Annotated in this window: 100 protein-coding genes, 1 tRNA gene and 1 other RNA gene (1 of these 102 only partly in view); 58 read left to right on the forward strand and 44 right to left on the reverse strand. The window is 61.2% G+C overall.

Translation table 11 applies throughout. The features are described 5' to 3' along the window. On the reverse strand, window positions 1–21 hold the beginning of the coding sequence (locus AC2GXZ_RS11365; RefSeq protein ID WP_483759243.1) for a 2-hydroxyacid dehydrogenase. The gene continues 984 nt to the left of window position 1, outside the view; 21 of the gene's 1,005 nt are visible here — the first part of the coding sequence; its start codon is at window positions 19–21; its stop codon lies off the left edge, out of view. Window positions 22–175: 154 nt separating this feature from the next. Here AC2GXZ_RS11365 and AC2GXZ_RS11370 point away from each other — a divergent pair, with 154 nt between their 5' ends. Beyond that, window positions 176–715, forward strand: coding sequence for an SH3 domain-containing protein (locus AC2GXZ_RS11370; RefSeq protein WP_483759244.1), 540 nt, complete (start codon window positions 176–178; stop codon window positions 713–715). Here the strand turns inward: AC2GXZ_RS11370 and AC2GXZ_RS11375 are convergent. Next, window positions 708–1,700: an adenosine kinase gene (locus AC2GXZ_RS11375; RefSeq protein WP_483759245.1), complete on the reverse strand. Its 993-nt coding sequence runs from the start codon at window positions 1,698–1,700 to the stop codon at window positions 708–710. The genes AC2GXZ_RS11370 and AC2GXZ_RS11375 overlap by 8 nt on opposite strands. 326 nt (window positions 1,701–2,026) lie before the next feature. Here AC2GXZ_RS11375 and AC2GXZ_RS11380 point away from each other — a divergent pair, with 326 nt between their 5' ends. Then, the gene (locus tag AC2GXZ_RS11380; protein ID WP_483759246.1) at window positions 2,027–2,971 is read left to right on the forward strand and encodes an AEC family transporter; all 945 of its coding nucleotides are present in this window, start codon (window positions 2,027–2,029) and stop codon (window positions 2,969–2,971) included. 73 nt (window positions 2,972–3,044) lie between these two features. On the opposite strand, the gene AC2GXZ_RS11385 is transcribed toward AC2GXZ_RS11380, so the two are convergent. Further along, window positions 3,045–3,623, reverse strand: coding sequence for a c-type cytochrome (locus tag AC2GXZ_RS11385; protein WP_483759247.1), 579 nt, complete (start codon window positions 3,621–3,623; stop codon window positions 3,045–3,047). A 170-nt stretch (window positions 3,624–3,793) separates the two neighbouring features. On the opposite strand from AC2GXZ_RS11385, the gene AC2GXZ_RS11390 reads away from it, so the two are divergent. Both AC2GXZ_RS11390 and AC2GXZ_RS11395 read left to right on the forward strand, forming a co-directional pair. Further along, window positions 3,794–4,552 carry a 3-deoxy-manno-octulosonate cytidylyltransferase gene (locus AC2GXZ_RS11390; RefSeq protein ID WP_483759248.1) on the forward strand — a complete coding sequence of 253 codons (759 nt, stop codon included), beginning with the start codon at window positions 3,794–3,796 and terminating at the stop codon, window positions 4,550–4,552. Between the two features lie 10 nt (window positions 4,553–4,562). Continuing rightward, window positions 4,563–5,426, forward strand: a complete 864-nt coding sequence (locus tag AC2GXZ_RS11395; RefSeq protein WP_483759249.1) for a prephenate dehydratase — start codon at window positions 4,563–4,565, stop codon at window positions 5,424–5,426. 73 nt (window positions 5,427–5,499) lie between these two features. Here AC2GXZ_RS11395 and AC2GXZ_RS11400 read toward each other — a convergent pair whose 3' ends face one another. The 4 genes from AC2GXZ_RS11400 to AC2GXZ_RS11415 all read right to left on the reverse strand — a co-directional run bounded on the left by AC2GXZ_RS11400 (window position 5,500) and on the right by AC2GXZ_RS11415 (window position 8,121). After that, entirely contained in the window at window positions 5,500–5,874 is a 375-nt protein-coding gene (locus AC2GXZ_RS11400) for a VOC family protein (protein WP_483759250.1), read from the reverse strand. Window positions 5,875–5,990: 116 nt separating this feature from the next. Further along, window positions 5,991–6,686: a helix-turn-helix transcriptional regulator gene (locus tag AC2GXZ_RS11405; RefSeq protein ID WP_483759251.1), complete on the reverse strand. Its 696-nt coding sequence runs from the start codon at window positions 6,684–6,686 to the stop codon at window positions 5,991–5,993. A gap of 50 nt (window positions 6,687–6,736) precedes the next feature. Beyond that, window positions 6,737–7,714, reverse strand: a complete 978-nt coding sequence (gene nudC, locus AC2GXZ_RS11410; protein WP_483759252.1) for an NAD(+) diphosphatase — start codon at window positions 7,712–7,714, stop codon at window positions 6,737–6,739. Further along, window positions 7,711–8,121 (reverse strand): HIT family protein, encoded by a 411-nt coding sequence (locus AC2GXZ_RS11415; RefSeq protein ID WP_483759253.1) that lies wholly within the window; start codon window positions 8,119–8,121, stop codon window positions 7,711–7,713. Before AC2GXZ_RS11415 ends, nudC begins: the two co-directional genes overlap by 4 nt. Window positions 8,122–8,220: 99 nt before the next feature. On the opposite strand from AC2GXZ_RS11415, the gene ffs reads away from it, so the two are divergent. From ffs to AC2GXZ_RS11430, 3 genes are all read left to right on the forward strand, one after another. Beyond that, an RNA gene (gene ffs, locus AC2GXZ_RS11420) (signal recognition particle sRNA small type) lies at window positions 8,221–8,317 on the forward strand. A gap of 93 nt (window positions 8,318–8,410) precedes the next feature. Next, window positions 8,411–10,309: a DNA polymerase III subunit gamma/tau gene (locus tag AC2GXZ_RS11425; RefSeq protein ID WP_483759419.1), complete on the forward strand. Its 1,899-nt coding sequence runs from the start codon at window positions 8,411–8,413 to the stop codon at window positions 10,307–10,309. Between the two features lie 17 nt (window positions 10,310–10,326). Then, window positions 10,327–10,650, forward strand: coding sequence for a YbaB/EbfC family nucleoid-associated protein (locus tag AC2GXZ_RS11430; RefSeq protein WP_483759254.1), 324 nt, complete (start codon window positions 10,327–10,329; stop codon window positions 10,648–10,650). Here the strand turns inward: AC2GXZ_RS11430 and AC2GXZ_RS11435 are convergent. Together AC2GXZ_RS11435 and AC2GXZ_RS11440 are read right to left on the reverse strand one after the other, a co-directional pair. After that, a complete protein-coding gene (locus tag AC2GXZ_RS11435) occupies window positions 10,647–11,258 on the reverse strand; it encodes a hypothetical protein (RefSeq protein WP_483759255.1) in 612 nt (203 codons plus the stop codon). The two genes, AC2GXZ_RS11430 and AC2GXZ_RS11435, sit on opposite strands and share 4 nt — an antisense overlap. Before the next feature lie 133 nt (window positions 11,259–11,391). Next, entirely contained in the window at window positions 11,392–12,003 is a 612-nt protein-coding gene (locus AC2GXZ_RS11440; RefSeq protein WP_483759256.1) for an MOSC domain-containing protein, read from the reverse strand. 55 nt (window positions 12,004–12,058) lie between these two features. Between AC2GXZ_RS11440 and recR the strand changes: the two genes are divergently transcribed. Both recR and AC2GXZ_RS11450 read left to right on the forward strand, forming a co-directional pair. Beyond that, on the forward strand, window positions 12,059–12,664 hold the full coding sequence (recR, locus tag AC2GXZ_RS11445) for a recombination mediator RecR (protein WP_483759257.1): 606 nt from the start codon (window positions 12,059–12,061) through the stop codon (window positions 12,662–12,664). A gap of 8 nt (window positions 12,665–12,672) precedes the next feature. Then, window positions 12,673–13,911 (forward strand): lytic murein transglycosylase, encoded by a 1,239-nt coding sequence (locus AC2GXZ_RS11450; RefSeq protein ID WP_483759258.1) that lies wholly within the window; start codon window positions 12,673–12,675, stop codon window positions 13,909–13,911. A 64-nt stretch (window positions 13,912–13,975) separates the two neighbouring features. Here the strand turns inward: AC2GXZ_RS11450 and AC2GXZ_RS11455 are convergent, their stop codons facing one another. Next, window positions 13,976–15,607 carry an MFS transporter gene (locus AC2GXZ_RS11455; RefSeq protein ID WP_483759259.1) on the reverse strand — a complete coding sequence of 544 codons (1,632 nt, stop codon included), beginning with the start codon at window positions 15,605–15,607 and terminating at the stop codon, window positions 13,976–13,978. A 235-nt stretch (window positions 15,608–15,842) separates the two neighbouring features. On the opposite strand from AC2GXZ_RS11455, the gene rimP reads away from it, so the two are divergent. The 11 genes from rimP (at window position 15,843) to AC2GXZ_RS11510 (ending at window position 29,669) form a co-directional block, all read left to right on the forward strand. Continuing rightward, window positions 15,843–16,436: a ribosome maturation factor RimP gene (gene rimP / locus AC2GXZ_RS11460; protein ID WP_483759260.1), complete on the forward strand. Its 594-nt coding sequence runs from the start codon at window positions 15,843–15,845 to the stop codon at window positions 16,434–16,436. 74 nt (window positions 16,437–16,510) lie between these two features. Next, entirely contained in the window at window positions 16,511–18,121 is a 1,611-nt protein-coding gene (gene nusA / locus AC2GXZ_RS11465) for a transcription termination factor NusA (protein ID WP_483759261.1), read from the forward strand. Then, window positions 18,118–18,831 (forward strand): RNA-binding protein, encoded by a 714-nt coding sequence (locus tag AC2GXZ_RS11470; RefSeq protein ID WP_483759262.1) that lies wholly within the window; start codon window positions 18,118–18,120, stop codon window positions 18,829–18,831. Before nusA ends, AC2GXZ_RS11470 begins: the two co-directional genes overlap by 4 nt. A 100-nt stretch (window positions 18,832–18,931) precedes the next feature. After that, window positions 18,932–21,748: a translation initiation factor IF-2 gene (gene infB, locus AC2GXZ_RS11475; RefSeq protein WP_483759263.1), complete on the forward strand. Its 2,817-nt coding sequence runs from the start codon at window positions 18,932–18,934 to the stop codon at window positions 21,746–21,748. Between the two features lie 71 nt (window positions 21,749–21,819). Further along, entirely contained in the window at window positions 21,820–22,578 is a 759-nt protein-coding gene (kduD, locus tag AC2GXZ_RS11480) for a 2-dehydro-3-deoxy-D-gluconate 5-dehydrogenase KduD (protein ID WP_483759264.1), read from the forward strand. A 266-nt stretch (window positions 22,579–22,844) separates the two neighbouring features. Next, window positions 22,845–24,083 carry a tonB-system energizer ExbB gene (gene exbB, locus AC2GXZ_RS11485; RefSeq protein ID WP_483759265.1) on the forward strand — a complete coding sequence of 413 codons (1,239 nt, stop codon included), beginning with the start codon at window positions 22,845–22,847 and terminating at the stop codon, window positions 24,081–24,083. A 4-nt stretch (window positions 24,084–24,087) separates the two neighbouring features. Beyond that, window positions 24,088–24,582 carry a TonB system transport protein ExbD gene (exbD, locus tag AC2GXZ_RS11490; RefSeq protein WP_483759266.1) on the forward strand — a complete coding sequence of 165 codons (495 nt, stop codon included), beginning with the start codon at window positions 24,088–24,090 and terminating at the stop codon, window positions 24,580–24,582. Next, window positions 24,579–25,508: an energy transducer TonB family protein gene (locus tag AC2GXZ_RS11495; protein WP_483759267.1), complete on the forward strand. Its 930-nt coding sequence runs from the start codon at window positions 24,579–24,581 to the stop codon at window positions 25,506–25,508. The genes exbD and AC2GXZ_RS11495 overlap by 4 nt, the downstream gene beginning before the upstream one ends. 96 nt (window positions 25,509–25,604) lie before the next feature. Next, window positions 25,605–26,603, forward strand: coding sequence for an Ldh family oxidoreductase (locus AC2GXZ_RS11500; protein WP_483759268.1), 999 nt, complete (start codon window positions 25,605–25,607; stop codon window positions 26,601–26,603). A gap of 449 nt (window positions 26,604–27,052) precedes the next feature. Further along, a complete protein-coding gene (locus tag AC2GXZ_RS11505; RefSeq protein WP_483759420.1) occupies window positions 27,053–27,679 on the forward strand; it encodes a ribonuclease D in 627 nt (208 codons plus the stop codon). Between the two features lie 202 nt (window positions 27,680–27,881). Further along, complete coding sequence (locus AC2GXZ_RS11510; protein WP_483759269.1) at window positions 27,882–29,669, forward strand: hypothetical protein; 1,788 nt, start codon at window positions 27,882–27,884, stop codon at window positions 29,667–29,669. A gap of 128 nt (window positions 29,670–29,797) precedes the next feature. Here AC2GXZ_RS11510 and rpsA read toward each other — a convergent pair whose 3' ends face one another. The 3 genes from rpsA to aroA all read right to left on the reverse strand — a co-directional run bounded on the left by rpsA (window position 29,798) and on the right by aroA (window position 33,675). Next, entirely contained in the window at window positions 29,798–31,501 is a 1,704-nt protein-coding gene (rpsA, locus tag AC2GXZ_RS11515) for a 30S ribosomal protein S1 (protein ID WP_483759270.1), read from the reverse strand. A gap of 171 nt (window positions 31,502–31,672) precedes the next feature. Further along, window positions 31,673–32,308, reverse strand: coding sequence for a (d)CMP kinase (gene cmk, locus AC2GXZ_RS11520; RefSeq protein ID WP_483759271.1), 636 nt, complete (start codon window positions 32,306–32,308; stop codon window positions 31,673–31,675). Next, complete coding sequence (gene aroA, locus AC2GXZ_RS11525; RefSeq protein ID WP_483759272.1) at window positions 32,308–33,675, reverse strand: 3-phosphoshikimate 1-carboxyvinyltransferase; 1,368 nt, start codon at window positions 33,673–33,675, stop codon at window positions 32,308–32,310. The genes cmk and aroA overlap by 1 nt, the downstream gene beginning before the upstream one ends. Before the next feature lie 226 nt (window positions 33,676–33,901). Here aroA and AC2GXZ_RS11530 point away from each other — a divergent pair, with 226 nt between their 5' ends. Both AC2GXZ_RS11530 and AC2GXZ_RS11535 read left to right on the forward strand, forming a co-directional pair. Continuing rightward, window positions 33,902–34,297: a TIGR02300 family protein gene (locus AC2GXZ_RS11530; protein WP_483759273.1), complete on the forward strand. Its 396-nt coding sequence runs from the start codon at window positions 33,902–33,904 to the stop codon at window positions 34,295–34,297. Window positions 34,298–34,450: 153 nt separating this feature from the next. Further along, window positions 34,451–34,526, forward strand: a tRNA-Ala gene (locus AC2GXZ_RS11535). A gap of 38 nt (window positions 34,527–34,564) precedes the next feature. On the opposite strand, the gene AC2GXZ_RS11540 is transcribed toward AC2GXZ_RS11535, so the two are convergent. The 7 genes from AC2GXZ_RS11540 to AC2GXZ_RS11570 form a co-directional block, all read right to left on the reverse strand. After that, window positions 34,565–34,807, reverse strand: a complete 243-nt coding sequence (locus AC2GXZ_RS11540) for a hypothetical protein (RefSeq protein WP_483759274.1) — start codon at window positions 34,805–34,807, stop codon at window positions 34,565–34,567. Window positions 34,808–34,917: 110 nt separating this feature from the next. After that, window positions 34,918–35,919: an ABC transporter ATP-binding protein gene (locus AC2GXZ_RS11545; protein ID WP_483759275.1), complete on the reverse strand. Its 1,002-nt coding sequence runs from the start codon at window positions 35,917–35,919 to the stop codon at window positions 34,918–34,920. A gap of 37 nt (window positions 35,920–35,956) precedes the next feature. After that, on the reverse strand, window positions 35,957–37,018 hold the full coding sequence (locus AC2GXZ_RS11550) for a Gfo/Idh/MocA family protein (RefSeq protein ID WP_483759276.1): 1,062 nt from the start codon (window positions 37,016–37,018) through the stop codon (window positions 35,957–35,959). After that, window positions 37,015–37,857, reverse strand: coding sequence for a carbohydrate ABC transporter permease (locus tag AC2GXZ_RS11555; RefSeq protein ID WP_483759277.1), 843 nt, complete (start codon window positions 37,855–37,857; stop codon window positions 37,015–37,017). The genes AC2GXZ_RS11550 and AC2GXZ_RS11555 overlap by 4 nt, the downstream gene beginning before the upstream one ends. A gap of 13 nt (window positions 37,858–37,870) precedes the next feature. After that, the gene (locus AC2GXZ_RS11560; RefSeq protein WP_483759278.1) at window positions 37,871–38,818 is read right to left on the reverse strand and encodes a carbohydrate ABC transporter permease; all 948 of its coding nucleotides are present in this window, start codon (window positions 38,816–38,818) and stop codon (window positions 37,871–37,873) included. Window positions 38,819–39,071: 253 nt separating this feature from the next. Further along, window positions 39,072–40,328 carry an ABC transporter substrate-binding protein gene (locus tag AC2GXZ_RS11565; protein ID WP_483759279.1) on the reverse strand — a complete coding sequence of 419 codons (1,257 nt, stop codon included), beginning with the start codon at window positions 40,326–40,328 and terminating at the stop codon, window positions 39,072–39,074. Between the two features lie 18 nt (window positions 40,329–40,346). Next, a complete protein-coding gene (locus tag AC2GXZ_RS11570; protein WP_483759280.1) occupies window positions 40,347–41,270 on the reverse strand; it encodes an N-acetylmuramic acid 6-phosphate etherase in 924 nt (307 codons plus the stop codon). Window positions 41,271–41,475: 205 nt separating this feature from the next. Here AC2GXZ_RS11570 and AC2GXZ_RS11575 point away from each other — a divergent pair, with 205 nt between their 5' ends. From AC2GXZ_RS11575 to nagA, 4 genes are read left to right on the forward strand one after another with little or no spacing between them, the layout of a single operon-like run. After that, on the forward strand, window positions 41,476–42,360 hold the full coding sequence (locus AC2GXZ_RS11575) for a glucosamine kinase nucleotide-binding domain-containing protein (RefSeq protein WP_483759281.1): 885 nt from the start codon (window positions 41,476–41,478) through the stop codon (window positions 42,358–42,360). Next, window positions 42,357–43,121 (forward strand): GntR family transcriptional regulator, encoded by a 765-nt coding sequence (locus AC2GXZ_RS11580; protein ID WP_483759282.1) that lies wholly within the window; start codon window positions 42,357–42,359, stop codon window positions 43,119–43,121. The genes AC2GXZ_RS11575 and AC2GXZ_RS11580 overlap by 4 nt, the downstream gene beginning before the upstream one ends. A gap of 18 nt (window positions 43,122–43,139) precedes the next feature. Next, window positions 43,140–44,162, forward strand: a complete 1,023-nt coding sequence (locus tag AC2GXZ_RS11585; protein WP_483759283.1) for an SIS domain-containing protein — start codon at window positions 43,140–43,142, stop codon at window positions 44,160–44,162. Continuing rightward, window positions 44,159–45,316, forward strand: coding sequence for an N-acetylglucosamine-6-phosphate deacetylase (gene nagA / locus AC2GXZ_RS11590; RefSeq protein WP_483759284.1), 1,158 nt, complete (start codon window positions 44,159–44,161; stop codon window positions 45,314–45,316). The genes AC2GXZ_RS11585 and nagA overlap by 4 nt, the downstream gene beginning before the upstream one ends. Here the strand turns inward: nagA and AC2GXZ_RS11595 are convergent, their stop codons facing one another. From AC2GXZ_RS11595 to AC2GXZ_RS11605, 3 genes are all read right to left on the reverse strand, one after another. Then, window positions 45,317–46,696, reverse strand: coding sequence for a sensor histidine kinase (locus tag AC2GXZ_RS11595; protein ID WP_483759421.1), 1,380 nt, complete (start codon window positions 46,694–46,696; stop codon window positions 45,317–45,319). It lies immediately after the preceding gene. Window positions 46,697–46,701: 5 nt separating this feature from the next. Further along, the gene (locus tag AC2GXZ_RS11600; protein ID WP_483759285.1) at window positions 46,702–47,379 is read right to left on the reverse strand and encodes a response regulator; all 678 of its coding nucleotides are present in this window, start codon (window positions 47,377–47,379) and stop codon (window positions 46,702–46,704) included. A 69-nt stretch (window positions 47,380–47,448) separates the two neighbouring features. Further along, window positions 47,449–48,117, reverse strand: coding sequence for a DUF1993 domain-containing protein (locus tag AC2GXZ_RS11605; protein ID WP_483759286.1), 669 nt, complete (start codon window positions 48,115–48,117; stop codon window positions 47,449–47,451). Here AC2GXZ_RS11605 and AC2GXZ_RS11610 point away from each other — a divergent pair. The 4 genes from AC2GXZ_RS11610 (at window position 48,116) to AC2GXZ_RS11625 (ending at window position 52,404) form a co-directional block, all read left to right on the forward strand. After that, window positions 48,116–49,201: an ABC transporter substrate-binding protein gene (locus AC2GXZ_RS11610; RefSeq protein ID WP_483759287.1), complete on the forward strand. Its 1,086-nt coding sequence runs from the start codon at window positions 48,116–48,118 to the stop codon at window positions 49,199–49,201. The two genes, AC2GXZ_RS11605 and AC2GXZ_RS11610, sit on opposite strands and share 2 nt — an antisense overlap. Window positions 49,202–49,433: 232 nt before the next feature. Next, window positions 49,434–50,378 carry a Bug family tripartite tricarboxylate transporter substrate binding protein gene (locus AC2GXZ_RS11615; RefSeq protein ID WP_483759288.1) on the forward strand — a complete coding sequence of 315 codons (945 nt, stop codon included), beginning with the start codon at window positions 49,434–49,436 and terminating at the stop codon, window positions 50,376–50,378. Continuing rightward, window positions 50,375–50,866 (forward strand): tripartite tricarboxylate transporter TctB family protein, encoded by a 492-nt coding sequence (locus tag AC2GXZ_RS11620; protein WP_483759289.1) that lies wholly within the window; start codon window positions 50,375–50,377, stop codon window positions 50,864–50,866. The genes AC2GXZ_RS11615 and AC2GXZ_RS11620 overlap by 4 nt, the downstream gene beginning before the upstream one ends. Before the next feature lie 20 nt (window positions 50,867–50,886). Beyond that, entirely contained in the window at window positions 50,887–52,404 is a 1,518-nt protein-coding gene (locus AC2GXZ_RS11625; protein WP_483759290.1) for a tripartite tricarboxylate transporter permease, read from the forward strand. Window positions 52,405–52,578: 174 nt separating this feature from the next. Here the strand turns inward: AC2GXZ_RS11625 and AC2GXZ_RS11630 are convergent, their stop codons facing one another. From AC2GXZ_RS11630 to AC2GXZ_RS11655, 6 genes are read right to left on the reverse strand one after another with little or no spacing between them, the layout of a single operon-like run. Beyond that, window positions 52,579–53,511: a glutaminase gene (locus tag AC2GXZ_RS11630; protein ID WP_483759291.1), complete on the reverse strand. Its 933-nt coding sequence runs from the start codon at window positions 53,509–53,511 to the stop codon at window positions 52,579–52,581. A 3-nt stretch (window positions 53,512–53,514) separates the two neighbouring features. Further along, window positions 53,515–54,201: an ABC transporter ATP-binding protein gene (locus AC2GXZ_RS11635; protein WP_483759422.1), complete on the reverse strand. Its 687-nt coding sequence runs from the start codon at window positions 54,199–54,201 to the stop codon at window positions 53,515–53,517. Next, a complete protein-coding gene (locus AC2GXZ_RS11640) occupies window positions 54,198–54,947 on the reverse strand; it encodes an ABC transporter ATP-binding protein (protein ID WP_483759292.1) in 750 nt (249 codons plus the stop codon). The genes AC2GXZ_RS11635 and AC2GXZ_RS11640 overlap by 4 nt, the downstream gene beginning before the upstream one ends. Continuing rightward, a complete protein-coding gene (locus AC2GXZ_RS11645; protein WP_483759293.1) occupies window positions 54,940–55,911 on the reverse strand; it encodes a branched-chain amino acid ABC transporter permease in 972 nt (323 codons plus the stop codon). The genes AC2GXZ_RS11640 and AC2GXZ_RS11645 overlap by 8 nt, the downstream gene beginning before the upstream one ends. A 21-nt stretch (window positions 55,912–55,932) precedes the next feature. Continuing rightward, window positions 55,933–56,856, reverse strand: a complete 924-nt coding sequence (locus tag AC2GXZ_RS11650) for a branched-chain amino acid ABC transporter permease (RefSeq protein WP_483759294.1) — start codon at window positions 56,854–56,856, stop codon at window positions 55,933–55,935. A gap of 9 nt (window positions 56,857–56,865) precedes the next feature. Continuing rightward, complete coding sequence (locus tag AC2GXZ_RS11655; RefSeq protein ID WP_483759295.1) at window positions 56,866–58,002, reverse strand: ABC transporter substrate-binding protein; 1,137 nt, start codon at window positions 58,000–58,002, stop codon at window positions 56,866–56,868. A 294-nt stretch (window positions 58,003–58,296) separates the two neighbouring features. On the opposite strand from AC2GXZ_RS11655, the gene AC2GXZ_RS11660 reads away from it, so the two are divergent. Continuing rightward, the gene (locus AC2GXZ_RS11660; protein WP_483759296.1) at window positions 58,297–59,121 is read left to right on the forward strand and encodes an alpha/beta hydrolase; all 825 of its coding nucleotides are present in this window, start codon (window positions 58,297–58,299) and stop codon (window positions 59,119–59,121) included. Window positions 59,122–59,126: 5 nt separating this feature from the next. Here the strand turns inward: AC2GXZ_RS11660 and AC2GXZ_RS11665 are convergent, their stop codons facing one another. From AC2GXZ_RS11665 to AC2GXZ_RS11680, 4 genes are read right to left on the reverse strand one after another with little or no spacing between them, the layout of a single operon-like run. Further along, window positions 59,127–59,648, reverse strand: a complete 522-nt coding sequence (locus AC2GXZ_RS11665; RefSeq protein WP_483759297.1) for a winged helix DNA-binding protein — start codon at window positions 59,646–59,648, stop codon at window positions 59,127–59,129. 55 nt (window positions 59,649–59,703) lie between these two features. Then, window positions 59,704–60,687 carry a TRAP transporter substrate-binding protein gene (locus AC2GXZ_RS11670; protein ID WP_483759298.1) on the reverse strand — a complete coding sequence of 328 codons (984 nt, stop codon included), beginning with the start codon at window positions 60,685–60,687 and terminating at the stop codon, window positions 59,704–59,706. A gap of 23 nt (window positions 60,688–60,710) precedes the next feature. Continuing rightward, the gene (locus AC2GXZ_RS11675; RefSeq protein WP_483759299.1) at window positions 60,711–62,024 is read right to left on the reverse strand and encodes a TRAP transporter large permease; all 1,314 of its coding nucleotides are present in this window, start codon (window positions 62,022–62,024) and stop codon (window positions 60,711–60,713) included. 4 nt (window positions 62,025–62,028) lie between these two features. After that, window positions 62,029–62,613, reverse strand: a complete 585-nt coding sequence (locus AC2GXZ_RS11680; RefSeq protein ID WP_483759300.1) for a TRAP transporter small permease — start codon at window positions 62,611–62,613, stop codon at window positions 62,029–62,031. A gap of 198 nt (window positions 62,614–62,811) precedes the next feature. On the opposite strand from AC2GXZ_RS11680, the gene AC2GXZ_RS11685 reads away from it, so the two are divergent. The 5 genes from AC2GXZ_RS11685 to AC2GXZ_RS11705 all read left to right on the forward strand — a co-directional run bounded on the left by AC2GXZ_RS11685 (window position 62,812) and on the right by AC2GXZ_RS11705 (window position 70,508). Beyond that, window positions 62,812–66,456, forward strand: coding sequence for a hydantoinase B/oxoprolinase family protein (locus tag AC2GXZ_RS11685; RefSeq protein ID WP_483759301.1), 3,645 nt, complete (start codon window positions 62,812–62,814; stop codon window positions 66,454–66,456). A gap of 271 nt (window positions 66,457–66,727) precedes the next feature. Beyond that, entirely contained in the window at window positions 66,728–67,630 is a 903-nt protein-coding gene (locus AC2GXZ_RS11690; protein WP_483759302.1) for a DMT family transporter, read from the forward strand. Window positions 67,631–67,655: 25 nt separating this feature from the next. Continuing rightward, window positions 67,656–68,864 carry a TIGR03862 family flavoprotein gene (locus AC2GXZ_RS11695; RefSeq protein ID WP_483759303.1) on the forward strand — a complete coding sequence of 403 codons (1,209 nt, stop codon included), beginning with the start codon at window positions 67,656–67,658 and terminating at the stop codon, window positions 68,862–68,864. A gap of 108 nt (window positions 68,865–68,972) precedes the next feature. Beyond that, window positions 68,973–69,689, forward strand: a complete 717-nt coding sequence (locus tag AC2GXZ_RS11700; protein ID WP_483759304.1) for a YoaK family protein — start codon at window positions 68,973–68,975, stop codon at window positions 69,687–69,689. A 30-nt stretch (window positions 69,690–69,719) separates the two neighbouring features. Then, a complete protein-coding gene (locus tag AC2GXZ_RS11705) occupies window positions 69,720–70,508 on the forward strand; it encodes a YdcF family protein (RefSeq protein WP_483759305.1) in 789 nt (262 codons plus the stop codon). Here the strand turns inward: AC2GXZ_RS11705 and AC2GXZ_RS11710 are convergent, their stop codons facing one another. Further along, window positions 70,509–70,934, reverse strand: coding sequence for a hypothetical protein (locus AC2GXZ_RS11710; RefSeq protein WP_483759423.1), 426 nt, complete (start codon window positions 70,932–70,934; stop codon window positions 70,509–70,511). A 171-nt stretch (window positions 70,935–71,105) separates the two neighbouring features. Between AC2GXZ_RS11710 and AC2GXZ_RS11715 the strand changes: the two genes are divergently transcribed. Further along, entirely contained in the window at window positions 71,106–71,768 is a 663-nt protein-coding gene (locus AC2GXZ_RS11715; protein ID WP_483759306.1) for a trimeric intracellular cation channel family protein, read from the forward strand. Here AC2GXZ_RS11715 and irrA read toward each other — a convergent pair. Beyond that, the gene (irrA, locus tag AC2GXZ_RS11720; RefSeq protein WP_483759307.1) at window positions 71,765–72,181 is read right to left on the reverse strand and encodes an iron response transcriptional regulator IrrA; all 417 of its coding nucleotides are present in this window, start codon (window positions 72,179–72,181) and stop codon (window positions 71,765–71,767) included. The genes AC2GXZ_RS11715 and irrA overlap by 4 nt on opposite strands. 288 nt (window positions 72,182–72,469) lie before the next feature. Here irrA and fabA point away from each other — a divergent pair, with 288 nt between their 5' ends. The 5 genes from fabA (at window position 72,470) to AC2GXZ_RS11745 (ending at window position 75,755) form a co-directional block, all read left to right on the forward strand. Further along, window positions 72,470–72,985 carry a 3-hydroxyacyl-[acyl-carrier-protein] dehydratase FabA gene (fabA, locus tag AC2GXZ_RS11725; protein WP_483759308.1) on the forward strand — a complete coding sequence of 172 codons (516 nt, stop codon included), beginning with the start codon at window positions 72,470–72,472 and terminating at the stop codon, window positions 72,983–72,985. 44 nt (window positions 72,986–73,029) lie between these two features. Next, the gene (fabB, locus tag AC2GXZ_RS11730) at window positions 73,030–74,253 is read left to right on the forward strand and encodes a beta-ketoacyl-ACP synthase I (protein WP_483759309.1); all 1,224 of its coding nucleotides are present in this window, start codon (window positions 73,030–73,032) and stop codon (window positions 74,251–74,253) included. A 3-nt stretch (window positions 74,254–74,256) separates the two neighbouring features. After that, window positions 74,257–75,063 (forward strand): enoyl-ACP reductase FabI, encoded by an 807-nt coding sequence (gene fabI / locus AC2GXZ_RS11735; RefSeq protein ID WP_483759310.1) that lies wholly within the window; start codon window positions 74,257–74,259, stop codon window positions 75,061–75,063. A 103-nt stretch (window positions 75,064–75,166) separates the two neighbouring features. After that, on the forward strand, window positions 75,167–75,349 hold the full coding sequence (locus AC2GXZ_RS11740; RefSeq protein ID WP_483759311.1) for a type II toxin-antitoxin system HicA family toxin: 183 nt from the start codon (window positions 75,167–75,169) through the stop codon (window positions 75,347–75,349). Between the two features lie 10 nt (window positions 75,350–75,359). Beyond that, complete coding sequence (locus tag AC2GXZ_RS11745; RefSeq protein WP_483759312.1) at window positions 75,360–75,755, forward strand: type II toxin-antitoxin system HicB family antitoxin; 396 nt, start codon at window positions 75,360–75,362, stop codon at window positions 75,753–75,755. Here the strand turns inward: AC2GXZ_RS11745 and AC2GXZ_RS11750 are convergent, their stop codons facing one another. The 7 genes from AC2GXZ_RS11750 to AC2GXZ_RS11780 form a co-directional block, all read right to left on the reverse strand. Then, a complete protein-coding gene (locus AC2GXZ_RS11750) occupies window positions 75,756–76,397 on the reverse strand; it encodes a tetratricopeptide repeat protein (RefSeq protein WP_483759313.1) in 642 nt (213 codons plus the stop codon). Window positions 76,398–76,486: 89 nt separating this feature from the next. Further along, window positions 76,487–77,494: a class I SAM-dependent methyltransferase gene (locus tag AC2GXZ_RS11755; RefSeq protein WP_483759314.1), complete on the reverse strand. Its 1,008-nt coding sequence runs from the start codon at window positions 77,492–77,494 to the stop codon at window positions 76,487–76,489. 91 nt (window positions 77,495–77,585) lie between these two features. After that, the gene (pnp, locus tag AC2GXZ_RS11760; RefSeq protein WP_483759315.1) at window positions 77,586–79,721 is read right to left on the reverse strand and encodes a polyribonucleotide nucleotidyltransferase; all 2,136 of its coding nucleotides are present in this window, start codon (window positions 79,719–79,721) and stop codon (window positions 77,586–77,588) included. Window positions 79,722–80,062: 341 nt separating this feature from the next. Next, window positions 80,063–80,332 carry a 30S ribosomal protein S15 gene (rpsO, locus tag AC2GXZ_RS11765; protein ID WP_319318240.1) on the reverse strand — a complete coding sequence of 90 codons (270 nt, stop codon included), beginning with the start codon at window positions 80,330–80,332 and terminating at the stop codon, window positions 80,063–80,065. A 154-nt stretch (window positions 80,333–80,486) separates the two neighbouring features. Continuing rightward, window positions 80,487–81,416 carry a tRNA pseudouridine(55) synthase TruB gene (truB, locus tag AC2GXZ_RS11770; protein ID WP_483759316.1) on the reverse strand — a complete coding sequence of 310 codons (930 nt, stop codon included), beginning with the start codon at window positions 81,414–81,416 and terminating at the stop codon, window positions 80,487–80,489. Between the two features lie 23 nt (window positions 81,417–81,439). Further along, a complete protein-coding gene (rbfA, locus tag AC2GXZ_RS11775; RefSeq protein WP_483759317.1) occupies window positions 81,440–81,844 on the reverse strand; it encodes a 30S ribosome-binding factor RbfA in 405 nt (134 codons plus the stop codon). Between the two features lie 173 nt (window positions 81,845–82,017). Further along, a complete protein-coding gene (locus AC2GXZ_RS11780) occupies window positions 82,018–83,748 on the reverse strand; it encodes a chemotaxis protein (RefSeq protein WP_483759318.1) in 1,731 nt (576 codons plus the stop codon). 349 nt (window positions 83,749–84,097) lie between these two features. On the opposite strand from AC2GXZ_RS11780, the gene AC2GXZ_RS11785 reads away from it, so the two are divergent. The 9 genes from AC2GXZ_RS11785 to AC2GXZ_RS11825 all read left to right on the forward strand — a co-directional run bounded on the left by AC2GXZ_RS11785 (window position 84,098) and on the right by AC2GXZ_RS11825 (window position 93,438). Next, window positions 84,098–84,427 carry an STAS domain-containing protein gene (locus AC2GXZ_RS11785; protein WP_483759319.1) on the forward strand — a complete coding sequence of 110 codons (330 nt, stop codon included), beginning with the start codon at window positions 84,098–84,100 and terminating at the stop codon, window positions 84,425–84,427. Further along, on the forward strand, window positions 84,424–84,792 hold the full coding sequence (locus AC2GXZ_RS11790) for a response regulator (RefSeq protein WP_483759320.1): 369 nt from the start codon (window positions 84,424–84,426) through the stop codon (window positions 84,790–84,792). Before AC2GXZ_RS11785 ends, AC2GXZ_RS11790 begins: the two co-directional genes overlap by 4 nt. Continuing rightward, complete coding sequence (locus AC2GXZ_RS11795) at window positions 84,789–86,816, forward strand: chemotaxis protein CheA (protein ID WP_483759321.1); 2,028 nt, start codon at window positions 84,789–84,791, stop codon at window positions 86,814–86,816. Before AC2GXZ_RS11790 ends, AC2GXZ_RS11795 begins: the two co-directional genes overlap by 4 nt. After that, entirely contained in the window at window positions 86,813–87,352 is a 540-nt protein-coding gene (locus tag AC2GXZ_RS11800) for a chemotaxis protein CheW (protein ID WP_483759322.1), read from the forward strand. Before AC2GXZ_RS11795 ends, AC2GXZ_RS11800 begins: the two co-directional genes overlap by 4 nt. Before the next feature lies 1 nt (window position 87,353). Continuing rightward, window positions 87,354–89,036, forward strand: coding sequence for a methyl-accepting chemotaxis protein (locus tag AC2GXZ_RS11805; protein ID WP_483759323.1), 1,683 nt, complete (start codon window positions 87,354–87,356; stop codon window positions 89,034–89,036). A 144-nt stretch (window positions 89,037–89,180) separates the two neighbouring features. Beyond that, on the forward strand, window positions 89,181–90,986 hold the full coding sequence (locus AC2GXZ_RS11810) for a methyl-accepting chemotaxis protein (protein WP_483759324.1): 1,806 nt from the start codon (window positions 89,181–89,183) through the stop codon (window positions 90,984–90,986). Between the two features lie 4 nt (window positions 90,987–90,990). After that, window positions 90,991–91,479: a chemotaxis protein CheW gene (locus AC2GXZ_RS11815; protein WP_483759325.1), complete on the forward strand. Its 489-nt coding sequence runs from the start codon at window positions 90,991–90,993 to the stop codon at window positions 91,477–91,479. Further along, complete coding sequence (locus AC2GXZ_RS11820; RefSeq protein WP_483759326.1) at window positions 91,476–92,348, forward strand: CheR family methyltransferase; 873 nt, start codon at window positions 91,476–91,478, stop codon at window positions 92,346–92,348. The genes AC2GXZ_RS11815 and AC2GXZ_RS11820 overlap by 4 nt, the downstream gene beginning before the upstream one ends. 7 nt (window positions 92,349–92,355) lie before the next feature. Further along, window positions 92,356–93,438: a protein-glutamate methylesterase/protein-glutamine glutaminase gene (locus AC2GXZ_RS11825; protein WP_483759327.1), complete on the forward strand. Its 1,083-nt coding sequence runs from the start codon at window positions 92,356–92,358 to the stop codon at window positions 93,436–93,438. Between the two features lie 13 nt (window positions 93,439–93,451). Here the strand turns inward: AC2GXZ_RS11825 and AC2GXZ_RS11830 are convergent, their stop codons facing one another. Beyond that, window positions 93,452–94,366, reverse strand: coding sequence for an SDR family oxidoreductase (locus tag AC2GXZ_RS11830; RefSeq protein ID WP_483759328.1), 915 nt, complete (start codon window positions 94,364–94,366; stop codon window positions 93,452–93,454). A 76-nt stretch (window positions 94,367–94,442) separates the two neighbouring features. On the opposite strand from AC2GXZ_RS11830, the gene AC2GXZ_RS11835 reads away from it, so the two are divergent. After that, the gene (locus tag AC2GXZ_RS11835; RefSeq protein ID WP_483759329.1) at window positions 94,443–95,051 is read left to right on the forward strand and encodes a TetR/AcrR family transcriptional regulator; all 609 of its coding nucleotides are present in this window, start codon (window positions 94,443–94,445) and stop codon (window positions 95,049–95,051) included. A gap of 204 nt (window positions 95,052–95,255) precedes the next feature. Further along, entirely contained in the window at window positions 95,256–95,975 is a 720-nt protein-coding gene (locus AC2GXZ_RS11840; RefSeq protein WP_483759330.1) for a ParA family protein, read from the forward strand. Window positions 95,976–95,984: 9 nt separating this feature from the next. Here the strand turns inward: AC2GXZ_RS11840 and AC2GXZ_RS11845 are convergent, their stop codons facing one another. Continuing rightward, complete coding sequence (locus AC2GXZ_RS11845; protein WP_483759331.1) at window positions 95,985–97,022, reverse strand: NAD(P)-dependent alcohol dehydrogenase; 1,038 nt, start codon at window positions 97,020–97,022, stop codon at window positions 95,985–95,987. Between the two features lie 147 nt (window positions 97,023–97,169). On the opposite strand from AC2GXZ_RS11845, the gene AC2GXZ_RS11850 reads away from it, so the two are divergent. The 5 genes from AC2GXZ_RS11850 (at window position 97,170) to AC2GXZ_RS11870 (ending at window position 100,638) form a co-directional block, all read left to right on the forward strand. Then, window positions 97,170–98,702 (forward strand): acyl-CoA carboxylase subunit beta, encoded by a 1,533-nt coding sequence (locus AC2GXZ_RS11850; RefSeq protein ID WP_483759332.1) that lies wholly within the window; start codon window positions 97,170–97,172, stop codon window positions 98,700–98,702. Window positions 98,703–98,726: 24 nt separating this feature from the next. Beyond that, window positions 98,727–98,882, forward strand: a complete 156-nt coding sequence (locus tag AC2GXZ_RS11855) for a DUF4160 domain-containing protein (RefSeq protein ID WP_483759333.1) — start codon at window positions 98,727–98,729, stop codon at window positions 98,880–98,882. Window positions 98,883–98,947: 65 nt separating this feature from the next. Continuing rightward, window positions 98,948–99,226: a DUF2442 domain-containing protein gene (locus AC2GXZ_RS11860; RefSeq protein WP_483759334.1), complete on the forward strand. Its 279-nt coding sequence runs from the start codon at window positions 98,948–98,950 to the stop codon at window positions 99,224–99,226. Between the two features lie 117 nt (window positions 99,227–99,343). Then, window positions 99,344–100,249, forward strand: a complete 906-nt coding sequence (gene yghU / locus AC2GXZ_RS11865) for a glutathione-dependent disulfide-bond oxidoreductase (RefSeq protein ID WP_483759335.1) — start codon at window positions 99,344–99,346, stop codon at window positions 100,247–100,249. A gap of 11 nt (window positions 100,250–100,260) precedes the next feature. Then, the gene (locus AC2GXZ_RS11870) at window positions 100,261–100,638 is read left to right on the forward strand and encodes a hypothetical protein (RefSeq protein WP_483759336.1); all 378 of its coding nucleotides are present in this window, start codon (window positions 100,261–100,263) and stop codon (window positions 100,636–100,638) included. Window positions 100,639–100,717 lie beyond the last annotated feature (79 nt).

Below are 100,717 nucleotides of genomic sequence, written 5' to 3' on the forward strand. Positions count from 1 at the left end.
GGGTCTTTTTTTCGCCGTCATAAATCCGCCACCGGAGTTTTAGCAGGTCATTAACCAAGTCGCGCGATAGTCGCTCCTATCCTCGGGCGTTCTAGCAGACCCATCGGCGAAGACAAACAAAACCTCGCAGCTGGCCTTGCAGCATATCCGCGGATCATCAGCCAGGATCCCCGCCATGCGCCGCCTCATAATCGTCATCGTAGCCATCTGCTTTCCTCTGATCGCGCTGCTGTCCGCAATCGTCCCGGTCTATGCACAGGGTGCCGCCAAAGGTGCGAGCGGCCTGCCCTTGCCACGGTTCGCCAGCCTGAAATCCAAGAAGGTCAATATCCGCATCGGGCCGAGCACCGATTATGCGGTGTCCTGGATGTATACGAAAGCAGGCGTGCCGATGGAAATCATCCAGGAATACGACAACTGGCGCCGGGTCCGCGATGCCGAAGGCACCGAAGGCTGGGTCAACCAGGCGCTGCTTTCCGGCGAGCGCACCGCCGTTGCCGCCCCGTGGATGCGCGGCAAGGGACAGGACATCTATGTCAATATGCGCCGCGACCCGCAGAATACTGCCGGCATCGTCGCCAAGCTTCAGCCTGGCGTCCAGCTGACCGTCAAGGAATGCAACGGCGACTGGTGCCAAGCGGAAACGAACGGCGCCGAGGGCTGGGTAGCCCAGGGCGAAGTCTGGGGTGTGTATCCCGGCGAAGCCTTTAAATAAGGCCTGCTTCGGAAGCCGTTTCCTTGAGCGACGCCATCGGCCGCGGTCCGATCTGCTGAATGACGACGGCAGCTGCGAGGCAGCCGAGCTTGCCGCAATCTTCAAGCGAACGGTCCTGCGTGTACCCATAAAGGAAGCCGGATGCGAAGAGATCGCCTGCACCGGTGGTATCGACCAGCTCCTCGATCGGGAAAGCCGCGATCTTCACTTTTTCATTGCCACGAACGACGATAGCGCCCTCTTCCGACATGGTGACGGCAGCAAGCTTGCAGTCGGCCGCGATCTTTCCAAGCGCCAGATCAAAGTCTTCCGTCTCGTAGAGTGACAGCAGTTCGTGCTTGTTGGCGAAGACGATATCGACAGTGCCGGATGTCATCAGGTCAAGGAATTCGGCGCGGTAACGGCCGACGCAGAAGGGATCGGAGAGTGTCATGGCGACTTGGCGGCCATGTTCATGGGCGATGCGGGCTGCCTCGCGGATGGCTTCCTTGGCGCGCGGCGGGTCCCACAGATACCCTTCGAAATAGGTGACCTTGGAATCGGCAACGACGTCTTCCTCGACATGTTCCGGTCCGAGCTCGACGCAGGCGCCGAGATAGGTGTTCATCGAACGCTCACCGTCAGGGGTGACGAAGATCATCGACCGCGCCGTCGGCGGGTTCACACCCTCCGGCCTGGTCTGGTAGTGAACGCCCTGGGCGCGGATGTCATGCTGGAAAATGCCGCCCAGCTGGTCTTCGGCAACCTTGCCGAAATAGGCTGCCTTGCCACCGAAACCGGCAATACCGGCGGCCGTGTTGCCCGCGGAGCCGCCGGAGGCCTCTACGGCAGGTCCCATCTTCGAGTAAAGAAGTTCGGCGCGATCCGCATCGATCAGGTTCATCGCGCCCTTGATGATCGCATTGTCTGCAAGAAAACCGTCATCACAGCGGGCAAGAATATCAACGATGGCATTACCGATGGTCAGCACGTCGAACTTTGGCATTCACTCTTCATCCTTCTGGCTGGAAGCTGCGCCATCGGTAGTGGGCTTTTCCATCGAAGGGAAGAAAAATGTCGCCCCGATCGCACGACGTTTCTTTCACCTCCGTCATGCGGCAGTCACGAACATCATCTAGCGTGCATATGTCCGGGTTGGTTGGCTGTCACGGATGTACTGGCAGTTAACTCCCGGATGTCCATCGATGCGAATAACCGGCAATCCGGCCGATCCCGCCCATAAGGGATCAAGGCACGGTTGCGCATGATGCATTTGTTGCTCGTACACTTATGCGATAGACGCATGGGACCATTCTTTCCCAAGGTCTGCACGTGTCTTCAGTTCTCGCCAATGTTCTTCCCGTCTTCATTCTTATCCTGCTCGGCTGGCTGATCGCCAAATCCGGTCTGCTGAAAGCAGAGACCGGTGATGCGCTCGGCGAGTTCGTCTTCAAGATCGCCGTCCCGATGCTGATCTTCCGCACGCTCGCGACGGCGCATTTCGAAGGCGTCTCTCCGTTTCGGCTCTGGTCGGCCTATTTCATCGGCGTCGCCATTACCTGGGCGGTCGGGGATCTGGTCACAAAACGAGTCTTCAGGCGCGATGCCAAGATCGCCGTGATCGCCGGCATGTCGGGCAGTTTCGCCAACAATGTGTTCATCGGCCTGCCGCTGGTTTCGCATGTCGTCGGACAGGATGGCCTTGTGGCGCTGTCGATCCTGCTTGCCATCCACCTGCCGATCATGATGATCGTCGGTACGATCCTGATGGAGGGAGCTGCCGCGAAAGTCGATGGTACGGCCGCACGCGGATTGCCGGCAGTGCTGAAACAGGTCGGATCAAACCTTGTCCGCAATCCTCTCGTCATCGCGCTGGTGCTCGGGCTCATCGTCAATCTTTCGGCGATCCCGATGGCCTCGCCGGTCGCCATGGTGGTCGACCAGATTGCCGCATCGGCAAGCCCCGCCGCGCTGATCTCGATCGGCATGGCGCTGACCCGCTACCCGATCAAGGGCGACCTTGGTCTTTCGAGCAGCGCTGCCGTATTAAAGCTGTTCCTGCTGCCGGCGTCGGTGTTCCTTGCCGCCCACATGCTCGATCTCAGGCCGGACTGGACGGCGGCGCTGGTCCTGACCTCATCGGTTCCGACCGGGATCAATGCCTGGCTGATCGCCCAACGGTTCCGCTCGGGCCAGAGCCTTGCTGCCTCGGTGATCAGCATCACCACCGCCTTCGGTGTCGCCTCCGTCAGTCTCTGGGCATGGCTGCTGACCTGATACGCCAGCCGGTGCCGAAACGTAAAAACGCCCGGACATGCCGGGCGTTTTGCTATGCGTTCGCGAGATCGCTTCAGTTCGTCGCGGGAGCCGGTGCATTCGGATCCGGCAGCGGCAGCGGGCTGTCGGACTGCTCGCGGATATAGGCGAGCAGATTGGCGCGTTCCTTGTCGTTCTTGAGACCGGCGAAACCCATTGCCGTGCCTTTCACGAAAGCCTTCGGCCCGGAGAGGAAATGGTTGAGATGATCGAAGGTCCAGGTTTCCTGGCCGCCCTTGGAAAATTCCTTCATGCCGGCGGAATAGGAAAACCCTTCATGGGTTGCCACCGGCCGTCCGACCACACCCCAGAGATCAGGCCCCACCTTGTTGGGCCCTCCCTTCTCGATGGAATGACAGCTCTGACACTTCTTGAAGACCGCAGCGCCTGCGCTTGCATCGGCGCTTGCCATTAATTGGCCGACCGGGACAACGGCGGCGGCCGTTTCGGCGCCAGCGGCGCCCGCAGCCGGCTCCTCAGCGGCAGCGATGGCAAAACCCGCCGTCACCGGCGCCGGAGAATGAAAAATGCCTTCCGATGCGATCGATACGGTCATCATCACGAAGACCGTGGCGAGCAACGCACCCACCGCCATGTTTACATATGAATTCATCAAAAGCTCCTTCCCGATAGCCGACTCCCTAGGCTAGATCAACTTCAGGTAAAAACGGCCATCTTGCAATCGCGCGGAAGCTATGTCTTTTGCCAAATCGTTGCAAACGGAAACAAAACTCGGCGAATGAGACTATTTGACACTCTTGACGCCGGAATGGAAAGCCTTCGATGACACAACCGGCAGAAGAAAAAACCCTGGTCCTCATCCCGGCGCGCATGGCCTCGACACGCCTGCCGAACAAACCGCTCGCCGATATCTGCGGACTGCCGATGATCGTTCAGGTGGCCAAGCGCGCAGCGGAAGCCAAGGCCGGCCGGGTCGTCGTCGCCGTCGACGAACAGGTCGTCTTCGACGTCGTCAAATCGGCCGGTTTCGATGTCGTCATGACAAGGCAGGATCACCAGTCCGGCTCCGACCGCATCTTTGAAGCGCTGCAGAAGGCCGATCCGGAGAAAAAGGCCGAGTTCATCATCAACGTCCAGGGCGACCTGCCGACGATCGAGGCGGATGTCGTCCGCGCTTCACTTCGCCCGCTGCTTGAAAACGCCTCCACTGATATCGCGACACTGACGGTCGAGATCACCGACGAACACGAAAAGGCCAATCCGAATGTGGTCAAGATCGTCGGCTCGCAAATTGCCGACACACGGTTGAAGGCACTGTATTTTACACGTGCGACCGCACCTTACGGCGACGGTCCGCTTTATCACCATATCGGCCTCTACACCTATCGGCGTGCTGCACTGGAAAAATTTGTCGCGCTCGGGCCGTCGCCGCTTGAGCTGCGCGAGCGGCTGGAGCAATTGCGGGCGCTTGAGGCCGGCATGCGGATCGACGCGGAGATCGTTCGCTCGATCCCCCTTGGCGTCGACACCCCGGCCGATCTCGAAAAGGCCCGCGCCATTCTTTCTTCACGCCAATCCTGACGAGGCTGTCATGTCGACGATCACCAACCGCATCTCTTTCCAGGGTGACTACGGCGCCAATTCCGACATGGCCTGCCGGGACATGTTTCCCGATATGGAGCCCCTGCCCTGCGCCACCTTCGAGGACGCCTTCCAGGCGCTGGAAAGCGGCGAGGCGGATCTTGCGATGATCCCGATCGAAAACACGATTGCCGGACGCGTCGCTGATATCCATACGCTGCTGCCGGAATCTCGCCTGCATATTGTCGGCGAATATTTCATGCCGATCCGCTTCCAGCTGATGGTCCTGCCGGGCGTCACGCATGACGAGATCCGCACCGTCCACAGCCATATCCATGCGCTCGGACAGTGCCGCAAGATCATCCGCTCGAACGGCTGGAAGGCCGTGGTCGCCGGCGATACTGCGGGTGCTGCCAAGATGGTGGCGGAAAAGGGCGACCGGTCGATGGCCGCACTTGCCCCGCGTCTGGCCGCCGATCTCTACAAACTCGAAATTCTGCAGGAAAACGTCGAGGACACGGAAAACAACGTCACCCGCTTTGTCGTCCTGTCGCGTGACGAGAAATGGGTGCAGCGCAACGAGCAAGACGACGTCATCGTTACCACCTTCGTATTCAACGTGCGCAATATTCCGGCTGCCCTCTACAAGGCGATGGGCGGTTTTGCGACCAACGGCATCAACATGACGAAGCTCGAAAGCTACCAGCTGGGTGGCAAGTTCGTGGCGACGCAGTTTTATGCCGATATCGAAGGGCATCCGGACGACGCCCCGGTACGCCGGGCGCTGGAGGAACTGCGCTTCTTTTCCGAGAAGGTGCGTATTCTCGGGACCTACAAGGGCCACCCGATGCGCGGGGCGCTGCAGAAGGCGTAAAGCCCAAGGCGAGGCACCACAGCCACGGTAGATCGGCGGAAAGGCGGCGTTGCAAAACGCCGCCTTCCTGCGTTCAGGCGACTTCGGTCCTTGTGTAAACGCGCAGACGGTGACCATCGGGATCCGTCACCACGAACGTATAGCCGAAATCCATTTCTACCGGTGTCTGCAGCACCCGCAGCCCGCGGTTTGTCCATTCGGCATAGGTCCGATCGACTTCCGCAATGTTGCCGAGATGAACGCAGATTTCACTGCCACCGCTCTGTCCGGTGACCGCCGGCAGGGCCGTGTGGCGTGACCATAGGCCAAGTTTCATGCCGGTGGACAGAACGAAGAGCACGAAGGTGGGCGAGCTTTCGACAGGTTCCGTGCCCAGCAGGTCGCGATAAAATGCGGCACTGCCAAGCGGATTGTCGACGAAGAGAATAGTGAAATCAGGGTGAACCATGTCAGCACTCCTTGTTGAGACTGACCGGAGATTATCGTGGCCTGCTGTCAAATTCTGTCAGCAGCAATCCAGAGCAATCCCAGCAAAAATGGAACTGGAATTGCGCAGAAACTTCTCTAGCCCGGCATTGGAATGCCCTCTGCCTTTCGCCATTGCCCAAGCAGTACCGCGCGACGGCGCGCATAGCGTTTTCCGGTTGAAACCGCAGAGACCATACGATCCGTGCGAAAATGGCGGAACCCCTGGCGCAACTCGCACCAGGCGACCATCACCCGAACACTATCGAAAAAGCCGAGCGCAAAAGGCCAGACACGACGCTGCGTCAGTACGCCCTTTTCATCCGCGTAGGCGAGGTCAAGCATGTGTTCGGCGCGGATCGCCTTGCGGATCATCGCCAGATCGGTCTTGTCCTCCCGGCTCCGCGGAGTGGCCACGAGCAGCGTGGAATTGTCGATCTCTTCCTTCAGCTCCGGTGGCAGGACCGCCGCAATCTTCTGCAGTGCATCCACGGCCCCGGCCGCCAGTCTCGGGTCGGCCATTTGCGCAACCCAGCGGGAGCCGAGCACAAGCGCCTCTATCTCTTCCTGGGAAAACATCATCGGCGGCAGCATGAAGCCCGGCTTGAGGACATAACCAAGCCCTGCCTCGCCTTCTATCAAGGCGCCTTGCGCCTGCAGGCTGGCAATATCGCGATAGAGCGTACGCAGACTGACGCCGGTTTCACCGGCAAGCGTCGCACCGCTGACCGGTTGTCGATAGCGCCGCAGAACCTGAAGCAAGATAAGCAGTCGCTCCGAGCGCGCTACGGTCATGAAACCCTCTGTTTCTCGGCGGCGCGCAACGAAGCCACGGGCGAGACCGCTCAGGCCACGCCCGAGCCTTCACCCGCCCAGTCGATCCAATCCTTCATCAGCCGGTAGGCGATTGCGCCGCTGGCCGGACCGAAAGGTTTGACGTCGGGGCCGGCATCCAGCATCGCCTTCACCTCGTCGCGGGTGAACCAGCGGACATCCGACATTTCCTGGATGTCGATGACGATCTCCGTCGATACCGCCTCGGAATAACAGCCGATCATCAGCGAATGCGGCATCGGCCACGGCTGCGAAGCGTGGTAGCGGACCCGGCCGACCTCTATGCCGGACTCTTCGACGGTCTCGCGGCGAACGGCACTCTCGATCGTCTCTCCCGGCTCAACGAAGCCTGCGAGGCAGGAATACATGCCCTCCTGGAAATGGTGGCTGCGACCGAGAAGGCAGCGATCATTCTCGACGTCGACCGTCAGCATGATCACCACCGGGTCGGTGCGCGGGAACATCATGTGCTGGCATGCGGTGCAGACGCGCTTGTAACCGCCGATCTTCATTTCGGTCGGCGAGCCGCATTTGCCACAGAAGCGGTTGGCCGCATTCCAGGCCAGAAGCGAGATTGCCTGGGCGACTTCGCCCTGCAATTCGCCGTCGAGCAGCGCCTCGCGATAAAGCGCGCGGGCGTCGGTCGGCTTGTAGTGGCCAGCCAGTTCCTCCGCCTCGACCAGAACGGGCACGGCGATGCGCGGCTCGCCCGTTTCGCGATAACCGAGCAGAACGGCACTATCGAAATCCGGCTTGAGCCCGGCCAGCTCATAGCCTGTGAACAACGGATCGAGAATCTGCTCGTCATGCTTGAGGATCAGCTTGCCGCCGGTGAAGGCAAGAATATGGGTACCCTCCACCGCCAGGGCCTCGGCGACGCAATCGTCAGCGCGGTATTCCGCCCGCCGGTCAAGGCGGTTGCCGGAAAAGGCGGTCAGATTGCCGGGCTCGGGATGGGGGGCATCCGATTCGAAAAGGTCTTTTGTCATGATGCGAGATTTTCCGTCAGGCTTTTGATCAGCGATTGCTTGCGGGCATCTTGATAGGTTTCAGCCTGGCCAAAACCCCAGATCGGGCCGGGCCAGTTGGGATCACCGTCGAAACGTGCGACGATATGCACGTGCAGCTGGCGGACGATGTTGCCGATCGCCGCAACATTGATCTTTTCCGCAGACGTCGCCTTTTTCAGCGCCGCCGCCACCATGTTGGTTTCGAATGTCAGGAGCGCCTGGTCGAGCGGGGTCAAATCGAACAGTTCGCTCATGCCGTTGCGCTGCGGCACCAGCATGAACCAGGGCCAGCGACTATCCTTCATCATTCGAAGCTGACAGAGGCCGAGGCTCGCCACCAGCTCGGTATCCTTCGCCAGCCGTGCATCCAGTTCAAAGCTGCTCAAGCGTTCCTCCCGGCATTTTCGTTGTTATGGTTTTCGACGCTGATAGTTTTTTACAGGGTTGGCTTGCATTTGGAAGCATTATTGCCGATATGTGCGGCGGGAGGTTGGTGGTGGACGAGCCACTCGCCAACCGGGTCAGGTCCGGAAGGAAGCAGCCCTAACGAGCCAGGCACGGGTCGCCGTGCCAGCCTCCCACCTTCTCATCTTGGTCAACATCCGGCCCGGTCAAGATCGCCTGACAGCCGGAATGGCCCGTACAGGCGGCCTTTCGGCCTATAGTCAGGACCTTATGAGCGACAGCGGGCCGACATCATCCACTCCCCTTTCGACGGCTCCGGCCGGCAGCGCTTACCGGGTGCTTGCCCGCAAGTATCGCCCGAAGGATTTTTCCGACCTGATGGTCGGCCAGGAGCCGATGGTAAGAACGCTGACCAACGCGTTCGAGACCGGCCGTATTGCCCAGGCCTATATGCTGACCGGCGTGCGCGGGGTGGGCAAGACGACCACCGCCCGCATCCTTGCCCGCGCGCTGAATTACAAGACCGCCGAGATCGACCGTCCGACGATCGACCTGCGTGAGCCCGGCGAACATTGCCAGGCGATTATGGAAGGCCGCCATGTCGACGTGATCGAAATGGACGCCGCCTCCCATACGGGCATCGACGATATTCGCGAGATCATCGAGCAGGTGCGCTACCGTCCGGTTTCGGCGCGCTACAAGGTCTATATCATCGACGAAGTGCACATGCTCTCGACGCAGGCCTTCAACGGCCTGCTGAAGACGCTCGAAGAGCCACCGGAACATGTGAAATTCATCTTCGCGACGACGGAAATCCGCAAGGTTCCGATCACGGTCCTGTCGCGCTGCCAGCGCTTCGACCTGCGCCGTATCAGTGCGGCCGACCTCGTCGGGCTGTTCACCACCATTCTCGAAAAGGAAGGCGTTCCGGCCGAACAGGAAGCGCTGGCGATGATCGCCCGTGCCGCCGAGGGTTCGGCGCGCGACGGCCTGTCCTTGCTCGACCAGTCGATCGCCCATGGCGGCGGCAGCGTGCATGCGGATACGGTGCGCGGCATGCTGGGCCTTGCCGACCGCGCCCGGATCGTCGATCTGTTCGAGCATGTCGTGAAGGGTGATATCACAGCGGCACTTTCGGAGTTCAACGCACAATACGAGGCGGGTGCGAACCCAGTTGTGGTGCTGACGGATCTGGCAGATTTCACCCATCTCGTCACCCGCTTCAAATACATACCCGAGGCCGCCGACGATCCTTCACTGAGCGAAGTGGAGCGGTTGCGTGGCCGGGAATTTTCCGAGAGCGTCGCGGTCAGCGCGCTGTCGCGCATCTGGCAGATGCTGCTCAAGGGCATTCCGGAGGCCGAAGCTTCTTCTCGCCCGGCGGGTGCTGCCGAAATGGTGCTGATCAGGCTGACACATGCCGCATCGTTGCCCTCGCCCGAGGACGCTGCACGGCGGCTTGCCGATTTTGCCAATGGCGAAAGCCAGGGTGTGCCGAATGGCGGCGGCAATGGACGGGGAGCACCGACGGGGCAAGGCCCGCAGGCATCGGTCAACGCCCGCGGCATGGAGATGGGCGGGCACGGCCCAATATCGAGGGGGCCGGCCTCCGGCGGTCCAACTGCCATGCTGCAGGCCGTGCCGAACACCATGCCCCGGGAGATGGCCGTCGGCCGGATCGAAGAACGCCCCTCCGAGAAGCCGGAGCCGAAAGTACCTGTCCGGTCGCTGCTCGATATCGTCGACCTCTGCACCCAGAACAAGGATCCAAGGCTGAAGGCCCTGGTGCGTAATTTCGTGCATCTGGTGAAGATCGAACCCGGCCGGCTCGACATCCGCATGACCAGCAATGGTCCCGGCACGCTGCCCGGCGAAATCGGCGTCAAGCTGAAGGAATGGACCGGCACCCACTGGATCGTTTCGGTCAGCAAGGAAGCCGGTGAGCCGACGCTGGTCGAAGCTGACGCGAACGCCCGAGAAGCGCGGCTTACCGATGCGCGTTCCGATCCGGATATTATCGCGATCCTGTCGCAATTTCCCGGCGCGAAGATCACCGATGTCAGGATCCGTGCGATGGAAGATGACACCGAAATCGAGGATGCTCCGGCACCGGCAACCGTGGAATCCGCCGAGGGCGACATCCTGCCCGGCGACGACATCGAACTATAAGAGAAGAGGAAAAACCGATGCGCGACATCATGGGCATGATGGGCAAGGTCAAGGAAATGCAGGCCAAGATGGAGAAGATGCAGGCGGATATCGCCGCTCTCGAAGTCGAGGGAACTGCCGGCGGCGGTCTCGTGACCGTCAGGATGAACGGCAAGGGCGAGATGCTTGGCCTCAAGCTCGATCCGTCGCTGTTCAAGGAAGACGATGTCGAAATTCTCGAAGACCTGATCGTTGCCGCCCACAAGTCGGCCAAGGACCGGGCCGAGCAGATCACCGCCGAAAAGACCAAGGAACTGACCGCCGGCCTGCCGATCCCGCCCGGCATGAAGCTGCCGTTCTAAAAATTATACCTTACGCCGATGACATTGGCGTTCGAGCCGCCATGCATGTCGCCGAGAGTGCCCCAGGCGCCGGAGCGATGATGCAGGCGCCAGAAAACTTCGAGCTCCGGCCGTGAGACGGAGCTGAAACTCAATTCCGGCCCCAGATAAAAGAGCGTGCTGGCATCGCCATCGCGCTCTTCCTCGTTCTTCTTCTCGCGGCCGTCCATCGTTTCGGTGACGTGGCTGAGGCCGAAGGTGAAAGATGGAATGATGCGGAGCGTGTTGGCGATCTCGATTGCGTCGTAACGACCAACCACGCCGCCCCAGATCTCGGCATTGGTATTGCCGCCGAACCTGCCGGCAAGGCCCGCTTCCAGACCGAGCTTCACATCGCCGATGCTATAGGGAAAAAACTGGTAACCGAGGCCGAAAATCGGATGATCCTCGTAACCAACGCCGAACGGGTTGGTCGCCTCGTCCATCGAGCCGTCGACCATCGCCCCACCAAAGGCAAAGACGGATTGATCCGGATTTTTCTCCTGCGCAAAGGCGGTACCGACCGCAACGACCTGCGCCATGAGTGCACCGGAGAAAAGACCGAAAGGGATGCGTCTCAAAAAACCCATACAAAGCTCCGCATAACCGTCAACCAAGCGGTATAGAGCCTGATCCAATGGTGACCACATCACCATATGTCACGGTTTGGTTATCATTGGCTTTATTAGCATGACTGCCTCCCGCTTCGGGCTTTGGCTGCGTTCACGCGTCAAACATCGCCCTCAAGCGGCTGCCGATCGGCACGCCGAGAAAGCGCGCCCTCTGGCTTTCGGAAAGACGCGTTCCGGTTGCGGCCAGCAGTTCGGAAAGCAGGACCCGGTCACCGTCATAAAGATCGTGACGAACAGCAGCCTGCGGATATACCACGCCTTGCTGGAGAACCCGGCAATAGATACCAGGGCGGCCGGCGTTGAAGAAAGACTTCGGAAATCCGGCGTTGCCCATCTTCACTGCCAGGGTGTTGCAGGGCAGGCGCGGACAAGTCGCTTCAAGCGTGACGTCACCGACCTGAAAGCGGTCTCCCGCCGCCACGTCGCGATTGTCTAGCCCCTCTATGACAAGATTTTCGCCAAACATGCCAAACGGCACATCCCGGCCAAGTTCGGCCGCCCACCATTCCAGCGTCAGCGATCCTTCAAGCAGGATCGCCTGATCCGGGCCCCCGTGATGTTTCTTGTTGCAGACCGCATCTCCGACAAGGCCAAACGGATCGATCATCACCGGACCATGGACCGGCATTTTGTGAATGCCGCTCTTGTAGCTTTTGCCGGTCAACCTTTGCGCATTGCCCATGCAGATGGCGAGAAGTTTCATGCGGCCTCGTTCTTCGGTATTTCCGTTCAACCGACATATGGGCTAAAGGGGGACCATGGCAAAGCGAGTCACCGGTCCCGAAATCGAAAAACTTATCCAGCTGCTGGCGAAGGTTCCGGGCCTGGGCCCCCGATCGGCGCGCCGGGCGGCACTGCATCTGATCAAGAAGAAGGACCAGCTGCTTGGTCCCCTGTCGCATGCCATGGGCGAAGCCTATGACAAGGTGAAGATCTGCTCGCGTTGCGGCAATGTCGATACATCCGATCCCTGCACCGTGTGCACCGACATCCGCCGCGACCAGTCGACGCTGATCGTCTGCGAGGACGTTTCCGACTTGTGGGCACTGGAGCGGGCCGGGGCAATGAATGCCGCCTATCACGTTCTCGGCGGCACGCTGTCGCCGCTCGACGGCGTCGGTCCCGATGACCTGAATATCCGCGCGCTCGTCGACCGGGTCAGCGAAGGTGCGGTCAAGGAGATCATCATTGCGGTCAATGCCACCGTCGAAGGGCAGACCACGGCCCATTACATTACCGACCAGCTTGCCGATTTCGACGTCAAGATCACAAGGCTGGCGCATGGCGTGCCGGTCGGCGGCGAACTCGACTATCTCGACGAGGGCACGCTGACGGCGGCACTCAGGGCGCGTACGGCGATCTAGGAGGAATGATGCGCAGGACATTTCTGGCTCTGGCGGCCCTGGCTTCGCTTCTTCCCTTCCCCGCTTCCGCCCAGAACAGGCCGGATGTGGAAAAACAGTTCCAGCGATGGATCGCCGGCGATCTTGGCCCTGAAGCGCGCAAGGCCGGCATATCGGAACGCACGATCCAGACCGCATTCAAGGGCGTGACACTGAATTGGGACCTACCGGATCTTGTGCCGCCCGGTTCCAAACCACCGCAACAGCAGGACCAGAGCCAGGCCGAGTTTTCCTCGCCGGGCGCCTATTTCTCCGAAAAGCGCCTTCAGGGACTGGCTGCAACCGGCCGCGGTCTGGCCTCCACCTATGCTTCGACACTCAAGCAGATCGAGGCGGCTTACGGCGTTCCCGGCGAGATCGTGGTGGCGATCTGGGGCCGGGAAACCGGTTTCGGCAAGGCGAAGCTTCCCTATTCGGCGATCGACGTGCTGGCAACCAAGGCCTTCATGTCGACCCGCAAAGACATGTTCCGGACGGAATTGATTGCGGCGCTGACGATGATCCAGCGCGGCGATGTCAGTGCCTCGGCAATGAAGGGATCATGGGCCGGTGCGCTCGGCCAGCCGCAGTTCATGCCGACGAGCTATCTCAAATATGCCGTCGATTTCGACCGCGACGGGCATCCCGACATCTGGAACTCGGTGCCTGACACGCTGGCGTCCATCGCCCACTATCTTCAGCTCAAAGGCTGGCAACGCGGCCGCGACTGGGGTTTCGAAGTATCCATTCCATCACACGTCAGTTGCGCACAGGAAGGCCCTGATCTCGCCAAGCCGATTTCCACCTGGGTATCGACCGGGATTACCCGCATTACAGCCAAGCCATTCCCGTCTTCGGAACTCAAGGCACAGGGGATGATGCTTCTGCCAGCGGGAAGAAACGGACCGGAATTCGTCGTCACGCCGAATTTTTATGTGCTGAAGGAGTACAACAACTCGGACCTCTACGCGCTGTTCATCGGCAATCTCGCTGATCGCATCGCCCACGGCGCGGGACCATTTGAGGCTTCCTGGGGTGACGTCGGCAAGATGCTGCGCTCCGACGTGCTTGCCATGCAGAAGGCACTTGTTTCGAAGGGATATGATGTCGGCAATGTCGACGGACTTCCCGGATTCAAGACGCGCCGTTCGCTCGGCGACTGGCAGGCGAAGGCGGGCATTTCGCCGACCTGCTATCCGGATGCGTCGCTGAAGGCGAAGCTCAGGTAAACACCGCCCCACCCAACGCGCATTTCTTCATCCCGAAACCGCAACCGCTTTCGGGAGACATACGCTAGTGGTGCAGGTCGATATGCGGTTTGTGGAAGATGTCGTCGCTCGGCGGAATCGCCTGACGCTCGATCATGCGATGCACGCGCGGCCCGTCCACTCCCTTGTGCAGTTGGCGGATGGCATCCCAGATCTCGGCATCGATCTGCAGCCGGCGCTGATTGTGCCGGAGATAGTCCGCCCAGGTTGCCGTGTGATAGGTCTCGGTCCAGAGATCGGTCTGTTCCAGATCGCGCATCAATGCCCATTGGCGGGCGCCATCGCGAATGCGCACCCGCCGCCGGCGCGCCATCAGCGTCAGAAATTCGGGAATATCCTTGTCGTCGATCTCGTAATCGATCTGCAGCACGATCGGTCCGCTTCGTGGTTTCAGATCGAGCCGCAGCATCGGTTCGTTGAACCGGTTGAGCGGGCTCAGGTCCAGATCGGTGAACTGCGGCAGCGGCGAACGGATGCCGGCAAGCGCTCCGGCCAGCGTCGCGAGGCTGGCAAGCGTCAGGGCGACCGAGACGCCGAGTTCTTCAGCGGCAACGCCCCAGATCCAGCTGCCGGCGGCAATACCGCCGAACGTGGCGGTCTGGTAGAACGACAAAGCCCGGCCGACGACCCAGCGCGGCGTGGAGAGTTGTACAGTGGTGTTGAACAGCGACAGCGCCAGAACCCAACAGGCACCAGGGACAAGCAGAACGAGCGAGGTCAACCAGATATTGCTGCTGAGGCCGATCGTGGCGGAGCTTGCGGCAAAGCCGAGAAAAGCGAACTGCACGATCCTTTCGCTCGATAGCCTTTCCCGCAGCCTGGCATTGGCCATGGCGCCGCCCACGGCGCCCAATCCGAAGGCGCCGAGCATGATGCCGTAAGTCAACGGCCCGCCATCAACGAGATCCCGCGCCACGATCGGCAGCAGGGCCAGAATGACGCTCGCGGAAAAACCGAACAGAAGCCCGCGAAACAGCACGTTGAGGATGTTCGGCGACATGGTGACGTAACCGAGCCCGGCCAAAAGCGCCTGGCCCATGGTCTCGCGCGGCAGGGCGTCATCCCGCCTCTCGGGTTTCCAGCGCAACAACGCATACATCAGCGCAATATAGCTTGCTGCATTGACCGCGAAAGCGGCGGCAGCGCCGGCTGCGGCTACAACGATGCCGCCGATCGCCGGGCCGACGCTTCTGGTTATATTGAAACCAACACTGTTCAGCGTCACGGCCTGCGGAAGCATGTCCCTTGAGACGATGTCGCCGACCGAGGCCTGCCACGAAGGATTGTTGAGCGCCACTCCGCAGCCGAGCAGAAAGGTGAATAGCAGCAGCAGCCACGGCGTCAGCAGACCGAGATAGGCAAAGGCCGTAAGCGCGATCGACACGACAAGCATGAAGACCTGGGCCGTCAGCATCAGGCTGCGCCGATTGTAATTATCGGCCAGTGCGCCGGCGATCAGCGAAAACAGCATTATCGGCAGGGCGGTCGAAGCCTGCACCAGGGCGACCATGTCCTGCGAGTTGGAGATCGACGTCATCATCCAGGCGGCGCCGACGGCCTGTATCAATCCGCCGAAATTCGACGCAATGCTCGCGATCCATATCGTACGGAAGGTCTGGTTCTTGAACGGCGCGAGTGTTGCTATCCTGTCCGGCACGATGTGGCCCTGGCTCCTCTTTCGGGTCTGTTGATCGGTTATAGACTTCAAGCCGGCCAATTCCAGCGCCCCGCCCGAGAAAATCTGCAAGCCTTGCAATTGCCGGTCCAAGCGCGTATATGCAGCCCATATTCTTGATCGTCCGATGAAGAGTGGGCCCTCCCGGACCCGCTCTTTTTTGTTAGGCGATCACTTCAACCCGCATCGACGACGCGGGCATTGAACCGGAGAGCTTATGCAGCAGACAGACCACGAGCCGCGTCTCATCATCGAGACTGGCCTCGACCTGAGGGTCGCCGAGATCATCGAGCCGGTATTGGCCGCAATGGATTACCAGCTGGTCCGGGTACGCATGCTCAACCAGAACGGCATGACGCTGCAGATCATGGCCGAACGCCTCGACGGCACGATGGATGTCGAGGGCTGCGAGGCCGTGTCCGTGGCGATCTCACCCGTTCTTGATGTGGAAGATCCGATCGATCGCGAGTATCATCTCGAAGTGTCTTCGCCCGGCATCGACCGGCCGATGGTGCGCAAGTCGGATTTCACCCGCTGGACCGGACATCTGGTGAAATGCGAAACGTCGATCATGATCGACAACCGCAAGCGGTTTCGCGGCAAGATTGCCGAAGTCAACGACGAGGGTTTCACCATCGAGCGGGACCAGGTCGCCTATGGCGAGGAACCCCGGGTGACGATCCCGTTCTCGGCTCTTTCCGAGGGCAAGCTGATCCTGACCGACGATCTGATCCGCGATGCGCTGAGGGCTGACAAGCTCGCCAAGCAGCAGGCGGCGAACCAGAACGACGAAGCCGAAGACGAAGAATAACAGACCAACACACTGGCCTTGGCCCTCGAGGGGTAAAAAGGCCGCCAGAATTGGACCTACGGAGACCAACGAAAATGGCAGTGAGCGCAAACCGGCTTGAACTTCTGCAGATCGCAGATGCTGTGGCCCGCGAAAAGGTCATCGACCGCGAAATCGTGCTGGCCGCGATGGCCGACGCCATCCAGAAGGCTGCCCGCTCGCGTTACGGTTCGGAAACAAACATCCGCGCCGACATCAATTCAAAGACCGGCGAAATCCGGCTTCAGCGCCTGCTGGAAGTCGTCGAGGTCGCCGAAGACTACGGCACGCAGATCCCGCTGACGCTGGCCCGCGACCGCAATGTCGACGCCAAGATCGGCGACTTCATCGCCGATCCGCTGCCGCCGATGGATTTCGGCCGCATCGCCGCCCAGTCGGCAAAGCAGGTCATCGTGCAGAAGGTTCGCGAAGCCGAACGGGACCGCCAGTTCGACGAGTTCAAGGATCGCGTCGGCGAGATCGTCAACGGTTCGGTCAAGCGCGTCGAATATGGCAACGTGATTGTCGACCTCGGCCGTGGCGAAGGCATCATCCGTCGTGACGAAATGATCCCGCGCGAAAACATGCGCTACGGCGATCGCGTCCGTGCCTATGTCTATGACGTCCGTCGCGAACAGCGCGGCCCGCAGATTTTCCTGTCGCGTACCCATCCGCAATTCATGGTGAAGCTGTTCACCATGGAAGTTCCGGAAATCTACGACGGCATCATCCAGATCAAATCGGTTGCCCGTGATCCGGGTTCGCGCGCCAAGATCGCCGTCATCTCCAACGATTCGTCGATCGATCCGGTCGGCGCCTGCGTCGGTATGCGCGGCAGCCGCGTCCAGGCCGTCGTCGGCGAGCTTCAGGGCGAAAAGATCGACATCATTCCGTGGTCCCAGGATCCGGCATCGTTCATCGTCAACGCCCTGCAGCCGGCTGAAGTCGCCAAGGTCGTTCTTGACGAAGACGCAGAGCGTATCGAAGTCGTGGTGCCGGACGAGCAGCTGTCGCTGGCCATCGGCCGCCGCGGCCAGAACGTTCGCCTCGCTTCCCAGCTGACCGGCTGGGACATCGATATCATGACGGAAGCCGAAGAATCGGAGCGCCGCCAGAAGGAATTCAACGAGCGCACCAACCTGTTCATGGACGCGCTGGACGTGGACGAGATGGTCGGCCAGGTGCTTGCTTCCGAAGGCTTCGCCCAGGTCGAGGAACTCGCCTATACCGATCTCGAGGAAATCTCCTCGATCGACGGCTTCGACGAAGATACCGCCAACGAGATCCAGACACGCGCCCGCGAATATCTGGAGCGCATCGAGGGTGAAAACGACGCCAAGCGCATCGAGCTCGGCGTCACCGACGAGCTGAAGCAGATCAACGGCCTCACCGCCCAGATGCTGGTCGCTCTTGGCCAGGAAGGCATCAAGACAATCGAGGACTTTGCCGGCTGCGCCGCAGACGATCTCGTCGGCTGGTCGGAACGCAAGGACGGCGAGACGAAGAAGTTCGAAGGTACGTTCTCGAAATTCGACGTTTCCCGCGTCGAAGCCGAAAACATGATCGTCCAGGCCCGTCTGCTTGCAGGCTGGATCACCGAAGCCGATCTTGCCACGGAAGAAGAAGAGATCGCTGAGGAAGAGGCCGCAGCCGCTGATCAGGAATGATCACGGCCGGCAACCAGACGGATGACGCAGATGCAGTCGACGATCCTCGGGACGATGAGTGGCCGGACGATTTCGTCGTGAACGACCGCACCTGCATCGTCACCCGCGAGGCGACCAGCCCGGAAGCGCTGATCCGCTTCGTCCGGGCTCCCGACGGAAGCGTTGTACCGGACCTGAAGCGTCAGCTTCCCGGACGTGGCTGCTGGGTTCGCGCCGAACGGCAGCTTATCGACCGCGCGGTCAAGAAGCAGCTTTTTGCACGGGCGCTCAAGAGCGACGCCAAGGCGGCTGCCGATCTGGGCGCCCTCGTTGACCGGCTGCTGGTGGCAGACCTTGCCGGCATGATGAACCTGGCGCGCAAGGCTGCCCAGTTCGTCAAGGGTGCTGCAAAGGTGGATGCCGCGGTTCGCAGCGGTGCCGCGATCGCTGTGTTTCACGCTTCTGATGCGGCGGCGGACAGCGTCAGAAAAATAGACCAGGCCCGCAAGGCCTGGAGACTCGGAACCGAGTCGGAAGAAGACATTCCGTCCTTTTCGCTGCTCACCGCAGCGGAATTGGACGAAGTGATGGGCGAGAATGCTTTTATCCATGCTTGCGCGCTTGCAGGGCAGGCGGGTGAGGGTGTAGTGAAGCGCGCAAACCTACTTGAACAGTACCGCAAGGGCGGTCTGTCCCAGACAAAAGGTGTCGCTGACATGCCGAAACAATGACGCGGTCACCGGCTTTAGCCGGACGCACATCGATATGTATGAGTTGAACGACAGGTCCTGATGGTTTTCATCCGTTCCTGTACGAAGGAACAGGAACGGAATGACGGATAACAAAGACGACAAGACATTCGGCGCCAAGAAGACCCTTTCGCTCAAGCCATCCGGCATGAGCCAGGGTACCGTGCGTCAGGATATGGGTCGTGGTCGCACCAAGGCAGTCGTCGTCGAAACGGTAAAGCGCCGCCCGACCCGCCCGCAGGACGAAAAGCCGATCACACCGATCACCACGCCGGCTGCCCCGGCACCACGTCCGGTCGAAGCCGCTGCACCAGCAGCTCCGCAGGCTCCCGCCGCACCGGCAGCGGTCGTTGCAGCACCTCAGGCCCGCGCTCCGCAGCCTGCTCCGCAAGCACAGCGCCCGGCTCCGCAGCAGGGACAGCGTCCCGGTTCTCACCAGGGCCAGCCGCATAACCAGCGCCAGGGGCAGCCTCAGGGCCAGCGCCCCAACCACCAGCAGGGCCAGCGCCCCCAGCAATCCAGCCAGCCGCATCGCCCGCAGCGTCCGAACGTTCTTCATGATCTCTCCGCAGGCGAGATGGAAGCCCGTCGCCGCGCATTGATGGAAGCGCAGGCCCGCGACGTCGTCGAAGCCAAGCAGCGCGCCGAGGACGAAATCCGCCGCCAGGCCGAGGAAGAACGCCGCAAGGTAGAGGAAGCTGCAGAAGCTGCACGCCGTGCGGCCGAACCGCAGCCAGAGCCGGAACCCGAACCGGTCGCCGCAGCGCCGGCTCCGGCCGTTGCCCGGACCTCCGACCGGGCAACGGCCGGACGCCCGCAGGATTCCCAGGCTCCCCGCCCAGGTGCCGGCGCTCCCGCAGCGCAGCCTGGGGCCGTACGCGGCCGCCGCGGTAACGAAGAAGAAGAAGAACGTAGCCCTACCCGTCCCGCCGCACCGGGTCGTGGCCGTGTGGCCACTCCTCCGCCGGCAAAGCCGCCGGCACGTCCGAAGGGCGATGAAGGTCGCCGCCAGGGCAAGCTGACGATCGGCACCGCAGGCGTTGACGATGACGGCAGCGCACGCGGCCGCTCGATGGCGGCAATGCGCCGTCGGCAGGAAAAATTCCGCCGCAGCCAGATGCAGGAAACCCGCGAAAAGGTTATTCGCGAAGTCATCCTGCCTGAGACCATTACCATTCAGGAACTGTCGCAGCGCATGTCCGAACGCGCGGTCGACGTCATCAAGTACCTGATGAAGGAAGGCCAGATGATGAAGCCGGGCGACGTCATCGACGCCGACCTTGCCGAACTCATCGCCGGTGAATTCGGCCATACCGTCAAGCGCGTTTCGGAATCCGACGTTGAAGAAGGTATCTTCAACATTGCCGACGATGCCGGTGAAATGGTTTCGCGTCCTCCGGTCGTGACGATCATGGGTCACGTCGACCACGGCAAGACCTCGCTGCTCGACGCGATCCGTCAGGCAAACGTGGTTTCGGGCGAAGCCGGTGGCATCACCCAGCATATCGGTGCCTATCAGGTCGAACAGAACGGCCAGAAGATCACCTTCATCGACACCCCCGGTCACGCCGCCTTCACGGCCATGCGTGCCCGTGGTGCACAGGCGACGGATATCGCGATCCTGGTGGTTGCAGCCGACGACAGCGTAATGCCGCAGACGATCGAATCGATCGCCCATGCCAAGGCAGCCGGCGTTCCGATCATCGTTGCGATCAACAAGATCGACAAGCACGAAGCCAACCCGGACAAGGTCCGTCAGCAGCTTCTGCAGCACGAAGTCTTCGTTGAATCGCTCGGTGGTGAAGTGCTCGACGTCGAAGTTTCGGCGAAGAACAAGACCAACCTCGACAAGCTGCTCGAAGCCGTTCTGCTGCAGGCCGAAATCCTCGACCTGAAGGCGGATCCGAGCCGTACGGCCGAAGGTACCGTGATCGAAGCACAGCTCGACCGTGGCCGTGGTGCGGTTGCGACCGTGCTGGTCCAGAAGGGTACGCTGAAGCCGGGCCAGATCATCGTTGCCGGCGATCAGTGGGGCCGCGTTCGCGCGCTCGTCACCGACAAGGGCGACCATGTCAAGGAAGCCGGTCCGGCCATGCCGGTCGAAGTGCTCGGCCTGTCCGGCACGCCTGCTGCCGGCGACAAGTTCGCCGTCGTCGAGAACGAAAGCCGTGCCCGCGAGATTTCCGAATATCGCCAGCGGCTTGCCCGTGACAAGGCGGTCGCTCGCCAGACCGGCCAGCGCGGTTCGCTCGAACAGATGATGAGCAAGCTGCAGAACACCGGCTACAAGGAATTCCCGCTGCTCATCAAGGGCGACGTGCAGGGTTCCATCGAAGCGATCATCGGTGCTCTCGACAAGCTCGGCACCGACGAAGTCCGGGCCCGCATCGTCCATTCCGGCGCCGGCGCCATCACCGAGTCGGATCTTTCGCTGGCCGAATCCTCCGACGCCGCGATCATCGGCTTCAACGTCCGTGCCAATGCACAGGCGCGTGCAGCCGCAGAACGTGCCGGTACCGAGATCCGCTACTACAACATCATCTACGATCTGGTGGATGACGTGAAGGCAGCGATGTCCGGTCTTCTTTCGCCGGAACGCCGCGAAACCTTCCTCGGCAATGCCGAAATCCTGGAAGTGTTCAACATCACCAAGACCGGCAAGGTTGCGGGTTGCCGCGTCGTCGAAGGCAAGGTCGAACGTGGTGCGGGCGTACGCCTGCTGCGCGACAACGTCGTCATCCACGAAGGCAAGCTCAAGACGCTCAAGCGCTTCAAGGACGAAGTCTCGGAAGTGCCGATGGGTCAGGAATGCGGTATGGCCTTCGAAAACTACGAGGATATCCGCGCCGGAGACGTCATCGAGTGCTTCCGCGTGGAACACATCACGCGCACGCTTTAAGCTTAGCATTTGTCATGTTACGAACCGCCGGGGAGCAATCTCCGGCGGTTTTCGTTTGCAAGGAGAAAAGCATGGCTAATTCGTTCGACCTGACCGGCAAGACAGCGATCGTCACAGGGGCCAATACCGGCCTTGGCCAGGCCATCTCCGTAGCTCTTGCCGAGGCCGGAGCAAAGGTCGCATTGGTCGGGCGGTCGTCGATGGCACAGACGGAGGCGGCCATCTCGGATCTCGGAGGCCAAAGCCTCGCCATTTCGGCCGACCTCGGCACGCTTGAACCGATAGAGCGCATCCTCGACGAGACGGCGGCCTGGGCCGGCGGCGCCGATATCCTGATCAACAATGCCGGCATCATCCGGCGTGCCGACGCGCTTGACTTCACCGAGGCGGACTGGGACGCGGTCATGGATCTCAACCTGAAGAACGTATTCTTTCTGTGCCAGGCGTTTGCCCGCCGTCTCGTTGCAGCCGACAAGGGTGGCAAGATCGTCAATATCGCTTCGCTGCTTTCCTTTCAGGGCGGGATCCGCATCCCTTCCTATACGGCATCTAAGAGCGGGCTTGCCGGCCTGACGCGGCTGCTTGCCTGCGAGTGGGCCGCCAAAGGCATCAATGTCAATGCGATTGCGCCGGGCTATTTCTCGACCAACAATACCGAAGCGCTGCGCAACGATGCCGAGCGCAATGCCGCCATTCTGGCCCGCATTCCGGCCGGCCACTGGGGCAAGCCGGAAGAGATCGGCGGGGCGGCGGTGTTCCTGTCCTCGGCCGCCGCAGACTATGTGCATGGCACGGTCCTACCTGTCGACGGCGGCTGGCTCGCCCGATAATCCGACGTTTCCGCGCCAAGGCCAAGGCTCTGCAGCACCGTTGAAAAAATGGCGCTGCAGAGGCCGCGGGCTGACATCTGTCATTTCCGCCATTCCTGAGCTAAAATTGGCAGCTTCACTCAAGATTTATTAGTTGCCATTTCCAGTCATGTTTATTATCGCATAGCAGCATAGTCCCCTTTCGGCCCAAGGCCGTCTCGCGACCGAATGATCTTATGCCGAGCCGGCAAGAATGCCTTTCGGCAATAGTCGGAGTATCGTCTGCCATGTCTGTTGATTTCGCCCTCGCCGCTACCGGAAACCGCCGCCTTGCGACAGTGGCGAAACAGCTCGGAACGACGGCCGCCGCGCTTGCCGTGATGAGCGCCATGGCGATGGCCCAGACGCCGGAGACACCTGCACAGCAGCCGACCGCGGCTTCCCAGGCGCCGACGACCCAGCAGCAGCCCGCTCCTACATCGGCCGCACCGACGACGAGCCGCGCCGCGCCATCTGCCCAGCCCAGCCCTGCCCTGCCCGAAGCAGCACAGCCGAGCCCGGCGCAGCCCATAGTGACGCCTTCTGCACCCGCAGCACCGGCACCCACTGTCGCTCCCGCCACGCAAGACGCGGCGCCGGTTGCCCCGTCGACCTCTGCGCAGGCGCCTTCGACCCCAGATCAATCCGTACCGGCACCGGCCACCTCGGCTGCAACCGATCAGAATTCCATGCCGGCCGCACCCGCACCGCAGGAAAGCGTGACGGAGATCGTGCCCGCCGAGGAGCCGCCGGCACTGACAATTCCGCATGATCTTTCGCCCTGGGGCATGTTCATGGCAGCCGACTGGGTCGTTAAAACGGTGATGATCGGCCTTGCCGTCGCTTCGCTGGCAACCTGGACCGTCTGGCTGGTGAAGACGCTGGAACTGGCAGGAGCGCGGGCTCGCGCCGGCCGGATCATCAAGATCATCCGCAATTCCCGCACGCTTGCCGAAGCCGTCGACAAGTCGGCCGGCCGCGGCGGCCCGGCTGCCTATATGCTGACGGTGGCTGCCGACGAAATGAACCTTTCGGAAGCCGCTCTCGACCATGTACATGGCGATGGCGTCAAGGAGCGGGTCGGCTCTTCGCTTTCGCGGATCGAGGCCTTTGCCGGACGGCGGATTGCACGCGGGACCGGTATCCTTGCGACAATTGGCTCCGTCGCACCCTTTGTCGGGCTGTTCGGTACCGTCTGGGGCATCATGAACGCGTTCATCGGTATTTCCGAGACGCAGACGACCAATCTCGCGGTCGTGGCACCGGGCATCGCAGAAGCGTTGCTGGCGACGGCCGTCGGCCTCGTCGCCGCCATCCCCGCGGTCATCATCTACAACGCTTTTGCCCGGTCAGTGACGGGCTACCGCCAGCTGCTTGCCGATGCGGCCGCCGGCGTCGAGCGACTTGTCAGCCGGGATCTCGATTTCCGCAAGGTACCGCCGGGCGGCCGCAAACCCGCCCCGATGTCGCTCGTAGCCGGGGAGTAATTTCATGGCTGGCGGCATTCGTGAACATCACGGCGACGAATTGCAGGAGAACCACGAGATCAACGTGACGCCGTTTATCGACGTCATGCTCGTTCTCCTGATCATCTTCATGGTTGCAGCACCGCTTTCGACGGTCGATGTCAATGTCGATCTTCCCGCCTCCAGCGCCAAGCCGGCGCAACGCCCGGAAGAGCCTCTTTACCTCACTGTGCAGTCGGACCTGACACTCAATGTCGGCAATGACCCGGTGGCGCGGGATCAGCTGGCGCGCCGGCTTGATACCGTGACCGGCGGAAAGAAGGACACCCGCATCTTCCTGCGTGCGGACAAGGGCGTTGATTACGGGCAGTTCATGGAAGTGATGAACCTGCTGCGCAATTCCGGATATCTGAAGATCGCACTTGTCGGCCTGGAGACGTTGCCGGCACCGGCCGCAGCGCAGCCTGCAGGTGGCCAGCCAGTGGCTCCGGCCGCGCCTGCAGCCGGAGCAGGACAATGAACCCTGCCGCTCCGTATCGCAGCCGTGGTCAGCGGATCGGCGAGCTCTCTCTGTGGACGGGCGCCAGCATCCTGATCCTGACGGCCCATATTGCCGCCGCTGCCCTGCTGTTGCAGGAAGAGCCAGTGACCGAGGCGGACAGCGCGCCACCTTCGGCGATCATGATCGAGCTCGCGCCCGAACCGGAAGCCGTGAATACCGAGGAGGAACAGATTTCTCCCGACATGGCAGATGCCGAGAAGGTGGAAAGCGAGCAGTCGGAACCGGTGGAAGATGCCCAGCCGGAACCCATCCCTGATCCGGTCGAGCCTCCGCCGGAAGTGGTCGAGACCCCGGAGCCGCCGCCACCGGAACCGCCTGAACCGGAAATTGCCGAGCCTCTGCCGGAGCCGCCGCCAGAACCTATCGAGGAACCGGATTCGATCGAAGAGCAGATGACGGCAGCGCTCGACAATGTAGAAGTTCCGCTGCCGGTCGTTCGTCCCCCACCGCCACCTGAAGTCGTCGAAAAGCCGGAGCCCAAGAAGGAGCCGGTGAAAAAGGTCGAGCGCCGCAAGCAGCAGCAGGCCCGCAAGGAAATGGCGCAGGCGAAGGCTCAGGTCGAGCAGTCGGACCGCAACGCCGCAAGCCAATCGGCAACCGGCTCGATTTCGACACCGAACGTTTCTCCGGCGCGCTGGATGACACGCGTCCGGGCAAAGATTGCCCGCAATGCACGGCGCTGCCCAGGCGGCGACAGAGGCGTCGTCGCGGTCAGCTTCAGCTTCGATGGGAGCGGCAATATCGGCCGCGTGTCGATTGCCCGATCCTCGGGAAATTCGCAGATCGACGATTATGTGACCTCGGCCATCCGCAACGCATCGCCGATCCCGGCGCCGCCTTCAGGTGTTGCAACTACGCTCACTCAGTCGGTAGAGTGCAAGTGACCGCATAGGAAACCGACCTCTCCCCGCTTAAGGGGTGAAGGCCCGGAACACTGGTGGTCGCTTGCCTCAACACCGAATTTCTGGACCCACCTCCCCATGCATTTGACCCTCACCGAAGCCGAGACGCTGGTTCGCAGCGTCTTCGAAGAAAACGGCGTTCTGCCTTCCACCGCGCTCTCGGTTGCCCGCGCGCTTGTGCAGTCGGAAGCGGCCGGCCAGTCGGGCCACGGCCTTCGTCGCGTACCCGCCTATGTCAAGCAGGTGCGGACCGGCAAGGTGGATGGTTTGGCACAGGCAGCAGCTTCTCGCCCGCGTCCCGGTGTGCTTTCGATCGATGCCGCCCATGGCTTTGCCTATCCGGCGCTCGATCTTGCCGTTTTGGAACTTCCTGCGATCGCCCGCGAACAGGGCATCGCCTTTGCCGCGATCAACCGCTCGCATCATGCCGGCGTCATGGCACTCACGGTGGAACGGCTGGCCGACAAAGGTCTCGTTGCGATGATGTTTGCCAATGCCCCTGCCGCCATGGCGCCGTGGGGCGGCAAGCGCCCGCTTTACGGCACCAACCCGATCGCTTTTGCCGTACCGGTTTCCGGCAGCACGCCGTTGGTCATCGACCTTGCGCTTTCCAAGGTCGCCCGCGGCAAGGTGATGGAAGCCACCCAGAAGGGGACGAGCATCCCCGACGACTGGGCCTTCGACATCGACGGCAACCCGACAACCGATGCAGCGGCGGCAATGAAGGGCACGATGGCGCCATCCGGCGGCGCCAAGGGCGCTGCCTTGGCGCTGATGGTGGAAGTTTTGTCCGCCGGTCTTGCAGGTGCCAATTTCTCCTATCAGGCAAGCTCGTTGTTCGACGAGAAAGGACCGCCGCCGGCGCTTGGTCATACGATCATCGCAATCGAGCCGGATGCCGCCAATGGCGGCGGGACGGCAGAACGCATGGCTGGTCTTGCAGAAGAGATGAGCAGTCAGGAAGGCGTCAGGCTTCCGGGGCGCAGGGGCCGCGGCCTGCGCGCGCAGGCGCTCGAAAACGGCATAGAGATCGAGGATGATGTGCTGAAGGCGATCGACGCCCTGCGCCAAAGCTGATGAGCACGAGGCCGAGGCTCCGTGCGGGCCTCGGCTTGATCGATGCGCAATATCCGACCATTGCAACGCAAATTACGTCACGCGCGCATGCGGCCAATCTGCAGAGTTCATTTCGAATGAAGATTGCTGGAAACGGCGCCCAGAAACGAGAAAAGCCTGGCGCGGGAGGAGGATGCGCCAGGCTTTAAACTTGATCGACAACTGGGAGGAGGAGGATGTTGTCGATCCGTCTCGAACGACACTGGGAGGAGGAGTGCGTCGTCCGATGAACTAACTTATATGCCGGACGATGCCGTTTCGCCAAGTCGGTTCGGTGCAATGCAGCAATGCATTAGGTGCATTGCTGAGCATTTGCCCAGTATCTCCGATGTCACTTGTTTCATCATCGCCGTATCGCAGCCTCGAAAGCCGCGTTATAGCGGTATCTAAATCCGACACTCTGGAAGGCGATCATGGCCGCAATACGCTATCACGAAGGGGATATTCCGGCCGCCGATGCCGCCCGTTACACCGATGCGGTGGCGATCGACACGGAAACGCTCGGGCTGGTGCCGCGCCGCGACCGCCTATGTGTCGTGCAATTGTCTCCCGGCGACGGCACTGCCGATGTCATCCGCATTGCTGTCGGACAAACGCTAGCGCCCAATCTCGTGGCACTGCTTTCCGATCCTTCGCGTCAAAAGATCTTTCATTACGGCCGTTTCGATATCGCCGTCCTGTTTCACACCTTCGGTGTAACGACGACGACGGTCTTCTGCACCAAGATCGCCTCCCGCCTGACGCGAACCTATACCGACCGTCACGGGCTCAAGGACAATCTCAGAGAACTGCTGGAGATCGATATCTCGAAGGCCCAACAGCAGACGGATTGGGCTGCGGCCAAGCTTTCGCAGGCACAGCTGGACTATGCGGCTTCAGACGTGCTTCATTTGCATGCCTTGCGCGACAAGCTGGCAATGCGGCTCCAGCGGGACGGACGAACCGAGATCGCAGCCGCCTGTTTCGAATTTCTGCCGACGCGTGCCAAACTCGATCTGCTCGGCTGGGACGAGACGGACATATTCGCACATAGCTGAGGCGGAATTATACCCGCCCGAATGCCCGGCAGCCGGCGCTCCAAGGAGCGCCCTTTCGCAGTTAGCCGGCTGTTAACTATTTCCATTTAGCATCTGTCAATCGGCATCATCGCGCCATGAGGCGTCGTGGACGCAGCTCTTTTGGTTGCGCACAGCCTGGCCGGACTGTCCCACCGTCGCAGAACAACCGATGGAGCAGGCTATGCTGCCACCCGTTCATGCCGCGTTGAGTTCGAATATCGACTTCCAGAGCCAGCCGCAGGTTGCGGCCAACCGTGCCCGTGTCGAGGTATCTGCCAGCGCGCTGCAATCAGGCGCCGAGAATACCACTGCGATCTCCAGCGCCCGATCCGACGCCGTCTCGCTTTCAGCCCAGCTCAAGCTGGCGCAGGGATCGTCGATCTTTGCCGAGACGATCGGCAAGCTCCTCAAGACGCCGAGGCGCGAAAACGAAGCGCTGCTCGATTACACGACACGGCTGTTCGACGCAGTGCAGGCGCTCAAGCCGGCAGAGGTGGCCAATGTCGAGCGTCTGCTGAACCAGATCGTCAAGGGGATATCGCTGCGCATCCTGGCCGAGGTGTTGCGGGAGCCCGCCGGTCAGGCTGCGGCCCGGCTCGCCGTCCATATCGAAACGGCAAATATCGCCGATCGGGATCTCGCTGCGAATGCAGTCGTCAGCTCCTACAGACAAAATGCCAGCGCCGATCGTCCGACTGTCGCAAATGGCGTTCGCATTTCCCTGAACGGCAACACACCGGGTGCAGCCTCGAGTCCTGGCGCCCCGGTTGCGGCTGCCACAGGTGATCATCAGGTCAGCGACACGCCCGAACCGGTCGCAACGATGGCAAAGAACGACGCGGGCCAGGAGGCCCGTACCGGCAATCCCCAGTCTCCGGCGACGACAACCGTGGCGGATCGCTCCGCCTTGATACAAAAGGCGGCGGACGGTCAGGCAAGCCAGTCAAATACCGCGCCTTCCGCTGCACAGGCTCCATCACCTGAACAACCGGCCGGGACAGACAGAACTTCGCCAGAGGCGCAGACGCAGCGAGCATCAACCCCGCAGACCAACCCGTCACAAACCGCCGGCTCCCAGGCGACCCCACCGCAGATCACCGGAGAGAACGAATTGCCGCTGCCGGCAGGGAATTCGACGAATGCCGGCGTCGACGCGGCACAGCGTCAACAGGCGGCAGCCGCCGCTACCATAATGGGCGACGGCCAGGATCCCGAGACCGCAATGAAATTGCAGGAGGTTGACGCCTGGCTGCAGATTTCAGACGAGGGCCAGGACAACGATATGCCGGTTCCGGTCCGGCTCTGGACATCGCTTTCGGATCAGGCGGTGGCGAAGCTGGCCAGCTGGGCGGCGGCCATTGCCGACAATGCGGAAGCTCCGGTTGCCGGACAGATCGCAGCGGCGGCGCAGAACGTAGCGCCGACGGAAGACGGTATCGACCCGCAACAGACAGGCGATATTCCATTCGCCAAGAGCTCGTCTCCCGCCTCGCTCCAACAGCCTCCCGCGGACGCTGCCCGGAACGGTGCTTTGGCGGCCGACGCCGCGGACAACATGTCGACAGCGGCTACCCCCGCTCCTGTGCGTGACACCGCGGAACAGTCGCTGGCAGCGACATCTGCAACCATACAGGCGCCGGTGCGCGAAGCTCCGCCATGGCCCTATGTGGCCGCCTACCCTCCCGCCGAAGAAGAGCCCAGGCGTGAGGGCCGCAAGACACCGCCCATCTCTGCCATAGAGGACGAGGAGCAGGAAGAGCCGTCACAACAGCATGCTTTCCAGGACGATGAGGAGGAGAGCGAGCAGCGGCAGGAAGACGATGCTCAGGACGATGCGCTCGCGACCCGCGACGACAAGACCAATGCGGAAAAGGCTGCCGGTTACACGGCTGCCGAAGCCATTGCGGAAGAGAGGGTCTCGGAAGGGCGCCCAAGCGATCTCTACTGGCGCATGGCCGGTTGGAACTGATCGTCTCCGGGCAACCTCGTTCTCAGGATTGAACCGAGGATTATACGCGGACCACACGCCACAGCGGGCAATAAAAAAAGCCGCCGGATCTTTCGATCCGGCGGCTTTCATATTTTCAAGGACAGCGATTATTCGCCGCCGCGGTTCTTCAGAGCCGCGCCGAGGATGTCGCCGAGCGAAGCGCCGCTATCGGACGAACCGAACTGTGCGACTGCTTCCTTCTCTTCAGCGATTTCCAGCGCCTTGATCGAAAGCATGACCTTGCGGTCCTTCTTCGAGAAGTTCGTGACACGGGCGTCGAACACCTGGCCTACCGAGAAACGCTCCGGACGCTGATCGTCGCGATCGCGTGCCAGGTCGTTGCGGCGGATGAACGAGGTGATGTCTTCGTGAGCAACCAGCTTCACTTCGACGCCACCGTCGTTGACGGCGATGACTTCGCACGAAACGACAGCGTTCTTGCGCAGTTCGCCGGAGTTGGCGGCTTCACCAACGGCATCCTTGCCGAGCTGCTTGATGCCGAGCGAGATGCGTTCCTTGTCGACGTCCACGTCGAGAACGACAGCCTTGACGACGTCGCCCTTGTTGAACTCTTCGATGACCTGTTCGCCCGGACGGTTCCAATCCAGATCGGAAAGGTGAACCATGCCGTCGACATCGCCTTCGAGGCCGATGAACAGGCCGAATTCGGTCTTGTTCTTGACTTCGCCTTCGACTTCAGTGCCGGCCGGGTGGCTGAAGGCAAATGCCTGCCACGGGTTCTCGAGGGTCTGCTTGAGACCGAGCGAGATACGGCGCTTGGACGGGTCGACTTCGAGAACGACAACGTCGACATCCTGCGTCGTGGACAGGATCTTGCCGGGATGTACGTTCTTCTTGGTCCAGGACATTTCGGAGATGTGGATCAGGCCTTCGATGCCCGGCTCCAGCTCTACGAATGCACCGTAGTCGGTGATGTTGGTGACGGTACCGGAGATCTTCTTGCCGATCGGGTACTTGGCCGCGATGCCATCCCACGGATCCGACTCGAGCTGCTTCATGCCGAGCGAGATACGGTGGGTTTCCTGGTTGATGCGGATGATCTGAACCTTGACCTGCTGGCCAATGGACAGGATTTCCGACGGATGGTTCACACGGCGCCATGCCATGTCGGTGACGTGCAGCAGGCCGTCGATGCCGCCGAGGTCAACGAACGCACCGTAATCGGTGATGTTCTTGACGACGCCGTCAACAACCTGGCCTTCTTCGAGGTTCTGAACGATTTCAGAACGCTGCTCGGCACGCGATTCTTCAAGAACCGTACGACGCGAAACAACGATGTTGCCGCGACGCTTGTCCATCTTGAGGATTTCGAAGGGCTGCGGGTTGTGCATGAGCGGGGTGACGTCGCGGATCGGACGGATGTCGACCTGCGAACGCGGCAGGAAGGCAACGGCGCCGTCGAGATCGACGGTGAAGCCGCCCTTGACCTGGTTGAAGATAACGCCTTCAACGCGCTCGCCAGCTTCGAACTTGGCTTCGAGCTTGACCCAGCTTTCTTCGCGGCGAGCCTTCTCGCGCGACAGAACGGCTTCGCCGAGAGCGTTTTCAATGCGCTCGACATAGACTTCGACTTCGTCGCCGACCTTCAGCGAACCGTCTTTGCCCTTGACGCCGAATTCCTTGAGCGCGATGCGACCTTCGACCTTGAGGCCGACGTCGACAACTGCCATGTCCTTTTCGATCGCCGTTACCAGACCTTTGGTAACGTAGCCTTCGGCCAGATCGTTGGAAACGAAGGACTCCTCGAGAAGGGCTGCAAAGTCCTCGCGCGTGGGGTTAGTTACTGCCATGAAATCTCCTGATCGTGTCCGTCAAGGACACGCATGCGCCGGTGGTTCGTGTTAAACACGCCCGAAATCCAGGCCCGCCTCTCTCATCGGTCATTCCGTTAAGAGGCTATCCGGCGCTGGGACTGAACTGCGGGATCTCTGCGGACGAAATTCCGGTGAACCGGTCCTTCGTCAATTCTTCTTCAGGGCCGCATCGATCAACGACTTGGCGGCCTGAAACGCGGCCTCTATACCCATTTCCGACGTATCTAGCAAGTGCGCGTCGGCGGCGGGCTTCAAAGGGCTGTCCGCCCGGCCCATGTCGCGCTCATCACGCGTCTTCACGTCGGCGAAGATATCGGCATATTCGGCAGCGCTGCCCCTGCCGACGATCTCGTCGTAACGGCGTCTCGCGCGCACTTCCGGGGACGCTGTAACATAGAACTTGATCGGAGCATCGGCGCAGACGACCGTGCCGATATCGCGCCCGTCGAGAACGGTGCCCGGTTCCTTGAGAGCAAAAGCACGCTGCGCCTCGACCAGCGCACGCCGGACCCTGGGCATGACGGCGATCTTCGAGGCGGCCTCACCGATCGCGTGGGCAGACAGTATGTCGCGATCGAGCCCGGCAAGCTCCACTTCGCGCGCCATCTTCTCCGCCACCTGCTCATCATCGAGCGCCAGGCCTGCATCGAGCAGAGCCTTGGCCGTTGCGCGATAGGTGAGTCCGGTGTCGAGATGATGGAAACCGTATTCGTCGGCAATCTGGCGCGACAGGGTGCCCTTGCCCGCGGCCGCCGGTCCATCGATGGCGATGACGACGCCCATCAGGCGGCCTCACCTTCGACAGTCTCGATCTTCGCGCCAAGGCCGGTCATCAGGTCCATGAATTCGGGGAAGCTCGTGGCGATGATCGACGCATCATCAACGGTGACCGCATGTTCGGAAGCCAGACCCAGGATGAGGAAGCTCATGGCGATACGGTGGTCGAGATGGGTGACGACGGCGGCACCCTCGGCATTGCCGTAACCCTTGCCTCCCGGACGACCGCGGACGACAAGCGTCTCCTTGCCCTCGTCGCAATCGACGCCGTTGAGCTTGAGGCCAACGGCCACGGCGGAAAGGCGATCAGATTCCTTCACCCGCAGTTCTTCGAGGCCAAGCATGGTCGTCGTGCCGGATGCATAGGCTGCAGCGACGGCGAGAACCGGATATTCGTCGATCATCGACGGCGCACGGTCGGCCGGCACCGTGACGCCCTTCAGTTCGGAGGCGCGGACACGCAGGTCGGCGACATCCTCGCCACCGGCAAGCCGCGCATTGAGAATTTCGATATCCGCACCCATTTCCTGCAGCGTCAAGATCAGACCGGTACGCGTCGGGTTCATCAGCACATTGAGGATGGTGACATCGGAGCCGGGCGTCAGCAGCGCTGCGACAAGCGGGAAGGCCGTCGAGGACGGGTCGCCCGGGACATCGATGACCTGGCCCTTGAGCTCTCCTCGGCCGACGAGGCGAATGGTCCGCACACCTTCGGCATCGGTTTCGACCGAAAGATTGGCGCCAAACCCCTGCAGCATCTTTTCGGTGTGATCACGGGTCATGACCGGCTCGATCACCGTGGTGATGCCGGGCGTGTTCAAGCCGGCCAGAAGAACGGCGGACTTGACCTGGGCCGATGCCATCGGCACGCGATAGGTGATCGGGTTCGGTGTCTTGGGGCCGCGCAACGTGACCGGCAGTCGATCGCCGTCATGCGAGGTCACCTGCACGCCCATTTCGCGCAGCGGGTTGAGGACGCGGCCCATCGGGCGCTTGGAGAGCGACGCGTCGCCGATAAACGTGCTGTCGAAGTCATAGACGCCGACCAGGCCCATGGTCAGGCGGCAGCCGGTGCCGGCATTGCCGAAATCGAGCGGCGCCTGCGGAGCGAGCAGCGCGCCGTTGCCGGTGCCCTGGATGATCCACTCGGCGCCGACCTTCTCGATCCTGGCGCCCATGGCACGCATCGCCTTGCCGGTATTGATGACATCTTCGCCCTCAAGCAGACCGGTGATGCGCGTTTCGCCGGAAGCAAGCCCGCCAAACATGAAGGAGCGGTGCGAGATCGACTTGTCGCCGGGGATCCTGATCGTCCCTTTCAGAGCTTCCGAGCGTGCCGATTTCGCCGGCTTCAACGCGTTACCATGCGACATTGATTGTCCCTACTTACTGAACGTTCCTGAATTTTGCGCCGTCGTTAGCACAAACCCATTTGGCGGTCATCCGCTTGTTGACTTGGCGGGACAGGAAAGCCCGAAAAGTTTGGCTTTGACATCACCAGCCGTTAGCCTTAAGGGGACCGGCTTAGATTTTCACCCTTTCATCCATCGCCGCACCTGCGGTGCGCCGATCTGATCGGCCGGCTTATGAGGCTTAACAGTGGCAAAAGCGGAACTCGGAACAAAGCGTACCGACCCGGATACCGGAAAGAAGTTCTACGACCTGAACCGTAACCCGGTCGTCTCCCCCTATACGGGCAAGGCTTGGCCGCTGTCCTTCTTCGAAGAGCACAGCGCTGCCGTGAAGATGGAACAGGCTGCGGAAGAAGAAGACGATATCAAGGAAGTCGACAGCGAGAGCCAGGAAGTCGAAGTCGTTTCGCTGGAAGACGCTGACAGCGAAAACAGCGGCGACGACATTCCCGATCTGGGCGATGACGAAGATGATGTCGATATCGGCGATGACGATGACGACACCTTCCTCGAGCAGGAAGATGAAGACGACGACGACATGACCGGCATCATCGGTGTCGGCGGCGACGACGACGAGCAGTAATTTACGCTAACACCCGGCAATTTCAGAAAAATTGCCGGGTGTTCGAATTTTCGGCTTGCACTTCCAAAAAACCGGAAGTAATAAGCCGCCACTCCGCAGCGAATATCGCTTCGAAGTTTCCCAGGACCGGAAAATATCCCGGACCACCCTGATGGGGCTATAGCTCAGCTGGGAGAGCGCTTGCATGGCATGCAAGAGGTCAGCGGTTCGATCCCGCTTAGCTCCACCAACATTTTCCACCGACAATCGTAGACCGGCAGGACACTTTCAATAAGCGTGATGGCCGCAGGCGTGTTCGACTTTGCGGCGAGACACGGCCGCCTTTCGAAGACGGGTCGATTCGGCCTGGAGTGGACGGCGTAATGCTGGCTTGCCGTTGCGTGCCACGTCCGCCAGACCTGCCTCGTTCGCGTAGAGATCGCGATAGGCCAATGCCTTCTGGCGGATGATGATGCCGACCATTGTAACCGACAGGATTGCGATAGACGCGATCGTTATTGCCATAACCATGATGTTTCCTCTGCAGAGTTAACGCAGAGGAAGCCATAAGGTTCTCGGTTTGCTGCTGCCGTATCGCCGCAGCCGGCGGCGATTGCAATTATCTACCACCCGAAACAGCCCTATCGGATCGCCTGGTCGTTCTCGTCGAAGCGATGCAGGCAGGCCTTGTCCGGAGTGGCAAAAACCACGTCGTCGGCACCATAACGATGTTCGCCGAAAAGGCGTACCGTCACGAGGTCGGCCGTTTCCGTTTCGAGATAGAGGATGGTGTCGGCTCCGAGATGTTCGGCATGTACCACCCTGCCCTTCCAGTCGCCGCCCTCGCGCGACAGGGCGATATGTTCCGGCCTGATGCCGATCGTCTTCGCTCCCGTCTCTCCGAGCTTTTCAGCGGGGATGAAATTCATCTGCGGCGAGCCGATGAAGCCGGCAACGAAGATATTGGCCGGCCTGTTGTAGAGTTCCATGGGCGAGCCGACCTGCTCGATCGCGCCGGCACTGAGGACGACGATCTTGTCGGCAAGCGTCATCGCCTCCACCTGGTCGTGGGTGACATAGATCATCGTCGCCTTCAGGCGGCGGTGCAGACGGGCGATCTCAAGCCGCGTCTGGACACGCAAAGCCGCATCGAGGTTCGACAGCGGCTCGTCGAAGAGAAACAGCTTGGGTTCGCGGACAATGGCGCGGCCGATCGCGACACGCTGACGCTGGCCGCCGGAAAGCTCTGCCGGGCGACGGGCGAGATAGGGTTCGAGCGACAGCATCGACGATGCCTTGGCGACGCGCTCCTCGATCTCGGCCTTGTCGGTGCCGGCCTGCTTGAGGCCGAGGCCCATATTGTCCCTGACCGTCAGGTGCGGGTAAAGCGCATAGGATTGAAAGACCATGGCGATGCCACGTTTTGCCGGCGGCACCGTTGCCACTTCCTTGCCGTCGATCCTGATCGAACCCGAGCTTGCGTCCTCGAGCCCGGCGATGACCCGAAGCAATGTGGATTTGCCGCAACCGGACGGGCCGACGAAGATGACGAATTCGCCCTCCTCGACGTCGAGATCGATGCCCTTCAGCACTTCGTGGTCACCGAAGGCCTTGCGGATGGATTTAAGTTGCAGCGAACCCAAAAGCGTCTTCCTTGTCAAACTTGGTGGCCGGTCCGCCTCAAAGATGAACCGGTTTGCCGGTGCGCGCGCTTTCGTCTGCCGCTAGGCAGATTTTCAGCGATTGCACCGCATCGTCCATGTGGCGCGCGAGGTTGATATCCTCGCGGATGGCCCTCAGCATATAGGCCTGTTCCAGATCGCAGAGCTGCTGATGGCCGGGCTCGCCCGCCATCTTCATGTCCTCGTCTGGCCGGATGAATTTGCCGTCCGGACCTGTCTCGGCACTGTGCAAGCGGATCACCGAGGTCTTCGTATGGGTGTCGATGTCATCCGACCTGGCATTGGGATCCATGACGATCGAGACCGAGCCTTTTGGCGACATGACGTCTTTGACGAAAAAGGCGGTCTCTGAGATCATCGGCCCCCAGCCGGCCTCGTACCAGCCGACCGAGCGGTCGTCGAAGATGACCTGCAGGTGGCCGTAATTATACATGTCCGGGGCGATCTCATCGGAAAGACGCAGGCCCATGCCGCGCACCTCGACAGGTTTCGCATCGGTGATCTGGCACATGACGTCGACATAATGGACGCCGCAATCGACGATCGGCGGGGTCGTCTGCATCAGCGCCTTGTGGACGTCCCAGGTCGGCCCGGACGACTGCTGGTTCAAATTCATGCGGAAGACGTAAGGCGGGCCGAGCTTGCGGGCTTCCTCGATCAACCTGATCCAGGACGGATGGTGGCGCAGGATATAACCGATCACCAGCTTCCTGCCCGCAGCCTTCGCGGCTGCCACGACCCGTTCGGCATCGGCGACCGTGGTCGCCAGCGGCTTTTCGACGAAGACGTGGCAGCCGGCCTCGAAAGCGGCGACGGCATAATCCGCATGGCTGTCGGAATAGGTGCAGATGGCGCAGAGATCAGGTTTGAGCTCCGCCAGCGCGGCCCCGAAATCCGGATGGATCTCGTAGCCCGCAAGCGCCGGATCGAGTTTCGGCGTCGAGCGGTTGACCAGGCCGACGATCTTAAAACCCGGATCGTTGTGATAGGCGAGCGCATGGCTGCGGCCCATATTACCCAGCCCCGCCACGAGAACCCGGATCGGCTTTTCTCCGCTCATTTCACCGCTCCAGACGTGATGCCGCGGATCAGTTGCCGCGAGAAGATGACGTAAAGGACGAGGATCGGCAGGATGGCGAGCGACAAGGCCGCCAGAACCGCGTTCCAGTTGGTGACGAACTGACCGATGAAGATCTGGCTGCCGAGCGTCACCGTCTTGGTCGCTTCGGACGGGGCGAGGATCAGCGGGAACCAGAGATCGTTCCAGATCGGGATCATGGTGAAGACGGCGACCGTCGCCATGGCGGGCCGCACCAGCGGCAGGACGAGGCGGAAGAAGATCGCATATTCCGAAAGCCCATCGATGCGACCGGCGTTTTTCAGGTCGTCGGAAACGGTGCGCATGAATTCCGACAGGATGAAGATGGCGAGCGGTATGCCCTGCGCTGTATAAACGAGGATCAGCGCGGTGAGCGTGTTGACCAGGCCCGACGCCACCATGCCCTGCAGGATGGCAACCGTTCCCAGCCGGATCGGGATCATGATGCCGATCGCCATGTAGAGACCCACCAGCGCATTGCCGCGGAAGCGGTATTCGGAGAGCGCGAAGGCGGCCATGGCGCCGAACAGCAGGACGAGTGCGATCGACATGACGGTGACGATCAGGCTGTTTTGGAAATAACCGGTAAAATCCGCCTGGCCGAGTACGGTCTGGTAGCCGATCAGGCTGAAACTCGACGGCATCGGCACCTGCATCGGGTTGCGGAAGATGGCGTTGCGGTCCTTGAACGAATTGATGACCGTCAGAAACACCGGAAAGATCGCAATCAGCGTGTAGGCAATCAGCGCCAGATGCACGAGGCTGGAGCGGAGTGGGGAAGAGCGCGCCTTGTTGGACATACTGGGCTCTCCTTCAGAACTGGTAACGGCGCATGCGCCGCTGGATGGCGAAAAGATAAAACGAGACGCCGGCAAGAATGATGACGAACATCGCAGTCGCGATCGTCGCGCCCATCGACCGGTCGCCGAGCTGCAGCTGGAAACCGAAAAAGGTGCGATAAAGCAGCGTGCCGAGAATATCGGTCGACATGTCGGGACCGGCGAGAGCGCCCTGTACCGTGTAGACAAGGTCGAAGGCGTTAAAATTGCCGACGAAGGTGAGGATAGAGATGATGCCGATCGCCGGCAGTATCAGCGGCAGCTTGATCTTCCGAAACTGGCTCCAGCCGGTAATGCCGTCGCATTCGGCGGCCTCGATCACCTCCTCGGGGATGGAGAGCAGCGCCGCATAGATCAGCATCATCGGAATGCCGACATATTGCCAGACGGAGATAAGCGATACCGCGATCAGCGCAGGGCCGGACTGGCCGAGCCAGGGGGCAAACATCCATTTGGCGTCGACGAGGCTCATCAGCCAGGGCGCAACACCCCAGATCGGCGACAGAATGAGTTTCCAGATGAAACCGACGATGACGAAGGAGAGCAGTGTCGGCAGGAAGATGGCCGTGCGGTAGAAGGCGGCAAAGCGCAACTTCGGCGTCGACAGGAGTGCTGCCAGCGCGATGCCTATCGGGTTCTGCACGCACATATGGATGGCGAAAAAAATCAGGTTGTTGACGAGTGCGTTCCAGAAATCGTGCGCCCAGCGGGCGTCGCCGAACAGGACCTGATAATTGGCGATACCGACAAAGGTCGTGGCGCCATCGACTGTATTGTAGAACGAGAGGCGCAATGTCTCGATCAGCGGCAGGATCATGATCGCCGTGTAGACGAAAAAGGCCGGCGCGAGAAACACGAGGATATGCCAGCGGAACGGGCGCCTGATCGGGGCCGCTTCGGGTGGGTTGTCGGCTTCGCTCATTGGTTCCCGTCGTCTTGTTCTTGGCTGGCTGAACGGCGCAGCGCTGATGTATCTTGGCCGGCCGGCAAGGGCTTCCCCTCATCCGCCCTGCCGGGCACCTTCTCCCCGCAGGCGGGGCGAAGGAGACACGCGGCGAACGCCCAGACTTAAAGGCTGGGCAAAATGTTGCGGCATACCCTTCTCCCCGCCTGAGGGGAGAAGGTGGCGGCAGCCGGATGAGAGGCAGCGTCAGACACCACCGCTACCAAAAGGCTCACTTGCCCGGCTTGTACCAGCTGTCGAGACCCTTCTGCAGCTTTTCAGCAGCAGCGGCCGGGGTGTCGGTGCCGTTGATGACATTGGCCGATTCGACCCAGGTCTCGTTTTCAAGGTTCGGCTTGCCGCGCGAGAGGATCTGGTAGGTCGAGCGGACGGTCGGCTTGAACGTTTCGCGCCAGGAGACGAATTCCTGCGCCAGCGGATCGGCCATCTTCACCGGCGACGAATTCAGGCTGAAGAAACCAGGAAGCGCGTTGGCGTAGATTTCGGCGAATTCCGGCGAGGCAACCCAGGTTAGGAACTTCTTGGCTTCTTCCTGATGTGTGCTCTTGGCGTTGAGCGCAACGCCGATATCTGGATGGTCGGAGATATAACCCGTGTCGCCAGCCTTTGGCACCGGCGGCGGGAAGGCGCCCATCTTGAACTGCGCCTGGGTGTTGAACAGGCCGATCTCCCAGGAACCGGCCGGGAAGATGGCAGCGCGGCCGAGCGTGAAGAGGTTCTGGCTGTCGGCATAGGTCTGGGCTTCGAAACCATCGCCGAGATAGGGCTTCCACTTGGCAAGCTCCTCATACGGCTTGACCCATTCCGGATCGGTGAGCTTTTCCTTGCCCTCGATCAGTGCCTTGCGGCCGTCCTCGCCCTTCCAGTAGTTCGGGCCGATATTCTGGTAGCCCATGGTGGCGGCTTCCCAGAGGTCCTTCGTGCCCATCGCCATCGGGATATAGTTGCCGTCGGCCTTGATCTTGTCGAGGACGGCGTAGAACTCATCGACCGTCTTCGGCACGGTGAGCTTCAGCTGATCGAACGCGTCCTTGTTATAAATGAAGCCGTGAATGACCGATGCCATCGGTACGCAGAAGGTCGACTTGCCGTCATCGGTGGACCAGGCGGCCTTGGCGACAGGCGAGAAATTATCCATGCCCGACAGGCTGGTGAGATCGACGATCTGCTTCTTGTTGAAGAGTTCGAGCGATGCATCGAACGGACGGCAGGTGATGATGTCGCCGGCCGAGCCCGCATCGAGCTTGGCGTTCAGCGAGGCATTATATTCGGTCGGTGCAGTCGGCGAGAAGGTCAGCTTGATGCCGGGGTTCTTCGCTTCGAAGGCCGGGATCAGCTTTTCCTTCCAGATGGCCAGATCGTCGTTGCGCCAACTCTCGATGTTGAGCGTGACATCCGCCGCCGACGCAGCACCCGCGGACGCGAGAATGGTCGTGGCGAAAAGCATGCCTTTCAATAAACGGGTCATGATGTTCTCCCTTATTGGTTAGCGCTTTGCGGCGCGTTTCACGGTATTTTCCGTCATGTTCAGTTCCGCCAGGGCTTTCCTCAACACCTGATCGGAACGAATGAGTAGCGCCATTGCGGCGTCAGTGTCGGCAGCGCCTGCGGCCAGAAGGACGGCGATCTTCACCGATCCGTCGGCCAGCATCAGGCATTTACGGGCGTCCTCGAAGGCAATGCCGGCGATTTCGGCAACCATGCCGGCGGCACGGATACGCAGCTTCTCGTTGTCGGCGCGCAGATTGACCATATGTCCGTCATGCACATGACCGAGCTTTATCGCGGCGAGCGTGGAGAGCATGTTGAAGGCGAGCTTCTGGGCTGTGCCGGCCCCCATGCGCGTCGAGCCGGCAACGATTTCCGGTGGGGTTTCAAGCAGGACCGAAACGTCGGCGCCATCGAACAGACGCGCGCCGGGATTGTTGGCGATTGCGACGACCTTGGCACCGCGGGCGCGGGCGATATCGGCGATTTCCGCGACATAGGGCGTCGATCCGCTGGCGGAGACCGCGAGAATGCAATCACCCGCCGCGATGACGGCGGCGTCTTTTTGGGCAAGCGCCACATCGTCCTCCGGCGCGCCTTGCATGTCGGCAAGGCTGGAGATGCCGCCGGCAAGCAAGAGCACGATCTGATGGCGTTCTATCCCATAGGTTCCGGGAAGTTCGAGCGCGTCGGCCATTGCCATCAGACCGGAACTGCCTGCACCGACATAAACGAGTTTGCCTCCAGCCCGCAACGTTGCAGCCACCAGTTCCGCAGCAACGGCGAGTGCCGGAATGGCTGGGACCACCGCTTTCGCCGCCTCCTGCTGGCCGGATGCCAGCAAAGCAAGAATGTCGGCCGGAGCGCGCGTATCGAGCCCTTCCGCTTTTCCATGTCTTGCTTCGGTGGCTGTTTGGCTCATCCGTTTCTCCCTCTGGATAAAATGATGCCAAAAAAATACCAATTGTCCAGCGAGAAATTAATCTTTGTTACCCGGTTGAATTGCGGAGCCATTTGAAATTGCTAAAAGATCAATGAAAATGGGCAATTACCCCTGAAATTCGCAATCCGATCATTTCTGCCTTGGTAAATGGTATTTTTTTGGTATTATTGACTTGGAGGTACCAATGACGGGTTTCATTCTCGGGATCGATGGCGGCGGAACAAGCTGCCGGGCCGCTTTGGCAGACATGAACGGCACTGTACTCGGCCGCGGCAAGAGCGGTGCGTCCAACATCCTGACCGATCCCGATACGGCCCTCAAGCATATCAGCCAGGCTGCCGAACGTGCCTTCGATGAGGCGGGCCTTGAGCCCGATCTCGGATCGGCATCGGCCATTCTGGGGCTTGCCGGCAACAATGTCGGCGGTGCGGTCGGTTATGTGACGGCGCGCCTGCCTTTCAAAACATCAGAGATCGTCTCGGACGGGGTTATCGCGCTGCAGGGTGCGGTCGGCGACGAAGACGGCGCGATCGGCATCGTCGGCACCGGCACCGTCTATATCATCAGGCAGGCCGGCGAGTTCAGATCCATCGCAGGCTGGGGGTTTCAGGTCAGCGATCTCGGCAGCGGTGCCAGGCTTGGCCAGCTGGCATTGCAGGAAGCCCTTCTCGCCTTCGACAAGATCCGTCCGATGACGCCGCTTTCCGAAGCCATTCTCACAGAGTTTTACGGAAACCCGGAACTGATCGTCGATTTCGCGCGACTGGCAAAACCCGGCGATTTCGGCCGCTACACACCAAAAGTCTTCGATTTTGCGCAACAAGGCGATGCCACGGCGCTCAGAATTCTCGCCACCGGTGCCGGCGGCGTCGACGAAGCGCTCGATGCGGTACATGCGGTCACAGGCGGCAAGGGCAAGCTTTGCCTGCTGGGCGGGCTGGCACCGCTTTATCCGCCCTATCTCGCCGAACGACATAAGCTGCACCTTTCCGCGCCGCGCGCAGATGCCCTGACAGGTGCGGTGGAACTGGCGCTGAAAACCTATGGAAAAGCGGAGCTGCACGCATGAGCGAGGCACTGACCGCCATCCTGCCGCTCGACGGCCTGCAATCGGCAGGCGCAGGACCTCTCTATCTGAAGCTTCGGCAAAGTCTGGAAGAGGCGATCCTTTCCGGTAAACTTGGCCATGGCGATGCACTGCCGGCGGAACGCGACCTCGCCGATTATGCCAATGTCAGCCGGGTGACGGTGCGGAAAGCCGTCGACGATCTGGTTCGTGACGGGTTGCTCACCCGCCGGCACGGGTCCGGAACCTTTGTCGTCAAGCCGCTGTCACGCGTCGAGCAACCGCTGACGAGGCTCACCTCGTTCACCGAGGACATGGCGCGGCGCGGGCTTGTCTCGCGCTCGGAATGGCTGGAGCGCGGGCTTTTCCATCCGTCGCCGGAGGAGATGATGATGCTGGGGCTTGCCCCCGGCACGATGGTTGCAAGGATCGGGCGGTTGCGCTTCGGCAACGACATGCCGCTTGCAATCGAGCGGGCCAGCATTTCCGCCGAATTCCTGCCCGATCCGGCTTCGCTGCAGGCATCGCTCTACGCGGAACTGGAAAAGAAAGATGCGCGACCGGTGCGGGCCATCCAGCGGATCTCCGCCACCAATATGAAAAAGATCGATGCCGGCCTCCTTGAAGTGCCGATCGAGGCTGCCGGCCTGTCGATCGAACGGGTTTCCTATCTCGCGTCCGGCCGGGTGGTGGAACTTACCCGGTCGCTTTATCGCGGCGACGCCTATGATTTCGTGGCTGAGCTCTCGCTCGGCGAAAACTGACAATTTGAGGACGACAGCATGCAGACCCATATGCGCCAGGAGATCAACGAGATACCGGAAGCGGCAGCACGCCTGCTCGACCGATCGGCTGCCGATCTTGCCAAGGCTGGGCGGGCGCTGCAGGACAAGGATCCGGCCTTCCTGGTGACGATCGCACGCGGTTCTTCCGATCATGCGGCAACCTTCATCAAATATGCGGTCGAGCTGACGGCCGGCCGGCCGGTTGCGTCACTCGGCCCGTCGCTTGCGTCAATCTACGGTGCCAAATTGCAGCTCGGCGGTGGCGCTGCGCTCGCCATCTCGCAATCGGGCAAGAGCCCCGACATCGTCGCCATGGCAGAAGCGGCAACGCGAAGCGGCGCGGTCACCGTGGCTCTGACAAACACGCTGCCCTCGCCGATAACCCACGCGTCTCTGCACGGCGTCGACATCAATGCCGGCCCCGAACTTGCGGTCGCAGCGACAAAATCCTTCGTCAATTCGATTGTTGCGGGGCTGGCGCTGATTGCCGAATGGACTGTCGACGATGCTCTCAAAGTCGCCGTCCGCGCCCTGCCCGACCATTTGGCCAAGGCCGTCGCACTCGACTGGAGCGACTTCGCCAATCAGCTGGGTGACGCGGAATCTCTCTACATGCTCGGCCGCGGACCGGCTCTGGCGATTGCCAGCGAGGCGGCGCTGAAATTCAAGGAAACCTCGAACATGCATGCCGAGGCCTATTCCGCCGCCGAAGTGCTGCATGGACCGGTGGCATTGGTGGAAAACAGCTTTCCGGTTCTCGCGTTTGCAGCCCGCGATGCGGCAGAAAAATCCGTCACCGAGATCGTCGATAGTCTTGCCGGCAAGCGCGCGCTTGCGTTTGCGACATCCGATAATGTGACGGCCGCACGCAAGCTGCCCTTTGTCGCGACCGGCCATCCGCTGACAGATGCGCTGGCGCTGATCGTGCCGTTCTACGGTTTCGTCGAAGCCTGGTCGCGCTCCAAGGGTTTTAATCCCGACCAGCCGGCAGCCCTGAAAAAGGTCACCGAAACGCTATGACCCAGACCAAGGCTCTCATCGGCACGCGCATCTTCGACGGTGCGGACTGGCACGAGAATTCCGCCGTCGTTTTCGACGGTGCAAAGGTCATCGCGATCCGGCCGGTCGCCTCGCTGGCAACGGGGATCGAGACCATCGACGGCGGCGAGATCATCGCGCCGGGCTTCATCGACCTGCAGGTCAATGGCGGCGGCGGGGTGCTGCTCAACGAGGAACCGACTGTCGCGGGTATCGCAACGATCTGTGCCGCGCATGCAAAATTCGGCACAACCGCGCTTTTACCGACACTGATCACCGATACGTTCGAGGTGACGTCGCGCACGGTCGCCGCCGGTGTGGCGGCCAAGGGCCGGGGCGTTGCGGGATTTCTCGGCCTGCATCTGGAAGGCCCGCACCTGTCGATTGCCCGCAAGGGCGCGCATGATCCGACACTGATCCGGCCGATGGACGACCGCGATCTCACACTTATCCTCTCCTGCGGCTCGGCACTCGACGCGCTGATGGTGACGGTCGCCCCGGAAAGCGTGTCGCCGGAACAGGTCATGACGCTTGCTAAGGCCGGCATCACGGTCAGCCTCGGCCATACGGAGGCGAGCTACGAGACCGCGCGCATCTATGCAAAGGCCGGCGCACGGACAGTGACCCACCTGTTCAACGCGATGAGCCCGCTCGGTCATCGAGAACCCGGCATGGTCGGCGCAGCACTCGATAGCGAAGCGCTTCATGCCGGCATGATCGCCGATGGCATCCATGTTCATCCGGCGGCGATGGGCATTGCGCTGCGCGCCAAGAACGGGCCGGGCAAGATCTTCCTCGTCACCGACGCGATGAGCCCGATCGGGACCGACATGACATCGTTTACGCTGAATGGTCGCAAGATCCTGCGCCGGGATGGGCGTTTGACGCTTGCGGACGGTACGCTCGCAGGCGCCGATATCGACATGGCATCTTCGGTTCGGCTCGTGCACCGGACCCTCGACCTGCCGCTGGAAGAAGCCTTGCGGATGGCGTCCGTCTATCCGGCGGAGGCCGCGCAGGTCGCGACGACCAAGGGCGCCATCAAACCCGGATATGACGCAGATTTCGTCGTGCTGAACGACAATCTCGAAGCACAGAGTACATGGATCGGTGGTGATCGCGTCTACCGGCGCTGATCAGTTCGCAGCGGGAAAGACGACACGCACTTTCAGGCCGCGGCCCCCGGCTCCGCCGTCGAGGCCAAGGTTTGCACCATGCAGCCTGGCGATCTCTTCGACGATCGGCAGGCCAAGACCGGTTCCCTGCCGTTCACCCGTCTCTCCACGTTCGAAACGCTTCAGCACGATTTCTCGCCGCTCGGCCGGAATACCCGGGCCGTTATCCTCGACCTCCAGAATCGCTCGGGCTTCCTGCAAACCGACGCGCACCGTCACCTCGGCGCCGGTACCGGCATAAAGCAGCGCGTTGGAAACGAGGTTCTTCACCAGTTCGCCGATCAGGATCGGTTCGACAACGACTTTCACCTGGTCTTCGCCTTCAAAACCGAGATCGATACCGGCCTCGCCGGCACGCGGCACCTGATCGGCCGTAACCGTGCGGGCAAGATCAACAAGATCGATCTCGCGCATTGCGTTTGAGCGTGCAGAGGCATCGATCCGCGCCATCAACAGCAGCTGGGCGAGGATGCGCTCGGCGTCGCCTACCGCTTCATCCGCCTTTTCCGCCGCCTGCCGCGCCTCGACCAGATTGTCGGTGCGCCCTGCCAGTGCAAGCTGGGTGCGGACGATCGCAAGCGGCGTGCGCACCTGGTGCCCGGCATTGCCAGTGAAGTGACGCAGCGCATCGAAGGCGCCCTCAAGCCGCACCATGAAGGAATTGACGGTATCGACCAGTCCCTGAACCTCGTTCGGCACCCGTTCGGTGATCGGATGCAGATCGTCGGGACTGCGCTCGGCAAGAGCCTCGCTGAAGCGATAGAGCGGGCGAAGCGACAGGGTGACGGCCACCCAGACGATCGCTGCCGCGCCGAGGATCATGAAGAGGATACGCAGCGCAGAGCGAAACAGGATCGCATGCGTGAGCTGCTGGCGGGCGATGGTTGTTTCAGCAACCGTGACGGTGAAAGGCACCGAATTGATCCCCGTCGAGGCGGAACGGGCAAGCGCCGCGACCCGGATCGGTTCGCCACGAAAGCTGGAATCGCCGAAGGCTGCCGCCTGCCCCTCGCGCCGCGTGATCGACGGCAGGTTCTGGTAGCCGGTGACGAAATTTCCGGGCGGCCCGTCGACCCGATAAAACACCCGATCCTGCGCAGCGGATGTCAGCATTTCCAGCGCGACATAGGGAATATCCACTTCCAGCGAGCCGTCCTCGGAAACGATCACCCGTTCGGCAATGGCAAGCGCCGATCCGGCCAGTACCCGATCGGAAACTTCGTTGGCGGTGTCGATCGCCTCGTCCCAGGTGTCGATCATGGCGATGGCGCCGATCATGGCGGTCGAAACGAGCAGCCATGCCAACAGGCGGCGGCGCAGCGAATAGGCGCTTGCGGCCATAACCGTCATGGCAAGGCACTCGCGGCTTCAAGATAATAACCGATGCCGCGCGCCGTCTTGACAGTCAGCCCGTGCACCGCAAGTCTTCTCCTTAGCCGGCTCACATATTGCTCGATGGCATTGGCCGACAGGTCATCGTCGAAACCCGTCAGCGAGGCGACGATCGCCTCCTTGGAGACCACCTTGCCCATTCTGAGGAACAGCAGTTCCAGAAGGGCGATTTCCCGTGCCGGGATATCGAGCGGCGTACCATTGCAGGAAAATGTGCGCGAGACGAGATCGAAGGTGACACCGCCATGGCTGATCAACGACGTGCGCAACCCGGCCTGACGGCGCAGAAGCACCCTGATGCGCGCCTCGAATTCCGACACGTCGAAGGGTTTGATCATATAGTCGTCGGCCCCGAGATCGAGGCCGCGAACACGCTCTTCCGGTAACCCCCTTGCGGTCAGGATCATCACAGCGGCGCGGTTCTGCCGCGCGCGCATGGAGCGCAGGACATCGAGACCGTCCATTTCCGGCAGGTTCAGGTCAAGGATAACGAGATCATAGGCCTGCGCCGCTGCCGCCGCTTCGGCAGAGGCACCGTCGGCCACGAAATCGACGACATAACCGCTGCCGCGCAGGATGGCGCACAGGCCATCGGCCAGAGCAAGATTGTCCTCGACCAGCAATATGCGCATGAAACTCCCCCGCTTCGTGCCGATTATAGAGGCCGATGCGGGGAAGTCACGAATCTACGTCGCTTATCGTTACGGACGGCCGAGATAATCCAGCTTGCCGACGGGCACGCCCTTGTGACGCAGGATCGCGTAGGCGGTGGTGACGTGGAAATAGAAATTCGGCAGCGCGAAACCGAGTACATAGCTCTTGCCGGTGAAGTGCGTTTCGCCCGCACGGGTCTTGACCACGACATCGACATCGTCGCGATCGGCCATGGTTGCCGGAACAGCGCCGTTGAGAAAATCGACGGTCTTGCCGATGCGCGCATGGAGATCGGCGAAAGTCACTTCCTCATCGGCCATGGGCACGTTCTCGGCGGCACCAAGACGCACCGGTACGAATTTTGCCGCATCGCTTGCCCGCTGAATCTGACCGGTCAGCGGCAGCATGTCCTCGATCAGCCGAGCTTCGAGAAGCTCCTTGTGGGCGATGCCCTTTTCGTCGGCGAAAGCCTCGCCCTTCTTGAGGATTTCGGTGAGGCTGGCAAAACCGCGCAGGAAGGCCGGGACGGAAACATCATAGAGCGAAAGCGACATGGTCGAACCTCGTTGAACATTGCGACGTGAAGGTTGCCCACACTTAGGAACGCCGAATGACGAAACAAGGCGGTCCGGGACGAAGCGGACGGCCTGTTGCAGAAGCGCCCGCTCGTGCAGCGACTTGCCGCAGGCGACGGGCTCATGCATTCTGATCGGCATGAAGCGGCTATTGTTCCTCTGTCTCTGTCTTTTCGGGCTCTGTCCCGCCCTTGTGCCGCGTGGGAGCATCGCCAGCGTGCTGATGTTTCCCGCCCTTTCGGGCAAGGCGGACAGTGCCGTGCTGACGGTCTATTCGTCGCTGGACGAGGCGCTTGCAAAGCCGATGATCGCAGGGTTCCAAACCGCCAACCCGGATATCGCCGTCGCCTACGAGGACATGCTGACAGGCGAAATATACGACCGCATCGTTCGCGAAACCGATGCGGGCAAAAAAACGGCCGACTTCGCCTTTTCGTCGGCCATGGATCTGCAGGTCAAACTTGCCAATGACGGTTATGCGCAAAAAAGCGACCTGCCGATGAGCGGGCAATGGCCGCAATGGGCGAACTGGCGCAACACCGTCTACGCGCTGACTTTCGAGCCTGCCGTGTTCGTCTATCACAAGCCGAGCTTCCTGACCGAGGCGCCGCCGGCCACCAGAGCCGAATTCATCACCTTCCTGCACAAGCATGGCGATGCCGTGCATGGACGGATCGGGACCTATGACATCGAGCGCTCGGGCGTCGGTTTCCTGTTCATGTCGCGCGATCAGGAACAGTTTGGCGACATTTGGTCGGTGGTCCGGGCGATGGGATCTGCCGGGGTGAAACTCTACTCGACCAGCGGTGCCATCTTGGAGCGGGTGGCGGACGGGCGTTTCCTTCTCGGCTACAATATCGTCGGCTCCTATGCCGCCGACTGGGCATCGCGCGATCCGAATGTCGGCATCGTCCTGCCGAAGGACTATACCGTGGTGATGTCGCGTATCGGGCTTGTTCCCCAGGCCGCCGCCAATCCCGATCTCGGCAAGCGGTATCTGGAATTCTTCATGTCGAGAGAAGGCCAGACGATCATGGCCCGCAAGCTGCAGATCCCCGCCGTCAGCCCGGAAGTCGCCGGCAACAATACCGCGACGACGATGCGTGAAATTCTCGGCGGCCAGCTGAAACCGGTGCCGGTCAGCCTTGGGCTGATGGTCTATCTCGACCAGGTCAAGCGGGCACGGCTGATCTCGAAATGGAATGAGGAACTGCGACATCAATAGGACTTGAAAAGTGCTGGCGCCTTGATGGCGCTTGCTGCAAGAATGACAGCCGTCAAGCGATGTCAGGTAAATGTCAGGTTGTTATGATCGCTTGAGCGCATTCGGTGCCCATGGAGGTGGGAGCCGTCGATAACGGGGGGAGAACAGCAGGCGGAACAATCGCCTTGCCCGACACATCCTCACGTTGCGTAAAAACACTTCGTCCCGCGGGACGACAACGGAGGACATACCCTTGAAACATTTCTTGCTCGCTTCCTTCCTTGCAGGTGCAGTCGCCCTTCCGGCAGCTGCGGCCGATTATTCGATCATGGCACCGGCAGCGCCGGGCGGTGGCTGGGACCAGACCGCACGCACGATGCAGAACGTGCTGCAGCAGGAGAAGATCTCCAACCGCGTCCAGGTGATGAACGTTCCCGGCGCCGGTGGCACGATCGGGATTGCCCAGTTCGCCAGCCAGCAGAAGGGCAATGCGAACGCGCTGATGGTCGGCGGCTACGTGATGGTCGGCGCGATCCTCACCAACAAGTCGCCGGTGACGCTTAAGGATGTCACACCGATCGCACGGCTGACCGGCGAATACGAAGTGGTCGTTGTGCCATCATCGTCCGACATCAAGACGATAGGCGATCTCGTCACCAAGCTGAAGGCTGATCCGGGTTCGGTTTCCTGGGGTGGCGGCTCGGCCGGCGGTACCGACCATATCGGTGCAGGCCTGATCGCCAAGGCGGCCGGCGTTGATCCGACCAAGATCAACTATATCGCATTTTCCGGCGGCGGCGAAGCATTGGCCGCCATTCTCGGCAGCCAGGTGACGGCCGGCATCTCGTCCTACGGCGAGTTCGAAAGCCAGATCAAGGCGGGTTCGCTGCGGCTTCTGGCGATCTCCTCCGACAAGAAGATCGACGGCATCGATGCCCCGACGCTGAAGGAAAGCGGCCTCGACGTGGTGCTGCAGAACTGGCGCATGGTTGCCGCCGGCCCGGGTATTACCGACGAGCAGAAAAAGGCGATCACGGCCGATATCGAGAAGCTCGCCAAGTCGGCGAAGTGGCAGGAAAACCTGAAGACCAAGGGCTGGATGGACACCTATCTCTCCGGTCCTGCCTTCGACGAACAGCTTGCCAAGGATATCGCCTCCACGGAGACGATCCTGAAAGAAATCGGACTGGTTAAATGAGCCTCGACACCAACAAGACCAGCAGTCAGCGCCGCCCGGATTGGGCGGCGCTTGTCATCGCCGCCGTTCTCGCCATCGTTGCCGTCGTCATATTCGTCGACATGTCCCGCCTGACGAGCACGACCGGCTATTCGCCTGTCGGCCCTGCTTCGGTGCCTTACTGGATCGCCTTCGGGCTGGTCGGACTTGCCATATGGACGGTGTTTGCGGCCTTCCGTCATGATTTCCCCGAGCGGGAGAAACAGGAAGTCAGCCCGGTCCTGTGGGTTGTCGGCGGCCTTCTCGCCCAGATGATCCTGATCCGCTTCGCCGGCTTCTCCATTGCCACCGGTCTCTTGTTCGGCCTCTCCGCCCGCGGCTTCGGCGCGCGCAGGCTGCATATCAGCATCCCGGTCGGTATCGTCATCTGTCTTGCCATCTGGTGGCTGTTTGCGGGCGTCTTGCAGCTCTCGCTTCCCGCCGGCCCGCTTGAAAACCTGCTCCAGTAACGGGGTCGGGGAGTGAAATCATGAGCACATTCGAATTCCTTCTCCAGGGCCTGGTATCAGCCTCGGAGCCGATGAACCTCTTTTACGCGCTGGTCGGCGTGACACTCGGCACCATGGTCGGCGTCCTGCCGGGCATCGGCCCGGCGACCACCGTGGCGCTTTTGCTTCCGGTCACCTACCAGCTCGATGCCACCGGATCGCTGATCATGTTTGCCGGCATCTATTACGGCGGCATGTATGGCGGTTCGACCACCTCGATCCTGTTGAACACGCCGGGTGAAAGCGCCTCTATCGTCACCGCGCTCGAGGGCAACAAGATGGCCCGCGCAGGACGCGGCGGACCGGCACTTGCGACAGCGGCGATCGGCTCGTTCGTCGCCGGCCTGATCGCGACGCTGGCACTCGCCTTCATCGCCCCCTATATCGTCAAGCTGGCGCTGGTCTTCGGCCCTCGCGAATATTTCGCGCTGATGGTGCTCGCCTTCGTTACCGTTTCGTCGGCCTTCGGCAATTCGACTTTGCGCGGCCTTACCTCGCTGTTCATCGGCCTTGCCCTGTCGCTTGTCGGCATCGACCAGCTGACCGGCCAGAACCGCCTGTCCTTCGGCGTGCCGGACCTGCTCGACGGGATCGAAGTCACGACCATGGCGGTTGCGATGTTTGCGATCGGCGAAACGCTGTTCATCGCCGCCCAGGGCGCTCAGGCACCCGACAAGATCGAGGCGATCAAGGGTTCCGTCTGGATGAACGCGCAGGACTGGGCGCGCTCGTGGAAAGCCTGGCTGCGCGGTACCGTGATCGGCTTCCCGATCGGCGCCATGCCGGCCGGCGGTGCGGAAATCGGCACGTTCCTCTCCTATGCGACGGAAAAGAAGCTCTCCAAACATCCGGAAGAATTCGGCAATGGCGCAATCGAAGGTGTCGCCGGCCCCGAGGCTGCAAACAACGCATCGGCCGCGGGCACGCTTGTGCCGCTGCTGACGCTCGGCCTGCCGACCTCGGCGACCGCCGCGATCATGCTCGCCGGCTTCCAGCAATACGGCCTGCAGCCCGGCCCGTTGCTGTTTGCGACCAACCCTCAGCTGGTCTGGGGCCTGATTGCTTCGCTTTTGATCGCCAACCTGATGCTGCTGATCCTGAACCTGCCGCTGATCGGTCTCTGGGTGCGTCTGCTGACGATCCCGAAGCCATGGCTTTATGCCGGCATTCTGGTGTTTGCGACACTCGGAACGATCGGCGCCAACCCGTCGGTCTTCGAACTGGCCATGCTTCTGCTGTTTGGCCTGATCGCATACGTCATGCGCGTGTTCGACTATCCGATCGCACCGGTCATCGTCGGCCTGATCCTCGGGCCGCTCGCCGAACAGCAGCTGCGCCGTGCGCTGTCGATCAGCCAGGGCGACGTGACGGTGCTGTTCACCTCGCCGATCGCCGCCGGCCTGCTGCTGCTTGCGGCAACGGCCCTGATCCTGCCGCTGGTGCTGCGCATGCGGGGCCGCGGTGACGTGCTGACACAGATGGCGGCCAGCGAAGACTGAGACGAAACAGTCCTCCCAAGGGCGAAAAAAGCCCGGCATTTCGTCAAGATATGCCGGGCTTTTTTTATGGGTCTCGCGTCATCCTTGGCCTAGTGCCAGGAATCCAATCACGTCTTCAAAGGCGCAACGTTGGCAGATACTCGGCTTAAGGCCGAGCATGACGGATCGGCGACGTCAGTGGCCGAAAACGGACCATCCCGTCCGTTCGGCAAGCATTTCCAGCGCCAGCGAACCGACCAGCGAATTGCCGTTGTGATTGAGGCCCGGCGACCAGACCGCGATCGATGCGCGGCCCGGCGCCACCGCCATGATGCCGCCGCCGACGCCGCTTTTGCCCGGCAGGCCGACGCGGTAGGCGAATTCACCCGAGCCGTCATAATGACCGCAGGTCAGCATCAGCGCATTGATGCGCCGCGCCCTCTGGCTCGACACGACGGTATGGCCGGTCAACGGGTTGCGGCCATTGGCGGCGAGGAAAAGGCCGGATCTGGCCAGCTGGGTGCAGGTCATGGCGATCGCGCAATGGTGGAAATAGACGCCGAGAACATGCTCGACCGGATGAGTGAGCTTGCCGAAGGAGCGCATGAAATTGGCAAGCGCGAAATTTCGGTACCCCGTCGCCTCTTCGGATTTCGCCACCGCCGGATCGATGGCAATCGTTTCATCCTCGGCCAGATAACGAACGAAACGCAGGATCTCTCCGATCGCCTCGCGTGGCGTATGTCCGGCAAGGACAAGATCGCTCACCGCGATCGCACCGGCATTGATGAAGGGATTGCGCGGCTTGCCCTCTTCATGCTCCAGCTGGACGATGGAGTTGAAGGCCGAGCCCGAGGGCTCACGACCGACGCGGTTCCAGGTCGTCTCGCCATGCTTGCCGAGCGCCAGCGTCAGGGTGAAGACCTTGGAGACGCTCTGGATCGAAAACGGCTCGTCGCAATCGCCGGCGCTGTGAACCTTGCCGTCGACGGTTGCTATGGCAATGCCGAATTTCGTCGGGTCGACATGGGCAAGCTGGGGGATGTAGTCGGCAACCTTGCCTTCGCCGAGCCGCTTCTGCAGCTTGAGATGGATTTCTTCGACGATTGCCTGCAGGTCGTCCGTCATCGCTTAAACTCCGAGATAGCGATCCTGAATTTCGGCAGAGACATCGCCGCTTCGGCCATGCCAGACGCTTTTACCGTTTTCGAGGATGACGCAGCGGTCCGCAACCGGCAAAAGCTCGGAAAGCGTCTTGTCCACCACCAGAATGGACAGGCCCTGCGACTTCAGCTGCCGGATCGCCCGCCAGATATCCTGCCGGATGACCGGAGCGAGACCTTCTGTCGCCTCGTCGAGGATCAGCAGGCGCGGATTGGTCATCAATGCGCGGCCGATCGCCAGCATCTGCTGCTCACCGCCGGACAGAGACCTGGCCATCTGCACATGCCGCTCCCCAAGGCGGGGAAACAGCCTGTTGACCTTTTCCAGCGTCCATTCGCCCGGCCTTGCGGCCGCGACGAGGTTTTCATGGACGGTGAGATTGGGAAAACAGCGGCGGCCTTCCGGCACCAGCCCGACACCGAGCCGCGCGACCTTGTAGGGCGCCAGACGTTGGGTCGGCGTGCCGGCGAAAAAGATACGGCCGGTTTTCGCAACCATCAGGTTGCAGATTGACTTGATCGTCGTCGACTTGCCCATGCCGTTGCGGCCCATCAGCGCCACGGCTTCACCTTCGGTGATCTGCAACTCGACGCCGAAAAGCGCCTGGCTGCCGCCGTAATAAGTGGTGATATCCTGAACATCCAAGAGCATCAGGCGTGGTCCCCCAGATAGGCGGTGCGCACGGTCGGGTTATTGCGGATCTCATCCACCGTGCCCGACGCGATGATCTGGCCATAGACGAGAACCGAGATGCGGTTGGCGAGCGTGAAGACGGCATCCATATCGTGTTCGACCAGCAGGATGGGCGCTTCGCCGCGCAGCGTATCAAGGAAACCGGTCAGTCTTTTCGAACCCTCCGGCCCCATGCCGGCCATCGGTTCATCCAGCAGGAAGGCCTTGGCTTCAAGCGCCAGCGCCATGGCGATTTCCAGCTGCCGCCGCTCGCCATGGGAAAGCTCTGCGGACGGCAATCGGGCGCGATCTGCCAGTCCCACCCGTTCGAGGATCGCCATTGCCGAACCGACAAGTGATGTATCGCGCATGACCGGCCTGAAGAAACCGAAACTCGACCCCTGCTTTGCCTGCACGGCCAGCATGACATTTCGCAGCGCCGAAAATTCCGGCGCCAGAGACGAGACTTGGAACGTACGTCCAAGTCCGCGCTGCGCACGTTCCGCCGTGCTCAAACCGCCGATATCCGCGCCGGCGAGACGGATCGTGCCGCTGTCTTGCCTAAGCGTGCCGCAGATCTGGTGGATCAGCGTCGACTTGCCTGCGCCGTTCGGGCCGATCAGGGCGTGGATTTCGCCCGGCCGGAGATCGAGCGTCACGCCGTCGGTCGCCCTCAAGGCGCCGAATGTCTTGACGAGATTGTCGATCTGGAGAACCGGCTCAGTCATGTTTCGCCTTTCCAGCCAGAAGACCAAGCAATCCGCCTCGGGCAAACAGCACGACGCCGAGCAGGATGAGGCCGAGGAAGAACTGCCAGCGTTCGGTCAGCCCGCCGAGTGCGAATTCGAAGGCTACATAAAGCGCTGCACCTGCGACCGGTCCGAACAGCCGGCCTGTCCCCCCCAGGATGATCAGCACAATCAGTTCGCCCGACATCTGCCAGGAGAGCATGGAGGGGCTGACGAAACGGTTGAGATCGGCATAAAGCGCGCCGGCCAGTGCGGTGATCATCGCCGAGAGGACGAAGCCGGTGAGCCTGATGCGATAGGGATGGATACCGACGGTCGCGACGCGGGTCTCGTTCTGGCGGGCAGCCTGCAAGGCCGCACCGAAGCGGGAGGCGCGGAGCATGGAAAACAGGCCGATGCCGGCGATCAGCACCGCATAACTAACGAAAAAGAAGCTGAGCGGCTTCATCGTGTTGATGCCGGGAAACTGATTGCGGACCAGGATCGACAACCCGTCCTCGCCGCCATAGGCCGGCCAGGAGATGGCAAAATAATAGACCATCTGGGCAAAGGCGAGCGTGATCATGATGAAGTAGACGCCGGAGGTGCGCAGGCTGATCGCACCGATCGCCAATGCCAGAAGACCGGCGGCAATGACTGCGACGAGCCAGATCACCGGCATCTGCACGGTGCCGGATAAACCGAAGAACATCGGCTCATAGGACAAGGCGTGGCTCGACAGAATGCCGGCGGTATATCCGCCGATGCCGAAAAAGGCGGCGTGGCCGAAGGAGACGAGGCCACCGAGACCAAGCGCCAGATTGAGGCCGAGTGCTGCCAGCGCGAGAATGGCAATGCGGGTTGCGAGCGTCACGTAAAACGGCTGGCCAAGGGCATTGGCGGCAAGCGGTGCCACAAACAGGAGAATGGCGAGCGCAAGATTGACGGTGTTTTCACGGGTCATCAACATTGTCAAACCGGGGCCTCACGCATGCGCCGGCGGGAAGAGCCCGCGCGGTTTTACGGCCAGCACGACCGCCATGACGACATAGATCAGCATCGAGGCCAGGGCCCCGCCAATCATGCCCGCCTGGGATGGGTCGACGAACAGCGCCAGCACTTGCGGCAGCAGGAGGCGTCCGAGCGTATCGGTAATGCCGACCAGCAGCGCAGCATAAAGCGCGCCCTTGATCGAGCCGATACCGCCAATGACGATAACAACGAAAGCAAGGATCAGCACCGGCTCGCCCATGCCGACCTGAACCGACTGGATCGCGCCGACCAATGCGCCGGCCAGACCTGCGAGCGCGGATCCAAGCGCGAAGACCAGCGTATAGAGTGTGCGGATATCGACACCCAGCGCGCCGATCATCTCGCGGTCATTTTCGCCGGCGCGGATGCGCATGCCGAGCCGCGTCTTGCCAATCAGGAGATAAAGCCCGAGCGCTACCAGCGCGCCAACGACGATGATCGCGAGGCGATAGACCGGATAGGTCGCGTCGCCCGGCAGGATCACTGCACCCTGCAGCAATGACGGGATATCGAGATAAAGCGGGAACGAGCCGAACAACCAGCGGGTGCCTTCTGAAAACACCAGGATCAGCGCGAAGGTCGCCAGGACCTGATCGAGATGGTCGCGGTCGTAAAGCCTGCGGACAACCGCCAGCTCGACGATCGCGCCCGCCGCGGCAGCACAGGCAAGGCTGGCAACAAGGCCGAGCCAGAACGAGCCCGTCCAGGCGGCAACAGTTGCGCAGGCGAATGCGCCAACCATGTAGAGCGAGCCGTGTGCAAGGTTGATCAGGCCCATGACGCCGAAGATCAGCGTCAGCCCGGCGGCCATGAGAAACAACATGACGCCGAGCTGGATGCCGTTCAGCAACTGCTCGAGAGCAAGTGCGATGGTCACGGACTGGCCTTAGATCTTGCAGTCTTTGGCATAGGCGTCGCCGTGATCGGTAAAGATCTTCTCGACCGTTTTGTTGGTCAGCACGCCGTCCTTCTTCACCACTTCGGTCAGGTAGATATCCTGGATCGGATGCTGGTTGGTGTTGAACTTGAATTTTCCACGCGGAGACTGAATGTCGGCCTTCAACAGTTCGGCACGGAAGGCATCCTCGTCCTTGACGCTCGCCTTGGCGGCGGCCGAGACGATCAGCTGTGCCGCATCAAAGGCCTGCAAGGCATAGATGGAGGGAAGGCGGTTATATTCCTTCTGGAAGTCGGCGACGAATTTCTTGCTGACCTCTGTATCGAAATCCGGTGCCCACTGACCGGATGCCTTGGCGCCGAGCGCCGCGTCACCGATCGCCGGCAGCACATCCTGGCTGAAGGAGAAGCCCGGGCCCATGACCGGGATCTTTACCCCCGACTGGGCGAACTGCTTCATGAAGGAAATACCCATGCCGCCGGGCAGGAAAACGAAGATGCCATCGGCGCCTGATGCCCGCATCTGGGCGCTCTCGGCGGCGTAATCGGTCTGGCCGACCTTGGTATAGACCTCGCCGGCCAGCTCGCCCTTGTAATAACGCTTGAAGCCGGTGAGCGAATCCTTGCCGGCCGGATAGTTCGGGGCAAGGATGAACATCTTCTTGTAGGTCTTGGCCGCGTATTCGCCCATTGCCTCATGCAGGTTGTCGTTCTGATAGGCGGCGTTGAAATAGAGCCTGTTGCAGCCGGCGCCGGCAAGCGCTGCGGGTGCTGCATTGGTGGAGACGTAGAATTTCCCTTGCGCAACCGCGCCCGGAACAACCGCCATCAGCAGGTTCGACCAGACGATGCCGGTCAGCACGTCGACCTGATCGCTCTGGATCATCTTGTCGGCGATCTGCACGGCGATTTCCGGCTTCTGGGCGTCGTCTTCGGTGACGACGGTAATGTCCTTGTTACCCGACTGCTTGATCGCCAGCATGAAGCCATCGCGGGTATCGACGCCGAGGCCGGCGCCACCGCCCGACAACGTGGTGATCATGCCGATCTTGAGCGGCTCGGCCATTGCCAGGCCCGATACGCCGAGGCTGAGTGCCATGGTTGCGGCTGCCAGCATATTCTTCATTGCGGTACTCCCCTTTATCGTTCCCCGGTCCTGCCCAACGTATCGCATTGCATATCGCCGCGGCGGAACAGTTACCTTCCACATTCGCGCGAAAACTTCCACCTCCGGTACAGCGATTCCAGCATTGAAAGGCTCATTTCGGCAGAGATGGCAATCTCCTCCCGGCAAGGTTGCGCCGCCTGCCGTCCTATCGCTCACAATCGAGGGAACGTGGCCTCGACCGCAGTGTTTTAATCTTTCGAGACCGCAGCTTAGCGGTATGTAAGACGAAGCAGGACCGGCAAGGAGAGACGCATGCGCCACAAGATCATCGACTGGGACGACGCCTATGCCAACGGGATCAACATTGCCCAGGGCGATCGCTGGCCGGGCGCGTGGGTTGAGCCGGCAAAGGATTATCGCGAGCGCATGGCGGCCACGGGCCAGGCAAGGCTCGGCCTCTCCTATGGCGACAGGCCACGCAACCGTTTCGACCTGTTTCTGCCCGCCGGTGATCCGATCGGCCTCGTCGTCTTCGTCCATGGCGGTTTCTGGATCGGGCTTGACAACAGCTACTGGTCGCATCTCGCCCATGGCGCGGTGGAGACGGGTTATGCGGTGGCGATACCCGGATATACGCTCGCACCGGAAAACCGGATTTCCGACATTACTCGGGAGATCGGCAAGGCGATCGAGGCTGCCGCCGACATCGTCTCCGGGCCGATCCGGCTTGCCGGACATTCGGCCGGCGGGCATCTGGTCACTCGCATGGCCAGCGCCACCTCGCCACTTGCCGAAGACGTGCGCAAGCGGATCGTCAAGGTCGTGTCGATTTCCGGCGTTCATGACCTTCGCCCGATCATGAACACCAAGATGAACGCCAAGCAGCGGATCGACGCGGAAGAAGCCTATCTGGAAAGCCCGGCGCTGCTTGAACCTTTTCCCCGCAGCCGGGTCATCTGCTGGGTGGGTGCTACCGAGCGGTCCGAGTTTCTGCGCCAGAACGCCCTGCTCGCCAATATCTGGAAAGGTCTCGGCGCCGAGACGGAGTGTATCGAAGAGCCCGACCGCCACCATTTCAACGTGCTCGACGGGCTTGTCGATCCGCATCACCCGCTGACCGAAGCGCTTCTTTCCTGACAGCTTTATAGCGACGCGGCGGCGCGCGCGGCCTGGTCGTATTGGCCGGACAGAGCCCGCAGCCGTGCCGCGACATCCGACAACATGTCGGCGGACACCTCGGTGGCCAGCACGGATTTCACCAGCAGGCTTTCGCGCATCGTCTTGTAGCGGGCGCAGGCAGCGGCACCGGCCTCGGTCACCATGACCAGCTTTTCCTTGCCGCGACGGCCGGACCTGATCAGCTTCAGCCGTTCCAGTTTTTTCAGCGCATAGGTGACGAGGTGGGTATCCTCGATGTTGAGCACGAGCGCGATATCGGCCAGCGTCTTCGGCTTGTTGCGGCTGTTGATATTGTGCAGCACAAGGATGTCGATGAAGGACAGGTCGGGCACGCCGGCGGCTGCCATGCAGCGCACGATCCAGCGGCTGAAGGCATGATTGAGCATCACCAAGCCGAACTCTATCTCGGACAAGGCGGGAAGCGCACCGCTTGCCAGATGTTCCGAAGAGACGATCGGGCCAAGGCTATCTTTCGGTTCTGACATGGTCTCCTCCGGGAAAAGATGCGCCGCGATAGGACCCGGCGCGGCGCATCTCAAATCACATCTTCTTGTAGGCGTCGAGAATAGCCTGGCCATCGGCACTGGCCTTTTTAGACCAGTCTTCGGTGAGCTTGGCACCCACTTCGGACAGGCCGGTCTTCAGCTCGGCGGAAGGTTCGAGAACCTGCATACCGTTCTTCTTCAACGTGTCCATGTAGGATTGCGTCCTTTCGGCAGCGAGCGCCCAGCCGCGGGTTTCGGCAGCGGCTGCGGCATCCGTCACGGCCTTCTGGACGGCCGGGTCAAGGGCGGTGAAGGCGGCCTTGTTGACGAAGATGACGTTCTTCGGGATCCACGCCTGGGTGTCGTAATAATGAGTAAGCGATTCCCAGATCTTTGAATCGACGCCGGTTGCCGACGAAGTCATCAGGCCGTCGACGACGCCGGTTGCAAGCGCCTGCGGCAGTTCGGCCGCCTGGACGGTGACCGGCTGGGCGCCGACGATTTCGGCGATGCGAGACGTGCCGACGTTGTAAGCGCGCCATTTCAGGCCCTTCAGGTCGGCAACAGAGTTGACGTCCTTCTTGGTGAAGATGCCCTGCGGCGGCCATGGCGTGGTGTAGAGAAGCTTGAGGCCCTGCTTGTCGAGTGCCTGTTCGATGGCGGGCTTGGAGGCGGCATAAAGCTTCTTCGACTGTTCGAAGCTTGTCGCAAGGAATGGCACCACATCGAGGCCGAAGACCGGGTTTTCGTTTTCATGCAGCGACAGCAGAACTTCGCCGACCTGCGCCTGGCCGGTCTGGACGGCGCGCTTGATATCCGGCGCCTTGAACAGCGACGCATTGGGATGGACGGTGATCTTCAGCTCGCCCTTGGTCGCTTCGTCGATATCCTTGGCGAACTGGTTGAGGTTTTCGACATGGTAGTTTGCCGGCGGATAGGCGGACGGCAGGACCCAGTTGGCGGCCAAGGACGGAGCGGTGGTGGCGAGAAGGGTTAAGCCAGCAAGGCCCCATCGCGCAAATTTGGCAGTGACGTTCATGGTGTTCAGTTCCCTCTCTGTTGTTATCCCGGAAACGCCATTCTCGGCAGGACCATCACGATATCCGGGAAGACCGTGATGATGGCGACTGTCGCCACGAGCAGGAAGAAGAAGGGCAGCGAGGCCTTCGCCACCGTCAGGCTGTCGCGGCCGCTCATCGTCTGGAGGACGAAGAGGTTAAAGCCGACCGGCGGTGAGACCTCGGCCATTTCGACGATCAGGACGAGGAAGATGCCGAACCAGACAAGGTCAAACCCGGCCTGTTCGATCATTGGCAGAACGACGACGGTGGTCAGCACGATCATCGACAGGCCATCGAGGGCGGCACCGAGCAGGATATACATCACCGTCAGCACGGCAATCAGCGCGTAAGGGCTCAGGTGGAAGCTGTCGACCCATTCGGCCAGCGCATTGGGAATGCCGGTATAACCCATGGCGATCGACATGAAACCGGCGCCGGTCAGGATCAGCATGATCATGCAGGTGAGCCGGGTTGCCCCCATCACGCTGTCCCAGAAGGATTTCCAGGTCAGCGAGCGCGACCAGGCTGCAATGCCGAGCGAACCGAGCACGCCCCAGGCGGCGCATTCCGTCGCGGTTGCCCAGCCGAGCATGAGGGTGGCGAAAACGAGAATGATCAGCAGGGAGACCGGAATGAGATTGGCCGATTCCTTCAGCTTTTCCTTAAAACTCATCTTCGGCGGAGCCGGCGGCGTCTTGTCCGGATTGAGCAGCGACCAGATGGCGATGTAACCGCAATAAAGCACCATGACGATGGCGCTCGGCAGGAAGCCGGCCAAAAAGATCTGGATGATCGAGACATTGGCCGCCACCGCATAAACGACCATGGTGATCGATGGCGGAATGAGGATACCGAGCGTGCCGGCACCGGCGAGCGAACCGAGGCTGACCATTTCGTCATAACCGCGCTTCTTCAGTTCCGGCAGGGCGATCTTGGCGATCATGGCCGTGGTTGCGGCGGAAGAGCCGGAGATCGAGCCGAACAGGCCGCAGCCGAGAACATTGACATGCATGAGCCGGCCCGGAAGCCAGCCGAGCCAGGGCGCCAGGCCACGGAACATTTCTTCCGACAATTTTGTCCTGAACAGGATTTCGCCCATCCACACGAAAAGCGGCAGGGCCGCGAGCGACCAGGAGGCGCCGTTGCTCCAGGAATTGGTGGCAAGCACTGCCCCGACCGGGATGCCCGGCATGAACAGCATGGCAATGAAGCCGCAGATCAGCAGCGAAAAACCGATCCACACGCCGCTTGCCAGAAGCGCCAGAAGGGCAACCAGAATGATGCCCGAGATTTCGACAAGTTCAACTGTACCCATGTGATCAGGCCCCGCTCTGGATGGCGCGTTCGATGGCTTCCTCGGCCGTTTCCGGCGCCGGCTTCTCGTAGCGGGGGAAACCGCCGAACAGGACATGAAGAAGCTCGTCGACCATGGCGATTGCAAGAATGACCAGGCCGGCGGAAAAACCGATCTGCGGGATCCAGAGCGGCATGGCGATGACGCCCTGGGCGAGGTCGTTGAACTCGAAGGAGGTGCGGTTCATGTCGAAGGCGTACCAGGCGAAATAGATCGCCGCGGCAGAGCCGATCAGAAGGGCGGATATCTCGAACAGCTGGCGGGTCCTGCCGGTCATTCGCTCGACGAGCAGGCCAACGCGGATCATCTCGCCGGAACGGAACGTGTGGGCAAGACCGAGAAAGGCCGAGGCCGCCATGGCCCAGGAGGCGAAATCGTCACCGGCCGGGACATCGATGCCAAGCGGCCGACCGGCCGACAGAGCCAGCATGATGACGAAGATGGCAACGAGGAAGGCACCGGCCAGCCAGCCGGAAACGAGATAGAGCCCGTCGAGCCCCTTGCGGAGCCATTGGGGGAAAATGCTGTGGCGTGGATCAACGGTGGACACGGCTTGCCCTCCGCTCGAAAATGCGGAAATCGCTCATATGGCTTCCCCTCGGTTGCCGTTGCGGACGAGGCTCTACGGCCACTTTGCCCGTTCGATAGGCATGATGCCGTAATAGGCATTTTCCTGTCAATCAATCATTGACGTTTTATCGACGAAATGTTTTCGTTTGCGCAAATCAAGCTTTTTGAGGGGCGGAACATGGCTATCGATGCGACCGGTGCGACTGCCGGGAAATGGGATTTCTGGATCGATCGCGGTGGCACATTCACCGATATCGTCGGCCGCAAGCCGGATGGAACGCTTGTCGCCCACAAGGTTCTTTCCGAAAATCCCGAGGCTTACCGGGATGCAGCGGTGCAGGGCATCCGTGAGCTTCTGGGCGTTGCGGCTGGCAAACCGATCCCCTCCGGTCTGATCGGTGCGGTGAAGATGGGTACAACGGTTGCCACCAACGCGCTTCTGGAGCGCAAGGGGGAGAAGACGCTGCTGGTCACCACGCGTGGTTTCCGCGACGCGCTTGAAATCGGCTATCAGGCCCGTGCCGACATCTTTGCCAAGAAAATCCTCAAGCCGGAACTGCTCTACAGTGCCGTGGTCGAGGTCGATGAGCGTGTGCGTGCCGATGGTGCGGTCGAGGCCGCGCCGGATGAAGCTAATGTTCGCGACGATCTGCAGGCGCAGTTCGAGGCCGGTTATCGCGCCATCGCCATTGTCTTCATGCACGCCTATCGTTACCCGGCTCACGAAAAACTGGTAGCAAGGATTGCCGGTGAGATCGGTTTCACCCAGATTTCCGTCAGCCACGAGGTTTCGCCGCTGATCAAGCTGGTCGGGCGTGGCGATACGACCGTGGTCGATGCCTATCTGTCACCGATCCTACGCCGTTATGTCGAGCAGGTGGCGACGGAACTCGGCGCCGACGCGAATGCCGGTGGTGAAGACGGTCCGCAGCTGATGTTCATGCAATCCTCTGGCGGGCTTACCGCCGCGCGGCTGTTCCAGGGCAAGGATGCGATCCTGTCCGGTCCCGCCGGCGGCGTGGTCGGTGCGGTGGAAACCTCGCGGCTTGCCGGGTTCGACCGAATGGTCGGTTTCGACATGGGCGGCACATCCACCGACGTTTCCCACTATGACGGCGAGCTGGAACGTTCCTTCGAGACGGAAGTGGCGGGTGTGCGCATGCGCGCGCCAATGATGTCGATCCACACGGTGGCAGCCGGCGGCGGCTCGATCCTGCATTTCGAGAATGGCCGTTTTCGCGCCGGACCGGATTCGGCCGGCGCCAATCCCGGCCCGAAGGCCTATCGCCGCGGCGGACCACTGACCGTCACCGACGCCAATGTGATGCTCGGCAAGCTGTCGCCCGATCTCTTCCCGAAAATTTTCGGACCCAACCGCGATGAGCCGCTCGATGCGGATGCGGTGCGCACGGCTTTCGAGGAGATGGCGCAGGTGGTCGGCGACGGCCGCACGCCGGAACAGGTAGCCGACGGATTCCTCGCCATCGCAGTGGAAAACATGGCCAATGCGGTCAAAAAGATCAGCGTCCAGCGCGGTTATGACGTCACCCATTATGCACTGACCTGCTTCGGCGGCGCCGGCGGCCAGCATGCCTGCCTGACGGCTGACGCACTCGGCATTTCGACCGTGCTGATCCATCCCTTCTCCGGCATTCTTTCGGCCTATGGGATGGGGCTTGCCGATATCCGCGCCACCCGCCAGCGCACGGTTTCGCAAGGCCTTGCCGCGGCGCTCGCCTCGCTTGCCCCGGTTCGTGACGAGCTGACGGCGGCAGTGCTCGGCGAAATGAAAAGCCAGAGCGTGGCGGACGACGATACGGACGTGCTGCACCGCGCCCATCTACGCTATCAGGGCACGGATACGACATTGTCCGTTACTGTTTCCGATGCGGCGGATATGACTGCCGCCTTCGAAACCGCCCACAAAAAGCAGTTCGGCTTCATCTTCGAGAATCGCGAGATCATTTTCGAAGCCTATGAAGTCGAGGCGATCGGCGGCGGGGCGGACAGTTCGGAGCCGGAATTTTCGCTCGACGAAACTTCCCCGGCGTCGGCGGAAGCCACACGGTTCTTCTCGGGCGGCGCATGGCGTGAGGCTCCCATTTATCGCCGCGCAGACATCACGCCGGGCGCCCGCGCCAATGGACCCTGCCTGATCGTCGAACCGCATCAGACGATCGTGGTCGAAGACGGCTGGGCCTTCGAGATCACCAGATTGAACCATGTCGTTTTGAAGCGTGTCGCGGAACTGTCCCGCGCCAAGGCGGTCGGTACGCAGGCCGATCCGGTTCTGCTCGAAGTCTTCAACAACCTGTTCATGTCGATTGCCGAACAGATGGGCGTGACGCTGCAGAACACCGCCTCCTCGGTCAATATCAAGGAGCGGCTGGATTTCTCCTGCGCCGTGTTCGACGAAAACGGCGCGCTGGTGGCGAACGCCCCGCATATGCCGGTGCATCTCGGCTCGATGGACCGTTCGGTGGAAAGCGTGATCGCCCAAAACAAGGGCAAGATCCGCCCCGGCGATGTGTTTGCGCTGAATGCCCCTTATAATGGTGGCACGCATCTGCCGGATATCACCGTCGTGACGCCGGTCTTCGATGACGCAGGCAAGGGCATCCTCTTTTATGTCGCCTCACGCGGCCATCATGCCGATGTCGGCGGCACGGCGCCGGGTTCGATGACGCCGCTTGCGACGACCGTCGACGAAGAGGGCGTGCTGTTCGACAACGTGCTGCTGGTCGATCGCGGCCGGTTCGACGAGGCGGGCATTACCAATCTTCTGTCCGACCACCCCTACCCTGCCCGCAATGTCGCCCAGAATGTTGCGGACCTGCGCGCCCAGATCGCCGCCAACGAAAAGGGCGTGCATGAAATGCGCAAGATGATCGCGCAATTCGGGCTTCCCGTGGTGCAGGCCTATATGGGCCACGTGCAGGACAATGCGGAGGAAAGCGTGCGCCGGGTGCTCGAAAAACTCAGCGACGCCGAATTCTCCTACGCCACCGACCAGGGCAGCACGATTGAAGTGAAGATTTCGATCGATCGGGAAAAACGCGAGGCAATTGTCGATTTTACCGGCACGAGCGCGCAGAAGAAGAACAATTTCAATGCTCCGGAGCCGGTCACGCGGGCGGCGGTCCTCTATGTCTTCCGGGTCATGGTGGAAAGCTCGATCCCGATGAATGCGGGATGCCTGAAGCCGATCAAAATCATCGTGCCGGAGGGCTCGATGCTGAAGCCGCAATATCCGGCAGCCGTCGTCGCCGGCAATGTCGAGACATCGCAGCATGTAACCAACGCGCTTTTCGGTGCTTTGGGAGCGATTGCGGCCAGCCAGGGAACGATGAACAATCTCACCTTCGGCAACGCGACCTACCAGTATTACGAGACGCTGTGCTCCGGCTCTCCGGCCGGACAGTTCAACGATGGCAGCGGTTTTGCCGGCACGGATGCGGTGCATGTCCACATGACCAATTCCCGCCTCACCGACCCGGAAATCCTCGAAACGCGCTACCCGGTGCTGCTCGAAGATTTCCACATCCGCGAAAACTCCGGCGGCAAGGGCGCATTTTCGGCCGGAGACGGAACGAAACGGACGATCCGTTTCCTCGAGAAGATGGATTGCGCCATCCTCTCGTCGCACCGGACAATCCGGCCACACGGGCTTTCAGGCGGCGGCGAGGGCGAGCTCGGGCTCACCTCCGTTCGCCGTCTCGACGGCTCGGTCGAGGAGCTTGCCGGATGCGCCCAGACGCTGATCGAGGCGGGCGAAGCGGTCACCGTGGTAACGCCGACGGCCGGCGGTTACGGCAAGGCGTAACCGCCGTTCCGTTTGCGGCGAAAGACAGCGCAAGCAGAACTTGTGACGAATCCCCGCCGGGACTACCGTCCCGGTTCAGACGTCCCCCGGTGGCACCCCTATCCGACGTCATGCTCGGGCCCGCTCCGAGCATCTGCAACACGCGACGCAAGTCGGCGTGGGTAGATGCTCGACACAAGTCCGAAGATGACGAAGAGAAGGAAGCGGCCTGATGGATAAGCTGAGCCGGAGGCAACGCCCCGGCTTTTCTCGCTTTTGAGGCCGGCCGGGAATGACCATCGAAGACCGCCAGTATCGCCTAGGTGTGATCTATGTCGCGCTGTCGGCGCTGGCATGGTCGCTGTCGGGCATTTTCATGCGTTCGATCTCGGCCGATCTGCCAACGATCATCTTTCTGCGCGGTCTGGTTTCAGGCACCGCAACGCTGATGTTCTTCTTTTATCTCGAAGGCATTCCGCGCGGCCTGAAAATCCTGAAAAAGATGCGCGGGCCGACGCTGCTCGCGACGCTGTTTTCCGCCGGCAGCATGATTTCCGGTCTCGGTTCGATCTATTACACCTCGGTTGCCGATGCGATGGTGATCTATGCGACCGTTCCTTTTGTCACCGCCGGTGTCGCCTTCCTCGTCATTCGCGAAAAGGCCAGCCGCTCGACGCTGATTGCCAGTGCCATCGCCTTTTCAGGCGTTGCCGTGATGCTGACCGATGCAAGCGGCGGCGGCTCGATGCTCGGCAAGGGGCTCGCCGCGATCATGACGCTGACGGTTGCAGCACTTGCCGTCGTCATGCGCCAGCACCGCGATGTGCCGATGATCCCAGCCATGGCGTTTTCCGCCTATCTGTGTTCGCTGACCACCTTCTTCTTCGCCAGCCCCGGTACTGCCACGGGAAACGATATCGTGCTGATCCTTTTGTTCGGCGTCGTGCAGAATGCGATCGGCCTCATACTCTATACGTTTGGCGCCAGATGGATCCCTGCTGCCGATGCCAGTCTCCTGATCGCGCTGGAAGTGCCTTTGACGCCGCTCTGGGTGTGGATCTTCATGGCGGAAGTGCCGCCATCGGCAACTTTGATCGGCGGGCCTATCGTGCTCGTTGCGCTTTTCGGGCATATCTTCGTCGAATTCCGACGCAGCCGTGGTCCACTCCCGGCGACGCCGCAGCCCGGCCTGTAGAAACGGGCCTCCAAACGAAGAGCGCATGACGAAGACAATCGCGATTATCGGCGGCGGCCCGGCAGGGTTGATGGCCGCTGAAGTGCTTTCCGCAACGGATCACACCGTTACCGTCTATGACGCGATGCCGACATTTGCGCGAAAATTCCTGCTTGCCGGTAAATCCGGGCTGAACATTACTCATTCGGAAGAGTTTTCGCGCTTCACAGACCGTTTCGGCTCCTCGTCCGCATATCTACGGCCAGCGCTGGATGCCTTCACACCGGACGACGTTCGCGCATGGGCGGCCGGGCTCGGCTCCGATACATTCGTCGGGACATCCGGGCGTGTCTTTCCGACGGCGATGAAAGCCTCGCCGCTTCTGCGCGCTTGGCTGAAGCGGCTGGAAGCGCAAGGTGTCTCGCTCAAAGCCCGGCATCGCTTTACCGGATTTAACGGCGATCGGCTTCACTTCGAGGCGCCGGAGGGCGAAATCGCCATCCAGCCGGATGCGGTGCTTCTGGCACTCGGTGGCGCAAGCTGGCCCCGTCTCGGATCGGATGCCGCCTGGATGCCATGGCTGAGAGACCGGGGTATCGCGGTCCGTGACCTGCAGCCGGCCAATTGCGGCTTCGATACGAACTGGAGCGATGTCTTCGTCGAACGGTTTGCCGGCGCGCCGTTGAAATCGGTTTCGACCACGTCGGATGCCGGCACCTATCCGGGCGAGTTCGTCGTCTCCCGGCATGGGATCGAGGGAAGTCTGGTCTATGCCCATTCGGCAGCTTTGCGCGATCGTCTGGCACGGGATGGCCATGCAGCATTGACCGTCGATCTGATGCCGGGCCGCACACGTGAACGTCTCATCCGCGATCTTTCTCGACAGGAGGCCAAAACGAGTTTTTCCAACCGGCTGCGCAAGGGTGCCGGGCTCGACGGCGTCAAGGCGGCGCTTCTGCGCGAACTCGTAACCGACACCAACCGAATGGCGGCGGAGCCACTGGCAGATCTCATCAAGGCCCTGCCCATCCCGCTTCTTCGTCCCCGCCCGATCGCAGAGGCGATCTCCTCCGCCGGCGGCATTTCCTGGAGCGCGCTTAATCCGGATTACATGCTGACGGCCAGGCCCGGGCTGTTTGCGGCCGGCGAGATGATCGACTGGGAGGCGCCGACCGGCGGTTACCTTCTGACCGCCTGTCTTGCGACCGGGAGGGCCGCGGCACGCGGCATCGGGCGCTGGCTGGAAAACAGCTGATTTCGACAGGACAGCCAACAACGCCTAGTCTCTATTGTCCTGGATCAATGTCCGGCGAAAATTCCCGCGCAGGATAACGTAGAAGCACCCCATCTCACATCAGTCCAGATGACCCGTCAGCGACGTCGACACATTATCCGCAGAAGGCGGACAACAACCGGTCTGGCGCTTGTCGCCGCCATTTCCTTCATCGCCGGCATGACGGACGCGGTGGGCCTTATCCTGTCCGGCGATTTCGTCTCATTCATGAGCGGCAACACGACCCGCGCGGCAATCTCGTTCGCCGAGGGCGACTACAGCCATGCCCTGACACTGTTTGCCGCGCTGTGGATCTTCATCCTCGGCAATGCGCTCGGTATCGTGCTTGCTCACACGCTGTCGGCGCGGCGCGCCTTCGTCGTCCTTTCCACGGTGGCGATCCTGCTTGCCGGCGCCTCGGCCGTGCCGGCCGATCATATCCGGGCGCAATTTTATCTTGTCGTGCTCTCGATGGGCCTGATCAACGCCACGGTCGAGCAGATCGAGGGACTGCCGATCGGTCTCACCTATATTACCGGGGCGCTATCCCGTTTCGGCCGTGGAATCGGCCGGTTCATCATCGGCGACCGTAACCCGAGGGGCTGGCTGATCCAGTGCGTGCCCTGGACCGGAATGGCCTGCGGTGCCATTTCCGGCGCCTTCCTCACCCAGCATATGGGCAGCCACGCGCTGTGGATCGTCTCGCTGGCAACCATCGCCGTCGCACTCGCCACCGCAGCGCTTCCAAGGCCACTGCACCTGCATTTCCAGCAACCGATCGTTCACGCCCGCCGCGACACGCTGTAAGCTACCGGCGAATCGAATTCGCGAGCGAGCATGTTCCTGATTTCCAAGCTGTTCTGGGTGTTCGCCCAACCGCTTTCCATCGCCTTTCTGCTGACGACCCTGGCGACGATCCTGGCTCTTTCCGGCTGGCGCCGGTTGGGCGGCCTGTCGTCGCTGCTTGCCGCCATGCTGCTGTTCGTCACGCTGTTCACGACCGCGGGCAGCGTCGCGCTGCAGATCCTCGAGGCACGGTTTGCCAAGCCGCAAACCGAACCGGCGGATGTCGCCTGCGTTATCGTGCTTGGGGGTGCCTTTGACAACGAGATCAACACGGCCCGTGGCGGCATGGAGCTCAACCAGTCAGCCGACCGGTTTGTCGAGGCACTGCGGCTTGCCCGCAATTACCCTCAGGCGCGCATCCTGGTTTCAGGCGGAGACGGGTCGATCAGCGGCACGTTCGAGGGCGAAGCGCAGACCGCGGAGCGCTTCTTCTCGGCCTTCGGCATTTCGTCCGACAGGCTGATCAAGGACAATACATCCCGCACCACCTATGAGAACAGCCTCAACACGGCCGGGCTGCTGAAGGCGCAGGGGCTGGAAAACTGCCTGCTGGTCACCTCGGCCTTCCATATGCCGCGTTCGGTCGGGCTGTTCGCCAAGGCCGGGATCGCGGTCACACCCTGGCCGGTGGATTACCGGACAAGCGGCATCGAACATCTTTCCCTCGACTTCACCCAGCCGGCACTCAATGCCCAGATCGGCACGACGGCCGTGCGCGAATGGATGAGCCTGACGGCGTATTATCTGACCGGCCGGATCGGCAGCATCTTTCCTGGATAGCTATTTCCTGGAGATCGTGACGAATTTTGTGCCCCTGACGCGCACCCGCATTTCGCAGGGCTCGGCGTCGGTGCGATCGCAGAAGCGCGGATGCATCTTGAACATGAAGACCATGTTGCCGAAATACTGGACGAAATCGTAGCCATAGACCTGGGCGGTGGCGACCAGGATGTAGCCGCCCTCCTTGGCCTGGACATAGAAATTCTGCGGGCAGCCGTCGGCATTGCATCGGGGGCCGCGCACGCCGTCGCAGGTCAAGGCGCTGTGATCGACAACGAGATCCTGGATGTTGTCGTTGTTGATATCGAAGCGCTTGATGAAATCGGGACCAAAATCGACAGTCTTGCAGCTCTTCTGGAAAAAGCCCTTCTCAAAGGCTTCCGGGTCCGGCACGAGCTGCTGCTGTGCGGCAGCCATGACCGGCATCAATGCCAAAAAAGCGATTGCCTGAATTATCGCGACCAGGTGTTTTTTCACGGGTCTCACCAATAAGACGAAATTGATCTGTTCATGATGCGCCCACGCGGATGACGTGCGCTGGCAGCACGGAATATACCCTCCTTAGGCTCAGGCACTTGCGCGACGCTGGAGAACACCATGTCCCTGCTGATGATACTCGACTACGCGGGCGTTGCGCTGTTTGCCGCAACAGGAGCGCTTGCCGCATCACGCAAGGAACTCGATTTCATCGGCTTCCTGTTCTTTGCGGCCGTCACCGGGCTCGGCGGCGGCACGATCCGCGACATGGTGCTCGGACGGCCGGTCTTCTGGATCATGGATCCGACCTATGTGCTCGTCGGGGTGATCGCCGGAGCGTTCGTGTTCTTTTCGGCGCATCGGGTCGAATGGCGTTATCGGCTGCTGATCTGGCTCGATGCGATCGGGCTTGCAGCCTATAGCGTGCTTGGCGCCGCCAAGGGCATGGCTGCAACCGGTTCTCCGACGATTGCCATCGTCACCGGCGTGATGACCGGGGCACTCGGCGGCGTGTTGCGCGACGTGTTGGCCAACGAACCTTCGGTTCTGCTGCGACCCGAAATCTACATAACGGCGGCGCTTGCAGGTGCAAGCGCGTTCACCGCCGCTCACGCCATCGGCCAGCCGCTGATCGTCAGCGCCGGCTTCGGAGCCGTCATCGCATTTGCCTTACGTGGCGGTGCAATTCACTACGGCTGGATGCTGCCGCGATACAAGTCGCGACCGGGCCGCCCGCCCGAAGAGGCGATGCGACCTCCTAAACGGAAAAAAAGAAAGACCTAGGAACGTTTTTCGCGCAGGCGGATGACGACATCCACATGGGCGATCTCCATACCTTCCGGAGGCTCGGGGAGGTTTCCGATTTCAAGATTGCCGATCGGAACATCCAGCACTTCGTTGCGCCCTTCGACGAAGAAATGGTGGTGATCCGAGGTATTCGTGTCGAAATAGGTCTTGGCGCCTTCGACAGCGAGAACGCGGATAAGGCCCGCCTCGGTGAACTGGTGAAGCGTGTTGTAGACGGTTGCCAAAGATACCGGCACGCCGGCCAGAATTGCCTCTTCGTGCAATTCCTCGACGGTCAGGTGACGATCTCCCTTGGCGAAGAGAAGATCTCCCAAAGCAACCCGCTGCCGCGTCGGGCGCAGGCCGTAATGGCGCAATTTCACTTCGATTTGGGGCACGGCTTCAGCCATAAGGGTCCTGGAACTCCGCAACTCGCGATACTTCTTGAGTTTCGGATATAACTTTTGCTGCACAACGTTTCAACAGTTTACCGCGTCGGATGCGCGCGCAACGCGTCAAATCTTCGGATTTTATGCCCTCACCTCTGGTTTGCACGCCTCCGTTCCTATATGCGGACTGACAAAACGACGTTCCAGGGCGAGAAAACCCCGAGCCTGGAAGGTTGAACGCTTCAATTCCGGCAGGGCTTGCTCTAAAGCTGCCGCCGACATAGCGATCATAGGGGGATGCGGAATTCGATGACCACCAGACAGTCCAGCTACGCTTACGAAGACATTATCGCCTGTGCACATGGCGACCTCTTCGGACCAGGTAATGCACAATTGCCATTGCCGCCCATGCTGATGGTTCACCGTATTACGGATATTTCGGAAACCGGCGGCGCTTTCGACAAGGGCTATATCCGTGCCGAATACGACGTCAAACCCGACGACTGGTATTTTCCCTGCCACTTCGAAGGCAACCCGATCATGCCGGGCTGCCTCGGCCTTGACGGCATGTGGCAGCTGACCGGATTTTTCCTCGGCTGGCTCGGCGAACAAGGCCGCGGCATGGCCCTGTCGACCGGCGAAGTGAAGTTCAAGGGCATGATCCGCCCGCATACCAAGCTTCTGGAATACGGTATCGACTTCAAGCGGGTGATGAAGGGCCGGCTCGTGCTCGGCACCGCCGACGGCTGGCTGAAGGCCGATGGCGAAACCATATATCAGGCGAGCGACCTGCGCGTCGGTCTGTCCAAGGAAAAGACCGCCTGAGATAAAACTTAGGCGACCTCAAGGAAACAAAAGGGTTAGATAAGATGAGACGGGTAGTTGTCACGGGCCTCGGTATCGTGTCCTCGATCGGAAACGACGCGGCCGAAGTCACCGAATCCTTGCGGCAGGCAAAGTCCGGCATTTCCTTTTCCCCCGACTTCGCCGAGCACGGCTTCAAGTGCCAGGTGTGGGGAAAACCGAATATCGACACGACGGACCTTGTCGACCGCCGCGCCATGCGCTTTCTCTCCCAGGGCGGTGCGTGGAACCACGTCGCCATGAAACAGGCACTCGCCGATTCGGGCCTGGAAGAAAAAGACTATAGCGAAAACGAGCGCACCGGCATCATCATGGGCTCCGGCGGTCCCTCGACCCGTACCCTGATCGAAGCCGCCGACATCACCATCAAGAACACCAGCCCGAAGCGTATCGGCCCGTTCGCCGTGCCGAAGGCGATGTCCTCGACGGCGTCCGCCACGCTCGCCACCTGGTTCAAGATCCACGGCGTCAACTACTCGATCTCGTCGGCCTGCTCGACATCCGCGCACTGCATCGGCAATGCGGCGGAAATGATCCAGTGGGGCAAGCAGGACGTGATGTTCGCCGGTGGCCACGAAGATCTCGACTGGACCATGTCGAACCTGTTCGACGCCATGGGCGCCATGTCGTCCAAGTATAACGACCAGCCGCAAACCGCCTCGCGTGCCTATGACGCCAACCGCGACGGCTTCGTCATCGCCGGCGGTGCAGGCGTTCTGGTTCTGGAAGAACTGGAACATGCCAAGGCCCGCGGCGCCAATATCTACGCCGAGATCACCGGTTATGGCGCAACGTCCGACGGTTACGACATGGTCGCACCGTCCGGCGAAGGCGCCATCCGCTGCATGCGCCAGGCGCTTGCCACGGTGAAGGGCGAGGTCGACTACATCAACACTCACGGCACGTCCACGCCGGTGGGCGACAGCAAGGAAATCGGCGCGATCCGCGAAGTCTTCGGGACCAAGATCCCGCATATCCAGTCGACCAAGTCGCTGACCGGCCATTCGCTGGGCGGTGCCGGCGTGCAGGAATCGATCTACGGCCTGTTGATGATGCAGGCAGGCTTTATCGGCGAAAGCGCGCATATCGAGACGCTCGACCCGGAATTCGAAGGCGTGCCGATCGTCCGCAGCCGTATCGACAATGCCAAGATCGACACCATCCTTTCCAACTCCTTCGGGTTCGGCGGCACCAACGCCACGCTCGTGTTCCAGCGCTATAACGGATAAACCATGACAGGTATCATGCAGGGAAAACGCGGCCTGATCATGGGGGTCGCCAACAACCATTCGATCGCCTGGGGCATTGCCAAGGCGCTTGCCGCCCAGGGCGCGGAAATCGCCTTCACCTACCAGGGCGATGCACTCGGCAAGCGGGTCAAGCCGCTCGCCGCCGAACTTGGCTCGGATCTGGTCATTCCCTGTGACGTCGAGGATATCGCATCGGTCGATGCGACATTCGCTGCTCTCAAGGAGCGCTGGGGCTCGATCGACTTCCTCGTTCACGCCATCGGCTTTTCCGACAAGAACGAGCTGAAAGGCCTTTACGCCGACACGACGCGCGAGAATTTCTCCCGCACCATGGTGATCTCCTGTTTCTCCTTCACCGAGATCGCCAAGCGTGCCGCCGAACTGATGCCAAACGGCGGCTCGATCCTGACGCTGACCTATAACGGCTCGCAGCGGGTCATTCCGAACTACAACGTCATGGGCGTCGCCAAGGCAGCTCTGGAAGCCTCCGTGCGCTATCTGGCAGCCGATTACGGCCCGCGTGACATCCGCGTCAACACGATCTCTGCAGGCCCGGTTCGCACGCTTGCCGGCGCCGGCATTTCCGACGCCCGCGCGATCTATACCTGGAACCAGCAGAACGCGCCGCTGCGCCGGACACCGACGATCGAGGATATCGGCGGTTCGTCGCTTTATCTGCTGTCGGATCTTTCGCGCGGCGTCACCGGCGAAGTCCATTATGTCGATGCCGGCTACAGCATCACATCGCTGCCGACACTGGATCGCCTGCGCAAGGCCGACGTCGAGTAAGCTTCTGAAACTTATCGCTGAAGGGCGTGCGCATCATGATGCGCACGCCCTTCTTGCGTTTTTGAAGCAAACCAACTAATATGGGGGCAGTTTGGAGCTACCCATGGAGCGGAATAGCCAGAAGATCATCGCGAGATTGAAGCGCGAAGGTTTCGAGCTGGTCTCCGTGAAGGGATCACATCATAAGTTCCGCAATGGCTTTCGAACGATCATCGTTCCGCATCCGAAGAAGGATCTGCCGCTGGGCACGGCGTCGGCCATTGCCAAGCAGGCAGGTTGGATTTGAAGGCAAGCACATGAAGCATTTCATCGCGCTCGTACACAAGGATGAAGGTAGCTCCTTCGGCGTCAGCTTCCCGGATCTGCCGTCCGTCTTTTCCGCTGCCGATGGCGAGGATGATCTCATTGCCAACGCGATCGAGGCCTTGCGCCTCTGGGCCGAGGACGAACAGTTACCGCGTCCTTCAACCTACGAACAGGTGACGGAACGCGAGGACATACGCGTCGAGCTGGCAACCGGAGCCTTCCTCGTGCGCATTCCTTACATCGAGGATGATACGCGCGTTGTGCGTGCCAATGTCACCTTCGAGAAGGGAATGCTCGACGCGATCGATTTTGCGGCCCGCGAACGCGGCCTGACACGTTCCGCATTCCTCGCAAGCGCGGCCCGCAAGGATATAGAGGCGGCCTGATCAGCGCATGACTTTCAGGTCAGCGGCCGCCTGGGCATTGCCGGCCGCCGCAGCCTCTTTAAGCAGAGCCAAGGCTTTTGCCGGATTTTCGGCTTCAATCAGATGGGCCAGCTTCCACTTGGCCCAGGGATCGTTGGTCTTCGGCAGGCTGAGTTCGAAATAGCGCCGCGCAAGCGCGGAATCCCGCTGCATGCCGTCGCCATCGGCAAGCATGAAACCGAGCATGTGATAACCCCAGATATTGCCGTTGTCGGCCGCCAGCCGGTACCAGATCGCGGCTATCCGCGCGTCGGCCTGAACGCCGATCCCCTTCTGGTAGCACCAGCCGACCTTGAGTTGGCCGTGCATGTCGCTCCTGGCGGCAGCCTTCATATACCAATAGAAAGCCTGAAACGGGTCTGGGAGCAGGCCCCAGCCGTTCTCGTAGATCTCTGCGAGCTTGTAGGCCGCGGCCGGATTGCCCTTTTCGGCAGCAAGCCGGAAGTAATGCGCGGCAAGCCTCAGATCGTCCTTGCCCCGGGTTTTGCGCTCCTGATGAAGCTCGGCGGCATTATACCATTCCCAGGTGATGCGGGCAGCATCTGCCGAAACAACGCTGGCCGAGACCAGCAGGACCGCTAAACCTGCAACAAGCCTTTTCATTGCCGTGCCCCAACACCACTCGATACAACTCTAGTTTGCACACAGTGATGCTGGCAAGGGCAATCGGTCGGCCTAGCGGGGGCAGAAAATTACTTGCGGCCCCAGAGAACCTTGAACTTGGCGTTGCGGCAGGTCTCGCCGTATTCGCGGAAGGCTTCGGCGAGAACCGACTCGTAGGGCAGGCCGCGATTGGCGACCATCATCAGGCGGCCACCCTGCTTCAGGGCGCCGGCCGCCGTGCGGATCATCGTGCGGCCGAGTTCAGGATCAGCAGCCTGCGCCTCGTGGAAAGGCGGGTTCATGATCACGAGGTCGTATTTTTCCTTTGGCGGCTCTGCTGCGAGATCCTGCCAGAAGAAACGGGCCTCGAGATCCGGGCAATTGTGGGCGATGTTCTGCCTGGCGAATTCCAGCGCCCGATGGTCGGCTTCGAAGAGATCGATGCGGTGGACCCGCGGAGACTTCTCCGCCAGCATGACGGAGAGATAACCCCAGCCGGCCCCGAAATCGGCAACATTGCCATCGAAATCGGTCGGGAAACGGCCTGCAAGAAGCTCGGAACCTGCGTCGACGCGCTCATGGGAGAACATGCCGGGGGCTGCCTGGAACCGGCCTTCGACCGTCACGGCCGTCTTCTTCAGCGCCTTGATGGCATCGCTTGCATCTTCCGGCCGGCCGAACCAGATCGCCAGGCCATGATATTTCGGCGCGTAGTCGAGAATGATGCCGAGCTTCAAAAGCATGGTGCGCAGCGGCTGGACACCATCCTCCTTGCCGCCTGCAATAACGATCAGGCCGCCGACCTTCACGCGTGCCAGGGCCTCGGCAATACGGTTTTCGTTTTCGCCGCGATGTTTGCCGCAAAGAACCAGAGCGCCGTCGTAATCGTCACCTTCAGGCTCAGGAAAGGCGTTGTCGCGCAGGGCGCGAAACAGCGGGCGGAAAGGCTGTACGAAGGTAATGTCCGCATCGAACCCTTCCGGCCGGGCATTGCCGGCCTCGGCGCCCAGAAAAATCACCCGCTCGTCCTTGCCGGGCATCGGCACGGCGTCGGTGACAAAGGGATGGAAGAGGGTTTTCAGGGCGTCGCGGCTCATGGTCGGCTTTCGGCGGAGGTTTAATGGTTAGGATAAAGAAAGGGCGCGGAAGAGCAAACTCCCGCGCCCCTGTCCTTCAATGAAGAAGGATTTACTCAGCGGCAGCGTCGCCTTCGGCGCGCTTGACTTCCTGGCCGGTGGCCTGGTCGACGACCTTCATCGACAGGCGAACCTTGCCGCGCTCGTCAAAGCCCATCAGCTTGACCCAGACCTTGTCGCCTTCCTTGACGACGTCCTGGGTCTTGGCAACGCGCTCGGAAGCGAGCTGCGAGATGTGCACGAGGCCGTCACGGGCGCCGAAGAAGTTGACGAAAGCGCCGAAATCGGCGGTCTTTACAACAGTGCCTTCGTAGATGGCGCCGACTTCTGGTTCTGCAACGATCGAGTGGATCCACTTGCGGGCCGCTTCGATTTCCTTGCCGGAAGAAGACGCGATCTTGACGGTGCCGTCGTCTTCGATGTTGATCTTGGCGCCGGTCTTTTCGACGATTTCGCGGATGACCTTGCCGCCCGAACCGATGACTTCACGGATCTTGTCGACCGGGATGTTCATCACTTCGATGCGCGGTGCAAATTCGCCGAGCTGCGAGCGGCCTTCGGTGATGGCATTGGCCATTTCGCCGAGGATGTGCTTGCGACCGCCCTGGGCCTGCTCGAGAGCGACCTTCATGATCTCTTCGGTGATGCCGGCGATCTTGATGTCCATCTGCAGCGAGGTGATGCCGTCGGCAGTACCTGCAACCTTGAAGTCCATGTCGCCGAGGTGGTCTTCGTCGCCGAGGATGTCGGAGAGAACGGCAAAACGTTCACCTTCGAGGATCAGGCCCATGGCGATACCGGCGACCGGCTTTGCCAAAGGAACGCCTGCATCCATCAGGGCGAGCGAGGTGCCGCAGACGGTTGCCATCGAGGACGAGCCGTTCGACTCGGTGATCTCGGAGACGACGCGCAGCGTGTAGGGGAACTGCTCTGGCGACGGCAGCATCGGACGGATAGCGCGCCAGGCGAGCTTTCCGTGACCGATTTCGCGGCGGCCCGGGGAGCCCATGCGGCCGGTTTCGCCAACCGAGTAGGGAGGGAAGTTGTAATGGAGCAGGAAGCGCTCCTTGTACATGCCCGTCAGGCTGTCGACGTACTGTTCGTCTTCACCGGTGCCGAGCGTGGCGACAACGATTGCCTGCGTTTCACCGCGGGTAAACAGTGCCGAACCGTGGGTGCGCGGCAGCAGGCCGACTTCGGAGACGATCGCACGAACGGTCGACAGGTCACGGCCGTCGATACGGCTCTTGGTGTCGAGGATGTTCCAGCGAACGATCTTCGCCTGCAGGTGCTTGAAGGTCGCGCCGATCACTTCGGCGGTGTATTTCGGCTCGACGCCTTCCGGGAAGAAATGCGCCTTGACCTTTGCCTTGACGGCGTCGACCGCAGCGTAGCGTTCAGCCTTCTGGGTGTTCTTGTAGGCGGTGCGCAGTTCGGCTTCGAAATGCTTGAGCATCTCAGCTTCGAGCTCGGAATGATCTTCCGGCTGGAAATCGCGGGGTTCCTTGGCGGCAACTTCGGCGAGCTTGATGATCGCGTCGATGACCGGCTGGAAACCCTTGTGGCCGAACATGACGGCGCCGAGCATGACTTCTTCGTTGAGTTCCTTGGCTTCCGACTCAACCATCAGGACGGCGTCCTGGGTACCGGCGACAACGAGATCGAGAACCGATTCGTCCATCTCGTCGAGATGCGGGTTGAGGACGTATTCGCCGTTGATGTAGCCGACGCGTGCGCCGCCGACCGGGCCCATGAAGGGAACGCCGGAGAGCGTCAGGGCAGCCGAAGCGGCAACCATCGACAATACGTCCGGATCGTTTTCAAGGTCGTGCTGGACGACGGTGACGACGACCTGGGTGTCGTTCTTGTAGCCTTCCGGGAAGAGCGGGCGGATCGGGCGGTCGATCAGGCGGGAAACCAGGGTTTCCTTTTCCGACGGACGACCTTCGCGCTTGAAGTAACCGCCAGGGATCTTGCCGGCGGCATAGGTCTTTTCCTGGTAGTTGACGGTCAGCGGGAAGAAGTCCTGGCCCGGCTTCGGCGCCTTGGCCGAAACGACGGTGGCGAGAACGACGGTTTCGCCGTAGGTGGCGAGGACCGCGCCGTCAGCCTGGCGGGCGATCTTGCCCGTTTCCAGCTTCAGCGTACGGCCGGCCCATTCGATTTCGACGGAGTGGGTATTGAACATATGTTGTCCTTTAATGCGGGAGCACGCGCAGTGCCGATAGCCAGGCGCAGTGCATAGTCGACCGCAATCAGTGTGACAGATCACGGGCAAGACAACGGGAGGCTTCGGGTCGGCGGCTTCAGTTTGCAAGCCTGCTCAAGATCCTGTTGGAGATCCTGGCCGTAAAGCATCCGGCAATCCTGCCCCATGACAGGTCAACGGTTTTGTTTGGCAGATCCGGCCCATCCGGGTCTGCGGGCAGTCTCAACCACGCGATCTAGAGCGCGGCGCAAACATTTCATCGGACCCGAGGCCCGAATAAGAAACCGGCAGGCGCCCGAATGAGCGCCCGCCGGAATTTTTTAGCGGCGAATGCCCAGAGCAGCAATGATCTTGCTGTAACGGGATTCGTCCTTCTTCTTGAGGTAATCAAGAAGCGAACGACGGGTGGAAACCATGGTCAGAAGGCCACGACGCGAGTGGTTGTCCTTCTTGTGGTCCTTGAAATGACCCGTCAGGTTGTTGATGCGTTCCGTCAGGATTGCGACCTGAACTTCCGGAGAACCGGTGTCGCCTTCGACGGTTGCATATTCCTTGATGAGGGCGGCTTTGCGCTCTGCAGTGATCGACATCTTACGATCCTTTCGTAAAGAGGAGAAGAAGACGCCAAAAGCCGAGATGTCGTTCAGCTTTGGCCATGAATGCAGAAGGAACGCCTATAGGCCGCCTGATGCTGGCGCTGCCTATAGACCATTCAGCCTGCAATTGGAAGAGGCGCCCAATCGATCAGCCGAACACCCGCTTCGGGCGGAATTCGCCCTGACCGATCTCGCCGATGGCGACCAGTCGTCCGCGGACCGTCGCATAGGCTTCCGGCTCGTCAACCGGTGCTTCGCGGCCACGCAGGATGATCGGGTTGCCCATCTTGATCCGATGCGCCTGCTCCTCCGTCACCGGCAGATGCGGCAGGCTGGACAAGGCTTCGGCCGTATCGATCAGGGAGGCATCGAGTGCTGCGAGACGTTCGTCGCGGTCCTCGATCTTTTCGAGCGCCACGAGATCGGCAAGCGCGATCATCTTGTCTTCGGCAAAGGGTGCAACGAAAGTCCGGCGAAGATCGGAAATATGGCCGTAGCAGCCGAGATCGCGACCGAGGTCGCGGGCGATTGCGCGCACATAGGTGCCCTTGCCGCATTCGACCTCGAAATGCGCCTCGTTTTCCGTCACGCCGACCAGTGTCAGGCGGAAGACTTCGACCTCGCGCGAGGGGATCTCGACCGTCTCGCCCTCGCGAGCCAGATCATAGGCACGCTCGCCGGCGATCTTGATTGCCGAGAACTGCGGCGGGATCTGCTGGATGGTGCCGGTATAGTTCGGCAGGAGATCGCGGATCGCCTGCTCGGACGGGCGCGCGTCGGACGATGCCGTCACCTCGCCTTCGAGGTCGTCGGTCGAACGTTCTTCGCCCCAGGTGACAGTGAATTCATAGATCTTGCGGCCGTCCATGACATAAGGGACGGTCTTGGTCGCATCGCCCAGCGCGATCGGCAGCATGCCGGAGGCCAAAGGATCGAGCGTGCCCGCATGTCCGGCCTTCTGGGCGTTGAACAGCCACTTGATCTTGGAGACGGCTTCGGTGGAACCGAAATCGACCGGCTTGTCGAGGATAAGCCAGCCGGAAACCGCCCGGCCCTTGGGTTTGCGTGGTTTGGACATGCGTACTCTTTATGGTGTTTCGGTTATTCGTCGTCGCCCTTGCTCTCAAGGTCGCGCTGGACCTCGGGCGAGCGGAGCAGATTGTCGATCTTCTTGTAATTGTCGAAGCTCGTATCATCACGGAAGCGCACTTCCGGCATGTATTTCATCTGCCTCAACTGGCCGCCGAGCCGGCCACGAATATACTTGGCGTGGCGGTTCAGCGCGTCGATGACCGCAAGATGGTCAGGCACGCCGAGCGGTGTCACATAGGCGGTCGCGATCTTCAGGTCGGGCGACATGCGCACTTCCGACACGGAGATCACCGTCTTCTCGATCAGGTCGTCACGCACTTCGCCGCGCTGCAGGACCTGGGTTATGGCGGCGCGAACCTGTTCGCCAACGCGAAGCATGCGCTGGGAGGGCGCCGAAGATGTAGCCTTAGCCATGTTTAATCTCTTTACCAGCGCCGCCGGGGTTCGTCCCGGTAGGGGGAGACCCCTGGGCGCTTCTTCATTCAAGGGGCGTCAAATGACCCAGAGGCGGCAAAAGGTCAAGGCGCGGCCGCGATTATTCGGCCGCGCGGACGACTTGTCCCGGTGGCAGCCAAGGCCAAAGGACATCAAAACAGGGCGTCTTCGATGTCCTCGTCGCTCATGACGGCCGCGACGACCGCCGTTTCGACCGGAGGTGACGTGCCGAGAACCGCCGCATGGAGCTCCCGTTCGGAGACCATGGTGTAGAGTTTGCCGATGCGGCCGCCGAGATCGGCCAGGGCCGGTTCCAGCGCGGCAGACGGATCGCCGTCGCCGCAGATCATCGCCTCTTTCGAAATTTCCTGGGCACAGGTGCGAAGGACCTCGCCGAGTTCGGCCTTGAAGTCGAGCCGCGACAGGGATCCGTTCATCTGCTCGGTCGCGTCCCGGCTCTGTCCGCTCAGTGCCTCAGTCCCGGCATCCATCCGGTCGCCGACATCGCCGATCTTCGCCATCGCCCGGGCGAGGCGGTCGTCGAGCGGATCCTCGCCGGCCGCATCCTGCAGGGACGCGAGCTTTTCGGAGGCTTTTTCGAGCGCTATCAGCTCGACCAGAACCTTCTCCGCCGTCTCGTCCAGAGCGCCGGCGAAATTGCGCAACTCTGCGGTGACGACGTTCAGCGCCTTGCCATGTTCGCCGATCTTGCCGCAACGAAGATTGGTGTTCAGCGCCATGTAATGGATGTCGGTACGCACCAGCTGAATGACGCCGATGTCGTTGATCAGCTCCTGCACGGTCGCCGCGGTCGAGCGGCTCAACTCGCCGGCCTCGACGGAAACGGCCTCGATCTCCCGGACGGCCTCGCGGGCGACGCCGACACCAGCTTCCAGCCCGCGCATGGAATTATCCCCTTCGCCATCCGTCATCTGCTGGCGCAGCTCGTCTATCTGTCCGAGATCGGAGCGGAAGCTCGCGATGGTCTTGACGATCTTGGCGGTATCGCGCTCGAAATCGTCGATCGACTGGCCAAGCTGCAGGGCCACGAGATTGGTGATGATGGAGGACAGGTTGTTGCGATCGGCGACCGTCAAGGAACCGGCCTCGCTTCCGATATAGGTGTCGAGCAGCGTTAGCGAGCTCTGGCAATGCTCGATCCGCTGGCGGGTGATATCGCCGATCTGCATCGCCGAAAGCACCGAGGCGAGCTTGCCCTGGATGCCGGCTGCAATCTTGCGGACGCGTGCGGCACGATCGACGAGGATCTTTCGCTGCGCCTTGATCTCGGTGCCACCGGTCGACAGATCGGAAACGATGCCGGGAATGGTCGCTTCGTAGCGTTCGATCGTCGTGCGGCCACGTTCCATCACCGAACCCAGGCCCGTACCCAGATGCTGCAGCTTGCCACCAAAATCGTTGACCTGCCGCGTTCCGGCGTGGATGCGGTCCAGAATTTCTTCGGCAAATCCGGCGAAATCGTCAATTCCGGCACCGGTGATCTTGGCGGTGACGGCGAATGTACGCAGGTAGCGCATCGTCTCCAGCATGTTCGCCACATGAGGCCGCAGATTGCGCTCGGCGCCGGAAATATCGACAAAACCGGCCTGGCGCGCGGTCTCGATACGGCTGAGCTCCGAAAGCCTGCCCACCGTCTCATGCAGTTCGGCCATGGTTGCGTTGGCGGTTTCCTCATCGAGCGACGAGGTGAGCTGGTCGAGCGAGCCGATCAACTTGTTCAACACATCGAGCACAGACAACAGCGCCGCACCCCCTTCGAGAAAACGCTCCTCGATACGGGCCCTCGCCGTTTCCATCCGCTCGACAAGAACCGACGGCCTGGAAAACTCGACCTCACTGACCAAAACTGCTGCGACTGCCACTTGCCACCACCCCTGATGATACGCCGGCGCCATATCGGCATCGACGGAAATTGCCCTGTTCTTTCTTGGGACAATTTTATGCCCGTCCGCCATTGCGACGTCGGGGCACGTTTTGTCCTCGCTTGGCGGCAACATGGCCCGGCGGGGGTTAACCGCAGTGAAACAGTCGGCGGGCATTGGAGCGGTTTCGGCTCAATTGGTTAATTTTCGACAGATATGAACAGCCTGCAAATGCTGGCTACTAGTAATTCCGCATGAAAACTCACCGGGGTGAATTAACGCCTCGTTAAGCATGATGTCCCAAGTTGGGCAGGCTTTTTCAGCATGTTGGAATGCGTTTGGAGTAGGTATGAATATTGAAGGTCATATTGAAGCGTGCCTGTCCCTGCCGACGAACCTCACCGTTCGTGCGATCACCGACATTCGCGAAGACATGCTGAAATTCATCGACACGCACGAGACCGCCACGATCACGCTGGCGGACGACGTACAGGTCGACATCAGTTTCCTCCAGATGATCGAAGCAGCCCGCATCTATGCCGGTACCGCCGGCAAGCGCATCGCGCTGTCGCAGCCGGCAAGCGGGCCGCTGCTCGAAACGCTGCGCCGGAGCGGCTTCCTGGAAGGCATGTCGGCCGACGACGCACAATTCTGGTTACATCAAGGGGACATTCAATGAGCGCCAATATCCTGACCGTCGACGACTCGGCGAGCATCCGACTGACGACGCGGGTCGCGCTTTCGAATGCCGGCTATGAGGTCACCGAAGCGGTCGACGGGCTCGACGGCATTGCCAAGCTTAATGCAGGGACGTTCGATCTCATCGTCACCGATCTCAACATGCCCAATATGGACGGCCTGACAATGATCCGGGAACTGCGCAAGCTGCCGGCGCATATGGGCGTGCCGGTGATCTTCCTGACCACAGAATCCGACGGCGAGATCAAGCAGCAGGCAAAGGCTGCCGGCGCGACCGGCTGGCTGACCAAACCGTTCGACCCGGAAAGCCTGGTCAAGATCGTCAAGAAGGTTCTCGGCAAATGAGCTTTCCCGATCCTATCGCGGTCTTCAGACAGGAAGCCGCCGAGCTTCTGGAGCAGGTCGAGGCGGGGCTCCTCGACCTCAACGTCAACCTCGGCGACAAGGATCAGATCGACGCGGTATTCCGCGGCCTGCACACGTTGAAGGGCTCGGGCGCCATGTTCGGCTTCGAGGCGCTGGCAGCGTTCACCCACCATTGCGAAACGGCTTTCGACCGGGTGCGCAAGGGCGAGGTTCCCGCCACCCACGCGCTCGTCACCGCCGTGCTCGAAGCAAAGGACCATATGCGGGCGCTGGTGGAAACGCCGTCCGGCGACCATGAGGCGATGAGCGAGGCGCTGCTTGCCAACCTGCGCCGCGCCGTCGATGGTGCCGGCGAGCCGGACGCCGCAGCGGCTACTGAGAGTGCCGGGAAACTCTACAAGATCCGCTTCTCGCTACCGCAGAACGCCATGGCGAACGGCACCAACCCGCTGCCATTGCTGGACGAGCTGCGCGAGCTGGGCACATGCCGCATCGTCGCCGACCGGTCGAAGATCCCGTCGCTGGACGATCTGGCCCCGACAGACCTTCACATCGCCTGGGATGTCGAACTCCTGACCGATCAACCGCTGTCGGCGATCGACGACGTGTTTATCTTCGTCATGGACGACATGGAGCTGACGGTCGAGGAGATTGCGGCACCGGCTCAGGCTGCGACATCCGCCACGGCAACGACACCCGTCCGCGCCGAACCCGCCGCACCTCAGTCTGCGGCTCCGCAGCCGGCAGTGCCTGCCCCGGCTGTGGCCGCCTCCCCTGCCGCGTCCAATATCCCGGCAAACGCCCCCGGGGATGCAAAGGCTGCCAAGGGAAATGAAAACGTCCGCGTTCCTGCCGAAAAACTCGACGAGTTGATGGACCGGGTCGGCGAACTGGTGATTGCCCAGTCGCGCCTGTCGCAGCTTGCCGGCGGTAGCGGCGACCTGATGCTGCGTGCCGTATCCGAAGACGTCGAACGACTTTCCGGCGAATTGCGCGACACGATGATGGTACTGCGCATGGTGCCTGTCGCGCATCTGTTCAGCCGCTTCCGCCGCCTCGTCCACGATCTTGCCCACGAGACAGGCAAGAAGATCGAACTGATTACCGAAGGCGAGACCACCGAGGTCGACAAAAGCGTCATCGAACGGCTTGCCGATCCGCTCGTCCATCTGGTGCGCAATTCCTGCGACCACGGACTGGAGACGGCCGGGGACCGGCTTGACGCCGGCAAGTCGGAAGCCGGGCATATCCATCTTGCGGCCCGCCAGCAGGGCGGCGAAGTGATCATCACCATCAAGGATGACGGCCGCGGCATCAACAAGGAGAGGGTCCGCGCCAAGGCCGAATCCTCCGGCCTGATCGCACCGAATGCCAGCCTCACCGACCAGGAACTCTACCAGCTGATTTTCCAGCCGGGCTTCTCCACGGCCAGCCAGGTGACCAACCTTTCCGGACGCGGCGTCGGCATGGATGTGGTCAAGCGGACGATCGACGCTCTTCGCGGCACGATCAACGTCGTCAGCCGCCCGGGGGAAGGATCGGAAATCTCGCTCGCCATCCCGCTGACGCTTGCGATCATCGACGGCCTGCTCGTGCGCGTCGGCAATGCCCGCTATGTCATTCCGCTTTCGGCGGTGGAGGAATGCCTCGAGCTTTCGATCGAGGACGACATGCGCTCGCGCGGCCGCAGCTTCATCTCGCTGCGCGACAGCCTTGTGCCTTTCCTGCGCCTGCGCGACTTGTTCCGCACCGGCACCAAGCCCGATCCGTTCCAGAAGGTGGTGGTCATCTCGACCGGTTCCGAGCGTGTCGGCCTCGTCGTCGACCAGATCATCGGCGACCACCAGACGGTGATCAAGGGCATGTCGAAGCTGCATCATGACGTGGCGACCTTCTCGGGCGCCACCATTCTTGGCGACGGCGGCGTGGCGCTCATTCTCGACGTCGGCCATCTGGTCGCCGAAGGACAACAACAGGAGGCGCATCTGCGCGCAGCCGGATGAACCAAGCGGTCAGAAAACTTTCCGAAGACCTGTGGAACGGGCGTGACGAACTGGAGGTGCTGACCTTCGAGATCGCCGGCGAAACCTTTGCACTCGAGGCCTTCATCGTTCAGGAAATCCTCGACCTTTTGCCGGAAACCACGGTGCCGGGAGCAAGGGCCTTTGTCGGCAGCGTGATCAATTTCCGCGGCAAGGTCATTCCGCTCGCCGATATCAGGCTCGCTTTCGGCATGGAGGCGACGAAGCCGACGATCGACAGCCGCATCATCGTCATCGCGATGGACATTGACGACGAACCGGTTCTGGCCGGCATCCGCACCGACAAGGTCAACGAGGTGACGACGCTGATGCGCTCGGCCGGCGAACCGCCGCCGAGTGTCGGCATGCGCTGGCGCCCGGACTTCATCGACTGCCTGGTCAAGCGCGGCAGCGAATTCATCATCCTTCCCAATCTTCAGGTCATTTTCTCGGCCCAACACGATCATTCCGCAACAGGCGGACCCCGTGCCTGGTCGCCTTCCGACGGAGACAGATAAAATGCGTGCCTCGATCAAGCTCAAGCTTGCCTCGGCCTTCGGCTTCATCATTCTGATGTTGATCGTCACCGCCGGTTACGGCATCCTCAGCCTCAGCAATCTCAACGATACTCTGGAAGAGGTGATCCAGGGACCGGCGACACGCCTCAAGTTGACCCAGAACCTCAATGCACAGCAATTGCAGCAGTTGCGCCAGCAGAAGAACCTGCTGCTTGCCAGCGATCAGGCCGACATGCGCCGCTACATCGAAAGCAATGATGCAGCCCGCAAGGCCTTCGACGAAAACTTCCAGGCGATCCAGGCTCGCGCCACCGAACAGGGGCGCGTCTATTGGGACAAGCTGGCTGCCCTGACAGCGGAATTCCGCAAGCAGGACGACCGCATCCGCGCGCTGATGCTTGCTGGCGACGCGGCCGGTGCGAACCAGATTTCCAGCAACGAGGCACGCTCGGTCATCAACCAGATCGACCCGCTGTTTACCGAGGTCATCAAGCTTGAGGAAAGCCGGCTGCAGGCCGCCGACGAACAGTCGGACATCGATTATGCCCAGACCCGCATGATCATGATCTCGGTCGCGTCTGCCGCCTTCCTGATTGCCGCGCTCGCGGCTCTGTGGATCGCGATCAGCATCAACAAGGGCCTGCGCAACGCGGTCAGCGCCGTGCAGAACGTTGCGGATGGCGATCTCACCCGCTTTGCCACGATCACCAGCAAGGACGAGATCGGCGATCTGCTCGGTTACGTCAACACGATGATCGAACGCCTGCGCGGCGTGGTCGGCGACGCGCTTTCGGCCTCCGACAACGTCTCCTCCGGCAGCCAGGAGCTGTCGGCCAGCTCCGAACAGCTGTCGCAGGGCGCGACCGAACAGGCGTCCGCCGCCGAAGAGGCCTCCGCCTCGATGGAGCAGATGGCCGCCAACATCAAGCAGAACGCCGACAACGCCGCCCAGACGGAGAAGATCGCCCGCCAGTCGTCGAAGGATGCAGAGACCTCCGGTCAGGCTGTCAACCGTGCCGTCGGTGCGATGCGCACGATTGCCGAAAAAATCTCGATCGTCCAGGAAATCGCCCGCCAGACAGACCTTCTGGCCCTCAATGCCGCGGTCGAGGCGGCACGCGCCGGAGAACATGGCAAGGGTTTTGCCGTTGTTGCTTCCGAAGTGCGCAAGCTCGCCGAGCGCAGCCAGGCAGCGGCTGCCGAAATCAGCGCGCTGTCCGGCGACACCGTGCAGGTCGCGACCGAAGCGGGTGAGATGCTAAACCGGCTGGTGCCGGATATCCAGAAGACCGCCGAACTGGTGTCGGAAATCTCGGCCGCCTGCCGCGAGCAGGATATCGGAGCCTCGCAGATCAACGAAGCGATCCAGCAGCTCGACAAGGTCACCCAGCAGAATGCCGGCGCTTCGGAAGAAATGTCGGCAACCTCCGAGGAGCTCGCCTCCCAGGCCGAGGAATTGCAGGCCTCGATCGCCTTCTTCCGGGTCGATCAGGCCGGTGCAAAAGCCGCGCCCAGGCGCTCCGCCGCTCCGGCCCAGCGCACAGCGGCAAAACCTGCCTACAAGGCTCCTGCGCGTGCCAATCAGGCGGTTCATGCACAACAGGCCAGAGCCAAGGGTTTTGCTCTCGACATGTCGGTGGGCGGTCCGGATGCCGACGACGAACATTTCCGCGAAAGCGCCTGACATATCCCGCCGGGCCTTCAGGCCCGGATTTCCTCCCGCATGAGGCGGGAGGCTTATTTCAACACGCGAGAGTGAATGCATCAGTCTTCGCGGTGGAGCCTACGGGGGCTCCCCTATACGAAGCCATTTTTCAAGGACATCCTGATGCGGTTCACGATCAAACTCAAACTTGCGCTCGCCTTCGGCTTGATCATCCTCATGCTCATGGGAACGGCGGCCTATGGCATCATCAGCCTCGGCAATCTCAACAGCAATCTCGAAGATGTGCTGCAGGGCCCGGCCGCACGGCTGGAGCTCGCCCAGGAACTCGACGCCCAGCAATTGCAGCAGATCCGCCAACAGAAGAACCTGCTGAATGCGCAAAATGCTGGCGAAATGCAGAAATACATCGCGCTCTCGGACGCCGCGAGGAAGGATTTCGACGGCGCGCTTCAGGAGGTTCTCTCCAAGGCGACCGAACAGGGAAAGCCGATCTGGCAGAAGCTTGCCGGTCTGGCTGACCAGTTCCGCAACGAGGACAATCGCATCCGTTCGGCCATCACGGCGGGCGATACGGCGACGGCCCTGCGGATCTCGAACGGCGAGGCGCGTGAGCTGACCGGTTCGATGGACGAATTGTTCAGCCAGGTCATCTCGCTCGAAAAAAGCCGGCTTGTCGAAGCCGATAACGCCGCCGACGAGCTTTACGCCCATACCCGCCTGGTGATGATCTCGATCGCCGCCGCCGCACTTTTGATCGCCGCCATCGCTGCCACCTGGATCGCGCTTGGCATCAGCCGCGGGCTCAACCGGGTGATGACGGTTGCCGAAGCTGTTGCCATCGGCGATCTCAACCAGACAGTCGACATCAGGTCCAATGACGAGATCAGGGATCTGGTCACCAAGGTCAACATCATGACCGCCAACCTGCGCAACACGGCCGAGATCGCTGACCAGATCTCGAACGGCAACCTGACCGTGACGCCGAAGCCGCTTTCGGACCGTGATACGCTCGGGATTGCGCTGGAAAGCATGGTGCAGCGCCTGCGCGGCGTCGTGGCCGACGCGCTGTCGGCTTCCGACAATGTCTCCTCCGGCAGCCAGGAACTGTCCGCCGGCTCCGAACAGCTTTCCGAAGGTGCAAGCGAGCAGGCGGCCGCCGCCGAAGAAGCTTCTGCCTCGATGGAGCAGATGGCCGCCAACATCAAGCAGAATGCCGACAACGCCGCCCAGACGGAAAAGATCGCCCGCCAGTCGTCGAAGGATGCCGAAGCGTCCGGCCAGGCCGTCGCGCATGCCGTCGCCGCGATGCGCACGATCGCCGAAAAAATCTCGATCGTCCAGGAAATCGCCCGCCAGACCGATCTTCTGGCGCTGAATGCTGCGGTGGAAGCTGCGCGCGCCGGTGAACACGGCAAGGGTTTTGCCGTCGTTGCCTCTGAAGTGCGCAAGCTTGCCGAACGCTCCCAGGCGGCTGCAGCCGAGATCAGCTCGCTGTCGGGTGAGACCGTGCAGAGTGCCGCCCAGGCCGGCGAAATGTTGAACCGGCTTGTCCCGGACATCCAGAAAACCGCAGAGCTGGTGTCGGAAATCTCCGCCGCCTGCCGTGAACAGGATATCGGCGCGACGCAGATCAACGAGGCGATCCAGCAGCTCGACAAGGTGATCCAGCAGAATGCCGGCGCGTCCGAGGAAATGTCCTCGACTTCCGAGGAGCTGGCTGCCCAGGCCGAGGAATTGCAGGCGTCGATCGCCTTCTTCCGCGTCGAGCGGAATACGGCGGCGACGCCGGCGCGGACGGTGACGGCTCGCCCTGCCCAGCCGGGCACCCGCTCGCCGGCACCTGCACGCGCAAGAGCACCGCAGGAACAATCGGTCTCCGGCCAGCAGGCGCGGGCAAAGGGTTTTGCCCTCGACATGTCGATGGGCGGCCCCGACCGTGAAGACAGTGATTTCCGGGAAAGCGCTTAAAACCATGGCCGCATCATCTGAAAAACAATTCGTAACCTTCAGCCTCGGCGAGGAGCTCTTCGCCGTGCCTGTGGAGGTGGTGCGGGAAATCCTCGACCATGAGGATGCCTTCAAGATCCCGCACGGGCCGGATTATCTTCTTGGCCTGCGCGATGTCCGCGGACAGGGCGTGCCGATCATCGATCTGAGGATCCGGCTCGGCATGAGCCCGACGGCCAAGACGCCGCATACGCGCATGCTGGTTCTCGACGTGCCGATCGGCGACAAGGTGCTGGCGCTCGGCCTCGTCGCCGACCGCGTCTACGAAGTCGTGCCGTTTCGCTTGGAGCAGATCGAGGATGCGCCGGATATCGGGATTCGCTGGCGGTCCGACTATATTGCCGGCGTGGTGCGCAAGGATGGCGCCTTCGTCGTGATCATCGATCTTGCCCGGTTGTTCTCCGATGCCGGCCCGGCTCTTGCCGGCGTCGCGCCTGCAGCGCAGGTCGCATGACAGTCACCGGCATGACGGCAGCAGCCAGGACCCAGCCGCTCGACGACCGGCTCAGCAAGCGCAATTTCGATGCGCTGTCACACTTCATCTACAGCTATAGCGGCATCAAGATGCCGCTGAACAAGACGACCATGCTCGAAGGCCGGCTTCGCCGTCGCCTCAGGGTTACCGGCATCGCGACGTTCGACGCCTATTGCGACTATCTGTTCAATCAGGGCGGCATCGACAGCGAAGCGATTTACCTGATCGACGTGGTGACGACCAACAAGACGGATTTTTTCCGCGAGCCGAAACATTTCGACTATATGCGCGACCACGCGCTGCCGGATCTGGTCCAGCAGTTCTCGACACGTCGCCTTCGGATCTGGAGTTCGGCCTGCTCAACCGGCGCCGAACCCTATACTCTTGCCATGGTGATGTCGGAATTTCTGCAGACACAGGCTGCGGACCGCGACTATTTCGTGCTGGCGACCGATCTTTCGACAGACGTTCTGGAAAAGGCGCAGAAGGGCATTTACGCCTCGGACATCATGGCGCCGGTACCGCCCGAAATGATGCGGAAATACGTGATGCGGCCGACAAACACACAGCGGCAGGAAATGCGCATCACCCCGAAGCTGCGCCAGAAGATCGGTTTTGCCCGTCTCAACCTGATGGACAAAAGCTATTCGGTCGGTGACCAGATGCATATGATCTTCTGCCGCAACGTGCTGATCTATTTCGACAAGGAAACCCAGCAGCATGTGCTGAACAGGCTGTGCGACTGCCTGTTGCCGGGTGGCTACCTGTTCATCGGCCATTCGGAAACGGTGAGCGGTTTCAACCTGCCGATCCGGCAGGTCGCCAATACGATCTTCAAGCGGGTATAGGCCAGGCATGGGCGAAAAGATTCGGGTTCTGATCATCGACGATTCGGCCAGCGTCAGGCAGACGCTGTCGTCCCTGCTTTCGGAAGATCCGGATATCGAGATCATGGGCGTCGCCAACGATCCGTTCATGGCGGCGCGCAAGATCCGCGAGGAGATACCCGACGTCATTACGCTCGATGTGGAAATGCCGCAGATGGACGGCATCACCTTCCTGCGCAAGCTGATGGCCCAGCATCCGATCCCGGTAGTGATGTGTTCGTCGCTGACGGAGCAGGGGTCGGAAACGCTGATGCAGGCGCTCGAAGCCGGCGCCGTCGACATCATCCTCAAGCCCCGGATAGGGGCTGCCGACCACCTTGCCGAACATGCCGAGCAAATTCGCCAGACGGTGAAGGGCGCTGCGCGTGCGAGCATCGCCAAACTGCGCAGCGGCCGCATGACCGAGCGCGGCGTCCAGGGCAAGCTGACTGCAGATGCCATCTTGCCGCCGCCAAAGATCGGCGCGATGGCGAAAACGACCGAAATGATCGTCTGTGTCGGAGCATCGACCGGCGGCACCGAGGCGCTGCGCGAACTCTTGGAAGCCTTGCCGGCAAATTCGCCCGGCCTGGTGATCGTCCAGCACATGCCGGAAAAATTCACTGCAGCCTTTGCCAAACGGCTGAACGGCCTTTGCGAGGTGGAAGTCAAGGAAGCCGCCGATGGCGACCCGGTGCTGCGCGGCCATGTGCTGATCGCTCCCGGCGACAAGCACATGCTTCTGGAACGCCGCGGCGCACGCTACGAAGTTTCCATCCGCCCCGGGCCGCTGGTCAGCCGCCACCGGCCGTCGGTCGATGTGCTGTTCCGCTCCGCCGCACGGTCTGCCGGCGGGAATGCGATGGGAGTGATCATGACCGGGATGGGTGATGACGGCGCCCGTGGAATGAACGAAATGCACCAGGCCGGCGCCTTCACGGTGGCACAGGACGAGGCGACATCGGTCGTCTTCGGCATGCCGAAGGAAGCGATCGCCCATGGCGGAGTGGATCGGATCGTACCACTTGAGCAGATCGCGCGGGAGATTTTGGCGGCGGATCGCAGGCGATAAGGCGTCTGCGCTTCTATCCGACATAAAGACCGGTCAGTTGTATCGACTTTTCCCAGAGGCTGGCAGAGACATCCCCATTCTCGGCTTGCAAAGGAATTTTCGCTGGCGCAGGTGCTCCCCGGGTCTCACTCATGCTGCTTGGACCGTAATAGCCACCGGGCTTGGCGTTCGGCGAGGTCGCTGCAAAGAGTGTCGGCAATGCGCCTTGCGCCGGGGGCTGGAACAGGAACCAGAGAAGCGAGCGCGTGACCCCCATGGCGCTGAACCTGCCCGGAGCATTGTGGAGAAGGTTGGTGCGGGAAATTCCGGGATGCGCCGCAATACTGGTAATGCCCCAACCTCCGGCATCGCTTCGCCGCTGCAATTCCAGGGCAAACATCAGGCAGGCAAGTTTCGACTGGCTGTAGGCTCGCATCGGTTTATAGCTGCGTTTCGCCTGCAGATCATCGAGGTCAATCATGCCCGACCGGGCGGCGATGCTCGAAAGCGAGACCACGCGCGGATCTTCTCCCTTTTGCAACAGGGGAAAGAGCTGCGCCGTCAGCGCGAAATGGCCAAGGTAATTGGTTGCGAATTGCAGCTCAAAACCATCCGGAGTTTCCTGCCGGTTCGGCGGCATCATCACGGCAGCATTGTTGATCAGCAGATCAAGTTTTTGCTGCCGGCTTGCCAGCCGCGCGCCAAAGTCAGCAATCGATGAGAGCCTCGCAAGGTCGAGCATTTCGAAACGGATGCTGGCTCCCGGAACCGTTTTCCTGATGCTTGCCACGGCATCCGCGCCCCTATCGGCATTGCGGCCTGCAATGATGACATCCGCACCGGCCTGCGCCAACACCAGCGCATCCTGATACCCGAGCCCGCCGGTGCCGCTGATTACCGCCGATCGCCCCTCTTGAGATGGAATATTCGAAATGCTCCATGCCGGCATGATCTTAGCTTCCTCAAAAATCGCACATGGTGTAAAATTATAATTGCACCAAGTGTAATTTTCAAGAGACACGAAATTGTCGCCACTCGACATCGAAAAACGGGGTCACGCCGGATACGGCCTGCGCGAACGGAAGAAGCAGGAAACCCTGCGCCGCCTGATCGATATGGGGGTGAAGCTATTTCTTGCAAATGGCTACGAGGCAACGACGGTGGACGCCATCGCGGCCGCAGCGGGTATTTCGCGTCGCACATTCTTTTATTATTTCAAGTCGAAGGACGATATTCTGCTGTCGCTGCAGAGCCGCGGCTTTGAGATCATCCGTGACGCTGTGGCGAAGTCCCGCGCCGATCAGCCTCCCCTTGATGCCGTTCAGGCCGCATTCGTCAAAGCCTGCGCTCCTTACCCTTCCGACGAGATGATGATCCTCGACAGGGTGATGCTGTCCAGCGAAAGCCTGCGCGGTCGAAAACAATTGGCCTATATGCAGCAGGAGGAGGAACTGTTTGCCAGCTTATGCGAACGCTGGCCTGATCCCGCCAGGCATGCCTCCCTCCGTCTGGTTGCCATGGCATCGATGGGTGTGATGCGACTTGCCATGGATGCCTGGCGTGAAGAAGGTGGCAATCGGCCTCTGACAGCATTGATCGTCGAGACGTTTGCCGCGCTCAAAACGGAACTCTGATCTCGATTGTCGTTAGGTCGAAAAAATGCCGGCTCATTGGGTCGGCTCGCGATGACCCTCGCTCTCAAAGACCTGCCAACCAAGATTTCACAAGAGAATTTCAGCTTCTGTTAACCATGTTGACCAAGAATGGATGGCGCGCATCATGAGGGTGCGGCCAGAGCCATGTCCGTCATCGGCTCGCAGCCGAACAGGTTCTCATCGATGCCCGTCATCACTTTCGCCAATACCAAGGGCGGCGCCGGCAAGACGACTGCCGTGTTGCTGCTTGCATCCGAACTCGCTCATCTCGGTTACCGGGTCACCGTGCTCGATGCCGATCCGCAACGGTGGATCTCGCGCTGGCACCAGTTGTCGCCGGTGATGCCGCGGCTTTCTGTCATTCCTTATGTCACCCAGGCATCGATCGAGCGGCATATCGCCGACAATCGTTATTCGACAGATTATTTCATCGTCGACCTGCCCGGCGCCCAGAGCCCCCTGCTGGCCAAGGCGATCGGCCTGTCCGACCATGTGCTGATCCCGATCCAGGGCTGTGCCATGGATGCCCAGGGTGGCGCGAACGTGCTGGAACTGTTGCGTTTTCTCGATGTCAAAGCCGGCATCAAGGTGCCGCATTCGGTGGTGCTCACCCGTGTCAACTCGATGGTCACGACCCGTGCACTGCTTGCGGTGAAAATGCTGCTTCTGGAGCGCGGTGTAGAGGTGCTGGCGACGCCGATCATCGAACGTGCCGCTTTCCGCGACATATTCGATCTCGGCGGCACGCTGCACACGATGGATGACGCACGGGTCAGCAATCTCGACAAGGCGCAGCAGAATGCCCGAACATTCGCGCTCGAAATGCTGCGGCACGTGCCTTTGAAGGGCACGAAGCCGATTTCCGAAAGTGCGACCGCCCGCCGGTTCTGGCAGGCGGCCTGAACCAAGGCGTCAAGCCTTGACCTTGATCTGAAGCTTGACGTCGGATGCATGTCCGGCGGCAGCGCGTTCGAAGGCGGCGATCGATTCTTTGAAATCGAAGGTACCGGTGATCAACGGCTTCAAATCGACCTTGCCGGATGCGATCAGTTCCAGTGCCCGGTCGAAGATATTGGCGTAGCGGAACACTGTCTCGATGCGCACTTCCTTGGAAATCGCGCTTGCCACGTCAAACGGCACCGGTTCGACCGGCAGACCGACCAGCACGAACGCGCCGCCCGGGCGCACGAGATCGAACATGCCCTGATAGGCCTTCGGGCTGCCGCTTGCCTCGAACACCACATCGGCGCCCCAGCCGGACGTCTCACCGGCGATGACTTCGGCAAAGGATTGTTCGCGCACATTGACCGGGATGATCCCCGGATATTGCGCGGCGATCTTCAGCTTGTCGGCGCTCAGATCCGAGATGAAGACACGGGCGCAACCACCTGCCAAGGCGGCGAGCGCCACCATTATGCCGATCGGGCCGGCGCCGATGACGGCCGCCACATCACCCGGCTGCAGCCTGGCGCGGGTTGCGGCCTGCATGCCGATGGCAAACGGCTCGACCATCGCGCCTTCCTCGAAGGACACGTTGTCGGGCAGCTTGTAGGTGAAGGCGGCCGGATGGACGGTAAAGGGCGCCAGAACCCCATGGATCGGCGGCGTCGCCCAAAAACGAACGTCCGGATCGACATTGTAGAGGCCAAGCTTCGAGGCGCGGGACGACAGGTTGGGAATGCCCGGCTCCATGCAGACGCGGTCACCGACCTTGAGGTTCTTCACTTCGGAGCCGATTTCGACGACGATGCCGGCGGCCTCGTGGCCCAGCACCATGGGTTCGCGCAGCACATAGGGGCCGATCGCGCCGTGGGTGTAATAATGCACGTCGCTGCCGCAGACACCGACCGTATCGATCTCGATCTTCACGTCGCCCGGGCCGACATCGAGCGGCAGATCGATCTCCCTCAGCGTCAGTTTACCCTTCTGCTCCAATACGAGAGCCTGCATGTCCTGTCCTTCCCTATTCTTACATCATCCCTTTTTGGCCTCCATGTTGGGACCAAGGTATGGGATGCGCAACATACATACTCACGGGCGGGCCATTGCGCGACGGGGTGCGTGCGCTACAAATGAGAAATATTTCGGGGAGGAAATATGCGCTCAGTCGTGGACGAAGTGGAAAAACGCCGTGCCGAGGCACGGATCGGCGGCGGGGAAAAGCGGGTCGCAGCCCAATATGCCAAGGGCAAGCTGACCGCCCGCGAGAGGATCGAGGTCCTGCTCGACGAGGGTTCGTTCGAAGAATTCGACATGTATGTGACCCACCGGGCGGTGGATTTCGGCATGGCGGACAGCAGGATCCCCGGCGATGGGGTCGTCACCGGCTGGGGCACGATCAACGGGCGACAGGTCTATATCTTCTCGCAGGATTTCACCGTGCTTGGCGGTTCCCTGTCGGAAACCCATGCGCAAAAGATCTGCAAGATCATGGACATGGCGGTGAAGGTTGGGGCACCGGTGATCGGGCTAAACGATTCGGGCGGCGCCCGCATCCAGGAAGGCGTCGCCTCGCTTGCCGGTTATGCGGAGGTGTTCCGCCGCAATGCCGAATGCTCCGGCGTCATCCCGCAGATCTCGGTGATCATGGGACCCTGTGCCGGCGGGGCGGTCTACTCGCCGGCGATGACCGACTTCATCTTCATGGTACGCGACACATCCTACATGTTCGTCACCGGCCCCGACGTGGTGAAAACGGTAACCAACGAGATCGTCACCGCGGAGGAACTGGGCGGGGCGGTGACGCATACGCAAAAATCCTCCGTTGCCGACGCCGCTTTTGAAAACGATATCGAGACGCTGGAGGCGGTGCGCCAGCTTTTCGATTTCCTGCCCTTGAGCAACCGCGAAAAGCCGCCGGTCCGGCCGGTCCACGATGATCCGGCACGGATCGAAATGCGGCTGGACACTCTGGTACCAGACAGCGCCACAAAACCCTACGACATGAAGGAGCTGATCCTGGCTCTGGCCGACGAGGGCGATTTCTTCGAGATCCAGCAGGCATTTGCGAAAAACATCATCACCGGCTTCATGCGCATCGAGGGCCAGACGGTCGGTGTCGTCGCCAACCAGCCGATGGTGCTGGCCGGCTGTCTGGATATCGATTCATCGCGCAAGGCAGCACGTTTCGTGCGTTTCTGCGATGCATTTTCGATCCCGATCCTGACGCTGGTCGACGTACCGGGTTTTCTTCCCGGCACGGCGCAGGAATATGGCGGGGTGATCAAACACGGTGCCAAGCTGCTGTTTGCCTATTCGCAAGCGACGGTGCCGATGGTGACGCTGATCACCCGCAAGGCCTATGGCGGCGCTTATGACGTGATGGCCTCGAAACATATCGGCGCCGACATCAACTATGCCTGGCCGAGCGCCGAAATCGCGGTGATGGGCGCCAAGGGCGCGGCCGAAATCCTCTACCGATCGGAACTCGGAGACCCGGAAAAGATCGCGGCTCGGACAAAGGAATACGAAGAGCGTTTCGCCAATCCGTTCATCGCTGCCGAACGCGGCTTCATCGACGAGGTGATCATGCCGCATTCGTCGCGCCGCCGTATCGCCCGGGCATTTGCAGCGCTCAAAAACAAGCAGGTGGCGACGCATTGGAAAAAGCACGATACGATCCCGTTGTAGAGGTCTTTCGCTTCAGGGGATGCGATGCCGAAAGTATTCGAGTGGAAGGGATGGAGTTTCGAATTTTACAGCCTAGATCGGAACGAACCAACACATGTCCATATCCGCAGGGATCGAAAAGAAACGAAGATCTGGCTGAAACAGTTGACTGTATGTAGCACGCAACAAGCGCTGCACTGACAAGGAACTGAACGACCTTCTCGCCGTCGTGCAAGAAAACCAGATTTCCTTTCTGGAGAAGTGGCATGAGCATTTTGGAAATTGAAGACGACCTGCTCGAGCCGGTCAGCGCCCATTGCACCGATACCGAACTTGTCGTGCGACTGGAAAACGGCGCGTCTCTCGTGACGCCGCTCTGGTGGTATCCAACGTTGCTTTCCGCCTCACCCGAGGAGCGTAATGCCATTGAGTTGTCGCCCTACGGCATTCACTGGCCGGGCCTTGACGAAGACCTCAGCATCGAGGGGATGTTAAAGGGCTCACGTTATCCGAACGCCAAACCACCCGCCGAGGCTGCTGAATAAAATTGAACCTTGCTTGAAAAATGCTTTGTCTGCGGGCAAGGCGTTTTTCTGTCTCTATATAGATAGGATTCGCCAGGAACTCAGCCTGAATGCCAATCCAAGCAAGGACCGAATTTCATGACCGAGAAGTCCCCCGCCGACAATTTTCCCGCAGGCTATGAGCCACCTAAAGTGTGGACCTGGGAAAAGGGTAATGGTGGCCAGTTTGCCAATATCAACCGGCCGATTGCCGGCCCGACCCAGACCAAGGAACTACCGGTCGGCAAACATCCGCTGCAGCTTTATTCGCTCGGCACGCCGAACGGCGTCAAAGTGACGATCATGCTCGAAGAGCTGCTGGCCGCCGGCCATGGCGCCGCAGAATATGACGCGTGGATGATCAATATCGGCCAGGGCGACCAGTTCGGTTCCGATTTCGTTGATATCAATCCGAATTCCAAAATTCCCGCCCTTATGGACCACGCCCCCAAGGATGGCGGCAAGCCCCTGCGCCTGTTCGAATCCGCTTCGATCATGGTCTATCTGGCGGAGAAATTCGGCGCCTTCCTGCCCACCGACCTGCGCGCCCGCGCCGAGGCGATGAACTGGCTGTTCTGGCAGATGGGATCGGCTCCGTTTCTCGGCGGAGGCTTCGGGCATTTTTATGCCTATGCACCGATGAAGATCAAATATGCGATCGACCGCTACGCGATGGAAGTCAAACGCCAGCTCGACGTGCTCGACCGGCATCTGGCCGATAACCAGTTCATGGCCGGCAGCGACTACACGATCGCCGACATGGCGATCTGGCCGTGGTACGGCAATCTGGCGCTTGGCCAGGCCTATGGAGATGCCGGTGACTTTCTTGAGGTTCAGAGCTATAGCAACCTGCAGCGCTGGACGGCGGAGATTGTCGCCCGCCCGGCAGTGAAGCGCGGCCGCATGGTAAACCGGACATCCGGTGAGCCATCCGAGCAGCTGCGTGAACGTCACGATGCATCCGATTTCGACACCAAGACGGCCGACAAGGTCGCAAAGGCTTAAAGGGTAAAGACATGGCAAACCTGCCTGACATGACCAAACATCGGGGTTTTCCGGGCGGCATGCCGGGCACGGGGATCCAGTTCACCATCCGTCGCGCCAATCCGAAAGGCGTGACGCCGCTCAAGGCGATCCCCCGCAGGGGTCGTCCGGGCATGCAGGAACACAAGATCGATGCTGCCTTCCTGCATGCGCTGTGGCACCATTTCGGCACGGAGCCGTTCGAACGCGGCAATCTCGATGCGGCGCGTCTCTGCCTGCTGTTTGGCCGCGAAGTGCTGCCGGCTGACAAGGATTTCGATCCCCTGTCCTACGAATCGATGCTGATCATCAACGAAAAGCTCGCCCGCGAGAATTTTCCGGAATCCTTCGAGAACTATTTCGAAATCTGACATCGGTCTGTTGTTTTCGGCTATCGCGCCAACCGCCGGAAGGTTTGTGCGGTAAGTGTTAAGCCGGGCAGGTTGCCTG

Source organism: Aliirhizobium sp. YIM B11859, from assembly GCF_057163345.1.

Coding starts and splice junctions, on each gene's coding strand:
- kduD (WP_483759264.1), top strand. CDS start 21,820: ATGGCTAATTCGTTCGACCTGACCGGCAAGACAGCGATCGTCACAGGG.
- AC2GXZ_RS11370 (WP_483759244.1), top strand. CDS start 176: ATGCGCCGCCTCATAATCGTCATCGTAGCCATCTGCTTTCCTCTGATC.
- AC2GXZ_RS11435 (WP_483759255.1), bottom strand. CDS start 11,258: ATGGGTTTTTTGAGACGCATCCCTTTCGGTCTTTTCTCCGGTGCACTC.
- AC2GXZ_RS11800 (WP_483759322.1), top strand. CDS start 86,813: ATGAACCAAGCGGTCAGAAAACTTTCCGAAGACCTGTGGAACGGGCGT.
- yghU (WP_483759335.1), top strand. CDS start 99,344: ATGACCGAGAAGTCCCCCGCCGACAATTTTCCCGCAGGCTATGAGCCA.
- AC2GXZ_RS11815 (WP_483759325.1), top strand. CDS start 90,991: ATGGCCGCATCATCTGAAAAACAATTCGTAACCTTCAGCCTCGGCGAG.
- AC2GXZ_RS11630 (WP_483759291.1), bottom strand. CDS start 53,511: ATGACGGACGACCTGCAGGCAATCGTCGAAGAAATCCATCTCAAGCTG.
- exbD (WP_483759266.1), top strand. CDS start 24,088: ATGGCTGGCGGCATTCGTGAACATCACGGCGACGAATTGCAGGAGAAC.
- AC2GXZ_RS11400 (WP_483759250.1), bottom strand. CDS start 5,874: ATGGTTCACCCTGATTTCACTATTCTCTTCGTCGACAATCCGCTTGGC.
- AC2GXZ_RS11690 (WP_483759302.1), top strand. CDS start 66,728: ATGACCATCGAAGACCGCCAGTATCGCCTAGGTGTGATCTATGTCGCG.
- fabI (WP_483759310.1), top strand. CDS start 74,257: ATGACAGGTATCATGCAGGGAAAACGCGGCCTGATCATGGGGGTCGCC.
- AC2GXZ_RS11385 (WP_483759247.1), bottom strand. CDS start 3,623: ATGAATTCATATGTAAACATGGCGGTGGGTGCGTTGCTCGCCACGGTC.
- AC2GXZ_RS11850 (WP_483759332.1), top strand. CDS start 97,170: ATGCGCTCAGTCGTGGACGAAGTGGAAAAACGCCGTGCCGAGGCACGG.
- nudC (WP_483759252.1), bottom strand. CDS start 7,714: ATGACAAAAGACCTTTTCGAATCGGATGCCCCCCATCCCGAGCCCGGC.
- AC2GXZ_RS11795 (WP_483759321.1), top strand. CDS start 84,789: ATGAGCTTTCCCGATCCTATCGCGGTCTTCAGACAGGAAGCCGCCGAG.
- pnp (WP_483759315.1), bottom strand. CDS start 79,721: ATGTTCAATACCCACTCCGTCGAAATCGAATGGGCCGGCCGTACGCTG.
- AC2GXZ_RS11500 (WP_483759268.1), top strand. CDS start 25,605: ATGCATTTGACCCTCACCGAAGCCGAGACGCTGGTTCGCAGCGTCTTC.
- AC2GXZ_RS11695 (WP_483759303.1), top strand. CDS start 67,656: ATGACGAAGACAATCGCGATTATCGGCGGCGGCCCGGCAGGGTTGATG.
- AC2GXZ_RS11600 (WP_483759285.1), bottom strand. CDS start 47,379: ATGCGCATATTGCTGGTCGAGGACAATCTTGCTCTGGCCGATGGCCTG.
- AC2GXZ_RS11710 (WP_483759423.1), bottom strand. CDS start 70,934: ATGCCGGTCATGGCTGCCGCACAGCAGCAGCTCGTGCCGGACCCGGAA.
- AC2GXZ_RS11425 (WP_483759419.1), top strand. CDS start 8,411: ATGAGCGACAGCGGGCCGACATCATCCACTCCCCTTTCGACGGCTCCG.
- AC2GXZ_RS11595 (WP_483759421.1), bottom strand. CDS start 46,696: ATGGCCGCAAGCGCCTATTCGCTGCGCCGCCGCCTGTTGGCATGGCTG.
- AC2GXZ_RS11405 (WP_483759251.1), bottom strand. CDS start 6,686: ATGACCGTAGCGCGCTCGGAGCGACTGCTTATCTTGCTTCAGGTTCTG.
- nusA (WP_483759261.1), top strand. CDS start 16,511: ATGGCAGTGAGCGCAAACCGGCTTGAACTTCTGCAGATCGCAGATGCT.
- AC2GXZ_RS11570 (WP_483759280.1), bottom strand. CDS start 41,270: ATGAGCCAAACAGCCACCGAAGCAAGACATGGAAAAGCGGAAGGGCTC.
- infB (WP_483759263.1), top strand. CDS start 18,932: ATGACGGATAACAAAGACGACAAGACATTCGGCGCCAAGAAGACCCTT.
- AC2GXZ_RS11605 (WP_483759286.1), bottom strand. CDS start 48,117: ATGCCGATCAGAATGCATGAGCCCGTCGCCTGCGGCAAGTCGCTGCAC.
- AC2GXZ_RS11785 (WP_483759319.1), top strand. CDS start 84,098: ATGAATATTGAAGGTCATATTGAAGCGTGCCTGTCCCTGCCGACGAAC.
- AC2GXZ_RS11395 (WP_483759249.1), top strand. CDS start 4,563: ATGTCGACGATCACCAACCGCATCTCTTTCCAGGGTGACTACGGCGCC.
- AC2GXZ_RS11585 (WP_483759283.1), top strand. CDS start 43,140: ATGCAGACCCATATGCGCCAGGAGATCAACGAGATACCGGAAGCGGCA.
- rpsA (WP_483759270.1), bottom strand. CDS start 31,501: ATGGCAGTAACTAACCCCACGCGCGAGGACTTTGCAGCCCTTCTCGAG.
- cmk (WP_483759271.1), bottom strand. CDS start 32,308: ATGGGCGTCGTCATCGCCATCGATGGACCGGCGGCCGCGGGCAAGGGC.
- nagA (WP_483759284.1), top strand. CDS start 44,159: ATGACCCAGACCAAGGCTCTCATCGGCACGCGCATCTTCGACGGTGCG.
- AC2GXZ_RS11840 (WP_483759330.1), top strand. CDS start 95,256: ATGCCCGTCATCACTTTCGCCAATACCAAGGGCGGCGCCGGCAAGACG.
- AC2GXZ_RS11430 (WP_483759254.1), top strand. CDS start 10,327: ATGCGCGACATCATGGGCATGATGGGCAAGGTCAAGGAAATGCAGGCC.
- AC2GXZ_RS11645 (WP_483759293.1), bottom strand. CDS start 55,911: ATGACCCGTGAAAACACCGTCAATCTTGCGCTCGCCATTCTCCTGTTT.
- AC2GXZ_RS11665 (WP_483759297.1), bottom strand. CDS start 59,648: ATGTCAGAACCGAAAGATAGCCTTGGCCCGATCGTCTCTTCGGAACAT.
- AC2GXZ_RS11450 (WP_483759258.1), top strand. CDS start 12,673: ATGCGCAGGACATTTCTGGCTCTGGCGGCCCTGGCTTCGCTTCTTCCC.
- AC2GXZ_RS11610 (WP_483759287.1), top strand. CDS start 48,116: ATGAAGCGGCTATTGTTCCTCTGTCTCTGTCTTTTCGGGCTCTGTCCC.
- AC2GXZ_RS11550 (WP_483759276.1), bottom strand. CDS start 37,018: ATGAGCGGAGAAAAGCCGATCCGGGTTCTCGTGGCGGGGCTGGGTAAT.
- AC2GXZ_RS11440 (WP_483759256.1), bottom strand. CDS start 12,003: ATGAAACTTCTCGCCATCTGCATGGGCAATGCGCAAAGGTTGACCGGC.
- AC2GXZ_RS11565 (WP_483759279.1), bottom strand. CDS start 40,328: ATGACCCGTTTATTGAAAGGCATGCTTTTCGCCACGACCATTCTCGCG.
- AC2GXZ_RS11790 (WP_483759320.1), top strand. CDS start 84,424: ATGAGCGCCAATATCCTGACCGTCGACGACTCGGCGAGCATCCGACTG.
- fabA (WP_483759308.1), top strand. CDS start 72,470: ATGACCACCAGACAGTCCAGCTACGCTTACGAAGACATTATCGCCTGT.
- irrA (WP_483759307.1), bottom strand. CDS start 72,181: ATGGCTGAAGCCGTGCCCCAAATCGAAGTGAAATTGCGCCATTACGGC.
- AC2GXZ_RS11495 (WP_483759267.1), top strand. CDS start 24,579: ATGAACCCTGCCGCTCCGTATCGCAGCCGTGGTCAGCGGATCGGCGAG.
- AC2GXZ_RS11745 (WP_483759312.1), top strand. CDS start 75,360: ATGAAGCATTTCATCGCGCTCGTACACAAGGATGAAGGTAGCTCCTTC.
- AC2GXZ_RS11825 (WP_483759327.1), top strand. CDS start 92,356: ATGGGCGAAAAGATTCGGGTTCTGATCATCGACGATTCGGCCAGCGTC.
- AC2GXZ_RS11575 (WP_483759281.1), top strand. CDS start 41,476: ATGACGGGTTTCATTCTCGGGATCGATGGCGGCGGAACAAGCTGCCGG.
- AC2GXZ_RS11675 (WP_483759299.1), bottom strand. CDS start 62,024: ATGGGTACAGTTGAACTTGTCGAAATCTCGGGCATCATTCTGGTTGCC.
- rpsO (WP_319318240.1), bottom strand. CDS start 80,332: ATGTCGATCACTGCAGAGCGCAAAGCCGCCCTCATCAAGGAATATGCA.
- AC2GXZ_RS11855 (WP_483759333.1), top strand. CDS start 98,727: ATGCCGAAAGTATTCGAGTGGAAGGGATGGAGTTTCGAATTTTACAGC.
- fabB (WP_483759309.1), top strand. CDS start 73,030: ATGAGACGGGTAGTTGTCACGGGCCTCGGTATCGTGTCCTCGATCGGA.
- aroA (WP_483759272.1), bottom strand. CDS start 33,675: ATGTCGCATGGTAACGCGTTGAAGCCGGCGAAATCGGCACGCTCGGAA.
- AC2GXZ_RS11655 (WP_483759295.1), bottom strand. CDS start 58,002: ATGAAGAATATGCTGGCAGCCGCAACCATGGCACTCAGCCTCGGCGTA.
- AC2GXZ_RS11755 (WP_483759314.1), bottom strand. CDS start 77,494: ATGAGCCGCGACGCCCTGAAAACCCTCTTCCATCCCTTTGTCACCGAC.
- AC2GXZ_RS11390 (WP_483759248.1), top strand. CDS start 3,794: ATGACACAACCGGCAGAAGAAAAAACCCTGGTCCTCATCCCGGCGCGC.
- recR (WP_483759257.1), top strand. CDS start 12,059: ATGGCAAAGCGAGTCACCGGTCCCGAAATCGAAAAACTTATCCAGCTG.
- AC2GXZ_RS11820 (WP_483759326.1), top strand. CDS start 91,476: ATGACAGTCACCGGCATGACGGCAGCAGCCAGGACCCAGCCGCTCGAC.
- AC2GXZ_RS11510 (WP_483759269.1), top strand. CDS start 27,882: ATGCTGCCACCCGTTCATGCCGCGTTGAGTTCGAATATCGACTTCCAG.
- AC2GXZ_RS11625 (WP_483759290.1), top strand. CDS start 50,887: ATGAGCACATTCGAATTCCTTCTCCAGGGCCTGGTATCAGCCTCGGAG.
- AC2GXZ_RS11805 (WP_483759323.1), top strand. CDS start 87,354: ATGCGTGCCTCGATCAAGCTCAAGCTTGCCTCGGCCTTCGGCTTCATC.
- AC2GXZ_RS11860 (WP_483759334.1), top strand. CDS start 98,948: ATGAGCATTTTGGAAATTGAAGACGACCTGCTCGAGCCGGTCAGCGCC.
- AC2GXZ_RS11375 (WP_483759245.1), bottom strand. CDS start 1,700: ATGCCAAAGTTCGACGTGCTGACCATCGGTAATGCCATCGTTGATATT.
- AC2GXZ_RS11740 (WP_483759311.1), top strand. CDS start 75,167: ATGGAGCGGAATAGCCAGAAGATCATCGCGAGATTGAAGCGCGAAGGT.
- AC2GXZ_RS11540 (WP_483759274.1), bottom strand. CDS start 34,807: ATGGTTATGGCAATAACGATCGCGTCTATCGCAATCCTGTCGGTTACA.
- AC2GXZ_RS11705 (WP_483759305.1), top strand. CDS start 69,720: ATGTTCCTGATTTCCAAGCTGTTCTGGGTGTTCGCCCAACCGCTTTCC.
- AC2GXZ_RS11870 (WP_483759336.1), top strand. CDS start 100,261: ATGGCAAACCTGCCTGACATGACCAAACATCGGGGTTTTCCGGGCGGC.
- truB (WP_483759316.1), bottom strand. CDS start 81,416: ATGTCCAAACCACGCAAACCCAAGGGCCGGGCGGTTTCCGGCTGGCTT.
- rimP (WP_483759260.1), top strand. CDS start 15,843: ATGCAGCAGACAGACCACGAGCCGCGTCTCATCATCGAGACTGGCCTC.
- AC2GXZ_RS11830 (WP_483759328.1), bottom strand. CDS start 94,366: ATGCCGGCATGGAGCATTTCGAATATTCCATCTCAAGAGGGGCGATCG.
- AC2GXZ_RS11555 (WP_483759277.1), bottom strand. CDS start 37,857: ATGTCCAACAAGGCGCGCTCTTCCCCACTCCGCTCCAGCCTCGTGCAT.
- AC2GXZ_RS11700 (WP_483759304.1), top strand. CDS start 68,973: ATGACCCGTCAGCGACGTCGACACATTATCCGCAGAAGGCGGACAACA.
- AC2GXZ_RS11715 (WP_483759306.1), top strand. CDS start 71,106: ATGTCCCTGCTGATGATACTCGACTACGCGGGCGTTGCGCTGTTTGCC.
- AC2GXZ_RS11470 (WP_483759262.1), top strand. CDS start 18,118: ATGATCACGGCCGGCAACCAGACGGATGACGCAGATGCAGTCGACGAT.
- exbB (WP_483759265.1), top strand. CDS start 22,845: ATGTCTGTTGATTTCGCCCTCGCCGCTACCGGAAACCGCCGCCTTGCG.
- AC2GXZ_RS11620 (WP_483759289.1), top strand. CDS start 50,375: ATGAGCCTCGACACCAACAAGACCAGCAGTCAGCGCCGCCCGGATTGG.
- AC2GXZ_RS11640 (WP_483759292.1), bottom strand. CDS start 54,947: ATGACTGAGCCGGTTCTCCAGATCGACAATCTCGTCAAGACATTCGGC.
- AC2GXZ_RS11560 (WP_483759278.1), bottom strand. CDS start 38,818: ATGAGCGAAGCCGACAACCCACCCGAAGCGGCCCCGATCAGGCGCCCG.
- AC2GXZ_RS11810 (WP_483759324.1), top strand. CDS start 89,181: ATGCGGTTCACGATCAAACTCAAACTTGCGCTCGCCTTCGGCTTGATC.
- AC2GXZ_RS11685 (WP_483759301.1), top strand. CDS start 62,812: ATGGCTATCGATGCGACCGGTGCGACTGCCGGGAAATGGGATTTCTGG.
- AC2GXZ_RS11580 (WP_483759282.1), top strand. CDS start 42,357: ATGAGCGAGGCACTGACCGCCATCCTGCCGCTCGACGGCCTGCAATCG.
- AC2GXZ_RS11670 (WP_483759298.1), bottom strand. CDS start 60,687: ATGAACGTCACTGCCAAATTTGCGCGATGGGGCCTTGCTGGCTTAACC.
- AC2GXZ_RS11750 (WP_483759313.1), bottom strand. CDS start 76,397: ATGAAAAGGCTTGTTGCAGGTTTAGCGGTCCTGCTGGTCTCGGCCAGC.
- AC2GXZ_RS11660 (WP_483759296.1), top strand. CDS start 58,297: ATGCGCCACAAGATCATCGACTGGGACGACGCCTATGCCAACGGGATC.
- AC2GXZ_RS11845 (WP_483759331.1), bottom strand. CDS start 97,022: ATGCAGGCTCTCGTATTGGAGCAGAAGGGTAAACTGACGCTGAGGGAG.
- rbfA (WP_483759317.1), bottom strand. CDS start 81,844: ATGGCTAAGGCTACATCTTCGGCGCCCTCCCAGCGCATGCTTCGCGTT.